At 58.1% G+C, this 100,068-nt stretch carries 67 protein-coding genes, 1 tRNA gene and 1 pseudogene; 22 read left to right on the forward strand and 47 right to left on the reverse strand.

Annotated features, from left to right (window positions below; translation table 11 throughout):
- Nucleotides 1-515: 515 nt before the first annotated feature.
- The 8 genes from BCS36_RS00435 to BCS36_RS00470 form a co-directional block, all read right to left on the reverse strand.
- Complete coding sequence (locus tag BCS36_RS00435; protein WP_291300968.1) at nt 516-782, reverse strand: RNA-binding protein; 267 nt, start codon at nt 780-782, stop codon at nt 516-518.
- Nucleotides 783-1,002: 220 nt separating this feature from the next.
- The gene (gene arsM, locus BCS36_RS00440) at nt 1,003-1,848 is read right to left on the reverse strand and encodes an arsenite methyltransferase (protein WP_291300969.1); all 846 of its coding nucleotides are present in this window, start codon (nt 1,846-1,848) and stop codon (nt 1,003-1,005) included.
- A 56-nt stretch (nt 1,849-1,904) separates the two neighbouring features.
- Nucleotides 1,905-2,264, reverse strand: a complete 360-nt coding sequence (locus BCS36_RS00445) for a helix-turn-helix transcriptional regulator (protein ID WP_291300970.1) — start codon at nt 2,262-2,264, stop codon at nt 1,905-1,907.
- A gap of 135 nt (nt 2,265-2,399) precedes the next feature.
- Nucleotides 2,400-2,924 carry a phosphatase PAP2 family protein gene (locus BCS36_RS00450; protein WP_291300971.1) on the reverse strand — a complete coding sequence of 175 codons (525 nt, stop codon included), beginning with the start codon at nt 2,922-2,924 and terminating at the stop codon, nt 2,400-2,402.
- Between the two features lie 340 nt (nt 2,925-3,264).
- A tRNA-Ile gene (locus tag BCS36_RS00455) sits at nt 3,265-3,340 on the reverse strand.
- Nucleotides 3,341-3,659: 319 nt separating this feature from the next.
- Complete coding sequence (locus BCS36_RS00460; protein WP_291300972.1) at nt 3,660-4,823, reverse strand: SufD family Fe-S cluster assembly protein; 1,164 nt, start codon at nt 4,821-4,823, stop codon at nt 3,660-3,662.
- Nucleotides 4,820-5,614: an ABC transporter ATP-binding protein gene (locus BCS36_RS00465; protein ID WP_291300973.1), complete on the reverse strand. Its 795-nt coding sequence runs from the start codon at nt 5,612-5,614 to the stop codon at nt 4,820-4,822. The genes BCS36_RS00460 and BCS36_RS00465 overlap by 4 nt, the downstream gene beginning before the upstream one ends.
- Nucleotides 5,607-5,933: a hypothetical protein gene (locus BCS36_RS00470; RefSeq protein WP_291300974.1), complete on the reverse strand. Its 327-nt coding sequence runs from the start codon at nt 5,931-5,933 to the stop codon at nt 5,607-5,609. The genes BCS36_RS00465 and BCS36_RS00470 overlap by 8 nt, the downstream gene beginning before the upstream one ends.
- A gap of 154 nt (nt 5,934-6,087) precedes the next feature.
- Here BCS36_RS00470 and rfaD point away from each other — a divergent pair, with 154 nt between their 5' ends.
- Nucleotides 6,088-7,059 carry an ADP-glyceromanno-heptose 6-epimerase gene (rfaD, locus tag BCS36_RS00475; protein WP_291300975.1) on the forward strand — a complete coding sequence of 324 codons (972 nt, stop codon included), beginning with the start codon at nt 6,088-6,090 and terminating at the stop codon, nt 7,057-7,059.
- A gap of 602 nt (nt 7,060-7,661) precedes the next feature.
- Here the strand turns inward: rfaD and BCS36_RS00480 are convergent.
- From BCS36_RS00480 to BCS36_RS00495, 4 genes are all read right to left on the reverse strand, one after another.
- Nucleotides 7,662-8,555: a tRNA (adenine-N1)-methyltransferase gene (locus BCS36_RS00480; protein ID WP_291300976.1), complete on the reverse strand. Its 894-nt coding sequence runs from the start codon at nt 8,553-8,555 to the stop codon at nt 7,662-7,664.
- 244 nt (nt 8,556-8,799) lie between these two features.
- Nucleotides 8,800-11,238, reverse strand: a complete 2,439-nt coding sequence (locus BCS36_RS00485; RefSeq protein WP_291300977.1) for a penicillin-binding protein 1A — start codon at nt 11,236-11,238, stop codon at nt 8,800-8,802.
- Between the two features lie 402 nt (nt 11,239-11,640).
- On the reverse strand, nt 11,641-11,958 hold the full coding sequence (locus BCS36_RS00490; RefSeq protein ID WP_012625537.1) for a TusE/DsrC/DsvC family sulfur relay protein: 318 nt from the start codon (nt 11,956-11,958) through the stop codon (nt 11,641-11,643).
- A 252-nt stretch (nt 11,959-12,210) separates the two neighbouring features.
- The gene (locus BCS36_RS00495) at nt 12,211-12,870 is read right to left on the reverse strand and encodes a CBS and ACT domain-containing protein (RefSeq protein ID WP_291300978.1); all 660 of its coding nucleotides are present in this window, start codon (nt 12,868-12,870) and stop codon (nt 12,211-12,213) included.
- An 86-nt stretch (nt 12,871-12,956) separates the two neighbouring features.
- Here BCS36_RS00495 and BCS36_RS00500 point away from each other — a divergent pair, with 86 nt between their 5' ends.
- Entirely contained in the window at nt 12,957-14,198 is a 1,242-nt protein-coding gene (locus BCS36_RS00500) for a LarC family nickel insertion protein (RefSeq protein ID WP_291300979.1), read from the forward strand.
- Nucleotides 14,199-14,795: 597 nt separating this feature from the next.
- Nucleotides 14,796-15,299, forward strand: coding sequence for a hypothetical protein (locus tag BCS36_RS00505; protein WP_291300980.1), 504 nt, complete (start codon nt 14,796-14,798; stop codon nt 15,297-15,299).
- 521 nt (nt 15,300-15,820) lie between these two features.
- Here BCS36_RS00505 and BCS36_RS00510 read toward each other — a convergent pair.
- The 6 genes from BCS36_RS00510 to BCS36_RS00535 form a co-directional block, all read right to left on the reverse strand.
- Complete coding sequence (locus BCS36_RS00510) at nt 15,821-17,086, reverse strand: MFS transporter (RefSeq protein WP_291300981.1); 1,266 nt, start codon at nt 17,084-17,086, stop codon at nt 15,821-15,823.
- 68 nt (nt 17,087-17,154) lie between these two features.
- Entirely contained in the window at nt 17,155-18,342 is a 1,188-nt protein-coding gene (locus BCS36_RS00515; protein WP_291300982.1) for a M20 family metallopeptidase, read from the reverse strand.
- A 424-nt stretch (nt 18,343-18,766) separates the two neighbouring features.
- Nucleotides 18,767-21,766 (reverse strand): AIR synthase-related protein, encoded by a 3,000-nt coding sequence (locus tag BCS36_RS00520; protein WP_291300983.1) that lies wholly within the window; start codon nt 21,764-21,766, stop codon nt 18,767-18,769.
- Between the two features lie 25 nt (nt 21,767-21,791).
- Nucleotides 21,792-22,757, reverse strand: a complete 966-nt coding sequence (locus tag BCS36_RS00525) for a polyprenyl synthetase family protein (RefSeq protein ID WP_291300984.1) — start codon at nt 22,755-22,757, stop codon at nt 21,792-21,794.
- Nucleotides 22,758-22,765: 8 nt separating this feature from the next.
- A complete protein-coding gene (gene mqnB / locus BCS36_RS00530) occupies nt 22,766-23,563 on the reverse strand; it encodes a futalosine hydrolase (RefSeq protein ID WP_291300985.1) in 798 nt (265 codons plus the stop codon).
- A gap of 5 nt (nt 23,564-23,568) precedes the next feature.
- The gene (locus tag BCS36_RS00535; RefSeq protein WP_291300986.1) at nt 23,569-24,882 is read right to left on the reverse strand and encodes a nucleotide sugar dehydrogenase; all 1,314 of its coding nucleotides are present in this window, start codon (nt 24,880-24,882) and stop codon (nt 23,569-23,571) included.
- A 47-nt stretch (nt 24,883-24,929) separates the two neighbouring features.
- Here BCS36_RS00535 and BCS36_RS00540 point away from each other — a divergent pair, with 47 nt between their 5' ends.
- Entirely contained in the window at nt 24,930-25,127 is a 198-nt protein-coding gene (locus tag BCS36_RS00540) for a DUF2065 domain-containing protein (RefSeq protein WP_291300987.1), read from the forward strand.
- A 268-nt stretch (nt 25,128-25,395) separates the two neighbouring features.
- On the opposite strand, the gene BCS36_RS00545 is transcribed toward BCS36_RS00540, so the two are convergent.
- The 10 genes from BCS36_RS00545 to BCS36_RS00590 all read right to left on the reverse strand — a co-directional run bounded on the left by BCS36_RS00545 (nt 25,396) and on the right by BCS36_RS00590 (nt 35,882).
- Nucleotides 25,396-26,082, reverse strand: coding sequence for a ubiquinone/menaquinone biosynthesis methyltransferase (locus BCS36_RS00545; protein WP_291301027.1), 687 nt, complete (start codon nt 26,080-26,082; stop codon nt 25,396-25,398).
- An 84-nt stretch (nt 26,083-26,166) separates the two neighbouring features.
- Nucleotides 26,167-26,337 carry a hypothetical protein gene (locus tag BCS36_RS00550; RefSeq protein ID WP_291300988.1) on the reverse strand — a complete coding sequence of 57 codons (171 nt, stop codon included), beginning with the start codon at nt 26,335-26,337 and terminating at the stop codon, nt 26,167-26,169.
- 1,015 nt (nt 26,338-27,352) lie between these two features.
- Nucleotides 27,353-29,581 (reverse strand): hypothetical protein, encoded by a 2,229-nt coding sequence (locus tag BCS36_RS00555; RefSeq protein WP_291300989.1) that lies wholly within the window; start codon nt 29,579-29,581, stop codon nt 27,353-27,355.
- 556 nt (nt 29,582-30,137) lie between these two features.
- A complete protein-coding gene (ilvC, locus tag BCS36_RS00560) occupies nt 30,138-31,139 on the reverse strand; it encodes a ketol-acid reductoisomerase (RefSeq protein ID WP_291300990.1) in 1,002 nt (333 codons plus the stop codon).
- Nucleotides 31,140-31,405: 266 nt separating this feature from the next.
- Nucleotides 31,406-31,897, reverse strand: a complete 492-nt coding sequence (gene ilvN, locus BCS36_RS00565) for an acetolactate synthase small subunit (protein WP_291300991.1) — start codon at nt 31,895-31,897, stop codon at nt 31,406-31,408.
- Nucleotides 31,898-31,907: 10 nt separating this feature from the next.
- Nucleotides 31,908-33,599 (reverse strand): biosynthetic-type acetolactate synthase large subunit, encoded by a 1,692-nt coding sequence (ilvB, locus tag BCS36_RS00570; protein WP_291300992.1) that lies wholly within the window; start codon nt 33,597-33,599, stop codon nt 31,908-31,910.
- Between the two features lie 22 nt (nt 33,600-33,621).
- Nucleotides 33,622-33,849, reverse strand: coding sequence for a DUF465 domain-containing protein (locus tag BCS36_RS00575; RefSeq protein WP_179979898.1), 228 nt, complete (start codon nt 33,847-33,849; stop codon nt 33,622-33,624).
- Between the two features lie 55 nt (nt 33,850-33,904).
- Entirely contained in the window at nt 33,905-34,207 is a 303-nt protein-coding gene (locus tag BCS36_RS00580) for a YggT family protein (protein WP_179979897.1), read from the reverse strand.
- Nucleotides 34,208-34,278: 71 nt separating this feature from the next.
- The gene (locus BCS36_RS00585; RefSeq protein ID WP_291300993.1) at nt 34,279-34,944 is read right to left on the reverse strand and encodes an HAD family hydrolase; all 666 of its coding nucleotides are present in this window, start codon (nt 34,942-34,944) and stop codon (nt 34,279-34,281) included.
- The gene (locus tag BCS36_RS00590) at nt 34,941-35,882 is read right to left on the reverse strand and encodes a hypothetical protein (protein ID WP_291300994.1); all 942 of its coding nucleotides are present in this window, start codon (nt 35,880-35,882) and stop codon (nt 34,941-34,943) included. The genes BCS36_RS00585 and BCS36_RS00590 overlap by 4 nt, the downstream gene beginning before the upstream one ends.
- A gap of 119 nt (nt 35,883-36,001) precedes the next feature.
- On the opposite strand from BCS36_RS00590, the gene pdxS reads away from it, so the two are divergent.
- From pdxS to BCS36_RS00610, 4 genes are all read left to right on the forward strand, one after another.
- Nucleotides 36,002-36,883, forward strand: a complete 882-nt coding sequence (gene pdxS / locus BCS36_RS00595; protein WP_291300995.1) for a pyridoxal 5'-phosphate synthase lyase subunit PdxS — start codon at nt 36,002-36,004, stop codon at nt 36,881-36,883.
- A gap of 1 nt (nt 36,884) precedes the next feature.
- Nucleotides 36,885-37,463 carry a pyridoxal 5'-phosphate synthase glutaminase subunit PdxT gene (gene pdxT, locus BCS36_RS00600; protein WP_291300996.1) on the forward strand — a complete coding sequence of 193 codons (579 nt, stop codon included), beginning with the start codon at nt 36,885-36,887 and terminating at the stop codon, nt 37,461-37,463.
- Nucleotides 37,464-37,672: 209 nt separating this feature from the next.
- A complete protein-coding gene (locus BCS36_RS00605; RefSeq protein ID WP_291300997.1) occupies nt 37,673-38,131 on the forward strand; it encodes a TraR/DksA C4-type zinc finger protein in 459 nt (152 codons plus the stop codon).
- A gap of 26 nt (nt 38,132-38,157) precedes the next feature.
- Nucleotides 38,158-39,990 carry a GNAT family N-acyltransferase gene (locus BCS36_RS00610; protein WP_291300998.1) on the forward strand — a complete coding sequence of 611 codons (1,833 nt, stop codon included), beginning with the start codon at nt 38,158-38,160 and terminating at the stop codon, nt 39,988-39,990.
- A gap of 526 nt (nt 39,991-40,516) precedes the next feature.
- Here BCS36_RS00610 and BCS36_RS00615 read toward each other — a convergent pair.
- Nucleotides 40,517-42,196 (reverse strand): bacteriohemerythrin, encoded by a 1,680-nt coding sequence (locus tag BCS36_RS00615; RefSeq protein ID WP_291300999.1) that lies wholly within the window; start codon nt 42,194-42,196, stop codon nt 40,517-40,519.
- A gap of 100 nt (nt 42,197-42,296) precedes the next feature.
- Between BCS36_RS00615 and yedF the strand changes: the two genes are divergently transcribed.
- On the forward strand, nt 42,297-42,905 hold the full coding sequence (gene yedF, locus BCS36_RS00620) for a sulfurtransferase-like selenium metabolism protein YedF (RefSeq protein WP_291301000.1): 609 nt from the start codon (nt 42,297-42,299) through the stop codon (nt 42,903-42,905).
- A 93-nt stretch (nt 42,906-42,998) separates the two neighbouring features.
- Here the strand turns inward: yedF and BCS36_RS00625 are convergent, their stop codons facing one another.
- Complete coding sequence (locus tag BCS36_RS00625) at nt 42,999-44,753, reverse strand: methyl-accepting chemotaxis protein (RefSeq protein WP_291301001.1); 1,755 nt, start codon at nt 44,751-44,753, stop codon at nt 42,999-43,001.
- A 556-nt stretch (nt 44,754-45,309) separates the two neighbouring features.
- Between BCS36_RS00625 and BCS36_RS00630 the strand changes: the two genes are divergently transcribed.
- Nucleotides 45,310-46,365, forward strand: a complete 1,056-nt coding sequence (locus BCS36_RS00630) for an NAD(P)-dependent alcohol dehydrogenase (protein ID WP_291301002.1) — start codon at nt 45,310-45,312, stop codon at nt 46,363-46,365.
- Between the two features lie 389 nt (nt 46,366-46,754).
- Nucleotides 46,755-47,210 (forward strand): annotated as a pseudogene (gene tnpA, locus BCS36_RS00635) (IS200/IS605 family transposase).
- 141 nt (nt 47,211-47,351) lie between these two features.
- Here tnpA and BCS36_RS00640 read toward each other — a convergent pair.
- The 3 genes from BCS36_RS00640 to BCS36_RS00650 all read right to left on the reverse strand — a co-directional run bounded on the left by BCS36_RS00640 (nt 47,352) and on the right by BCS36_RS00650 (nt 50,646).
- Nucleotides 47,352-48,491 carry a double-cubane-cluster-containing anaerobic reductase gene (locus BCS36_RS00640; RefSeq protein WP_291301003.1) on the reverse strand — a complete coding sequence of 380 codons (1,140 nt, stop codon included), beginning with the start codon at nt 48,489-48,491 and terminating at the stop codon, nt 47,352-47,354.
- 194 nt (nt 48,492-48,685) lie between these two features.
- A complete protein-coding gene (locus BCS36_RS00645; RefSeq protein WP_291301004.1) occupies nt 48,686-49,471 on the reverse strand; it encodes an acyl-CoA dehydratase activase in 786 nt (261 codons plus the stop codon).
- Between the two features lie 572 nt (nt 49,472-50,043).
- Nucleotides 50,044-50,646 (reverse strand): PadR family transcriptional regulator, encoded by a 603-nt coding sequence (locus tag BCS36_RS00650; RefSeq protein ID WP_291301005.1) that lies wholly within the window; start codon nt 50,644-50,646, stop codon nt 50,044-50,046.
- Nucleotides 50,647-51,052: 406 nt separating this feature from the next.
- Between BCS36_RS00650 and BCS36_RS00655 the strand changes: the two genes are divergently transcribed.
- Nucleotides 51,053-52,021 carry a hypothetical protein gene (locus tag BCS36_RS00655; protein WP_291301006.1) on the forward strand — a complete coding sequence of 323 codons (969 nt, stop codon included), beginning with the start codon at nt 51,053-51,055 and terminating at the stop codon, nt 52,019-52,021.
- 275 nt (nt 52,022-52,296) lie between these two features.
- On the opposite strand, the gene BCS36_RS00660 is transcribed toward BCS36_RS00655, so the two are convergent.
- The 4 genes from BCS36_RS00660 to BCS36_RS00675 all read right to left on the reverse strand — a co-directional run bounded on the left by BCS36_RS00660 (nt 52,297) and on the right by BCS36_RS00675 (nt 58,213).
- Complete coding sequence (locus BCS36_RS00660; RefSeq protein ID WP_291301007.1) at nt 52,297-54,663, reverse strand: hypothetical protein; 2,367 nt, start codon at nt 54,661-54,663, stop codon at nt 52,297-52,299.
- Nucleotides 54,660-56,792 carry a hypothetical protein gene (locus BCS36_RS00665; protein ID WP_291301008.1) on the reverse strand — a complete coding sequence of 711 codons (2,133 nt, stop codon included), beginning with the start codon at nt 56,790-56,792 and terminating at the stop codon, nt 54,660-54,662. Before BCS36_RS00665 ends, BCS36_RS00660 begins: the two co-directional genes overlap by 4 nt.
- Nucleotides 56,793-56,890: 98 nt before the next feature.
- Entirely contained in the window at nt 56,891-57,688 is a 798-nt protein-coding gene (gene mazG, locus BCS36_RS00670) for a nucleoside triphosphate pyrophosphohydrolase (RefSeq protein ID WP_291301009.1), read from the reverse strand.
- 36 nt (nt 57,689-57,724) lie between these two features.
- Complete coding sequence (locus tag BCS36_RS00675) at nt 57,725-58,213, reverse strand: CvpA family protein (protein WP_291301010.1); 489 nt, start codon at nt 58,211-58,213, stop codon at nt 57,725-57,727.
- A gap of 607 nt (nt 58,214-58,820) precedes the next feature.
- Here BCS36_RS00675 and BCS36_RS00680 point away from each other — a divergent pair.
- The 3 genes from BCS36_RS00680 (at nt 58,821) to BCS36_RS00690 (ending at nt 63,869) form a co-directional block, all read left to right on the forward strand.
- Nucleotides 58,821-59,474 (forward strand): molybdenum cofactor guanylyltransferase, encoded by a 654-nt coding sequence (locus tag BCS36_RS00680; protein WP_291301011.1) that lies wholly within the window; start codon nt 58,821-58,823, stop codon nt 59,472-59,474.
- Nucleotides 59,475-59,714: 240 nt separating this feature from the next.
- Nucleotides 59,715-61,397, forward strand: a complete 1,683-nt coding sequence (locus BCS36_RS00685; protein WP_291301012.1) for an FmdE family protein — start codon at nt 59,715-59,717, stop codon at nt 61,395-61,397.
- Nucleotides 61,398-62,249: 852 nt separating this feature from the next.
- Nucleotides 62,250-63,869: a DUF6056 family protein gene (locus BCS36_RS00690; RefSeq protein ID WP_291301013.1), complete on the forward strand. Its 1,620-nt coding sequence runs from the start codon at nt 62,250-62,252 to the stop codon at nt 63,867-63,869.
- Nucleotides 63,870-64,361: 492 nt separating this feature from the next.
- Here the strand turns inward: BCS36_RS00690 and BCS36_RS00695 are convergent, their stop codons facing one another.
- Complete coding sequence (locus tag BCS36_RS00695) at nt 64,362-64,622, reverse strand: hypothetical protein (protein WP_291301014.1); 261 nt, start codon at nt 64,620-64,622, stop codon at nt 64,362-64,364.
- Nucleotides 64,623-64,847: 225 nt separating this feature from the next.
- On the opposite strand from BCS36_RS00695, the gene fdnG reads away from it, so the two are divergent.
- The 4 genes from fdnG to BCS36_RS00715 all read left to right on the forward strand — a co-directional run bounded on the left by fdnG (nt 64,848) and on the right by BCS36_RS00715 (nt 70,866).
- Nucleotides 64,848-67,889 (forward strand): formate dehydrogenase-N subunit alpha, encoded by a 3,042-nt coding sequence (gene fdnG, locus BCS36_RS00700; protein ID WP_291301015.1) that lies wholly within the window; start codon nt 64,848-64,850, stop codon nt 67,887-67,889.
- A 49-nt stretch (nt 67,890-67,938) separates the two neighbouring features.
- Nucleotides 67,939-68,598 (forward strand): 4Fe-4S dicluster domain-containing protein, encoded by a 660-nt coding sequence (locus BCS36_RS00705; protein WP_291301016.1) that lies wholly within the window; start codon nt 67,939-67,941, stop codon nt 68,596-68,598.
- A gap of 326 nt (nt 68,599-68,924) precedes the next feature.
- The gene (locus BCS36_RS00710) at nt 68,925-69,884 is read left to right on the forward strand and encodes a formate dehydrogenase accessory protein FdhE (protein ID WP_367209034.1); all 960 of its coding nucleotides are present in this window, start codon (nt 68,925-68,927) and stop codon (nt 69,882-69,884) included.
- A 538-nt stretch (nt 69,885-70,422) separates the two neighbouring features.
- Nucleotides 70,423-70,866 carry a cytochrome c3 family protein gene (locus BCS36_RS00715; RefSeq protein WP_291301018.1) on the forward strand — a complete coding sequence of 148 codons (444 nt, stop codon included), beginning with the start codon at nt 70,423-70,425 and terminating at the stop codon, nt 70,864-70,866.
- A 423-nt stretch (nt 70,867-71,289) separates the two neighbouring features.
- Here BCS36_RS00715 and BCS36_RS00720 read toward each other — a convergent pair whose 3' ends face one another.
- The 3 genes from BCS36_RS00720 to BCS36_RS00730 all read right to left on the reverse strand — a co-directional run bounded on the left by BCS36_RS00720 (nt 71,290) and on the right by BCS36_RS00730 (nt 77,314).
- A complete protein-coding gene (locus BCS36_RS00720; RefSeq protein ID WP_291301019.1) occupies nt 71,290-73,107 on the reverse strand; it encodes a methyl-accepting chemotaxis protein in 1,818 nt (605 codons plus the stop codon).
- 82 nt (nt 73,108-73,189) lie between these two features.
- Complete coding sequence (locus BCS36_RS00725; RefSeq protein ID WP_291301020.1) at nt 73,190-75,100, reverse strand: GGDEF domain-containing protein; 1,911 nt, start codon at nt 75,098-75,100, stop codon at nt 73,190-73,192.
- 1,443 nt (nt 75,101-76,543) lie between these two features.
- The gene (locus BCS36_RS00730) at nt 76,544-77,314 is read right to left on the reverse strand and encodes a hypothetical protein (RefSeq protein ID WP_291301021.1); all 771 of its coding nucleotides are present in this window, start codon (nt 77,312-77,314) and stop codon (nt 76,544-76,546) included.
- A gap of 533 nt (nt 77,315-77,847) precedes the next feature.
- Between BCS36_RS00730 and BCS36_RS14115 the strand changes: the two genes are divergently transcribed.
- A complete protein-coding gene (locus BCS36_RS14115; protein WP_367209036.1) occupies nt 77,848-78,054 on the forward strand; it encodes an integrase core domain-containing protein in 207 nt (68 codons plus the stop codon).
- A 422-nt stretch (nt 78,055-78,476) separates the two neighbouring features.
- A complete protein-coding gene (locus BCS36_RS00735) occupies nt 78,477-85,661 on the forward strand; it encodes a hypothetical protein (protein ID WP_291301022.1) in 7,185 nt (2,394 codons plus the stop codon).
- Nucleotides 85,662-86,260: 599 nt separating this feature from the next.
- Here the strand turns inward: BCS36_RS00735 and BCS36_RS00740 are convergent.
- The 6 genes from BCS36_RS00740 to BCS36_RS14125 all read right to left on the reverse strand — a co-directional run bounded on the left by BCS36_RS00740 (nt 86,261) and on the right by BCS36_RS14125 (nt 99,724).
- Nucleotides 86,261-87,664, reverse strand: a complete 1,404-nt coding sequence (locus tag BCS36_RS00740) for a hypothetical protein (RefSeq protein ID WP_291301023.1) — start codon at nt 87,662-87,664, stop codon at nt 86,261-86,263.
- Nucleotides 87,665-87,723: 59 nt separating this feature from the next.
- Entirely contained in the window at nt 87,724-88,860 is a 1,137-nt protein-coding gene (locus BCS36_RS14120) for a DUF563 domain-containing protein (RefSeq protein WP_367209038.1), read from the reverse strand.
- Between the two features lie 49 nt (nt 88,861-88,909).
- Entirely contained in the window at nt 88,910-91,306 is a 2,397-nt protein-coding gene (locus tag BCS36_RS00750; RefSeq protein WP_291301024.1) for a calcium-binding protein, read from the reverse strand.
- A 528-nt stretch (nt 91,307-91,834) separates the two neighbouring features.
- Nucleotides 91,835-94,246, reverse strand: coding sequence for a methyl-accepting chemotaxis protein (locus tag BCS36_RS00755; protein WP_291301025.1), 2,412 nt, complete (start codon nt 94,244-94,246; stop codon nt 91,835-91,837).
- A 608-nt stretch (nt 94,247-94,854) separates the two neighbouring features.
- A complete protein-coding gene (locus BCS36_RS00760) occupies nt 94,855-97,152 on the reverse strand; it encodes an EAL domain-containing protein (protein WP_291301026.1) in 2,298 nt (765 codons plus the stop codon).
- A gap of 1,183 nt (nt 97,153-98,335) precedes the next feature.
- A complete protein-coding gene (locus tag BCS36_RS14125; protein ID WP_367209040.1) occupies nt 98,336-99,724 on the reverse strand; it encodes a response regulator transcription factor in 1,389 nt (462 codons plus the stop codon).
- Between the two features lie 213 nt (nt 99,725-99,937).
- Between BCS36_RS14125 and BCS36_RS00770 the strand changes: the two genes are divergently transcribed.
- On the forward strand, nt 99,938-100,068 hold a 131-nt coding region (locus BCS36_RS00770; protein ID WP_291301030.1), incomplete at its 3' end, for a helix-turn-helix domain-containing protein.

A 100,068-nucleotide genomic window follows, 5' to 3' on the forward strand; every position in this document is an offset into this window, starting at 1 on the left:
CGACTCCAAGTCATGTTTAAATTGCTTTGTGGGGGAGGCTCCTTTTTAAAAAAGGGTCCCTCCCCCACGCCCCCACCCCCTAAAATTTTTATTGTAGTTGATTGCGTGAGCCAGAGACGGCGTCTTCCTGCATCACACGGGCTCAAGGATTGTCTGTTTGGGGGGGCAAGCGAAGAGGCGAGTTGGCACGCTGGCGCATCGGCAGATCAGTACCTGGCCAGGGCAGGCTATAGAATAAAGCGGCATATCCTGCAGAGAGTGGCGAGGATTAAGCAATACACCCGGAGAACGGCATAAGGGCAGAGCCGTGCGCATAGATTAAGCCGCGCACCCGGCAAGCGGCGTATTCAGTCCGCGGCATCCGGCCATGGTGCACAGGATGGAGTGAGGCGCATAGTGCACAAGATGGAGTGGAGCGCATGGCGCACAAGGTGGAGTGGCACGTGAGGATGCGCCAGGACGCAAAAAAAGGCCGCAATTGCTTGCGGCCTTGAATCGTCAGCTAGCGGCTGGAACTACCAGCGGCGGGGAGCGGGACGCTTTTCTTCAGCCTGATTGACGCGCAGGGCGCGACCTTCAAATTCCACACCGTTAAGGGCGGAAATGGCGTTACGGGCGTCGTCTTCATTCATTTCCACAAAGCCAAAGCCACGGGCGCGGCCGGTTTCGCGGTCAGAAATGAGCTTAACAGACAGGGGTTCGCCATGAGCAGAAAAGAGATCACGAACACCGTCTTCAGTAGCGGACCAGGGCAGGTTGCCCACGTAGATGGAAATAGCCATTTGAGACTCCATTTTTGTTGTTCTGGGTGCAGACTTTCCGCTGGAAGCCTTACCCACGTAAGTCTCTGGCAAAAAAAAATACTGGACCCAATCAGTGGAAGCACTCTACGAGGGTCGGAAAAGACTGTCAAGAGAAATGCGCGGCATGTAACTCTGCAAAAGTGGACAAAATCCCTGCCTGCCATGGCACGAGGCTGTAAAACCCGCACGTTTGTAGGGTTTACTCTTTATATGCCTCAATAGTCAGGCTCACTACAAACTCTGCAAGTTTTTCGCCATGGGGCAGATTTTTTGCAATTTCTGCGTACAGCGGGTCATTCCAATCCTGCATGCTTTGCACATACCCGGGGTTGGTGCGCAGCGCGCAACGGGAAAAACCGGTTTTTTCCACAATGGCTCTGGTTTCCTCAACCAGAATGGCTCCTCCAACGCAACCCACCAGAGCCGCGGCCATTGCACGGATGTTATCCGGCAGCGGCTTGAGGAGGGCAAGGTCTGACACTGCCGCCTTGCCGCCGGGTTTCAGAACTCGAAAAATCTCCCGCCACACCTGTTCCTTATCGGGCGAAAGGTTGATGACGCAGTTGGACAGAACCACGTCAACGCTGTTGTCGGCAACAGGCAGGTGTTCAATTTCTCCCAGTCGGAACTCCACGTTATCAAGGCCGGTGAGCTGACTGTAGGACGCAATGTTTTTTCGCGCCCGATTGAGCATTTCAGGCGTCATGTCCACGCCGATGACGTGTCCGCTTGCGGTCACTTTTTCGCCAGCCTGAAAAGCGTCAAATCCGCCGCCGCTGCCAAGCTCAAGAACGGTCTGGCCAGGCGTGAGCGCGGCCATGGCAACAGGATTGCCGCACGAAAGGCCCATATTTGCGCCTTCGGGCAAGCGGGCAAGGGTCGCGGCATCATAGCCCAGAGTTTGCGCCAGCCTGGCGGGATCGGCAGCATTGCTGCGCGGGGCGCCGCAACACGAGCGCTGCTGTCCCAAGGCTATGGCCGCGTAGCCGGAACGGACGGTTTCCTTGACATGCTGGCCGTTTGCGAGAGTGCTGGAGGGTTTCATTCTTTTTCTCTTTATTTTAACATTTCAAATGTAATTGAAGTGTTGTGGCAAAAAAATTACTTGCAGCAGCGCACAGGCAGCATTTCTGCCGACACAGCGCTTTGAGCGCGGAATTTCTCGCACTGCTCCGGGTGGCCTGCGCAGCATTCTTCCGTAAGATAGGCGATGGTTTCCAGCATCAGGGGGATGTTGGCCCGGTAGCGCAGAAAGCGTCCTTCTTTTTCCACCGTGATCAGGCCGGTGTGCAAAAGCCCTTTGAGGTGGAATGAAAGGTTGGTGCCGGGGATCTGCAGGTGTTTGGCAATTTCGCCAGCCACAAGCCCGTCGGGAGCAAAGCGCACAAGCAGCCGGAAGAGCTGCAGGCGTATGGGCGAAGACAGGGCCTCAAAGAGAGTGCTGGCGTGGGTGACTTCCATAGATCAATATTTCAACTTCTTTTGAAATATGTCAAGAGTCTTGGTGCAGGGCCAGATTGCCCGCGCTGTTACGCATTAAGCCGGGTGTTTTCAATCGTTGCGACAGTTGTTCGCAACGGTGCGGCGCTTGTGGCGCTATATCCTTTGCCTGCGCAAAAGAAAGCAGCAATGAACGGCGGTTGCGGCGGCAAAGGCGGTGATCAACGCTCCCAGCATGTCCAGGGGGTAATGCACGCCAAGATATATTCTTGCCCAGGCCGTCGCCAGGCCCAGCAGCAGCATCACTGCGCCCGAAGTGCGTTCCTTGGGGCAAAAGAGAAAGGCAGCGGCCATTGAAAACAAAAAGGTGCCGTGAAAGCTGGGGAAGGATGCTGTAGGGGCGTGGTCGATCAAGGTGCGCCCGAGGTCAATAACAAAGGGCCGGGGATTATAATGGATTTTCCTGATGGCGTAAGCTGCGGCCATGGCCAGGGACACCGTCAGCAAGAGACGCATGGCGACAATTTTTTCAGATTTTCGCCGCACCAGTATGTAGAGCGCCATAAGCACCGCAAGAACTATAGGCAATTCAGCCAGAAGGCGGGCAATGGCAATGAGTGCAACAGGTGAAGATTCATCGGCGTTCAGCGCCAGAAAAAGTTCGTGATTCAGGGACTGCATGGCTGTTTTTTCGTGGTGGTGTTTTTATATGTGGCAGGCCGCCTGGTGGCGGTTTTCTGGTGTCGCGGGGACATGCCGTGCCTGTTCGGCAGACGGTGCGCAGGCGTTGGACCCGATCTGCCGTGGCGCAGACTGACATGCTTTATCCTAGAGCATTTTGCTTTTGAAACACTCTTTGTTTCAACGCATCATTCTGGCGAAAAACGTGGTTTTCGCCAGAATCCACGCCACTTCGTGGCGGCTGTCGCCTTCGCGGCAGCAGAGCAATTTCAAAGTGAGATTGCTCTAATGCAAAGTCCGCCAAGGCGTGTTGCGCCTCAGCGGACTCTACTGATTGTCTTGGTGGGCCCACCAGGATTCGAACCTGGGACAGGCCGGTTATGAGCCGGAGGCTCTACCAACTGAGCTATAGGCCCCAAGGAGTGGAACTATAGACGCAAGTTGTGTGGCGGTCAAGTCGACAGAGCGATACCGCCGGTTTTTCTCGGCATTTCGCCAGACTACGCCCCGGAGCCCTTAGGCAGGGCCACAACGCGCCGCCCATTGCCGCGTTGCCGCATGTTGCCGCGCGGCTGGCCCCGGCTGACGTTGTGTCCGGCACGGCTGCGCGGGCATGCCTTGCGTGTTGCGCGTGCGCAGTCGTAAGTCCTGTCAGCCAGGCTCTCGGTCCAGTCAACAACGTCGGGGTTTTGTAGAGCCAGCGGCAATGCGCTCGTTCTTGGCCCCCGTGCCGTCTTACATGGCGTTGCCGGTTTCAAGCAGGGCGATCTGTTCGTCCATGGCCTTTTTCAGCGGCAGGGGCAGGCCCATGATGTCCACATTGAGGAAGCCCCGCACGATGGTGGATGCAGCTTCATCTTCATCCAGGCCGCGCGCCATGAGGTATTCAATTTCTTCCTGGGCGATCTTGCCGACGGCTGCTTCGTGCGACAGTTCCACGCCGTCCTGGTTGCTGTCGAGTTCGGGTATGGCGTGGATGCGCCCCCCGCCCAGTATGAGGCCCTTGCACTCAAGGTGCCCTCTGGCGGGCGCGGCGGAAGCGCCGATGAATCCCCGGTTGATGATGGTGCCGCCCGTGGTGAGAGTGCGCGAGATGACCTCGCCGCGCGTGTCGGGAGCGTTGAGTTCAATGCGGTTGCCGCAGTCCACATAGGAGCCTGTGGGAGCGACGATGACGGAGTTGAAGCGGGCCACCGCACCCTGACCTTGCAGCTTCATTGTGGGGTACATCTGCAAATCGGCCACAGGCTTGAGCAGGATGTAATTGTTCTGAAACTCGCCCCCGGCTTCCACAATGCCCGCCGAACGGGGGCGCACAGTAGTGCTTGTGCCCCAGTTGTGAATCATCGTGAAGGTGAGCTTGCCGCCTTTTTCCACAAAGTATTCGGTAATGCCGAGGTGTGCGGTATCATTGGCGTCGTGGGCCGTGGCGCAGCCGCCAAGGATGTGCAGCTCCGCGCCTTCTTCAACAATCACGATGTTGTGGATGCTCTGCCCAGCGCCGTGCCCCTTGATGAACATGCAGGACTGCACCGGCTGCCTGATTTTGGCCCCTTTGCGGGCGCGGACAAAATAGCCGCCATTGCAGTGTTCGCGTGTGAGCCGGGTGAACTCGTCCTTGTCAGGATCAAGCAGCTTCCAGAAATACTGGGGCAGTCCGTCGAATTTTTTAAGCGCGGTACGGATGTCCATAAGGTCAAGACCTTCATGGCTGGTCTGGCAGTGCACACCCGCATGGTTGAGTTGCATGAACGCGCCGCTGACGGAGCGGTCGTTGACGTCAATGCCTGCCAGAACAAGGCGTTCCTTGTCCTCGGCGGACAGGCTGGCGAGGTCTTCAATGGGGGCGGCGCTTTCGTTGCCGCTGAAGCTGTACCGGGAAAGGTTTACATTGCTCATTTGAGGGGAGCCTCCGCAATTTGACCAGACATGTCGCCAGCGAGGCAGCGCAGGCATTCCTGGTAGCCGTGCCTGGCAATGTGCTCCAGAATTTCACGGGGCCCGGCTTCACAGCACAGTTTGCCGTTGTACATGACCTGGCCCCTGTGGGCGTTGACGTACTCCAGGATGTGCCCTGTGTGGGTAATGATGAGGCCGCTGGTGCAGCGCGTCTTTTCACGCTGCCGCAGCGTGGCGCAACATCGCTCCGGCATGCCGTCAAGCAGGTTGCGCACGGTCTGGCCCACGAGGGTCATGTTTTCAAGGTCCACGCCTGATTCCGGCTCGTCGAAAAGCAGCAGGTCGGGCTGCTGGGCCATGAGTTGCAGGAGTTCAGACCGCTTGATTTCGCCGCCTGAAAATCCCGCGTTGACGTCACGGTCCAGAAATTTGTCAAAATGCACTTTGCGGGCCATGCTCAAAATATCCATATCTCGTCCGCGCCCGCACAGTTCCACCAGTTTGCCCGTGGGCAGCCCGTGGATGGTGGGCGGCCTCTGAAAGGACATGCCAAGGCCAAGGCGCGCCCGCTCGTACATGGGGGCATGGGTTATGTCCGTACCCTTGAAAATAATCTGCCCCCGGGTGACCTCATAGCCAGAAACGCCCATAAGCGTCATAAGCAGGGTCGTTTTGCCGGAACCATTGGGGCCAAAGAGGATGAATGTTTCACCAGGTTTTATGTGAAGGTCTATGCCTTTGAGCACGGGCGTGCCCTTGACCTCCACATGCAGGTCATTAAGTTCAAGCATCGCTGTCTCCGGTTTCACCAAGATATTCCATCACATCGTAATGCACATGATCCAGAATGTGGGTCAGCCTGGAGACGCATTCGTCTCCCACGGCCTTGGCCAGCAGATCCACGATAAAGGCAGCTCTTTTGGCATTGACCAGGGCGTCGTAGCCCGGGTCAGCGCTGTAGGGTATGGCGCTGACGGCGTCACTGAAGTTTTGAAGCATTTCCCGGCTGAGGTTTTTGATGGGCTCGGGTTCATCGTTAATATAGGCAATATCGTCCCGCAGCTCCAGCATGACCGGCTTGCCGTGCATGTACGCAATGCACACTTTCATGGTATTCCCCTTGGTTTTGCAGATGCCGCATAGTGGCAAACTTGTAGACCTGTGTCCAGTGGGGGCGGCGGTGGAACAGGGTCAGGCCCCGTGGCCGCGCTTGCGGTACTGTACGCTACTGGGTATCATAAAAAAAGATCGTATGGAGGTATCCATGTATGTGATTACCGGTGGCGCGGGTTTTTTGGGCAGCGCTCTTTTGTGGCAACTCAACTGCATGAATATTGAAGATATCGTGGTTGTAGACAACCTGGCCAAGAGCGACAAGTGGCGCAATCTGGTCAAGCGCCGCTATGTGGACTATCTGCACAGGGATCAGTTTTACGATCTCATGAAGCGCGACGCCCTGCCTTGGGAAGTCAGCGCTGTGGTGCATCTTGGCGCGTGTTCGGCCACCACCGAAAAGGACGCGGATTTTCTGATGGAAAACAACTTCCATTACAGCCGCGACCTCTGCCGCTATGCCCTTGATAAGGGGGCCCGCTTCATCAACGCCAGCTCCGCGGCCACTTACGGCGACGGATCGCTGGGGTTCAGCGACGATGAAGCTCTTGTGCCGCGTTTGCGGCCTTTGAATATGTATGGCTACTCCAAGCAGCTTTTTGACCTCTGGCTTTTGCGCGAAGCTTTGCAAAACGAAGTGGTCAGCCTGAAGTTTTTTAATGTTTACGGCCCCAACGAGTACCACAAGGGCGATATGCAGAGCGTGGCCGTCAAGGCCCACAGGCAGATCAGAAAAGAGGGCAGCCTGGACCTGTTCAAATCTGACAGGCCGGATATGGCTGACGGTGAGCAGAGCCGCGACTTTGTCTATGTCAAAGACTGCACGGCCCTCATGGCCTGGCTGCTGGAGCGCAACGACGTTTGCGGCATCCACAACGTGGGCACCGGCACGGCCCGCAGCTTCAATGAACTGGCCCGGGCCGTGTTTGCCGCCCTTGATCTGCCATGCCGCATCAACTATGTGGACATGCCCGATACGCTCAAGGGGCGGTACCAGCACTATACCGAAGCCGCTATGGGCTGGCTTGACAGCGTGGACTGCCCGCTCGCCTTTACGCCCCTTGAAGAGGGTATTGCCGACTACGTTTGCGGGTATCTGGAGAATGAAGACCCCTATCTGTAGTGGGGTCGACAGGTTTTTCGCATCGGACTTCACGCTGTTTTTGGGGCGGATGTAGCGCTGAATTTTGTTTGAGGTTTCGCGTCGGATTTGGCTAGAAATTTCGCGGGGGAGCGGGCTTTTTATGGCCGCTCCCCCGCACTGCGTACTGCTCTCGTCAACCATTGGCTCCAAGGCCGATGCGGTATGCCCGGCGCACCAAGTGATCGGCCCTGTGATCTCAGTAAGTCCAGTGCGCCCAGTGAATTTTCATTGCGTAAAAAAGCCCGGCACGCGTAGAACGTACCGGGCTTTTAAGCGTTATTGGGCAGCGGCTTGAGCGCGTCTGGAGCAGGTACCCTTTGAGATGGCGCGCTGCACTCTCGTGCCGCGTTAGCGCAGTTGACCTTTTTCAAGGTTAATATGCTCTATCCCCCGCGTGGATCAGAAAACTCATTGTGCCACACTAAAACATAACAAGAGTTTCAGGGGGTGGGGGCGTGGGGGAGGGACCCTTTTTGCAAAAGGGTCCCTCCCCCACAAAGCTCTGTAACGTTTAATGCAGCGCCTTTAGCGGCAGAACAAGCCGCCCCTCCACCACAAAAGCATTTCAAAGTAAAACTGCTTTACTCCGCCGCATCATCCTCTGATATGGAGTCCTGTGGGGCTTCCCCGTCCAGTCCCAGGCGGGCCAGCCGTGCGGCCTCCTGCTTGCGCTCGCGCGTGCCCAGGGGCTTGCGTGACTCAAAGTCCTGACTGCGTTGCTGCTGGCGGGCAAAAACCAGAAATCCCGTATGCGCGGTCATGCGGTCTTCGGGCCGCAGGCGGTCGGCCACGGGCTTCCAGCGACGGATGAGAATTTCGCAGACTTCCACATCCGCAAAGGGGCCGCGTTCAAGCCCGAGCAGGAGCTTGCTGACCTGATCCACCGTGGGCAGCAGAAAGCCGAAGCTTGCGCCGGGGCGCACGGCCGCCACCGCGTGGTCGAGGTATTCCCAGGGGGTGCGCACGTCCAGAAAGAGCGCGTCCGCGCCTGTGACGGCGAAGCCTTGGGCCACGTCGCGGTTGTGGAGCTCAACATTGTCGCCCACGCCGGCCCATTCAAGGTTCTTGCGGGCCAGAGCCATGAATTCCTCGCGCGCCTCATGGCTGACAACGCGCCCGGTGGGGCCGCAAAACCATGAAAGGCCCGTGGTCAGGCCGCCGGAACCACACCCGGCCTCAATGATGGTGCGGCCGGGGCCAGCGCCAAGGCGCAGGCAGATATAGGCTATATCCTTGGGATATATAATCTGCGTCTGACGTTTAAGGGTCTTGAGGCGGTCGTAAAGGGTGGCTTCCATTACCTGTATGGGCACCTGCTGATTGGTGTAAACCACGCTGCCGAAATCGCAGGTGGTCACATCAGAGGCCAACAGGGTGCCGTCGTTGCTGTGCCAGTTCTGGTCTTCGACCAGGCGTTTGGTGTAACGGCGGCCCTTGGGCGTCACGTAAACAACAAGAGAGCCATAGGGAATCATGCATTTCCTTTGTGTTGCGGCGTTGGGCGCGTAAAGTCGCGGAAGGGGCCGGTTGTTCGGCCCCTGGAAGTTGAGAACTTAGGGAAACGCTGATTTATTCCGTTTGGCGGCGCTGCGTCACTTTTTTTTGAAAAAGTCGAGGACGGAAGAGTCCAGTCCTGCTTCAAAAAAAGATTGCGCCTTGCCAAACGAAACAACTGCGCGTTTCCAAGAGGCTCTTTAATCAGTGTTTTCATAGAAAAAATCAGAACATCTGGCGCATAAGGTCTTCGCCGCCCTGTGAGGTGTCCACCACGCTGTCGTCCTCGGTTGAGGGGGCTGTGGCCGAAGCGCCTTCTATGGGCATGTCGGAGCGGAAGGCGAGGCCGTCCTTCATGACAATGCCCTCCGGCATGACGAAGTCGTCGGCAGGATAGCGGTCTTCCACTTCCACGCGGTAGGCGCGGAAGATGGGGGCGGCGGTGCGCCCGCCCTGTTCAAGGCGGCCCAGGCTCTGCAGTTGGTCATACCCAACATAGATGCCTGTGACCAGGTGGGGTGAAAAGCCCACAAACCAGGCATCGTGCTCTTCGTTGGTGGTGCCGGTTTTGCCCGCAATATTGTGCCCCGGAATCTTGGCGCGGCTTCCTGTGCCCGCATTGACCACCTGCTTGAGCAGGGTCGCCATCATAAAGGCGTTTTGCGGGCTGAGGGCCTGCCATTGTTCCACATCCTGCCGGTAGAGCACGCGGCCCTTGGGATCGGTAATGGAAGTGATGATGCGTGGCCGCACGCCCAGGCCCTTGTTGGCAAAGGCCGCGTATGCCTGGGTGAGGTTGAGGGGCGAAACCGCCACAGCGCCCAGGCTGACAGAAAGTTCCTGCGGGAAGTGGGGTTCAAGGCCCAGAGCCTTGGCCCGCTGGATGACATTGGCAATGCCTACCTGCTGGGCTATGCGCACCGTGCACGTATTGCGCGACAGCGCAAGCGCGGTGTGCAGGGGCAGTTCGCCCTTGTAGTTCTTTTCGTAGTTGGAGGGCCGCCATACCTCGTTGGTATAGGGGTTCACATACACAAAGGGCGCGTCCAGCACTGTCGAGAGCGCGGTGAAGCCCATGTCCAGCGCCGTGGAATAGACCACCGGCTTGAAGCTGGAGCCGGGCTGACGGCGGGCCTGGGTTGCGCGGTTGAAATGGCTGTCGCCGAACTGGTAGCCGCCGATGAGGGCCACCACGTCGCCGTTTTCAGCTTCCACCGAGGCAACGGCGCCCTGCACCGCCGGTTCCTGCTGCAAGAGCAGGGGAATGAGCGTGCCTTTTTTGGCAGAGCCTGGGTCAAAGGGCAGGGTTTTCTTTTCTTTGCGGCCCTTGGCTCCTGTTTCCACCACTGTGGTTTCAGCGGCGGACACCCAGATGAGGTCGCCAGGGCTGAGCACCAGTTTGGCGTCCTTGATGGCAGGGGCATAAATGCCCGCCACCTTGGCATTGGGTTTACGCGCCCAGGACATGTCGGCCACGGGGATGACGCCCGTATACCCCTGCCCCAGGCTCACGCGCGCTTCCTTGGCTTCCACCTGGGTCACGATGGCCTTGACCCAGCTGTCGCCAGCGAGATCCAGCGGACTGAAGCTCTTTTGGGCAAGAAAACTCTTCTGCTTTTCAGCATCCAGCTTTTCCAGGGGGCCACGCCAGCCCTGGCGCTTGTCCAGTTCTTCAAGGCCCTGGCGCAGGGCGGCTCCTGCCGCGTACTGATGGGCAGGCTCCATAGAGGTATGCACGGTAAGACCGGCTTCGTACACGTAGTCCGCGCCAGCTTTGTCGGTTTCTATGCCCAGAGCCTTGAGGTTCTGTTCCGTAAAGAACTCTATGAGCAGGCGGCGGGCTTCTTCAAGGTACCACAAGGCCGCGCCGCCCATGCCCTCGGGCATGCTCCAGTAAACCAGAGGTTCGGCAATGGCTTTTTCGTATTCTTCAGCGGTGATCCATTTGAGGTCGCGCAAGCGTCCAAGAACATACATTTGCCGGTTCTTGGCCTCTTCAGGCCGGCGGAAGGGGTTATACGTGCTGGGAGCCTTGGGCAACCCGGCGATAACGGCGCTTTCAGCCAGCGTGATGTCCGAGGCGTGCTTGCCAAAGTAGGTGCGCGCGGCGGCCTCCACGCCATAGGCGTGTTCGCCGAGGTATATCTGGTTGAGATAGATGGTAAGGATCTGGTCCTTGGTATAGGTCTTTTCCAGATCATAGGCCAGAATGGCCTCTTTCATCTTGCGGGTATAGCTGCGCTCGGAGGTCAGCAGAAGCTGCTTGATAAGCTGCTGGGTGATGGTGCTGCCGCCTTCGCCCTGGCGTCCCTTGCGAAAATTGTTGATGGCCGCGCGCAGGATGGCCGTGGGATCCACGCCCATGTGGCGGTAGAACGCGTCGTCTTCAGCGGCCAGAAAGGCCATGGGCAGATAGCGCGACATCTCTTTGAGGCCGATGACGTAGCGCTTTTCATGAAAAAGCGTGCCCAGGGTCGAGCCGTCGCGGGCCAGAATGACCGTGGCCTGAGGCTGCTTGTATTCTGCGATGCGGTTAATGTCCGGAAGGTCGCGCGAGGCCCAGTAAAAGAGCATGACCACGCCGCTTCCGCCAAGAAGCCCGCAAATCAGTATAATGCCAATCAGCCAGAGCGTGAATTTTTTCCATGACAGACGAATTTTCATGGCAGGGCGATACCGTTTTTTTGCTTCGGCGTAAAGTGCGCGTCCAAAGCGCCGGGTGCGGCGGGCTGTGAAATGTGCGGACGGAGGCTGTACGCCTGAAATGGTGGATGGGGACGCATTTTACAAACAAACAATTGTAAATTGCAAATATACTGGTTTGTCGGGCAAGACCCTTTTGAAGCTGCCCCTGCGGCTGCGCCAGCGGTTCACGCCGCGAGGGCAGGCGCATTTGTCCGTGTGGTTGCGCACGGCATACCCGCGCGGTTGCGGGCATCTGTAAAGAGCGTGGGGTAATGCGCGGGCCGTGTTCTTTGGGGATGTATTTTTTACGACAGGCAGCGCTGGAAAATAAAAAGCGGAAGGTTTCCCTTCCGCTTTTTTTCCGAAATGTAACGGCTCGGACTACACGCAGCCGGTGGGCTTGGGCAGACCGGCCATTTTGCATGCGCCTTTGCCGGGGCCGGAGGGGAACAGTTCGTAAACTTCCTTCAGCTTGTACCCGGTGTTCTTGGACAGAATGCGGACCATGGGGGCGATGCCGTTCTTCTTGTAGTAATCCTGCAGGAAGTCAAGAATCTTCTGATGGTCGGCGGTGATTTCAGAGATGCCTTCGGATTCTTTCACATAATCCATCCATTCGGGGCACCAGTCGTCAAAACGCAGAAGGAAGCCGTCTTCGTCAACTTCAAAGCTTTTACCTTTATAGGTGATCTCAGCCATGCGTGTGTCCTCCTTGGACAGATAGTACTCAACCTCGCCGGAGCAAGATGCTCCTGGCGCAGCCAACCGGGGTATCCCGGCCGAATTCCTCCGATGGGGCGCGAAAGCGTAATGCAATCACAACGAATGCCTTTATGCCATAAAAAAAATTTGATGGCAAGCCCTGGCACGTTTTTTTGGTCTGCCCCACCGATCTAGTCAAATTTTTTTCTCAGTTATTTCACCGTGATAATTGAATCCCGATCGCTCGGCTCAACCATCTTGACGGATGCAATACAGCACTCGGCCAAGCTTTGCAACTTCTTCCATAAGCTTGTCTTCAGCCGCTTTATCGTTAAGTGCACGCACTCGTATAAAAAGGTGACGATTGCCATCTTCGTTGCTTACGGTAAGCACCGACAGCAGGCGCGCGTTGTGGGCGCGCAGCAGGTCAAAGACGGGGCGCGCCGTGCCCGGCTGGTCGGGCAGTTCGATGGCGAACTGGAGGCCGCCAAGGCGTGCGCCGGTGATGTCCACCAGAGCCTTGAAAACGTCGTGGTCAGAAATGATGCCTACCAGCTTTCCGTTTTCTTCCACCACCGGCAGGCCGCCGATCTTGTGGTCAAGCATGAGCAGGGCGGCGTGCTCCACGGAGTCGGAAGGTTTGACGGTTAAGGGGTTAGGGGTCATAATGTTTTTGACTTTCAGCTCGGCCAGCAGGTAGTGCATTTCATACATGTCGAGCGTGGTGGCCTTGGAGGGGGAGGCGTCACGCACGTCACGGTCGGAGATAATGCCAACGACACGTCCCGCATCATCAAGAACGGGCAAACGGCGGACATGATGATCCTTCATGAGTTTGCCGACTTTGAGCAGGGACGTCTCCAGGGTGACGCTGACAACATCGGTGGTCATCCAGTTTTGAACAGGCATGCTACCCTCCGGCTTTTCAATGCGGTTTGATGGTTCTGCGGTCGCCGTATACAGCGGCCTTTTTCTGTTTATACAACAACAAACGGATGCTGCACAAGTGCGCGCCAGGGTATTTCCGGCGCGTCTGCGGCGAATATCGGGTACGTATGGAAGTATATCTGGACTGCGGCGGCGGCATCAGCGGCGACATGACCCTGGCGGCCCTGGCTCATCTTGGCGTGGATTTTGCCCCCCTCACGGCGGCTCTGGAAAAAGCGGGCGTGCCCTGCGAGCTTGAGGTTCGCGAAGAAGTCAGGGCAGCCGGACCTGGCCGTTGTGCTGATGTCCGCTGGCGGCATGAAGGGCAGCCCCTGCGCCACCCGGCGGACATTGCCGCCATCTTCAATGCGGTGGATCTGCCCGCAGCGGTGCGCCAGCGCGCCCTGGCCGTGCTGGACGCCCTGACCCAGGCCGAGGCTCACGCCCATCAGATAGCGCCTGAAAAGGTGCATTTTCATGAAGTGGGCGCTGTGGATACCCTGGTGGACATCCTTGGCGTGTGCTATGGCCTGGAACAGCTAGGGGCGCGCCGGATCACGGCTTCGTCCCTGCCCTGGTTTTCGGGCAGCATAGACTGCGCGCACGGGCGTATTCCCTTGCCCGCGCCCGCCACTGCCTGGCTCTTGCGCGACAAGCCCGTATACGCCACCGATGCGCGCGAGGAACTGATCACCCCCACCGGCGCTGCTTTGCTGCATGCCCTGACGGACGAATTTACCGGCGTCCCCAGCGGCATCCTCAGGGCCATGGGCACTGGCTATGGCTCACGTCCTGCCGCGTCCGGGCTGCGGGTCTGGCTGCTGGAGGCGGCCCCCCAGGCCGACCACGCCCGCGGCGGGCGCGAACTGGTCAGCCAGCTTGAGACCCATATTGATCACCTTACCGGCGAAGAACTTGGTCAGGCCCTCACGGCTCTGGCCGACATGCCTGAAGTGCTGGATGTTCTGTGGCTGCCGGGAACGGGCAAAAAAAACCGTCCTTCAGGCCTGCTGCGCGTGTTGTGCCTTGTGGGTGACGAAGACGCGGCGAGCCGGGCCGTGGTGCGGCACACCCATACTCTGGGGCTGCGCTGTCAGCGCATGGAGCGTCTGGTGCTGCCGCGCAGGGCCGTGACGGCCAGGGTAGCGGGGCGGGATATGCCAGCCAAGCTGTATATGGTCGAGGGGAGCGGGTATGTGCGCCCCGAAGCCGAAGCCCTGGGGCGGGCCGCGCATGAGGATGGCCTTGGGACTCCCGCATTGCGTCTGGCTGCCGACCCCGAAAACTGCTCGGAAATTAAAAGAAACTAGACCAGATTACCTTTGAAATGCTTCACATTGCAAAGTTGTCATTCTGCCGGAAAATGCGATTTGCGGCAGCCGTTAGCGGGTCTTTGCCGCTTACGGACAGCGGACAGCCATCAGTAGGCTGTCCGTTCAAGTAACCAATGCTGTCTTTATCCGTAGCTTCCTTTGTCGCAACGGCTAAAGCAGCGACAGCCATCAGCAGGCTGTCCGTCCAAGCAACCGATTGCTGTCTTTGCGGCAGCCGTTGCCCGCAGGGCTTGCCTGAACCGTTGACGGAACCGTCTTGCGGGGCAGAACAGCATCGCTACGAATGGCGACAGCGATTGCAACGAATAAACACAGCCGTTACGCACGCTGTCTTCAAGCGAAGCTTTCTTCGTCGTAACGGCTGAAGCTCTGCAGAATCCACGCCACCTTGTGGCGCGCTGCACGCATGTGCAGCGTTAGAGCATGTTACCTTATTTCAAAGATAAAAAACTCTAGAAAAAAAGAGTAATAGTTTCAGCCTGAAGGCGGGTAATTTGTAAAGACCTCTTGCGTCCGGGAACGCATAGGCATATGGAAGCTCAGGGCTGTGCGCCCTTTAAGGAGGATACCATTATGACCATGCAAAATCTCTGGCGGCCTTTGGGGTTGTGCGCCCTTGCCGCGACTCTGTGGATCGGGGCTCCGGTTCAGGCAAACGCGGACGTTTCCGGCAATGCGCCGGGCGTCATGCTTGTGGCTCGCAATGACCAGCAGTACAACGACGGCCAGGGCATGAACGCCCCCGCCCCGCACAAGAAGAACCCCAAGGGGCTCAAGGCTGCCAAGGCGCCCAAGGCTCCCAAGGCCGGGCACAACGTCAAGCCCGCGCCCCAAAAGGCTGCCAAGGGCAGCGCCTATGGCCAGCATGCCGGTGCAAAGAACGGCAAGGCTCCTCAGGTTGGGCACCCCGGCAACAAGGGGCCGCGCAACGACCAGATGGCTGGCCCCAATGGCAAGCAGCCCAAGGGCCCCAAGGTGGCCCGTCCCAATGACAAGCGCCCCGGCTCGCGGCCTGATGCGCAGCACCGTGCCCCGCAGCGTGCCCCGCAACGCGGCGATGGCGAGGTTACCAACTAGAGCCTTTCAAGTGAGATTGTTCAAGGCGGCTGCGTAAGCAGACGCCCACAGCCGTGGCGCGGGCGCGATTTTTTCGCTCTTGAGCGTCCGATGTGGGCGTGCCGTAAACTTTGAGAATGTATTTTCGCAAAGGTACAGGGCCCTACGACTGACGCTCTTTCCGCCAGCCGCATGCGGCACAGGCAATCTCTTCGCAGCTGCATTCCCTGAATACGCCTCGTAAACGCATGGTTTGGCAGCAATAATCAAGCCCCGCAAGCTACAATGGCTGCGGGGCTTTTTGCGTGTCGCGGATACGGTTGTCCGCCAGAGCGCTGTATTCTGAAACTGTTTTAAAGCAGATCAGCTTTGAAATACCGTGCTGTCGGAAGAAACTGTCTCTGGAACCCCGCCCTGGAGCATTTACACTTTTTCAAAGTTAAAATGCTCTGAACAACGATGACGGTTTTAGGGAGGGTGTGGGGGAGGGACCCTTTTGCAAAAGGGCCCTCCCCCACAAATCGCTTCAACGTGATAGTACTTTAAGCGGCGGCGGCAGCGGCTCTGACGTTGCCTCGGTGGAAGAAGAAGGCGATTATGGCTGCCATGATGTTGGAGCAGCACAAAAAGCCAAAGGCCACATGATAGTTCTGCACGCCGTCAGCGGCTGTGGTAATGAGCAGGCCCACGATAATGGGGGCCAGAAAGCCCGCGAGCTGCCCGGCGGTGTTCACGATGCCCATGGCGCGTCCCGCGATTTCCTTGGGCACTTCCATCATGGGCAGGCTGAAGACAGATGCCACGCAGCAGAAGCAGAAGTACCCGGCGATGACGTTGAAGATCATCAGATTGGTCACGCTTTCAGCCGTGAACATAAGATAGAGGAAAAGCGCCATGCACAGCTGGGTGACGATGACATAGTGGAACCTGTGCTTTTTCAGCACGCCGTCCATAAGATAGCCGGAAACAATGGCCCCGATGAAGCCCGCAAAAAAGGGCAGCGACGCGGCAATGCCCATCTGCCCCATGGCCAGGCCACGGCTTTTGACAAGATAGGTCGGCAGCCAGGACATATAGCCCCAGGCCACTGTATTACTGAAGAAAAGCAGAAGAAACGACTTCCAGACCACGGGCGTGGTCAACACCTGCATAAAGGTCAAGCGTTTCTGCTCCACGCCCTGAGTGGCGGAGTCTTCTTCCAGTTCGCGGAGTTCCTCTTCGCTGACGCCCTTTTTTTCTTTGGGATTGTCATAGAGGGTGAACCAGACCCAGATGCAGAGCAGAAAGCCCGGAATGCTCAGATAGTGGAACACGGCCCGCCAGCCCCAGTAGGACATGATGGCCACCACAAAAAGAGGGGCCAGGGCGGGTCCGAGCGAGTTGGTGCTCATCATGATGGAGTTGGCGCGTCCGCGTTCAGCGGCGGGCGTCCAGACGGCCAGGGATTTCCACGTGGCGGCGGGGCCGATGCCTTCACCGATGCCGAAACAGATGCGGATGATCACAAGGCCAATCAGGCTGCTGGCGTAGCCAGTGAGCAGGGTAAAGACGGACCACCATGCAATGGCGAAAACCAGAACCTTGCGCGCCCCGAAGCGGTCGCTCAGGATGCCGCCGGGAATCTGAAAAAGGGCGTAGCCGGCAAAAAAAGCGCTCATGACCACGCCCATTTCTCCGGCGGAGAGGTTAAAGTCGTCCGCCATATACGGTATGGCCGTAGACATAACCATGCGGTCAAGGTAGGAAACCAGCCAGACCACAAAAACCACGGCCAGAGATGTGTGCCTGTGCTTCCATGTGAATCCCATAAGGCATCTCCTTCAGCTTGTTATGCATCAGCCGGACCGCGCACGTGCACGTCCCGGCTGTATGTTTGTTATCCAGCTTCCTTGGCCAGCCAGTCCAGGGCGACCTGCGCGTAGAGCGCCGCGCCGTATACCAGGCTTTCGTTATCCACGTTGAACGCGGGGTTGTGCCAGGAGAATTTGATGCCTTTGTCAGGATTGCCGCTGCCGAACCAGGCGAAAATGCCCGGCGTTTCGGCCATGTAGCAGGCAAAGTCCTCACCGCCCATGCTGGGCGTGCAGGGCAGGATGTTCTCTTCGCCGTACACTTCCTTCATGGGGCCCTGACGCATCCATTCCGTAAGTTCCGGCGGGTTGTTCACGTTGGGAACGAGCTTGTTGTATTCAAAGTCGGCCTTAACCCGGTATGCGGCGGCCGTATTGTCGATGACGCGCCGCAGGCGGTCTTCAATCTCATTGAAAAGCTCAAGGTCAAAGCAGCGCACGGTGCCCTGCATGGTGACGGTATCGGGAATGACATTGGCCACCGTGCCGCCGTGTATGCTGCCGATGGTGACGACCACAGCGTCGGTGGGGCGCATCTCACGGCTGACGATGCTTTGCAGCGATGAAACGATGGCCGCTGCGGCTACAACGGGGTCGTGGGCCAGATGCGGCACAGCCCCGTGGCCGCCCTTGCCGTGCACCGTGATGGAAATGAAGGCCGAACAGGCCATGATGGAACCGGAGGAGATGAGGCCCTTGCCCGCCGGATATTCGCAGATATTGTGCTGGCCGAAGATGAAATCCACATGGGGGTTTTCAAGCACGCCTTTTTTGACCATGAGGGGGGCGCCAGAGAAGATTTCTTCCGCAGGCTGAAAGATGAATTTCACCGTGCCCTTGAGGTCGTTTTTATGCTCGGCCAGAAGGCGGGCCGCGCCCAGCAGGGCGGCCATATGGCTGTCGTGCCCGCAGGCATGCATGACGCCCTGATTTTCCGAGGTAAAGGGAACGCCGCTTTTTTCTTCAATGGGCAGGGCGTCTATGTCGGCCCGCAGGGCCACGCACTTGCCGGGGCGGGAGCCGTGCAGCAGGCCCACAACGCCTGTCTCGCCGCCCCAGTCCACAATTTCGATGCCCATGGCGGCAAGTTCTTTTTTCAGATACTCGGTCGTCCAGAATTCCTTGAAGCTCAATTCGGGGTGCCGGTGCAAAGTTTCACGCCACGTCGCCAGTTGGGATCTGATGTCTTCCGCTTCTTTGCGCATATGGTACATGATTTTCTCCTTTGCTGGGGGACAGCCCCGCCCACGGGCAGGGAGGGACTGCCGGCAGCTTGATCACGTAGTGGAATAAGATGACATGCTCGGACCATATACCCAGCCCATAGAGATGGCAATTGATACTACAGTGATTTTGTTAGATTAAAAGTCAGGAAGTTTGTTGGGGGTAAAAGAGTTCGTGAAGTGGACCGCCTGCTTTCAACGGCTGCCGGTTCCAGGGCAATTTCACAGTGAAGCTGCGCTGGCGACCGGCAGCGGGCGCTCGCCCTGAAGGGGAGGCGCAGTGTACCTGCGCAGGTACCTGCCGAAGCGATGTTGCGTAACCATTGAGAATGCACATTCCCAATGGTGAACCGGGTAAAAAAATGCCGCTGGCTGTGACCAGCGGCATTTCCACAATAACGCAGTTGAAACTGTATTACCAGTCCAGCGTGACCTTGAAGGCACGCGCAAGGTCTTCTACGTCTTCGTTGGCAATGACGCTGTCGCCGGACTTTATGGTCAGGCGGCTGTCGGCGGTGACCACGCCCACCCGCGAGCAGAGCTGCCACTGGCCAAGAGCGTCAAAGATCATGGCCAGTTCTGGCTTGACGCTGACAAGCAGGCGGCTGGCGCTTTCGCTGTACAGCAGTTCCGTCTTGTTCATGCACTGCATGGCGTGCACGGCGTCCAGGTTCAGTTCCGCGCCCAGACGGCCGCCAATGCACATTTCAGCCAGGGCCACGGCCAGGCCGCCGTCAGAGCAGTCATGGCAGGCCGAGATGGCCCGCTGGCCCATAAGGGCGGAAACCGCACGGTAGCGCGCCATGGCGGAGGCGGCGTCCACATGGGGCACATGGCCGCCCTTGAGGCCCAGTTCGTCAGCGGCCTCGCTGCCAGCCATTTCGTTCCATGTGCCGCCGAGCAGATAGATGTGGTGGCCGGCTTTCTTGAAGTCCGACGTCTGGGTGGCGGTGACGTTGCGAATGACGCCAAGAACGGAGAACAATACCGTGGGCGGGATGGAAATACGCTCGCCGCCGCCGGTGTAGTCGTTCTTCATTGAGTCCTTGCCGGAAATGCAGGGCACGCCGAAGGCAAGGCTGAACTGGCGCAGGGCGCGGCAGGCGCGCACAAGCTGTGCCAGCTTGTAGCGGCCGTCAGGGTTGGAGGGGCTGACCACAGGGTCGCACCAGCAGAAGTTGTCCACCCCGGCCAGGGCGTCGGGGTCCGCGCCCACGGCCACGGCATTGCGTATGGCCTCGTCCATTGCGTTGGCCATCATCCAGTAGGTGTCGTAATCGCTGAACTTGGGGCAGATGCCGTGGGAGATCACAAGCCCGGCGTCGGATTCCAGCAGGGGGCGCAGCACGCCCGCGTCAGCCGGGCCGTCGCGCTTGACGCCCACCAGAGGCTTGATGACGCTGCCGCCGCGCACTTCATGGTCGTACTGGCGGATGATGTATTCCTTGGAGCAGATGTTGAGGCGGCTCAGCATGCGCTTGAGAAAAGCGCCCTGGTCCGCATCGGCCACATCTACACAGATTTCTTTGAGTTCCGGGGTCTTCCACTCGGCTTCCAGCTCAAGTTGGGGCACGCCCTCGTGCATGAACTGCATGGGCATGGAGGCCACAATGCGGTCATTGTAGCGCACCTCGAAGTAGCCGGATTCGGTGAACGTGCCGAGGGCCGTGGCTTCCACGTCCATACGGGCGGCCAGTTCCATAAACTCGTCCAGCTTTTCGGGCGGCACGGCCAGGGTCATGCGCTCCTGCGCTTCGGAGAGCAGGATTTCCCAGGGGCGCAGGCCGTCGTACTTGAGGGGAGCCTTGGCTATATCCAGCACGCAGCCGCCCGTGTCTTCGGCCATTTCGCCCACGGAAGAGGACAGGCCGCCCGCGCCGTTGTCGGTAATGGCGTGGTAGAGGCCGAGGTCGCGGGCGCGCATGATGAAGTCGTACATCTTGCGCTGGGTGATGGGGTCGCCGATCTGCACGGCTGTGGCCGGGGAGCCTTCGTGCAGCTCTTCGGAAGAGAAGGTGGCCCCGTGGATGCCGTCCTTGCCGATGCGCCCGCCGGTCATGACGATGAAGTCGCCAGTTTCGGCCTTTTTAAACCAGCCGGGGCGGCCGTGTATTTCGGCAGGAATCACGCCGACAGTGCCGCAGTAGACCAGCGGTTTGCCAAGGTAGCGCTCGTCAAAGACCAGGGAGCCGTTGACCGTGGGAATGCCGGACTTGTTGCCGCCGTGCTCCACGCCTTCGCGCACGCCTTCAAGCACGCGGCGGGGGTGCAACAGGCGCGGGGGCAGGGCCTTGTCGTGGAAGGGCGAGGCAAAGCAGAACACGTCCGTATTGCAGACAAGCTCCGCGCCCATGCCTGTGCCCATAGGGTCGCGGTTGACGCCCACGATGCCCGTAAGCGCGCCGCCGTAGGGGTCAAGGGCCGAAGGGCTGTTGTGCGTCTCCACCTTGATGCAGGCGTCGTAGCCGTTGATGAAGGCGATGACGCCCGCATTGTCCTTGAACACGGACTTGCAGTAGTCATTTTCGCCCATGCGCTCGCGCAGGATGGCCGTGGCGTCGCGGATGCAGGTTTTGTACAGGTTGTCCACCACTTCGCGGCGGCCCGTATCCGCATCGACATAGTCAATGCGCGAGGCGAAAATCTTGTGTTTGCAGTGCTCGGACCAGGTCTGGGCCAGCACTTCCATTTCCACGTCAGTGGGATCGCCGGGCAGGCCCAGGGCCTTGCGGCGCGCCACTTCGTCGGGGGCGGTGAACTGCTCGCGGATGCAGTGCATTTCCTTGAGGTTCAGCGCCCAGGTATTGGCGCGGCTGGCCTGGGCGAGGTCGTCGTCGCTCATGCCGGACAGGGTGATGGTGTCCACCGTGTCATTGGCTTCGCCGGTGACCTGCGCGGCTTGCGCTTCAAAGCCGGGGCTGGCCTGCCACTCTTCACGGCTCTTGATGCGGTAGCGCTGGATGAGCGTGTTGCAGAGCAGGTCACGGGCCAGCATGTCCACCTGCTCGCGGGTCAGGGGCGCGGCGGGATCATTGACGATGCGGTGCTGCACGGCAGTGTAGACGCGCAGGCTGTCACGCGGGATGTCCAGCACCATGGCGGCGGTGTCGCGCGCGGTGTGGGCCTCGTTGTCCGTCACGCCGGGGCGAAAGCCCACTTCCACATACCAGTCCGGTTCGGGCTGGCCTGCGGGCAGGGGCTCGAGAGAGGCGGCCTGCAGGATGGGGTCATGCCAGATGCCTTCATCCAGCAGCCGTCTGACCTGGGCCTCGCTGAGGCCCTCGGCCGTAAAGACCTTGATCTGACGCACGGAATCCGTGGAAAGGTTAAGGGCTTTGAGCAGGTGCTGGGCCGTCTTGCGACCCTGTGTATCGTCCAGTCCGGCGTGCAGGCCGGTTTCCACCCGGTAGAGCATTGGTGCTTCCTCGTGAGGTTACAGCTTATTTCTTTCTGTCGCGCACATAGTCGGCCATGTAGTACATGACCTTGCGCTCCGGCTTGTCGGGCAGGCTGTCAAGGGCACGCCTTGCCGCGTCAAGAAAAGTGTCGGCCTGTTTGCGCACGGCGGCGTCAAAGCCCGCTTCGCGTATGCGCAGGGCAATGGCCTCGGCGTCGGCCTCGGTCATGCTCAGGCTGGTAAAGGCCGCGTCAAAGCTCTTGCGGTCGGCCTGGTTCAGGCTTTCGCGGTACAGGCGCAGGGGCGGGGTCAGCTTGCCCTCGCGCACGTCGCCGCCCGTGGGCTTGCCGGTGGCGCTCTCAGGGGCGAAGTCCAGCGCGTCGTCCACCATCTGAAAGGCCATGCCCAGATTTTCGCCATAGGCGGCGGCAGCGGCCACGGCGGCAGCGTCGGCCCCGGCAGCCAATGCGCCCATCTCACAGGCGGCGCGTATAAGCCATGCGGTTTTGCCGCGTACCATTTCTTCGTATTGATCGGCGCTGGTGTCCACCTTGCCCTGGGACGCGATTTCAAGAATCTCGCCCGCAGCCGTGCGGCTTGTGGCCTCGGAAAAACAGAGCGAAAGGCGCGGGTCGCCCCTTTGGGCCACCAGACCGTTGGCCCCGGCCAGCAGCGCGTCGCCCGCCAGAATGACGCTGGAAACATTGTAGAGCGTATGGGCCGCAGGTTTGCCCCGGCGGCTCACGGCATTGTCCAGCACATCGTCATGCAGCAGGGTGGCGGCATGCAGCATTTCAAGGGTGACGGCCAGGTCCACGATATCTTCATTGCTGTTGCCGAGCAATCGCGCTGTGAGCACGGTGAGCAGGGGCCGCAAACGCTTGCCGCCAGCCTGGAAAATATGCCGGGTTACCGGGCGGACGGGTTCGGGCAATGTGTCCACGGCCTTGTCCAGAGCGCGGTTGATGGCTGGCAGTTCCAGAGCGAGGCGTGCTTTGAGTTGAATCATGTCGCTACTCAGATGAGGTTAAGGGCGGGCAGCACCTGTGCCAGTGCGCGCAGGGCGCCGGGAAAGTCTTTTTCTTCCCTGGCGCGCGGCCCCACCTTGTTGGACACGCTGCGTACTTCCACACAGGGAATACCCTGGCGTGCGCAGGCATATGCCACGGCAAAGCCTTCCATATTTTCAAGATCGGCCTGATACCTGCTCCGCAGGTCCGCCGCTCTGGCAAAGCTGGCGCTGACGCCCGCCACGGTGAGTGAACGGCAGTCAGCCAGAGCGTCCTTGGCGCATTTGCCGCCAAAGGGGGCCAGAGCCTCCACGCCGGACAGCGTCAGGCGGTCGCGCACGGCTTCGCCCTGCGGGGGCTGCCACTGCGGAAAGCCAAAGGCCCCGGCTGTGACGCTTTGGCCGTCGTGCAGGCCGTATTCGGGCCATATTTCTTCCCGAACAAGGCAGTGCGAAAGCAGGGGCCTCACTTCAAGGTCAAATGCGCCTGCCAGGCCCGCGTTGAGCACTGCGCTTACGGGTGTGCCTTCTGCCGTTGCCCGGCTCAGGGCATGACCCATGGCCAGGGCCGCGTTGATGGGGCCAATGCCCGTGATGCAGCACAGGGCGTTCACTGCTTTGAGCCTTACCGGCCACAGTTGCATTTCGGGCCAGTCTGTGGGGGCGGCAGCTGCGCTGTCCCCGTCGGATTGGGCGGCAGCTGCGCTGCCCTTGCCGGATTGGGCGGCAGCCGTCAGAGGCGGCGCAAAATCCGGCAAAAGGCCCGCCAGTTCCGGGCCGGTGGCGGCGCAAACAAGCAGGCTCACGCGGCTCACAGCCTCCAGTAGTCTATGCCCGCGCCGTTCATGGCTGCGGGGTCGAAGAAGCTTTTTACGTCCAGCACCACGGCCTTGTCCGGCTGGGCAAAGAGACTTTTGAGTTTTTCGGGGGTCAGGGCCTTGTAGGCGCTGTGTCCCACGGCGAGGATAATGGCGTCCAGGTTGTGCAGGTCTTCCTGCGGCAGCAGAATCTGGCCGTATTCGTGCAGGGCTTCGGCGGGATCGGCTTCGGCGTCGCTGACCAGCACCTGCACCCCGTAGTCTTCAAGCTCGCGGATGACGTCCACCACGCGGGTGTTGCGCAGGTCGGGCACGTTTTCTTTGAAGGTGAAGCCAAAGATGCCCACGCGGGCGCCGCTGATGACGCGGCCGCTCTTGATAAGGCGCTTGACCGTGCATTCGGCCACGTATTTGCCCATGTTGTCGTTGATGCGGCGGCCAGCCAGGATGACTTCGGGGTGATAGCCCAGTTCCTCGGCCTTGTAGGTGAGGTAGTAGGGGTCCACGCCTATGCAGTGCCCGCCCACGAGGCCGGGACGGAACGGCAAAAAGTTCCATTTGCTGCCAGCGGCTTCCAGCACTTCAAGGGTGTCGATGCCCAGGCGGCCGAAGATGATGGCAAGCTCGTTCATGAGGGCGATATTGAGGTCGCGCTGGGTGTTCTCGATGACCTTGGCGGCCTCGGCCACCTTGATGCTGGAGGCGCGGTGTATGCCAGCCGTGACGACGGAGCCGTACACCTTGACCAGCAGGTCGGCGGTGGGGCCGTCCGAACCGGAAACGACCTTGGTGATGGTTTCGAGGGTATGCACCTTGTCGCCGGGATTGATGCGTTCCGGCGAATAGCCGATGGTGAAGTCCTGGCCGAATGTAAGCCCGGATTCGCGCTCAAGGATGGGCACGCAGATTTCTTCGGTGAGGCCGGGATAGACGGTGGATTCGTACACCACGACGCACCCTCTGCTCATGTTCTGGCCAACGGTTTTGCTGGCGCCCACCACGGGGGTGAGGTCAGGGGAGCGGTGGCCGTCAATGGGCGTAGGTACGGCCACGATGATGACGGCGGCCTGCTTGAGTTCGGCGGGGTCGCAGGTATAGCGCACGTCGGCGGCCTGCAGCTTGACGTCGTCCACTTCGCGGGTGCGGTCATGGCCGTTTTGCAGTTCCTTGACGCGCTGGGCGCTGATGTCAAATCCCAGCACCTTCATGTGGCGTGAAAGGGCAACGGCCAGGGGCAGCCCCACGTAGCCAAGGCCAACCACGGCCAGCGTTTCCTTGCCTTGTTGCAGAGCCTCGAATGTCACCATAATTTCATTCCTTTACAAAACAAGCTTTTTTCGTCACCAAGAAAAGCATGGAATTTAATATTGAACTCTTTTTACGCGCCCTGGGTCTTGCCATTGTGCTTGAAGGGCTGTGCTGGACGTTGTTTCCCGGCGGCATGCGCCGCGCGCTGCTGCAATTGTTGCCTTTGCCCGAAAGCCGCCTGCGCGTGGTAGGGCTGGCGGCTCTGGCGTTGGGGCTGCTGCTTGTGCGGCTTGCCTCGCACTAGGGCAGCTTTGCCGGTAACCGCTCTGGCGGTGGCGCGGGCGAGGCGTTTGCCATGAAATTTCTGAACAGGGCATCCGTGTGCTGGCAAGCCTTTGCCCTACGCGTACCCCCGTATGTTCCCGGCTCAGCGGCGTCCGCCAGCTGAACCCGGGCAGCTTGCCCGAAACCGTGAAAAACCCGCGACAGTTCCCATTACGGCGCGACACTTCGCGCAAGGATTTTCAGGAAATCCTTGCCGAGCAGCTAACTCATTTCATTCGTAAACGGCTCTAGCGCGCCTTTTCTCCCACATGCAGGCATACGATGCCCGACGTGAGCTTCTGGTACCATGCTTTGGAAAACCCGGCCTTGCGCAGTTCTTTCTCCAGCTCAACAGCTGAAGGAAAGGCGCGGATGGTGTCGGCCAGGTAGCCATAGGCCGCAGGGTCCTTGGAAAACAGGCGGCCAACGCGGGGCAGCAGAAAATTCAAATAAAGGTTGTAAAGCCCGCCCCAGATGCGCTCCCGCCCGGAGCCGAATTCAAGAATGCAGGCCCGTCCGCCGGGGCGCAGCACGCGCAGCATTTCGGCAAAGGCTGCTTCGCGCGGAATAATGTTGCGGATGCCAAAGGCTATGGTCAGGCAATCCACCGAAGCGTCGGGCAAAGGCAGGCGCTTGGCGTCAGCCGCCACAGGCAGGATGCGCCGGGCGTTCTCGCCCTTGAGCTTGCGGCTGCCCTGCACCAGCATGGGCGGGCAAAAATCCAGCGCGGGCACAAGGGCCGTGGGGTGCTGGCGGCGTATGGCCAGGGAAACATCCAGCGTGCCAGCGGCCAGATCCAGCACGACGCCCGTATCGCCAAGGCGAACGTTGCGGGCCAGCACCTTGCGCCAGTACTGGTCAAGGCCCAGGCTGAGAACGCGGTTCAGCAGGTCGTAAAAGCGTACAATACGGCCAAACATGCCAGCCACGGCCACGTCGTGGGCAGGCCGGGGGGCCGGTTGCGGCGCGGCGGCCGGGGCGTGCCCGTCTTCCTGCCGGAAATGCCGAGAAGAATCCACTTATTTTCCCTTGTTGTCCTGATCCGTATCAACGCCGATGGCGGCGCAAACCACCCGGTAGACCGAAGGAAAAACCTCGGCAAAGTTACCGGGGGAAACCGTGCGCGTCTCAATGAATTTGGCGGTCAGTTCCTTGGCCACCTGCAGGGCTTCCTTGCGATCCTTGTCCATACGGTCCTCGTGCCTTGTTACTGCAGCTTCTGCCGCCAGCAGTCAGGGTTTACGGCTGCAGCCAGCAGAAAAATAAAACCCGCCCTTTGGGGAATGGCCTTGACCCACAGCGGGTATTGCCTGGACGGGAAACGAACGGAAACTCAAGCCCCCGCCCATTTTTATATATGTGTCAGAGCCTTTTCACTTTGAAATCGCTCTGGCGCTGCGCGCGCTATGCTCGTCGCCAAGGCATGCGCGCAGTTTGTCCGTGCTGCCATGCGCTGTAGCGGGCGTCCTTAGCCTTTGAGAAATGCGTGCTCAAAGCTCATGCGCTCCAGAACCAATCCACGCGTGATGCCGCGATGCCTGCTATCTGCAAGGTTTCAGCGTTCCTGCCCGCCGCCGTTTGCATGCTCCCGGCGCTGCGTGAGCAGCCCCGTTGTGACGGCGTGCCTGCAATGATCCGCGTGGGCAGACTGAGCAACAGCCGCGCCCCCAACCTTTGGGAATGCCATTTTCAACATTGGTCTGTTCCGGGGATATCCCCCGGTTCCGCAGGTTCGGGCATGTTGCCATGGCGCTGCGTTCTTTTTGCTGAAACACGGTCAGCGGCAACAGAAAAACGCCATGACGCCGTAGTTTGGTTTCAAAGGGAAAACGCGCGGCATGGATCAGCGGGCTGATGGTCCCATACTTCTGAAATCGCGCAACAGCATATGCGTTCCGCTGCCGCTTGGCAAGCGCATCCGCCCTGACTGCACGGCTTTGGGGGCCATAAAGGGCTGGTGGGCGTGCCTGCGGCCTGGCAGAAAGGCAAAAGCAAAGGCCAGAAGCGAAGCTTAGCCGTCCGGCGCGCGTGTTTTCGTGCTGCGCGCCGTGCAGCCGCTGGGCAGCGCCGGGCGGCTGCAATGGCAGAGCCCTTGCGGGAAGCGCATTGTCGTATGCAGCTGCCGTGCTCTTGCCCGGCGGTCATAATGGACAGAATCCTTGCGCTTGCGCCTTGCCGCCACAGATAACGTCTGCTTGTCTGTCCTTATTCGTTTTCCAGCAGGCGGCCAATTTCTTCACGCAGAATGCGGGCCGCCGCAGAAGCAGCGGCTTTTTCCACCCGCTCATTGAAGCGTGGTTCCAGTTCATCCAGCCTGCTTTCAACCGCGTCCAGCCGTACGGAAGCGCCGTGCATGGTCAGGTTGACCGCATGCATGCGGTCATCCAGCAGATTTTCCAGCAGGGCGGGATCTTCATGCCCGGCGGGCGCGTCATGGGCCTGCCCCTTGGCGCTTTGAGCAGCCGCAACCGCTTCTTCAGCGGCCTGCCGGGCTGCCGTGGCAGCAGCTTCTGCCGCTGCCGCGTTGATGCTGTCCATAAGCCGCTGGTGCAGGGGATGGCCCGGATCAAAAAGATCTTCAAGGGCAGGCGCGTTGTCGGGCTGCTCCTGTTGCTGCGCAGTGGCGCTGGCCGCTGCCTGCGCCGCATGGAGGGCTTCGGCGGCGGTTTGCGCCAGATTTTCGTGAGTGGCCTGCGTGGCTGCAAGTTGTTCATCCAGAGCAGACTGCATCTGTTGCGCCGCAGTCTTAACTTCATCGGCCTCGGCGCGGGCCTGGTCGGCTTCTGCCCTGGCCTCGGCCACCGCTGCTTCCAGAGCCTGCACGCGCTCGTCGGCCTGTTGCAGCTTTTCCGCGTACTGGTCAAGGCGTGCCATAATCTCCGTCAGGTCCGGGGTTGGGGCCTGTCCGGCGGCGCTAGGGGCGCTGGCGGGAGGCGTGGCGATCTGCGCAGGCGGCGTGGCGGCCTGGCCTGCCGTGGCAGCCTGGGCAGGCGGCGCGGTGACCACGTTGCCTGCCAGGATGTCATCCAGATCCACATCGGGCAGCAGGCTGCTGGATTGCTGCTGCGGTTTTGCGGCCTGATCAGGCTGCTCGGGTTTGGACTGGGCTGCGCTCTGAGCGGGGGCAGGCTGCTGCTCTGCGGCAGGGGCCGCAGGCGTTGCCTCGGGCTTGGCGAGGCCGCGCTCTTCGGCATCGGCTGCCGCCAGAAGGGCATCCAGATCAAATTCAAGCTTGTCGTTGGCCTTTGCCTGGTCAGATGCCGCCGGGGAGGCGTCCTTGGGCTGGCTTGCGGCACTGTCAGCCGTTGGGGCTGAAGCTTCCGGTTTGATGGACGGCAGCAACTGGTCAAGCTCTGCAGAAAGATCATCGGCGCTGGCGTCGGGCGCACTGGCCGGAGTCGCTTGCTGGCTTGCCCCCTGGCCCGCACCTTGAGCCGCATCCTGAGTTTGGGCCACGGCCTGCGGCGCGTCGGGCCCGGCGTCATGACCCGCGTCATGGGCCGCCGCAGGCGTCTGTGCTGTGTCGGAAGGCGTCTGGTGAGGCTGCTGCGCATCATGCCCGGGTTTGTCGGTCATTATGGATTGCAGCAGGGCGTCCAGATCGTCATTGAGGTCATGCGAGGGGGCGTTCTGCGCAGGGCTTGCAGCGGCCGGGGCCGCAGGCTGCGCCGGGGGTTGCGCTTGGCCTGCTGCAGATTCGGTCGCCTGACTTTTGTCTTTTGCCTGCGGCTGTTTGGGCGCGGACTGGTTCGCGGACGGAGCCGATTCGCGCAACAGGGCCTCAAGCTCATCGGAAATCACAGGCTCCGGCATGGTTCCGGCGGCCAACAGTTCGTCCAGGTCAGACATATCCTCATGGGGGGCCTTGCCCGCGTCCTTGGGGGAATTTTCAGCCGCAGGGCGCGATGCGCCGTTCAGGCTGCTGAGCATCTGATCCACGGCATTGTCGGTGTCTTCGGGCGAGGGCGCAGCTTTTTCATGCGGGCGGGGTTGCGGTGGAATGTCCAGTGAATTCAAAAGACTATCCACATCACCTATGCCAGGCATGTGCAATTCTTCGTGGGGGTCCACAATATGGCCGTCAGGCATGCGCACGGGCGAGAAATCAGACGGAATCGTGGTGTCCGAATCCGCCTGCGCCATGCCGCTTTCGGCGCTGCCGTCCCCGGCGTCAGCCTGGGGGGCATGGGCCGCCGCGTCCGCGCCGTCTTCGTCCTTGTATTCCATCTGCGCCAGCAGGTCGTCGATTTCCGCTTCAGCAGCGACATTCTGACCGCTGTCATTCAGGCTGCGCATGTGGGTGTGCAGGTCTTCCTCTTCAGAAGCGGCCGGGCTTGAGGCGACGGCATCGGCCTCCGGAATGGCGCCTTTTTCGATAAGCTCGGTCAGGTCGATGATTTCTTCAGTGTTTTCATGGGTGTCTTGGGCAGCCATGCGCGACCTCATGTGTTTAGGAACATTGGCTTCAGGGCCGGAAGGGGCAGGATTTTCGCCTGTATGCGGTATGACGGTTGCTGGCCGTGCCGCAGAAGCAAAATACGTGCAAAGCCACGGTTTTTCGTATCAGGTTATGAAGAAAGACGCAAACCTCTCTGTCGCGCGACTTCCGGGCGCGTGCATTTCGGGTTTGCCCTGGCGCCTGCCTTGATATCTGGCCTGACGCCTGCCCTTGACATCTGGCCTGACATCTGCCCTGACGGCTGAGCGGGCATCTGCGCGGACAGGCGCGCGTCATAACGGCGTATACGTGCTTTACGGCGCGGTTCTCTGCGCAGGCACGCGCCCAGGCTGGCGGCATCAGACTTTGCAGAGGCGACCGCACAGGCAGTTTGCCCAGGCGTCCCTGCCGCTGGTCTGCGGCCCGAAAAAAAGGCCGACCATCCACAGGGACGGTCGGCCCAAAGGCCGGAGGCAAAACGCAGCGCTTTGCAGCGTCGTCCTACCCGGGCGGGTCAGCTTTGAGAATGTGCATTCTCAAAGGCAATCCGCCTTAGTCTTTTTTGTCCTTCTTGAGCCAGGACATCATGCTGCGCAGTTCCTTGCCCACGGTTTCGATCTGGTGTTCAGATTCGTTACGGCGGGTAGTCAGGAACATGGGATACTTGGCGCGGGCCTCAAGGATGAAGTTGCGGGCGAATACGCCGCTCTGAATATCCTTGAGCACGCCCTTCATTTCTTTTTTCACCTCGTCGGTGATCAGGCGGGGGCCGGTGACGTAGTCGCCGTACTCGGCGGTATTGCTGATGGAGTAGCGCATGCGCGAAAGGCCGCCCTCGTACATGAGGTCAACGATGAGCTTCATTTCGTGCAGGCATTCGAAGTACGCCATTTCAGGCTGGTACCCGGCTTCCACCAGAGTCTCGAAGCCAGCCTTGATCAGGGCGGAAACGCCGCCGCAGAGCACGGCCTGTTCGCCGAAGAGGTCGGTTTCGGTTTCTTCACGGAAGGAGGTTTCGATCACGCCGGAGCGTGCGCCGCCGATGCCCTTGGCATAGGCCAGGCCCATCTTGAGGGCGTTGCCGGTGGCGTCCTGGTGAATGGCCACAAGGCAGGGCACGCCGCCGCCTTCAGTGTAGGTGCGGCGCACCAGATGGCCGGGGCCCTTGGGAGCGATGAGGAACACGTCCACATCCTTGGAGGGCTGGATCTGGCAGAAGTGGATGTTGAAGCCATGAGCGAAGAGCAGGGCCTTGCCCTTGGTGAGGTGGGGCTTGATGTCGTTTTCGTAGACAGAGGCCTGCACTTCGTCGGGCAAAAGGATCATAATCAGGTCAGCCTGGGCAGCGGCTTCAGCTGCGGAAACAGGGGTGAAGCCATGTTCCTTGGCCAGTTCGTAGTTGGCGCTGCCGGGGCGCTGTCCCACCACAACCTTGACGCCGGAATCGCGCAGGTTCTGGGCGTGGGCGTGTCCCTGACTGCCGTAGCCGATGATGGCAACGGTCTTATCTTTCAGGAGATTAAGGTCGGCATCCTGATCGTAATAGACTTTCATCTGAAATTCCTTTGAGATCACTCATGGTTAACTAAAATTGCATTTCTCTTCACCTGAAGAGAACATAGGGGGCCTTGACGTATGCCCCCGGCGGCATTGCTGCCTTGCGGCAGTTGTGCGGCCTGGAGGCGCGACGGACGGAACCGGTCATGCCTGCGCGCAGGGGACCCTTGGGGATAAAGGGCGTACCGCCTGCGTCGCTCGCGCGCCGGAGAGGGCCTTGTGGGCCGTCGGGCGCGAAAGCGGGCAGAGTCCGGGGCTTTGGCCTAATCCGTCTTTTTGGAACGGCGTATGGCCACAGAGCCTGTGCGCGCCAGTTCCTTGATGCCAAACCGCTGTAGCAGGTTGATGATGGCGTCCAGCTTGTCCTGGTTGCCGGTGGCTTCAATGGTCATTTCATTGGAGCTCACATCCACCACCTTGCAGCGGAATATCTCGACGGTGCGCAGAATTTCACCCCGCATGGGGCCTTCCGCCTGCACCTTGACGAACATCATTTCGCGTTCCACGGCGGGTATATCCGCGAAGTCCACCACCTTGATGACAGAAACGATTTTGTGCAGCTGTTTCATTATCTGCTCCAAAATCAGGCTGTCGCCCTCAGTGGTGATGGTCATGTGTGAAACGCCTTCTTCCAGGGCCGGGGCCACATTGAGCGAGTGGATGTTAAAGCCGCGCCCACTGAACAGCCCCGCTACGCGGGAAAGGACGCCGGGTTCGTTTTCCACCAGCACGGAAAGCACATGTCTTTTGCTCATAGCCCCTCCCTTACACCAGCAACATTTCATCGAGCGCCGCACCAGCGGGCACGATGGGGTACACATTTTCCTCACGCTCCACCACAACGTCAATAAAGGCTGGATTGGGCGAGGCCAGGGCCTTTTCAAGCGTGGCGCGCAGGTCTTCGCCCTTTTCGATGCGATAGCCCTCGGCGCCATAGGCTTCGGCCAGCTTCACAAAGTCCGGCTGCGCTTCCATATTGGTGGAGCTGTAGTTCTGGTTGTAAAAGAGTTCCTGCCACTGGCGAACCATGCCGAGGTGACGGTTGTTCAGGATGACCACCTTGATGGGCAGCTTGTTGGCCACCACAGTGCCCAGTTCCTGAATGTTCATCTGCAGCGAGCCGTCGCCAGCCACGGTGATGACCTTTTTGTCGGGAAAGGCGAACTGCGCGCCGATGGACGCGGGAAAGCCATAGCCCATGGTGCCGAGCCCGCCGCTGGTCAGCAGGGTGCGGGGCTTGGTAAAGGTGTAGAACTGGGCAACCCACATCTGGTGCTGGCCCACTTCGGTGGCGATGATGGCGTCGCCGTTGGCAAGTTCGTACAGGGTTTCAATAACTTCCTGCGGCTTGATATTGTGGTTTTTCTGGTAGCAGAGCGGCTTGCTCTTCTTCCATTCACCCACGGCCTCAAGCCACGCGGCATGTTCGCTCGCCCAGTCCTTGCCTTCAAGCTTGGCGTCGCATATCTCGGACATGCCCTCAAGAGCCAGACGGCAGTCGCCCACCACAGGAACCTGCACCTCCACATTTTTGCGGATGGAGGTGGGGTCTATGTCGATATGCACTATGCGCGCCTTGGGCGCGAAGCCCGCCAGCTTGCCCGTCACGCGGTCGTCAAAGCGCGCGCCCACGCAGACCAGCACGTCGGCATTGTTGATGGCCAGGTTGGCGGCATAGGTGCCGTGCATGCCCACCATGCCGAGCCACAGCGGGTCTGTGGCCGGAAAGGCCCCAAGGCCCATGAGCGAACACGTCACCGGAATCTGCAGCTTGCGCGCAAGGTTTGTGAGCGCTTCAGCCGCGTTGGACATGATAACGCCGCCGCCAGCCAGGATGACAGGGCGTTCGGCTTTGGCAAGTTCTTCCACCGAGCGCCGCAACTGGTTGAGGTTGGGCTTGTAGGTGGGGTTATAGCTGCGCATGTAGACGTCTTCAGGCCAGATGAACTCGGCTCTGGCCTGCATGATGTCCTTGGGCAGGTCGACGAGCACGGGCCCGGGGCGGCCCGTGCGCGCCAGATAAAAGGCCTGCCGGATGGTAAGGGCCAGCTTGTTGATGTCCTTTACCAGGAAGTTGTGTTTGGTGCAGGGGCGGGTGATGCCCACAATGTCCACTTCCTGAAAGGCGTCATTGCCGATCAGTTGCGTGGGCACCTGCCCCGTAATGACCACTAGAGGAATGGAGTCGGAATAGGCTGTGGCGATGCCCGTCACCGTATTGGTGGCGCCGGGGCCTGAAGTTACCAGGCACGCGCCCACCTTGCCGGAGGCGCGGGCATAGCCGTCAGCCGCGTGCACAGCCCCTTGCTCGTGCCGTACCAGTACGTGACGGATTTCCTGATGTCGCGGCAACTCGTCGTAAATGTCAATCACAGCGCCGCCGGGATATCCGAACAGCACGTCAACGCCTTCTCTCTTCAGGGACTCAAGGAGAATCTGCGCACCTGTACATTCCATGACCGGCTCCTTCGCAGTCATGCTAATCCTGTTTTTTCAGACGATCCAGGATTGCCATGAGCTGGGTTTTTCCTTCAAGCTTTTGCTTTTTCAGCTGCTTCAAGGTCTGTTCTTCAGTAGGGGTGCGGAAGGCCTTGCCTTCAAGCTTTTCTACCTGCTTTTCATAGAGCACGTGATCTTCCCAAAGGGATTTCAGCTCCGGATCAGTAGCCGCATACTTGGTTAGGATTTCTAGTTCATGCTGATCCATAAGAAATCTCCATTGTTAGATGTTCGGAGGCGGAATCCCGCGAGTGAAACCGGTGTTATTGCATGGTGAGGGCGTACTGCGCCAATGAGGCAACCACAATGCGGTTGAAAAGCTCAATGCACAGCAGCACCACCACAGGTGAAAAATCCATGCCGCTGGTGTAGGTAAAGGGCAGCCATTTGCGGACGCGATAGAACACTGGCTCCGTGAGGGCGCGCAGGGTGCGCACTATGGGATTATACGGATCCGGCCGCACCCAGGTAAGTACGGCGGCAATAATGACTATCCAGAAATACAGGCTCAGCAGTGAACCCAGTATCATGGCAACGGCGCTCATGGTATTGGCCAGAATGATCATGCGCCCTCCAGCGTGGCGGTCTTTGTGTCAACTTTCGTAAAGTTTCGTACAGGCCCCGGCGGGGCCGGGCCTCATATCCTGGCGCTGCTTCTTGGCAGTGCGTCATCCAGGGCCACGCGCAGGTCTGCGTAATCAGATGCTGTGATCTGTCCCCGCAAAGCGCCGCCGTTAAATGCGGCAAATACCACGCCCGCCCCCTGGGCCGTTTCCTTGTCATGCTCGCTGTCGCCCACAAAAAGCACGGTTTCCGGCGGGGTCTGCCATGTGGAGCATATCCGCAATGTGCCTTCGGGCGAAGGTTTGGGCGCTGCCGTATCAGCTGCGACCACAGGATCAAAATAGGAGGGCAGGCCAAAAATGTCCAGAACCGTTTGTATTCCCTCGAGCCTGCGGTTGGTATGCACAGCCATGCGTACCTGTTTGTCACGCAGATAGTCAATGAAATCAACAAACCCTGGTTGCAGGCGCAGCATGGGCATTATATCGCGCTGATAGTTGACCACTTCACTGGTGACATAGCTTATCTGGTTATGCAAATGCGGCGGCACAATGTGCAGCAGGGCCTGCATGGCTGTGGCCATAAAGCAGAATTTTTCCTGCTCTGGCGTCATGGGCGGCAGATTGAAGTGCTCAAGCACGCGGTTGTAGAAAACGTTGTTGGATTCACGCGAATCCACAATGACGCCGTCGCAGTCAAATATGACCCCCGCAAGGCCATTGGTGAAAAGACGGCTCATGACGCGGCCCTCACAAGCCACTGGCGTTCCACATCCAGCGGCTGCGCACCCGTGGGACGGCTTCGGCCCATGGCGCGCCATGCCGGGGCGCGGGCGCAGAGCAGAGCGGCGTGTGCCGGGGCAGCGGCGGGGGCCTGTGCCGAAGCCGCGTGGGCGAAATCCAGCGCTTCCTGCAGGTCTTCCGCCATGGGGCCTTCGGCCAGAATGGGCATGTCCGGCGGCAGAAAATACATGGCATTGGCCACAACCAGCCGCCAGGGCGGCATGAGGCCGAGATCCAGCGAAACGGGCGCGCCCAGAATGCCTGCGCCCGCATAACCGCCGGAAGCGGCCAGTTCGTCGGCGTCTTCATCCTCTACGCCGAGAGACCGTGTGAACGAGCCGGATTTTTGCGCAAGGACGCGGGCCATGTCGGCCAGCTCGCCCATGCGCTCTTCCTGCAGCCATGCCCAGAGAAGCGCCTTTTGGGCCTGCTCGAGCTCGATGCGTTGCTTGCGGGCGGCTTCAGCCTTGAGGGCGGCCTCGGTGTCCGCGCCGTCAAGGCCGCGCAAAAGCGCCATTTCGGAGGCGCGGCGGGCAGCGCGGGGATTGGCCGTCGCTGTGGCGCCCACGGGAAGGCCCGAAAGCGCGGCGTCGCCCATCTGCCGCAGGTCTTCAAGACAGACGGCGGCTTCTCGCTGGCCGAACGGGTAGTTTGTCGGGCAGTATACGCCCTCCAGCGGAGCTTGCGGGAGGCCCGGCCACAGCAGCAGAGCCGCCCCAGCGCCGGGATGCGCGGCAGACACGGCTGCGGCGTCGGCATCCTCCGGGCCGGAGACAGACAGAGGGCCGCGCAAAAAAGGCAGCCGTACACAGGGGGTAGGTGTGGTCATTATATTTCCTTTGGACGACCCCAGCATATCCAGAGCCGGGCCGGAGCGCAAGCCGGGCAGCGTCACGGTTGTGATGTATTGTCAGATGAGCGCTTATGACATATATAGCACCCCAGCAACGCCGCAGCGTGAGCGGTAGACTGCCAATACCTCGCCGGCGGACCCGGCTCAGAAGGAGTAGAAACATGGAACAGGGGACCATCCGCCTGAAGACAGGCCTTGCGGAAATGCTGAAAGGCGGCGTGATTATGGACGTCACCACTCCAGAACAGGCCAAGATTGCTGAAGAGGCCGGGGCTTGTGCTGTTATGGCGCTGGAACGCGTGCCTGCGGACATTCGCGCCGCTGGCGGCGTGGCCCGCATGGCCGATCCCACCATTGTCAAAAAAATCATGGAAGTGGCCACCATACCGGTCATGGCCAAAGCCCGCATCGGCCATTTTGTGGAAGCCCGCATCCTTGAAGCCATGGGCGTGGATTACATTGACGAAAGCGAAGTTCTTACTCCCGCTGACGACAAATATCATATCGACAAGCGCGACTTCACCGTGCCCTTCGTTTGCGGCTGCCGCAACCTGGGCGAAGCCCTGCGCCGCATCGCCGAAGGCGCGGCCATGATCCGCACCAAGGGCGAACCCGGCACCGGCAACGTGGTCGAGGCCGTGCGTCATTGCCGCCAGGTCATGAACGAAGTGCGTGTGCTTTGCGGCCTGCCCGAAGCCGAAGTCGCCAACTTTGCCAAGGAAATCGGCGCGCCCCTTGAAGTGTGCCTGCTTGTGCGCAAAGAAGGCCGCCTGCCTGTGGTCAACTTTGCCGCTGGCGGCATCGCCACCCCGGCTGACGCGGCCCTGATGATGCACCTTGGCTGCGACGGCGTCTTTGTGGGTTCCGGCATCTTCAAGTCCGGCGACCCGGCCAGGCGCGCCAAAGCCATTGTGCAGGCCGTGACCAACTACAAGGACTTCGCCATGCTGGCCGAAATATCCCGCGATCTGGGCGAACCTATGGTGGGCATTGAAATTTCCACCATTCCTTCCGGTGAGCGCATGCAGGAGCGGGGCTGGTAAGATGGCCGCACGCTGCGTGGGTGTTCTGGCTCTTCAGGGGGCCTTTCGTGAACATGTGTCCGCTGTGTCCAGGCTGGGCGTGGCGGCTCGCGAAGTGCGCCAGCTCAAGGATATGGACGGCATCGACGCCATGATCATTCCCGGCGGCGAAAGCACCACCATGGGCAAGCTGCTCAACGAGTGGCATATGCTGGAGCCTTTGCGCGAACGCATCATGCAGGGCATGCCCGTCTACGGCAGTTGCGCCGGGCTTATCCTGCTGTGCCGCACCATTGAAAACTCGGACCAGCCGCGCCTCGGCGTGCTGGACGCCACCGTACGGCGCAATGCCTTTGGCCGTCAGGTGGACAGCTTTGAGACCGAACTCAGCATGCCTGAGGTCGGCCCCGACCCTGTTCCGGCGGTATTCATCCGCGCTCCCGTGCTCATCAGCGTGGGGCCGGAGGTCAGAGTGCTGGCCGAAGTCAAAGGGCAGGCCGTGGCCGTGCGCCAGAACAATATTCTGGGCACGTCCTTTCATCCGGAATTGACGCCGGATACGCGCCTGCACAGCTACTTTCTGAACATGCTCGGCCAGTAGCCGTCTGAAATAACAGCCTTCCTGTTTTGAAAGGGAGGAACGTCGTCTGGCGTTCCTCCCTTTTTATTTTTCTGCCCTGGATTTTTTTCCTCAATTTGCCGTCAACGTGCCGCACGATTTAACATGGGCGACACCTTGCTGCCAAAATGGGCATGCATACTGCCTCAAGAACAACAGTTCAACCACCGGGAAAACCCGGGGAGGCAGTTATGGAAACCACACTCATGCTCAGGCGTCTTCAGGAAGAACTTGCCGACGAATTGCAGCGTATGGGCCAGCTGCGCACCGTATTTCAGGCCCAGCATTTCGCCGACGAGATCGACGCGGCCAGCCATCTGGAGGCTGCCCACCTGGCGCAGTGCAGCGCTCGCCGCAGCGCCCAGCGCATCCGCGACCTTCAGAGCCTATTGCATCTTTTGCAGCATAATGGCCCCCGCCAGTGCGCCGACTGCGGCGACGACATCCCGCTTGAGCGCCTGCTGGCGGCTCCGGGCACCACGCGTTGCCTCTACTGCCAGCAGCAGATGGAAAGTATTGCCTGCCCCCTGGCGGGGCAGAGTGAAAGCGCGTCAGCGGCCTGGCCCGCGCCGTGGTCGGCGTCGGGGCCAGCTTCAGGGCCGTTGTCAGGATTTGACGCATGCGCCGCACCCGAGGCCCGTTTCTGCTGAACACGGCTAACAATCAGGAGATCCCCATGCAAGGAACCACAGACCTGCTACCCCTGGCGCCGGGGCGGGAACCTTCAGGCAGAGGCGGCCCCGGCCGTTCGCCCCTGCGACGACTGGCCGACGACCTGAACCGTCAGATGCGGGCCTTTGGCCGCAGCCTGGCTGGTCTGGCTTCACTGGAGCGGGCCGCGCTGCGCCTGCCTGTCTGCGACGCCCCGCACAGCTGGGCCGCAGCCAGCCTGACGCAGCTGGACGTTGACGTGTGCTGCTCCGGGGAGGATCTGGCCCGCATCCCTGCCGAAGGGCCGGTGATTTTTTATTCCAACCATCCCACAGGCGCTCTGGACGGCCTGATAATGGCCGCGCTGTGCGGCAGGGCGCGCCCTGATCTGAAAATACTCGCCAGTTCCAAATTGCTGCAACTGCCCCAGCTGACTCCTCTGGCTCCCATGCTGCTGCCTCTTGACCTTTCGGGCGAAGACAGGACGGCCAACGGCGCGTCCTTGCGCATTGCCATCAGGCATTTGCGCCGGGGCGGAGCCTTGGGGATTTTTCCCGCTGGCAGGGTGGCCCGCTGGCGCGCCGGAGCGGGGCTTGAAGAGCAGCCCTGGACGGAGCTTTTGAGCCGCCTTGGCGAATGGCGGCAAAAAGAGGGCAGCGGGGAGGAGGCGTCCCGCGTCCATTACGTTCCCCTGCACGTGCAGGCCAGCGCCGATCCCTTCTTTCTTTCCGCCGCCTTCCTGCACGAAGGCCTTGCCACGGCCCTGCTGCCGCGCGTTCTCTGGCGGCAACGCGGGAGCCGCGCGATGCTGCGGGTGGGGGAGGCCTTGAAAGAACAGAGCCTTGCCGGCCTTGACCACGAGCAGCGCACCCATTGTTTGCGCATGTATCGTGAAGCTCTGGCTCCCCGCAAAGGCTCCGTCATCTCACAAAAAACCCCAGGCGACCGGTGGCAGGCTCCGCTGGCCGAAGGCGCGGACCAGCAGGACTTCATGGCGGCTCTGGCGGCTTTGCCCGAAAGCAGCGTTCTGGCCAGGGAAGGCAAGTACAGTGTGTACGCGCTGCGCGGCAGCGAATGCCCACTCCTGCTGGACGAAGTGACGCGCCGCCGCGAGGAAAGCTTTCGCGCTCTGGGCGAGGGCACGGGCAAGGCCAGGGACACTGACCGCTATGATCCCCAGTACGAACACCTGCTGCTCGTGGATGAGGAGGCCCAGTGCCTGGCCGGTTCCTACCGGGCGCGTCTGGTGCGGCCCGAAGATGCCGCCAGCTGCGGACGCAGCAGTCTCTATACGGCCTCGCTCTTTCGCTATGATCGGGATTTTTTCCGCCAGTGCGGCAACGCGCTTGAACTTGGCAGGGCTTTTGTCTGCCTTGAATATCAACGGGAATACGCGCCGCTGATGCTGCTCTGGAAGGGCATTGCCCAATTGGCCTTGCAGCGGGGCGCGCGCACGCTTTTTGGCCCGGCCAGCATAGGGCTGAACTACAGGCCCCAGTCAGTGGATCTTTTGTGGCGGCATCTGCGGCTGCGCCACTGGCATGCTCCCCTGGCGGCCCTGGTGCAAGGGCGTAAACCCCGTCATCTGCGCAGTGAGCTGCCCTTTGCCCGGCAGATGGAGTATAACGGCGTCAACACCGTGGTGCGCCAAATGGAAGGCGGACGCAGCCTGCCCATTCTCTTTAAGCACTATCTGCAGCTGGGAGGGCGCATAGCGGCCTTTCACGAAGACAGGGCCTTCGGCACCCTGGACGCGCTTCTGGTTGTGGACCTGCTTAACGCGCCGGAAAAGCAGTTGCGTCGCTTTCTTGGCGAAGAAGGAATGGCCGCCCTGCGTGGCGGCGCGTGCGGCATATAGGCGGCCGGAGAAGAGGCGTTGACCCAAGAAGAGGCGTTGACCCACGCGCCTTCGCCGTCGGGCGAGGTTTGCTGCGGCGCTCCAGGGCGCAGACCGCCTTTGTGAAAATGTTTTTGCAAGGAATACGGCGCGCCCGATATGGCGCGCGCCAGTGCGGGCACAAGGCGCATGCGCCGTATACTGGAGCAAATGAACTTTTTCAAAGTGAACTTGCTCTAAGGAAGCACTGATTAAAGAGCCTCCTGGAAACGCGCAGTTATTTCGTTTGGCAAGGCGCGATCTTTTTTTGAAGCAGCAGTGGACTCTTCCGTTCCCGACTGTTTCAAAAAAAGTGAAGCAATGCCGCCAAACGGAATAAGTCAGCGTTTTCCTAAAAATTTCAGATCTCCAGACCCTCCTCTCATCCCCCAGGTAAAGCCGCAGGCCGCCCCGACATTGTGTCAGGACGGCCTGCGGTGATTTGAATTTCTGCGCGTCGGTGGGCGCATGCTCACGCAACGCCAGAGTTTTTCAGGGTGAAAGCGCCCTAGTGGATCTGCTCTGGTTCCATATCTTCTTTTTTGAGGTAGGGAAGATAGGTGGGGTCAGTGCCCATGATATGCTGTACAAGCCAGTCCTTGAGGAAGGTCAGTAGGTCCATGCTCACAGTGGCTGTGCCGGATTTGAGCTGTTCCTCAACCTCGTCCAGCTTGGCCACGAACTTTCTGTGGATTTTCATATGTTCGGCAGCGCCCAGATAGGCTGTGGCGGTGAACATTTTTTCCTCGTCCGCAAAGTGCGTGGCCGTATAGTCGCGAAGCTTGCGCAGGATTTTCTGCACCTCGCCTGCCGTACGGTTATTGGCCATGGCCGTGTACAGTTCGTTGATATAGTCCACCAGCAGCCTGTGCTGCTTGTCCACCATGGGCACATGCAGGTCAAGTTTGGGAGTCCACTGCACGAATTTGTCGGAGGTCGCCTGCTCGTAATCGCCGGAAACCAGGGCATTGACAATCATGTCAAGCTCTTCCATGCCGCTCTGAACGCCGAGCAGGGCGGCTGTGAAGGTTTCCATACTTTGGGCGTTCTGCTCGGCCACGTGGCGGATTTCACCAAGCGCGCTTGTGGTGTCGGTGCTGTGCTGCGACTGCTCTTGCGCGCTCCTGGCCACGATCAGAAGATGTTCGGCGGTGTCGTTGATGGACTGGAGGATGTCGCGCATGACGCTGCCCGCGCGTGAAGCCTGCTCGGCTCCGTCCACGCTGAGCTGGGCGGCCTTGTCCACGGTAAGCACGTTGCGCCGTGTCTCTTCCTGGATGGCGTGCACGGCATCTTCCACTTCCTTGGTGGCGCCCATGGTTTTTTCAGCCAGTTTGCGCACCTCGTCGGCCACCACGGCAAAACCGCGCCCGGCGTCGCCCGCGCGGGCGGCCTCAATGGCGGCGTTGAGCGCCAGCAGGTTGGTCTGGTCGGCAACCTCGTTGATGACCGACATGACCTGACCGATGTTGCTGGCCTTTGTGCCAAGGTCGGCCATGGCCTGCTTGAGATGAACGATGGTGTCCTTGAGCTTTTCGATGGAGGTCAGCGCGCCTTCCACTTCACGTTCGCCTGTGGCGGCGCTGGCGCTGGAGCTTTGCGCGTTTTCTGAAAGCTCGCGCACTCTGTGTGAAGATTCCTGGGCGGTTTGCGCAACCTTTTCCATTGAGCCGCTGGTCTCGGTGAGGTGATCGCGCTGCACCTGAACGCCCGTGCTGACCTTGCTCACGAGGCTTGCCAGCTCACGCACTTCCGAAGACAGGTTTCTGCACACGGTGTGCGCCTTGTGCAGCACCATGGCTCCACGGTCAGACTTGTTGCGTATGGCCGCTTTTTCTTCTTCAATGTCATTGATCTTTGCTTGCAGCCTTGCCACCTCGGCCCGCAGTTCTTCAATGACAGAGGCGTCTTCAGCCAGGCTGCTTTCAGCAGCGCGCAAATGGGTCAGGCAGTATTCAGCTCGCTGTACTTCATCACCCTGACGTGCGGGATTGTCTTCAGCAAAAAGAGCATCAGTGCGTTCGCGCAGTTTTTGAGCTCTGTTTCTTTGGGCAAGCCAAAGGGCCGCATCAGCCAGCGCGCACAGGGCCGCCAGGGCCAGAAGACCCCATTGCGCGGCTCTACTGTCGCTTACAACGGCCAGGCCGATGAGGGAGCACAGGATGATGATTTGCAGCAAGATTCCCATAGTTACCTGCCTTGGTTTACTTGCCTATCGGTAGTTTTATAATTACGCTTAACAGCAGAAAAAGTAAATAAAACCAATTGTCACCAAAGGGGCTGATATTATGCAATTTCTTGATTGTCTGGGGCTTGCCTGTCCGCAACCTGTCATCCTTTGCCGTTCGGCTGTGGATAACGGAGTGGAATGCCTGGAAGTGCTGGTTGATAACGAGCCAGCCCTGGAAAACGTGCAGCGCTTTCTGCAGGGCAGAGGGTACACGCTGAGCGCCACCCAGGAAGGGCCGCAGCAGTGGCGCATCCGTGCTGCCGTGGATGCAGCGGCTGCCGGGGCCAGCGTGCTGGCCGCGCCCGAGGCGCGGGATGGGCAGGAGCAGGATTTGCGCACTCTTGTACTCATAACCACTGAAACCCTGGGCCGTGGCGACGACACGCTGGGCACAAAACTTATGGAGAACTTTCTGGCCACGTTGCCGGAACTGGGCTCGCGGCTGTGGCGGCTGGTGCTTGTCAATGGCGGCGTCAAGCTGACGGCCCGTCCTGGCCCGGCGCTGGATTCGTTGCAAAAGCTCGCGCAGCAGGGCGTATCCATTCTTGTGTGCGGCGCCTGCCTTGGGCACTACGGCCTTTTGGAGGCCAAGGCCGTGGGCGAGACGTCCAACATGCTGGATATCGTGACCAGCATGGATATGGCGGACAAGATCATCCGTCCCTGAGGCTCGCGCGACACGGGCGGGAACCGTGCTGACAAAGAAAAACGGCATGAAGAACTTCATGCCGTTTTTCTTTGGGCAACAGTGCGCCTGGAGTTATGCTTTCATGTCGCTGATAAGGCTGGTCAGGCCATGGGCCTGCGCGGCCAGGTCAGACACGGCTTTGGCGGCTTCTTCCATTGCCTGCGCCGTCTGGAGCGACATGGTGTTGATCTGGATAATGGTATGGTTGATTTCTTCGCTGGCTGCGGACTGCTCTTCGCTGGCCGCAGCGATGGCGTTGACCTGGTCGGCGGTGGCGTCCACCGTGGATACGATGAGCTCAAGCGCCGAACCTGACTGGTTGGCGAACTCGGCAGCGCGGTCAACCTCCTGCACGGCCTTGTCGACAGACTCCATACTGGCGGCGGTGCTATGCTGAATGGCATTTATGACCGCCCCCACGTCCTGCGTCGAGGCCATGGTTTTTTCGGCCAGTTTGCGCACCTCGTCGGCCACCACAGCAAATCCGCGTCCGGCGTCGCCCGCCCTGGCGGCCTCAATGGCGGCATTGAGGGCCAGCAGGTTTGTCTGGTCGGCAATGTCTGAAATGACGCCCATGATGCGGCTTATGTCCTGCGCATGCGAGCCGAGAAGGGCCATGTCTTCCTTGAGACGCAGGGAGGACTGGTGCACATGGTTGATGCTGTCCAGCGAACGGCTCACTATGTCCGCGCCATCCTGGGCTTTTTGCCGTGTTTCGGCCGAGGCCGTGGATGCCTGCGCGGCATTGCGGGCCACTTCCTGCACGGTGGCGTTCATTTCGTTCATGGCAGTGGCGGCTTCCGTCAACCGTTGCGAGGTTTCGGCGGTGCCGCGGTCAGACTGCTCGATTTGCGCTGAAAGCTGGGTAGATGCCGTGCTCACTATCTGGGCGACCTCTTCAAGTCTTTCGGCTGCCTGAAGCATGGCCTGGGTTTTCTGCCTGGCCTCCATGCTGGCGGCTTCGGCCTTCTCCATAGCCTCCATGGCTTTTTTCGACTGTTCCTGAGCATTGGCCGATTCACGCCTGGCGTTTTCAATATGCTGCTTCAGGGCGTCGACCATGGCCACGAGCGAAGCGAATACGCCCGTCTTGGGCTTGCCGTCGTCCACATTGTAGTCGCCGTCCACAACACGCCGGGCGAGGATGTTCAGTTCGCCGGGGTCCTTGCCCAACTGCCTGTTGACCGAGCGCGTAAGGAAAAAGACCAGAAAAACGCTGATGACAATGGTGGCCAGGGTCAGAACAATGGCCGTAGTCCGCGAGGTTTCGACAATGTTGAAGGCGTTGTGGCTGGCATCGCTGCTGCCCCTGACGTTCAGGACCACGATTTCATCAAACAGGGCCATGAGCTTTCTGAAAAGGACCCGGTACTCATTGTCGTAAATGGCTAAGGCCTGTCCGTGATCACGCTTGTCCACCATGGCGACGATTCTGCCGCGAATGCCGGATATTGTGTTCAGGGAAGAAATGATTTCTTCAAAAAGTTGTCTGCCCTTGCTGTCGGCAGAGCTGTCGTGCACGGCGAGCAGGGCTTTGTACTTGTCGCCGTTCTCTTTCAGACCCTTCAGGGTCTCGTTAATGCGATCCTTGTAATACGTTATTTCGTCGGGCTGATCGTGCAGCATCATGGTCAAAAGATCGGCGCGCACGGCGTAGAGTTGCTGGTTCATGCCCTGAATGGCGATGACAGCGGGCAGCCATGATTTATCCACGTCTTCAATATTATTATTGATGTCAGTCAGGTTTTTCATGGAAACCCCGGAAAGGGCGAGCATGACGAGAATGACCCCACAAAAGGACAGGATCATTTTACTGCTGAGTTTCATTGATGTGTCCACCTTTAAGTATTTTCATATATGTCTGTGATAACCTGGCGTTGAGGCAAAAGTCGGTAGCTGTAGACAGCAATAAAACAGATTACCCGAATACTGTTACATAAAATTAGCTTTGTGCAAAACAACATTTACATAGCACTAGTCTATAAATTATAGAAAAATGATGTGAGTGCTATGCATTTGCTGCATTGATTCGGATAAAAGCTACAATAACTCCATGCTGTTAGTTATCAATACCAACTATGGCCAAAAAAAGGCCAAGCTATATACCGCTCCGCCGATATTCCGAACGCGCCCAGCCGTAGGGATGGCCCGCGTTCGGGAGGCGTAAACCTGTGACGCGCCATGGGGCGCGTATAACCTGTGCGGCTACTTGTTTAACCAAATAATCATATTTTGCATAGTGTAAAGGTATGTTTATATATCATTCTGAAATTATTAATATAAAAATAAATGTGAAAAAAATAACTTGGAATTGCCAGCCTAGACGTATAGATTGAATACGCAATCAATTGAAACCCCGTGGCCAATGCCAAAGGAGACTATCATGAAAGGGTTAGCGATGCTTCAGTTGAACGCCGTTGGCTGGATTGAGAAAGATGCTCCCAAGTGCGGCCCTCTGGACGCGCTGGTTCAGCCCCTGGCGGTCGCCCCCTGCACGTCTGACGTACACACGGTATGGGAAGGGGCGCTGGGCGACAGGCATAACCTCATACTCGGCCATGAAGCCGTGGGCGAGGTCGTGGAAGTGGGTTCGCTGGTGCGCGACTTCAAGCCTGGCGACAGGGTCATTGTGCCTGCCATCACGCCTGACTGGAATTCGCTGGAAGCTCAGGGAGGTTACTCTATGCATTCTGGCGGCATGCTGGCAGGATGGAAGTTTTCCAACTTCAAGGACGGCGTTTTTGCCGAGCTTTTTCATGTAAACGATGCGGATGGCAATCTTGCCCTTCTGCCCTCAGACATGGACCCCGCCGAAGCGGTCATGTTGAGCGACATGGTGCCCACAGGACTGCACGGCGCTGAATTGGCGGATGTGCAGTACGGGGATTCCGTGCTGGTTGTGGGCGTTGGCCCAGTGGGGCTTATGGCGGTGGCGGGGGCAGCTCTGCGCGGTGCGGGCAGAATATATGCTGTGGGTTCGCGGGCCTTATGTGTTGCGGCCGCCAGAAAATACGGCGCAACAGAGATCATCGATTACCGGCAGGGGGATTTGGCTTCGCAGGTGGCAAGCCTCACGCGCGGTCAGGGCGTGGACAAGGCCATTATCGCAGGCGGCGATGTGGATACCTTTGCCGAGGTGGTCAAGGTGCTCAAGCCGGGCGGCCGCATCGGCAACGTCAATTATCTGGGTTCGGGGGAGTATGTGAGGATTCCACGCGCGGCATGGGGCTGCGGCATGGGGCACAAGACCATAGCCGGAGGCCTGATGCCGGGCGGGCGTTTGCGCATGCAAAAACTGGCCAGCATGCTCGCGGTGGGGCGTCTTGACGTCGCGCCGCTGATCACGCACCGCTTCCACGGTTTTGACAGGATGGAAGAGGCTCTGATGCTCATGAAGGACAAGCCGCGCGATCTTATCAAGCCTGTGGTCACTCTGTAGGCAGTTTCATGTTGAGGCTGCCCTGACGGCTGTGTGACGGGCGGACTGCACTCCCGTGCAGCATTGGAGCATTTAACCTTTCCCAAAGATGCAATGCTCCAGGCGGGCTCTGATCTTCGAGAAGTCATATCCTCAAAGGCAGGTTGCGCCGAGCCTGTCAGCAGTCAGTGCTAGATATTATAGAAAGGGAGCGCCATCCCGACTTCTGCCTGTCAGGCAGGGCGGGCGCTCTTCTTTTATGGCTTTAGCCAGTTGAGCGCGCCAGCGCGCGAAACAGAGAACCACCCGCTATGCGGGTGGGGACAAAGTGTTATACACACAAAAACACCCTTCCTGTACGATGAAGTTGTTCAAGCTCATCGTAATTTTTAAAGAAGGGTGTTTTTGTTATGGGAACCAAGGCCCAAAGCTTAGCTCACACAAAATGGCTGAGCAAGTATCATATCGTGTTTACCCCTAAGTATCGAAGAAAAATAATATTCGCACAACTGCGCGATAGTATAAAATAAATCATGCAGAGTCTTTGTAAGTACAAAGGGGTAGAGATTTTAAAAGGGCACTTGATGCCAGACCATATACACATGCTGGTGAGTATCCCGCCAAAGATCAGCGTATCGAGTTTTATGGGGTATTTGAAAGGCAAAAGCTCACTGATGATCTTTGATAACCACGCAAACCTTAAGTACAAGTTCGGCAACAGAAAGTTTTGAGCCGAAGGATACTATGTCAGCACAGTCGGACTCAACGAGGCAACGATCAGAAAATATATCCAGCAGCAGGAGAAGCATGACATTTTGCAAGATAAGTTGAGTACGCGCGAGTATCAAGACCCCTTCAAGGGGTAGCCAAAGCGACAATGGCACTGGGATTGAACGCAGTGAAAGCCAGCGTCTTTAGGCGCAGCCGGCAACAGGCCCTTACAGGGCCAGAGCAAACCACCCGCTATGCGGGTGGTGCTGATTTCAAACTGAAAATATTCTGGAGGCTTACAGCATTTCCAAAAAGGCTTCGACGCGCACCTTGAGCTGTTCGGTATCGGTTTCGGAGTAGTCGGTCTCTACCTGAAGGTAGGGCAGGCCCAGGTCATTCTGCACAAATTTTTTCAGGGTCCAGGCTTCCACGGCATAGGTCTGGCAGCCCTGCCAGGTCAGGTCCACCACGGCATCCACAGAAAAGTCGGACGTCATCTGCCGCAGGGCGACGTAACGGTTGGGATTGGGCGACATGACGGCGCAGGGCACGTCAAGGTAGCGGCGGGCCATGACGGTCAGCGGGTCGCCGTCTTCTTCCATCATGACGCGGGTTTTTTTGTAGGCAGAGCAGTTGTCCAGGCATACGACGCTGCCGCCGCATTCTTCAATGAGGCGCACAACCTTGTGCGAACCGAGGCCCACGGGAACTCCGGTCAGCAGAATGCGCGGGGCTTCGGGGCTGGTTGCGCCCTGGCCCGCGTCGGCCAGGCGGCCCATTTCTTCCGCCAGCTCTTCCAGCATGGCGATGCCCACTTCCTTGTCGGGAAAGAAGGAGGTTTTGAAGGCGATCTCCACCAGTTCCACGCCGGTGACAGGCGAGGGTTTGCGCTGGGCCAGATCCATGACGGCCTTGAGCGCCAGGCGTTCGCGATTCATGAGCCTGATGGCGTCACGCAGCTTTGCATCACTGATCTTTACGTCGAATTCCTGCTCAAGGCGGCGCACCAGACCCTCAAACTGGTTGCGCCAGTAGTTCAGCGCGTCATTGTCCTGAATCTGCGGCAATTGCAGCAATGCTATGGGCTTGTAGGGCGCCAGCAGCTCATACATTTTTTTCTTGCCGTCACAGGTGGTGTCGGCCACCACGATGTCGGCGGCGGCAAGATAGGGGCAGCTGTCCTTGAGGGCAAAGCCGAAGCTGCTCTTGATGAGGGGGCAGAGAGAGCGGGGCAGGATTTCTTCCGCCGCCGGGATGGAGTCGTTCTTGGTGCCGCAGAGAGAAACCGGAATGGCCCCGGCGGCCAGCGCGATTTCTGACGGCGAGTACAGACAGAACTGCCCAACGACCTTTTTGCCGTTCTGCTTGGCCTCCGTAAGGTTGAGCACATTTTTTTCAAAAGCGGTGGTGATTTTGTCAAAACTGGCGCACTTCATGACTGCTCCTTTGTTTTGGCCTTGAGTGGCCGGACTTTTCTTTGGGAAACGCTGATTTATTCCGTTTGGCGGCGTTGCTTCACTTTTTTTGAAACAGTCGAGGACGGAAGAGTCCACTCCTGCTTCAAAAAAAGATCGCGCCTTGCCAAACGAAACAACTGCGCGTTTCCAAGAGGCTATTTAATCAGTATTTTTTATTTTTTTCGTTCAAGCCTTTGGGCTGCCAGCAGGGCCGCGCCCAGCGCTCCTACCAGTTGCGGCTGTTCCGGCACCTGCACGGGCATGTCGAGCTCCTGGGCAAGAAAACCGCAAAAGGCGGGGCTGGTGGCCAGGCCTCCTGTAAACACGCACTGGCCGGTAAAGGCGATGCGGCGGGCAAGGCCTCGCATGCGTCTGGCTATGGACACGAAAACCCCGGCCGCCAGATCGGCGGGCGGGGTTCCCTGTGCCAGAAGACCTACAATCTCCGTTTCAGCAAAGACGGCGCACATGCTTGATATGGGCACAGGCACGCCATTGGCGGCGGTTTGGCCCAGTTCATCCAGGGGCATGCCCAGGATGCCTGCCAGCACCTGCAAAAAACGCCCTGTGCCTGCGGCGCATTTGTCGTTCATGACAAAGTCGCGCACGCCGCCGTTTTCATCCAGGCTGATGGCCTTGCTGTCCTGCCCGCCGATGTCGAGCACAACGCCGGAACCGGGAAAAAGCCACGAGGCCCCTTTGGCGTGACAGGTGATTTCAGTAACGGTTTTTTGCGCAAAGGGCAGGGCGATGCGCCCGTAGCCAGTGGCCACGACCTGCCCGAGATCCTGGCGGCTTGCGCCAGCCTCGCGACAGGCGGCGTCCAGAACCGCCTCGCCAGCCTCGCGCGTGTTCCACCCCGTAGGCAGCAGGGCGCTGCCAGCCACGGATCGGGCGGCAGAATCAAAGATCACGGCCTTGGCGGCCACAGAGCCTACGTCTATTCCGGCTGAAAGCATTGTTTTTCTCCTGTGCGCAACGAGCGTCCGTCGGGTTGTCCGCACGTGGGCGCATCCGGCGTAAAGGCCAAAAAAAGCCCCGCTGGCGGCGGGGTTGCGCTGTGAAGGAGAAGAACCGGCGGAATCTCTGAACCGCCTTCTGATAAAATACCAGGGCGCTGTTCAGAAATTCAGGCGGGACAACCTGCCCCACAGCGCCAGTATTCAGGTCATGCCGGAGCGCGTCAGGCTCCGGCCGTCACAGGACGCGCACGCAGCGCACAGGCCGCAAAAGGCCGAAGGCGTATATTCAACCGCCTCCCGTGCGCGCGTCAGCACCTGTGTTTGCATATATTCTCCAGAGGCATCAGAGCCGTTTTTTACATGTATTGCCGACAGCGTCAGCCTGCGCCCGTGAAAGCGGCGTGCCGCAATGGGGCTGCCACAATTGGTTTGGCGCAATCGTTTTGGCTTGTCCCTTCGGGCAAGGCCGGATGGACCGGGCAAGGCCGGGTGGACAGGGCAGGCCGGGCAGCCTGCGTCAGACCCGACAGGCAGCACGCAGGGCATATCCGCAAAAGCACTCTTGATGGTCAACTATCCTCAAAAGAACCAGAACTGTCAATTGGCGCGCTTTGCAGAGCGGATGCGCAGCGGCATTGCCTGCCCGCTCCCGCGCGGGGCTGGCCCGCAGGCGGAACTGCAGGGTCGGAGTTGCCCCGCGCCGTCCCCGGTGCGGCATCCAGCACACGCCGTATGTTATCCACAAGCCCGCCAACGGAAGCGAGATAGTCTTCAAGAGTGCCCAGCCACTGTTCAAGGCAGGAGCGCCCCTTGGCCGCAAGGGCATACTGCCTGCGGGCCGGGCCGCTGCCTTGCAGGTCCCAGGCGCAGTGCACGAGCCCTTCCTGCTCCATGCTCTTGAGCACGCGATAGAGACCCGCCGGGTCCGGCGGCTGCCCGTGAAATATGGCCATGCCGGCCAGGCGCTCAAGAATACGATAACCGTGCAGATTTTCGCCCGCCAGCACCGTCAGGATGGCGGGGCGCACCAGCTTAACGAGGTTTTTGCCCGTGCAGGCGCAACCCTCGAAGGGCTTTTCGTCCTGAACCGAAAAATCCTGTGGATCTGTCATGTCTGCGTCATCTCCCGTGCCGGGATGGGGTGGTGGCTTGAGTTTGTTCATTGGATTCATGCGCATTCCGTGACCTTGCGCTTCGTGCGAGGGCACGTGGCTCGCAGCGGCAATCTGCCGCCGCACGGCTCAGGGAAAGCGCCGCTCCTGTGTGTACCCTAGCCAGAGGCGCGGGCCTTGTCGAGTCTGCCCGGCAGGGGGTTGTCCCGATTCTGCACGGGCATAATCAAAGTGTGTTGCTCTGTTATTTGACTTGGTCTAGTAGTGGGGATACTCGGATAACATCGGTTTCAATAAAAGCGTGCGCCATACGCAGGTAGAGCGCGGGCAGAGCGCGACCCGACGCGAACAGGGCACGGCCCTATGCGAACAGGGCGCGGCCCGACTCGGCCATGCGGGGCCATGCGGGGCTTTGTGGGGCGCGGATAAGCGCGGAAAAGGCGGCACAGCCGCCGGGAGGCATATCATGCCAGAGGACGCGGCAAAGGCATTTTCCGTCAGTGAAGAAGCACGTCTGCTGCTGGATACCGCTGTCAGCGACAGGCGCATCGCCCATCTGCTTGAAAAGGCGGACGGCATGAGCCGCAGTCTGGCAGAGAGCCGGGGCTTTGTATGGGCGGCCATTGGCATTGACAGCACACCCTGCGATATGGGCTGTACGTTTTGCAGTCAGGCCGCGTGTTGGGACGTTTATAAGACTGCCCCGCCCCTGACGGCAGAGACGATTGTGGAAAAAGCCGGGCAATTGGCCGACGGCGGGGCGGATTTTGTGGTTTTGCGCACGACGCAGCACTACCCCCTGGAGGTTTTGCAGCGCCTGGGCCGCCTGACGCGGGACCGCATCGGCAGCGATATCCACCTTGTCATCAATACGGGCGAAATGAGTGCTGACGATGTCAGGGCGCTCAAGGATTCGGGCTTTACCATGTCCTACCATGTGGTCAGGCTGCGCGAGGGCGTGGACACGGGGCACAGCGTGGACATGCGCATGCGCACCATCGAGAATGTGCTCAAGGGCGGCCTTGAATTGCAATATCTCATTGAGCCTCTCGGGCCGGAACACAGCGCTGACGAGATACTGGTCGAAGCCCGCCGCGCGCGCGAAGTGGGCGCATCGGGCACGGGCGTGATGGCGCGGGTGCCCATTATGGGCACGCCTCTGGCTCGTTATGGGCAGGTATCCGACGCCTATCTCAAACGGGTGGCCGCCCTTGCCCGGCTGGAGTATCCCGACGGCGGGCGGCATCTCTGCGTACACCCGCCCACGCCCCAGACCCTTCGCTGCGGCGCCAACACCATTATTGTGGAACAGGCCGCCAACCCCCGTGATACGTCCTCAAGCATCAGCCCCTGGCGTGGGTTTGACCTGCCCGGCGCACGCGCGGTGCTGCGCGAGGCAGGACTTGAGGTGCGCCAGGCCAGGGCCGAAGCGTGAAGATTGCAAGGGCTTGGGCTGCCTGGATGTGGCGCGTGGCCGCACCCAGGCTGTTCGGGTCTGGTCTGTGGCAGGCTACAGCACTGATCGTTTCGGCGGGTGTTATGGACATGCACAGCGTGAGGCAACGCCACCTGCGGGCGTTCGCATGTGGGACGCCGGGCCTTTAACCCCGTGCGCCATGTGTCCCTTCCCTATGCGCTTTCGCATATGACAAGCGCCCTCTGCGTGCGGCAGAGGGCGCTTATTTTTCAGTGGGTCAGAGGCTCGCGGGCTTACTTGGCCTGCTGGTCCCCTGAGGTTGACTGGGCAGGTGCGGAAGCCTCTGCCGGGGCAGCCGTCGGGGCCGCAGCGGGAGCGGGAACCTGCGGCGCGGCGCTGACGCTGTCGTCAGCCTTAGCCGCATCAGGCTGCGCGGCCGGCGCTGCCTCCACCGTCGGAGCAGCGGGCTCAGCTTTGGCGGCATCAGCAGGCCCGGAGGCTCCGGGGGCCGCACCCTCACCCGCAGTTCCGGGCGCTTGCGTTGGCGTGCCAGCGGCATTGCCGTTTTTGCCAAATTTGCCGTCCGTTTCTTCCATCACCTTGGCATCGTAGTCCGCGGCTTCCGACGCGGCCTTTTCGAGCGCCTTTTCAATGGGAGACGTCTGCTTGTCCGAATCCGGCTTGGCGCTTTCCGGAGCTGGTGTCTGGGGCGCGGCGGCGTCAGGCGAGGCCGCTTCGGGAGTAGCGGATTCGCCAGCTGGCGCGGTAGGGGCAGCGCTTTCCGGGGCCGGGGTTTCACTGGCGGGAGCTTCAGGCGCGGTCGCGGGCGCGGGGTTCAATATTTCTTCAAGATGGCTCAGTTTGGCCTGGGGAACGGCCTTGAGCTGCGGGCCAAGCAGCAGGGAGCCGGGCTGGGCCAGCAGGATGACGATGACTGTGCAGATGAGCAGCGCGCCGCCCATGCCGCCATGAGCGCCCTTGCGCACCATGCGGGCCAGCAGGATGGCGGCAGCAATGCATATGACGCCGATAATGGGCAGGGCCTTGAGGCCAAGAACCATTTCACGCTGATCAAGGGTGAGGGTGAACTTGAAGAAGCCGCCCATCCAGTCAAGCGTGGGGCCGAAGCCCGCCGCCGTCAGGGCCATGCCCGCGTGCAGCAGGCAGAGCGCGGCGAAGATGAAGAACAGGCGACCGCCCAGGCCCGTGAGGCGCAGCAGCGCCTTGCCCAGCAAGGGTGCAGCGAGGCATATGACGGTGAGAGCGGCGCTGACAGGATCATAGGCAGTGAGGCTCAGCACGGCGGCCACGGCGACGCCTATCCACATAAAGGCGATTCCGGCCCTGTCCTTGCGCGAGGACGCAAGGTCGCCGGGGGCCGTGCGCAGCACGCGAACCCAGGAAACGCAGGCAACAATGGCCAGCCAGGGCAGCAGGCCCGCAGCGGCTATAAGCAGGGGCAGCCACCACTTGGCGCTGGGCCAGGGCCAGAGCATGAGGCGTTCGCCCAAGAATTTCAGATATCCGTCAGGCTGCTGCCACAGCATGACGCCGCCGAGCCAGCAGGCCACCATAAGAAGCAGGAGCACAAAACCCGTCACGCCGTCCAGTCCCTGCGCCCGGCGGAAAGTGCCCCGCCAGCCCAGGAAGAAGATACTGACGACCAGGGGCAGCATGATGTGGAACAGGCCCCCCGTGAGCCCGGCCAGCGCCGCCAGCACAAAGCCCGCAGGCAGGCTTATCCAGGCCTGGGGTTTTTGCCAGCCGTGGCAGAGCAGGGCCAGGGCAAAGAGGGTAAGGGCGGCGGCAAGACTTTCTGGCCCGGTAAAATGGGCCAGGGGCACAAAGAGCGGGGCGGCCAGAAGAATCATGCCTCCTGCCAGCGCCTCCTGCGAGTTCAGGCCTGCCACGCGGGACAGCGTCCACGCGCCCAAAAGGCAAAGCAGCGCGCCCGCAAGCCCCGCAAGGGGGAAGAGCAGGGGGCCAAAGCCCGGGCCAGCCATGGCCATGAGGCTCTGCATGCCCGCAAGATACCAGTGGTACACCGGCCAGTGGGCAAGGCCAGGAGCGGCCGGGGCGAGCCACAGTCCGGTCTGGCTGGTCTGGTTGAACACAAGGATGCTTTCAGCCTCGCGCGGGCAGTACAGGGCATTGCCCATAAAGGCGGGCCATGCCTGCGCCAGCAAGATCAGAAGCAGAAAAAACGGCCCGACGCGGCTGGCGGCTTCAAAAATCTTTTGTGCGGCATTGGGCTTAACCGGAGCATCGGGGGCCGTGCTGGCAGCTGCCGTGGCGGCGCTTTGCCCGTCGGCGGGTTTGCCCAGCTTGGCCCGCCATGAGGAAAGCATACCCCGGCCCTTGGGCTTGCCGTCATTCTGGCTGGCCGCGTTCTGGCCGTAGCCCTGCTGTACGGAGCCGGACGAAGAGCTGAAGCCGTGATCGTGCGCAGAGCCAGCGTTGTAGGAGTGCTGTGGAGCTTCCGGCGGGGAGGAGGCGTCCCGGTTCGCGGCTGTCTGGTCGCAAGACAGGGGGCCTGCCCCCTGCGCGTTGCCAGCCGCGTTGGCCTGAGCGTCCTTGCCGGGCCCGCTGGAAGGGGCATGGTCCGCATTATCCACGCGGCTGTGCTGGTCGTCTTCAGGCTTGGTGGGGTTCTGGGTCATTGATTCGCTCCTTCAGAGGTTACCGCCTGTCCCACGAGCAGCACATGCCGGGACTGGCGGGCGTCAAGGTCAAGTTCCACAGTATGCCCCTGCACGGGCAGGTTCTGGCCGTTCAGGATATTTCGGGCGCCGCGTGCCGGGGTTGGCAGGGTGCAGGCAAGGCGCTGGCTTTTGTCGGAAAAATTGGCGGCCAGCAGCCAGTAGCCGCCGCCGGGCAAGGCGCTCAGCACGCCCACGCAGCCTGCGGGGCCGGAAAAAATGGAAATCACGCGCCCCGCAGCCAGACCGGCCTCGCGGCGGGCGCGCAAAAGCGCGGCCAGTTCGTGAACAAAGCTCTGTTTGTCGGCCCACTGTCTGTCCAGAGCGCCGAAAGCCAGGGGCGCTGGCGGCACTGACCCCACAAGGCCCAGGCGCTCATCCCACAGGGGCACGTTGCCCATGCTGCGCGGCATGCCCGCCGGGGGCTGCGGCAGATTGAGCGCGCCTGTCATGTCCTGCGGGCTGATAAAGGCCAGACCCGGAAGCCCTATGCGAAAAGAAAGCAGCAGCAATACCGTTTGCCGCATGGCCGCAGCCTGCGCGGGGCGGGCGGCGGATGTGGCGTCCAGCCCAAGGGCCAGGGCCGCAAGGCCAGCCTGCGTAGTCCACAGCGTGGTATCTTCGGGCGAGGCTTTTGCCAGTTGCTGCGCCCGGCGCACCATATCTCTTCCCTGGGGCAGGTCCAGCAGGGGCCGCCAGTCTATGCTCTGCAAGTCCTTTTGCCCACGCGCCAGACGGCTGTGATCCACGCCCTGCTCCAGCGAGGCGCGCAAAAGCCGGACCAGGGGGGCGGCGTCGCCACTCAGCAGGGCGTATGCCGCAGCGGGTTCGGTAATGACGTCGCGCGTAAAATCCACTGCCGTGTCCAGCACCGCCCTGGTCAGGGAGGGCGGCAGAACGTCATCCTGCATGGCCCAGCCGCCATAGCGGTGTATCTCGCGCGAAAGGGCGTCCAGCGCTTCCAGCCCTGGCGTCAGTTCCGCCAGACTGGACGTATCGGCCTGGCGGCTGGCAGATTGGCCTTTTGTTTTGCTCACTGACGGCATCATGCCCTGGCCTGCTCCCTGTCCAGACGTCGCATTTGCCTGTGCGGCGGGCACATCCAGCCCCATGAGCGCTTCCAGGCGCAGACCTGCAAGGGTATGTTGCTGCAAGCCGGTATGGCGGATGACCGCTGCCGAAAATATGCGCCTGGCCTGACCCGAGGGGTCCTGCCAGAGTAGTACGGGGCGCAGTGCGTCCCCGCTGTAGCGGTAAACCCAGCGCCGGGTCTGTCCGTCCGCCCCGCGCACCTCGCCCGTGACGGCCCAGCCGCCGGGGGTTGCCCAGGGCAGGGTGTCGCGGCTGAGGCCTGGGGGCAGAAGTCCCCGCTGCACAAGGGTCTGCACGGCCTGCGGGCGCAGGGGCAGGCAGTCCCATTCATCACCGGTGACAGGCAGGGCGTCCCAGTCTTTTTGCGGCACGGCCATCATGGCATAGAGACCGTCAAAACGCGAGGCGCGACGGGCCTGTAGGATAAAGTCCGGCCCAAATCCCGTGGCGGCTGGCGGCAGTTCGCCGCCCATCTGGATGTCCTGTTTTTCCAGACGGGACGCGGTGCTCTCAAAATCTTCCTCAGTCCCCATGGCCGGATCCAGGCGCAGGGCCGTCACGTTGACGCCGCCGGGCGTGGACATTTTCTGGCTGCCCCAGATATCGCCCTTTTCGCCAGTGGGCGCGGCAAACAGTCCGTTCAGGCCTGCCTGACCCAGAAATTCCGGCAGCCCGGACAGGCCGAGCGCCCTCCAGAAGGGATGACCCGCCGTGACCGTATGCGGATTCACGTCCAGCCATGAAGGCGCTGCGGAGAGCAGCAGGGGAACCCGGCGGGCAGCGGCGCTGTTGCGCCAGATGCGTTCCGTACCGGAAACCTGAGCGGTCAGCTCCTGGGTGGAGCCGAGCATGGATTGGCGCTCAAGCCACTGCAGATAGCCCGGATCAGCGCGCGGCAGGACGCCGTTTGAGGCGGACGCAGCTTGAGATGCGCCGGATGCGCGCCGCGCCGCGCCCTCCTGCCGTGGCGTGCAGGCGCAAAGCAGCAGAGCCAGCACGCAGAAAAAGAGCGGCAAAAAGCGCAACGGCAACAATGAAGCCGCAGGAAAAGGGCGGCATTGCGCCGCGCACGTCGTGGGCCGCGTCAGCCCCGTGATCAGGACTGGGCCTCTTCCTCTGCCTTGGCCGTATTCCACAGTTCGTCCTTCTCGTCGAGACTCAGGGCCGTAAAGTCCTGCCCCTGCTGGCGGGCCAGTTCTTCCATACGGGCAAAGCGCTTCAGGAAGCGGCGCGTGGCGAGGTCAAGGGCCTCGCTGGCCTTGATGCCCTTGCGGCGTCCCAGTTCGGCAATGCTGAAAAGCAGGTCGCCCAGTTCGTGTTTTTGCGCCTCGGCATCGTTGCTGGCTGAGGCGTCCAGCCACTCCAGCCATTCGGCTTCAACCTGCTGCTCCACCTCTTCGTCCTCGGGCCAGGTGAACCCGATGCGGGCAGCCTTGGAGTGGATGCGATAGGCCTTCAGCAGGGGGGGCAGGCTTTCCGGCAGGCTGTCGTAGAGCCCCTTGGGCTTGCCTTCTTCGTCGGCATGCTCGGCCCTTTTAATCTTTTCCCAGGCTTTGAGCTGCTCGTCCAGGCTGTCAAAAACCGTGTCGCCAAAAACGTGAGGGTGGCGGCGGATCATCTTGGCCTTGTTGTTGTTGAGGGCGTCGGCAAAGGTGAACTGCCCTTCCTTTTCATACAGTCGGGCCACAAAAAGCAGCAGAAAGGCCACATCGCCAAGCTCTTCGCGGATGTCGACCACATTGCCGGAGCGTATGGCGCTGACCAGCTCATGACTTTCTTCAATGATATAGTCGGCCAGGGACTGGGCGGTCTGCTCCTTGTCCCAGGGACAGCCCTCGGGGCTGGTGAGTTTGTCAATGACTCCCTGCAATTCTTCAACGGCGCTCTTTTCCATAGAGTCTACGCTTCCTTGCCTGTTACGGATGCAGTGTTAAAGCCCAAGACGCGATACGAGGTCGGGCGGCAGCCAGCCCCGGACCTGCGCCGTGAGGGCGGTGAAATAGGGCGGCACGCGGCTGTGCTGCATAAAGGCCGCCTGTGAGAAATATTTTTGCAGCACAAGCATGCACAAAGACCACAAAAGCGCGCCCTTGGCAAAACCCAACGCGGCCCCGGCCAGCCTGTCGGCCCAGCTGACAAAAGAAAGCGAAAGAATTTTTTGCAGCAGGCGGGCCAGCAGGGCCACTGATATGAGCACCCCCAGAAATACCAGCACATAGGCCGCAATGGTGCGCCACCCCGGATCAGAAATGAGGGTCAGGTGGGGCGAAAGCAGGTAGTGATAGGTGTGGGCAGCCCAAAAACCGCCCAACAGCGACACAATGCCCGCCACTTCGCCAACAAAGCCGTTAAGATAGCCGCGTCCGGCAAAGAACGCCAGCGTCAGAACAACAATGAGGTCAAAAATATCCTGGCCCATGGTTTCTCCCTGAACGTGCCCCTTGCGTGTGCCTTTCGCGCCGCGCTCTCACGCTTGCGCCAGCGGGCAGCGCCAGACACCATAGCAAAAGCGTGGGCGCGGCACAATGCGTCAGTCAAGGGCAGCGCCCCCCAGGCGGTCGGTAATGCCCTTTTGCAAAAAACCTGTTGTAGATCTGGCGGGAAAACCGTTTTTCACGCCGGAGCGTCTGCAGGGTGAAGACGCTGGCGGCTGCAGGCGTCTGCCCACCGTGTACGCCCCCCGTGCATGACCAGTATCGAGCATGGCCGTCGAATGGCCAAGGGTGCTGGAGCAGATCTGCCGGGCCGGCGCGGCGCAGATGCGCTGCGATACGCCGCGACCTCATGTCGGAATTACGTAATGAGGTGAAGGCGCACGCAAAAATCATCGACGCCATGGCGGTTTTGACATGATCCGTACAGCGGTTACAGTGGGCGGGCATGGGTGCGGAAACGCACACGCGCAGGCCCCTGCTCAGGGTCCTGCTCTAAATTAGTTCAAGGCCAGTTCTGGGCCAGGTCAAGGCCCATGTAAGGGCCACGCAGGGAACGACCCGTTCGCATTTCACTATATATGGAGATGAGCCATGGTGGTACTGCAGGAAAGGGGCCCCGTCGCCGGGGTCGTGCTCGCGGGGGGGCTCTCCCGCCGGATGGGAAAGGACAAGGCTCTGGAGCGTCTGGCTGGGCCGACGGGATCGACCTCAGAGGATATGGCGGGCGGCAATGACGGCAGCATGCTGGCCCGTGTTCATTGTCTGGTGCGTTCCCTTGTGCCTGTGTGTTTTGTTTCCTGTCGCGCGGACACTCCCCGGCAGGGGTATGACTGCGTTTTTGACGCCGTACGGGGGGTCGGGCCCACGGCAGGCTTGCAGGCGGCTTTGCGACAGGCCGAAGATATGGGCTTTGCAGCCGTGCTGGCGCTTTCCTGCGATCTGCCCTTTATGGATGCCTCCACCTTGCGCAAACTGCTCGCAGCCAGAAATGAAGCTCCGGCCACCAGCCTTGTCACCGCATACCGCGAGCGGCACACAGGACGCATTGAATCCCTCGTGGCTGTGTACGAGGTAGGGGCACTGCCGTATTTTGATCGTGCTCTCGTCCAGGGCCAGCGCAGGATTGCCAGTGTTATCCCACAGGAATTCCAGTGCCTTTTGGATTATGGCCCCGAAGAGGCCGCGCCTTTTTTCAACTGCAACAGCCCAGAAGACCTGGCTCTGGCTCAGGCCCGACTGTCATAGAAAATCACGATTTTTTAAAAAACGTGATTTATCAATAATATCTTTTTGTTATAACCATATGCCATTCTGTGTCGGCCACAAGCTTTTGGCGGAAGCCCCCGTCATCCGTTCATAAAGGGCTGTTCGGCCATGTCGGAACAATGCGGTGAACAGGTAGCAATAAAGAGCAACTTGGCTTACACAAATCCTGAACATAGTCCCCCATCTGTCTGCATCCGGCAGCATTTTTTGGAGAAGCTCATGAATATCGGCTCCTATACTTTTGACGAATTTCGCCGTCTGGCGGAGAATTTTCACGGTTATGCCGCTCCCGGCCTGCTTGTGGGCGGGTATATGGTTGAGCTGGCCAAGAGGCATGTGCCAGAAGGCACGCTTTTCGAAGCAGTGGTAGAATCCGGCAAATGCCTGCCCGACGCGGTGCAGTTGCTGACCCTGTGCAGCATCGGCAACGGCTGGATGAAGATACACAACCTGGGCCGCTATGCCGTGTCGCTTTTTGACAAGCATACGGGCGAAGGCGTGCGCGTGAGCGTTGATCCGGTAAAAATGGCCGCGTACCCCGAAATCGAAGCATGGTTTTTAAAGAAAAAAGCCAAAAAAGATCAGGATGTTCCCCGCCTTGAAGCCGAAATCGAACAGGCTGGCGACACCATTTGCAAGGTTGAGCCCATCAAGGTGAAGCGCCGCTTCATCGGGCACAAGCATATGTCGCGCATTGTCTGCTGTCCGGTGTGCGGGGAGGCCTATCCCGCTGAAGACGGCCCCGTGTGTCGGGGCTGTCAGGGCGAAGCCCCATATGTGGTTGCCCGGCGCGAAATAAAGGCCGCCGAGATCCACGAGGCCGCCACAGGCGTGCGCGTGGTGCCCGTGCAGGAAGCCGTGGGTCAGACCTTGGTTCACGATATGACCCGCATAGATCCTGGCCAGTTCAAGGGACCTGAATTCAAGGCGGGACAGCGCATCAGCGTGGGCGATATCTGCCGTCTGCAACAGATGGGGCGTTTTCATGTGGCGGTGACGGATGCCCCCGCCGGGGAAGGGGAGGTTCCTTCCTTTGCCTCTGGCGAGGACAGCCTTGTTCATGAGAATGAGGCGGCTGAGATTTTTGCCCGCCGCATGGCGGGTGAGGGCGTGAGTTATTCCCTGCCGCCCCGCGAGGGCAAGGTGGAATTTGTCGCGGCCAGGGACGGCCTTTTCAGCGTGGATGTGGAACGCATGCGCCGGTTTAACCTTGTGCCCGAAATAATGGTGGCTTCGCGGCAGGACGCCACCCTGGTCAAGCAGGACGGCCCCCTGGCAGGCACGCGGGCCATTCCGCTTTTCATTTCCCGTGAGCGGCTTTCACAGGCGCTTGAGGTTCTGGAAGGCGGGCCGCTCTTCAGCGTGCTGCCCCTGCGCAAGGCGCGCGTGGGCATTCTGGTGACAGGCACGGAAGTTTTTCAGGGCATAATCGAGGACAAGTTTATTCCCGTCATTACGGCCAAGGTTACCATGCTGGGGTGCAACGTGGTGAAGACGGACATTGTTCCCGACGACAGAAGCCTGATGGCCAAGGCCGTAGCCGGAATGCGCGAGGCCGGGGTTGACCTGCTGGTCACGACGGGCGGCCTTTCCGTTGATCCTGACGATGTGACCCGGCATGCCATGATGGATGCCGGTTTGACCGACGTGCTGCACGGCGTGCCCGTGCTGCCGGGCACCATGAGCCTTATGGGGCGCATCCCCGGTCCCGATGGCGACATGCAGGTGCTCGGCGTGCCCGCCTGTGCGCTTTACTACAAGACAACCTTTCTGGACCTGGTGTTGCCGCGTCTGCTGGCCAACCGTGGGATCACCCGCGCCGAACTTGCGCGCATGGGCGACGGGGGCTACTGCCTTTCCTGCCATACCTGTACCTGGCCAAAGTGCTGGTTTGGCAAGTAGGCGGGGACGCGGGCAGGGTTGATGCCTGATAGCATGTTTTTTCTTCTGCCCTGATGAAGGAAGAGCGCGGAAAGCAATCACATAACAAAGTGCAAAATAAAGGCGGCTGGCAGAACTGTGCTGGCTGCCTTTATTTTTTGTCAGGGCAACAGCGCTTCAGCCTGGGTTCGCACTCAAACCGCGTTGACGCCTGCATGCAGCCGACCAGGGCATTGCAATATGGAAATGCTCTGGTACCATACTAAAATACAATGAGAATTTTAATGGGTGGGGGTGTGGTGGAGGCCCATTTTGTAAAAGTGGGCCTCCACCACAAAGCTGTCCACGGTGACATTGCTCTAACAAGCAGATTTTAAGGATAAACCGCACAGTAAGGCAGTAGTTGCTGTCCTGATATCTTCAGGGGCGCGTTTTGTAAGAGCCCTGTTTTCAGTTTGGTATGCCTCACCGATTGTCTTACGCGGACTCTTGGGGTATTTAGCTAGCATAAAATATCGGTGCGATTTTTGAGAAATCTATTGTCGCGTGCTTCAGGCCATTTGGGAGCGTCCGTATTGGGGGCTTCGGTTTTGTGGCGTTTGGCGAAGTGTTACGGATAGTGCTAGCACAAGCGGCTTTGTGCCGAGCTTGAAAGCAGTTCTGCCATGCGCATGAAGAATGAAGCCGGGTACATAGATTGTTGTGCAGGAGCGCATGGTTTCTGTTTTTATGCATAAAATGGAATTTAATTTCTATTTATACTAATAAAAATCCGTTTTCTTTTTTGTGGAAAAGACATTTGAGACATTCACGCAAGCCACGTAAAGGCGTTCTTCCGGCAGATTCAGTACCCTTTAGCCGTCTGGTGCTAAAATGAACAAGAAAAGCACAATACTTGTATCGTTGCTCATAATGGCTGTAATGGCTTTTTTTTGTGTAATGACTCCCTGGGTTTTTGATGATTTTGGGTATGGGGCTGGCGGCTCGAGTCTTTCAGCCATGTTTGCTGCACAGGTTGATGAACACCTGCATTGGAGCGGCAAATTTGTCGGGCATTTTATGGCGCGGGTTCTGCTGCATGGCCCAGTCTGGCTGCATCCGGTGCTGACCCCGCTCATCTTTATGGGGCTTGTCTTCTCTGGAGTTTTGCTGGTTCTGGGCGCGCAGTGGCGTGAAAAGCTCCGGGCGTGGCATGTGGTGACGCTGGCAGGCCTTGTGTGGTTTGCGTTGCCGGCATTCGGCACAGTGTACTTCTGGCGCACGGGCACGCCGGACTATGGCTACAGCCTGGCCTTTGCCACAGCCTTTCTTGTGCCCTACCGGTTCTGGATAGATAAAAAGGACTACAGGCTTCCCGGAGGCCCCGTCTTTGCGCTTGCCGGTATTTTGGCCGGTTGCAGCAATGAAAACGTGGGCATGCTCGCAATTCTTGCGGCCTCTTGTGTCGCGATCTATCGCTTTCGCGGCGTCAAAAGGGTGCCGCTCTGGGCGGCTGCCGGCATTATGGGGGCCATTGGCGGCTGGCTTTTGATGATGACGGCTCCTGGCAATGTTGTGAGGCTGACAAGTCTGGGAGGGGCTGAAAAAATACCGGTATTGTCGCTGGATTCATTCCACAGATTTTTGACATTCTGGAGTTCGCAAGAACTTGAAATGCTGCCCTATGCCCTGATAGCCGTCGTTGCCGTATGGCTGCTGCGGCGTCAGGGCCGATTGAGACTTGCAACGGTTTTGCCGGGGCTGGTATTTTTTATCATGGCCCAGGCCAGTCTCGCCGCATTTCTGTTCAGTCCGTCCACGCCGTACCGTGCCATGTCCGCTACGTTTTTTTACATCGCGCTGTGCTGCTTTGCCTTTATTGTGGCCTGGGCGTCACAGAGCGGCGGCGCAAAGTTGCTCTATGCCGCTTTTTGCGCAGTGCTGCTGGCCAGCGTAGTTGTGGAGGCTGGGGTGTTTGTTGCGGCGCAACCCGCCATTGAAGCCAGAAACAAGGCAATGGCAGACGGAACCCTCACTGCGAGCTCATTGGGGTACCCGCAGACAGACAAGTATTTTTTCCCAGGCTATGATATTATTGAAGTTGATTCTTACGGACCCAAAAAACTTCAAATGGTTCCCTGGGACAGGGCCGTGAGCCTTGATATGCCCGGAACGGGCACAATACGCGCACTTGTCATTTGCAATGTTGTTTATCTGGACAATCTTCCGGCGGGCGAGGTGTCTGTTGCCGCTGTAGTCCACAGGCCGACGGTCGCCAGTAAGGTACAGGCCATTTTGCGCGGGCTTTCTCCCCTGACTGACAGCGAAACAACCTCTACTCCCGCCGTAACTTCGCGCTACGCTCCAGCCTCCGCAACGGTCGCTGCCGACGGCAAGGCTGCCCTGCACATTGAAGGAATTACGGATTTGAGCAGCCTTGCCTACGTGGCTGTCAGTGAGGCTGGCAAGCCCACGGTTTGGAAGCGGGTTGTGGTGGAAGCCTCTGGCATGTAGCCGCCTGTAGCCCCGTTGACGGACATTGCTTCCCGACAGGACCGTGCGAAGCCCGGGGCCGTGCTGCCCGACAGGAGGGTGAAACGCTCCGCAGCGCGCTGCCCAAAACTTTGCGGCAATGCCGACATCAAACTGCTGTCTGGGCGCATGCGAGCGCTATGGGAGGCGCGTCGCCATGTGGGCAGCCAGCGTCTGTGTCAGGCATGCGTTTGCGCGCGGTGGAAGAGCATAGGGCGGCATGGACCTGGACGGTTTTTATGGCCGCTTGTCCTTTCTGTCACACAGGGGCGCACGGCAGGCTGGGTTTCTCGCCTCGTACAAGGCGTCTTTGCGAGCGCATATTCACCCCGCCAAAAAAATCAGTTGTGGTTCTTTTTTTGAACAGGTCGCCTTTGCAGGTGCATTCGCGCCTCGCTGAAAAACCAGTTCAGCACATAACAACGCAGATAAACTCTAGTTACGCCTTTTCTGGATGACCAGATCACGCAGCAGTCAGCGCGCCTTCACACTGAATCTGCGCTGGCGTTCATGTCTTGCCTGCGCGCAGATTTTCTCAGGCCGTCCGGTATCCGGGCGGCCTGACGGTTTGAATGCCACTGTTGTTCTGGCAGCGTGGTGAATTTTTTTCACACAAAAATGAATAATAAAATTGTTGTATAAAACAGTATTAATTTCAGCGTGATATTGCGCAAAGCATGAAGGGGCTTTTAGCCCGGCAGGCGTGGCTCCGATACGTGTCGCGTTGTTATACATTTGTAATGGTATGACATTTTACCATGTGGAGAAAAATATCACAAAGTACTGAGAATCCAATATAAATAATCGTCCAACCTTGCGACATCACGATTTTTATAATATGGTGACTACGATTCTTTATGTCGTAAGATGGCGTCCGCATAGTGGTCGCCGATGCGATTTTCTGCGCGCCAGCCTGCCTCGGCCACGCGCATGTGATAGGCTCAAACAAGGAGAGGTCTTATGAAAAGCACCCGACGGAGTTTTCTCAAAGGGGTCGGTGCAGGGGTGTTATGCCTGACACTGGGGAACCTGGGCTTCGATCTGGGCGAAGCGCAGGCTTACGCCGTTAAACTCAAAATTGAAGGGGCTCGCGAAGTATCGAGCATCTGCCCCTTTTGTTCCGTTCAGTGTCAGATCATCGCCTATGTGAAAGACGGCAAGCTCGTCTCCACCGAGGGCGATCCGGACTTTCCCATTACCGAAGGCGCGCTCTGCGCCAAGGGTGCGGCCCTCTATTCGATGTATACAAGTGATCATCGTCTGAAAAAGCCCCTGTACCGCGCTCCTCACAGCGACAAGTGGGAAGAGAAGGACTGGGACTGGACCCTTGAGCAGATCGCGCGCCGCGTAAAAGACGCCCGCGACAAGGACATGATCCTCAAAAACGAAAAAGGCCAGACGGTCAACCGCCTGGAATCCATATTCTGGATGGGAACCTCGCACGCCTCCAACGAGGAATGCGCGGTTATCCATCAAGCCTTGCGCGGCCTGGGTGTTGTCCATATGGACCACCAGGCGCGGGTCTGACACAGCCCCACTGTTGCGGCTCTGGCAGAGTCGTTCGGACGCGGTGCAATGACCAACCACTGGATCGACATCAAGAATGCCGATGCGGTGCTTATTATCGGCAGTAATGCCGCTGAACATCATCCCGTGGCTTTCAAGTGGATCATGAAAGCCAAGGACAACGGGGCCGTGCTCATGCACGTCGACCCCAAATTCTCGCGCACATCCGCCAGGTGCGATTTCCACGTGCCCCTTCGTTCCGGCACGGACATCCCCTTCCTTGGCGGCATGGTCAACTATATCCTTGAAAACGGCTGTTATCACAAGGATTACGTCAACAACTACACCGACGCGGCCTTTGTGGTGGGCGACGGCTACGCCTTTAAAGACGGGCTCTTCAGCGGCTTCAACGCCGAGGCTCGCAAGTACGACAAAAAACTGTGGGCCAAGGCCGCAGGGCCTGACGGCGCGCCGGTCATCGACCCCACGCACAAGAACCCGCGTTGCGTCATCAACCTGATGAAAGACCATTATTCCCGCTACACACTCAAGAACGTCTCCGACGTTACGGGCGTGTCGCAGGAAAATCTGCTCAAGGTCTACAAGAACTTCTGCGCCACCGGCAGCCCTGACAAGGCAGGCACCATTCTTTACGCCCTGGGCTGGACACAGCATACCGTGGGCGTGCAGAACATCCGCCTTTCCACCCTTGTGCAGCTTCTGCTGGGCAACATCGGCGTCGCTGGCGGCGGCATCAACGCCCTGCGCGGCGAACCCAATGTGCAGGGCTCCACGGACCATGCCCTGTTGTACAACAACATCCCCGGCTATCACGGCACCCCGCAGGCTCCGTGGCAGACCCTGGCCGAATACAACAAGGCCAATACGCCGGTCACCACCCTGCCCAACAGCGCCAACTGGTGGGGCAACAGGCCAAAGTACGTAGCAAGTCTGCTCAAGGGCTGGTTCGGCGATGCCGCCACGCCCGAGAACGACTTCTGCTACAGCCTGCTGCCCAAGCTGGAGCCGGGCGAAGACTATTCGTACATGTATGTCATGGACAGGATATACAATAACAAGATCAAGGGCGGCTTCATCATGGGCGTGAACCCCATGAACAGCTTCCCCAACACCAACAAGATGCGGACAGCCCTGGACAATCTGGACTGGCTCGTCTGCTCTGAAATCCACAACTCCGAAACAACGGACAACTGGAAGCGCCCCGGGGTTGACCCCAAAACAAAGAAGACGGAAGTCTTCCTGCTGCCGTCGGCCCACCGCATTGAAAAGGCGGGCACCATCAGCAACAGCGGACGCTGGCTCCAGTGGTTTGATCAGGCTGTGCAGCCCGGCGGCGAAGCGCGTAACTTCGCTGACGTCGTCGTGCCCCTCTTCAACACCATCCGCAAGATGTACGCGCAAGAGGGCGGCGTGCTGCCCGATCCCATCCTGAAGATGCACTGGACCGACAAGTACGATCCCGAAGACTGGGCCAGACGCATCAACGGCTTCTTCTGGGCCGACTCCAAGGTGGGCGACAAGACCTACAAGCGCGGCCAGCTTGTGCCCGCGTTTGCCGCCCTCAAGGACGACGGCTCAACCTCTTCCCTCAACTGGATATACACGGGAAGCTGGACTGAAGAAGACGGCAACAAGTCACGCAGGCGCGACCCCAGCCAGACGCCCATGCAGGCCAACATCGGCCTCTTCCCCAACTGGTCGTGGTGCTGGCCCGTCAACCGCCGCATTCTGTACAACCGCGCTTCGGTGGACGTGAACGGCAAGCCCTTCAATCCCAAGAAAGCCGTTATTGAATGGGACGGCAGCAAGTGGGTGGGCGACGTGCCCGACGGCCCCTGGCCGCCCATGTCCGACCCCAAGGGCGGCAAGCTGCCCTTCATCATGGTCAAGGACGGGCATGCCCAGTTCTACGGCCCCGGCCCTGCCGACGGGCCTTTCCCCGAGCACTACGAACCTGCTGAAACGCCCCTGGCGAGCCATCCGTTCTCCAAGCAGATCAGCAGCCCTGTGTACAAGTACCACAAGTCGCCTCTGGACCAGATCGCGCCCCCGGCCGATCCGCGCTTCCCCATTGTGCTGACTACCTATAGCCTCACCGAGCACTGGTGCGGCGGCGGCGAAACACGCAACGTGCCCAACCTGCTTGAAGCCGAACCCCAGCTGTATGTGGAAATGAGCCACGAGCTGGCCAAGGAAAAGGGCATCAAGAACGGCGACGGCGTGTTGCTGGAAAGCGCACGCGGCAAGTGCGAAGCCATCGCCATGGTGACCGTGCGCATACGGCCCTTCACGGTTATGGGCAAGACTGTCCACCTTGTGGGCATGCCCTTCGCCTTCGGCTGGACAACGCCAAAATGCGGCGACTCCACCAACAGGCTTACTGTGGGCGCGTATGACCCCAATACCACCATTCCTGAGTCCAAGGCCTGCTGCGTGAACCTGCGCAAGGCCGACAAGCTGACCGAAATAGGCTAACGAGCAAGGCGCGTCCCCGTGAGGGGGCGCGCCCCACAAGGAGCATACTATGCCGAAAACATTCTTAGTTGACACCACGCGGTGCACGGCATGTCGTGGCTGCCAGTTGGCCTGTAAGGAATGGCACGATCTGCCCGCCAATCACACCAAGCAGCTCGGCACGCACCAGAACCCGCCGGACCTGAATCCGAACAACCTTAAAATTGTCCGGTTTCACGAATATGTGAACGATGAAGGCAACGTGGTATGGAACTTTTTTCCCGACCAGTGCCGCCATTGCCAGACCCCGCCCTGCATGGACGTGGCCGATATGAGCGTGCCCGGAGCCATTATTCAGGACAAGAAAACCGGCGCCGTGCTGGCTACGGACAAATCCGCGAAGCTCAGCGAAGAAGACGCCCAGGCCGTGCAGGAAGCCTGCCCCTACAACATCCCGAGGCGCGACCCCAAAAGCGGCCGCCTGACCAAGTGCGATATGTGCATTGACCGCGTTTCTGCGGGCATGCAGCCTATCTGCGTCAAAACCTGCCCCACCGGGGCCATGGTTTTCGGTGAGCGTGAAGAGATACTGCCTGTGGCCAAAAAGCGTCTTGAAACCGCCAAAAAGCGTTGGCCCAAGGCGTTTCTTGCCGATATGGAAGACGTCAGCGTCATCTATCTTCTGGCTGACACCAAGGACAAGTATTACGAGTTCGCATCCTTTATGTAGAGTGCCTCAGTCAGGTTTCAGTTTGGCATTGCCATAATTGTAAACTGAAATTATGCTGACTTACAGCAATGTAGCTATGGCCGTATTGGCGTTCGGGACGTCCCGCTCAAGGGTGGACAGCCGCGAATGCCAATACGGCCAGGCGAGGCGCTTGAATACGCCCGGTGAAATCCCTTTTTGCCGGAAGCTGGCCTGCCGCCCCTGCGGTCGGGCACGGCTTTGTATCAAGTGTGGCGCGTGGGGCTTCCTGCGCGCCTCTGTCACCTTTCGATCGGAGGTCGCGGCCTCCGGGTTTTGGAGCATCAATGGCCTTATCCCGCCAAAGCGTGGCAAAAACCCTGGAGGACGTGGCGGCGCGCCGTCCCGTACTGGAACCCGTACTGCGGGCTTTTGAACCTTTGCTGACGGCCCAGGCCCAACTGGCCGAAGACCTGGCCGACAGCGTACGCGCCACAGGGCTGCGCCTGCCGGAGCTTCAGACCGAAGCCATGACGCAGGGGCTTTCGCTGCTGGCTGGCATGCCTTTGAACGGCCTTGCCGCGCCCTTGCGCCGCAGTGCCGAAAAGCTGTTGCCCCTGCTGGCCGGGCTTGAGGCCATGGCCCCGCATATTGCCGCGCTGGAAGCTCTGCTGCTTGCGCCGGTGAAAAAGGTCTCCAAGAAAAAAACGACGGCCCAGGCAAAGCCCGACCCGCGTGAATCGCTGGCCGAAGCCATGCTTTCGGGCAACAGTGAGGAAGAGACGCGCCTTGCGGAGCAGTATGGCCTTGATCCCTCGGTACTGCTGTTCGCCTTTGGTTTTGTGCTTGCCCCTGTTCTGCGTGTCCTTGTGGCGCAGAGCCTGCCTGAAGAAGGGGATGCTCCCTGGGACGTGGGCAGCCAGTGGAAGCAGGGCTATTGCCCCGTGTGCGGCAGCTTTGCCAGTATAGGCTGGCTGGACAAGCCGATGCTGGATGAAAAAAATGCGTATCTTGCGGGCGGCGGCGGCAAAAAACATCTGCATTGCAGCCTGTGCGGCGCTGACTGGAAGTTTATGCGCCGCGTCTGTCCCTCATGCGGCGAAGATGGCTCGGGCGTGATGGAGATGATGCGCGAAAGCGAGGCGGCCCAGGGCGAGCGGTTGGACTGGTGCACCAAGTGCAAGAGCTATTGCCCCACCGTGGATTTGCGTGAACGGGAAGGAACCCCTGACCTTGACGCGCTGGCCCTTGGCATGATGCACTTGGATATGGTGGCGGCCCGCAAAAAACTGCGCCCGCTCAAACCTTCATTCTGGAATACGTTTTAGAGCATTTTACCTTTGAAAAAGCGTAAATGCCCTAACGCTGCACAAGAGTGCAGCGCGCCACAACGTGGCGTGGATTCAGCCGCAAATCGCATTTTTCGGCTGAATGAACACTTTGAAATGTGAGACAGTTCAAAGTGCATCTGCTCTAAGCAGGACTGGCGCTTTTGGCCGTCGCGTGGCGGCGGCAGCAGGCTGCGAGGCGTGGCGTAACCACTTCGCGCCGCCTGATGGAAGGCAAAAACGTCAGAATTTGTGTCAGACACGCTGCAACAAGAAGTTTTTGTTTTGCGGCTGAGCCGGGCTTTTTACCGCACTGCGGGCGTAGACACGCCCTTGCGCTGAAAATTCCTTCCTGGCCGGAGAATGAAATTTTCTTTTGCCATATGTTCTGAAAAGGCCGAAAGCATGCCGAACCGGGTAACCGGGAGGGAGCGCGTCCACCGCCATGGGGCTGTGGGCGAGACCCGGCGGCCGCCCGGTAAGGGCGCTCCGCATGCGCCAAGACATGAAGGTCTACTACCTCAGGAGGAGCTTGTTCATGAAAACCTTGGTCATCACTTTTTTTGCCCTGACTCTTTTGTGTGCCGGCGGAGCGCAGGCCCGCAGCGTCAAGGAGATGGCGGACGTCATCAAAAAACCCATTGAGATTGAAGCTTCCGGCTCCAAGCGCATGAACGTCATGTTCCCGCACACGGCGCACAAGGGCATCTCCTGTTTTCACTGTCACCACGAAGACGGCAGCGATGGGCGCTATGTTGCCTGCACAGAATGCCATGCCACGCCCGGCGCGCGCGAGCGTGACCCCATGAGCATGTTCATGGCCTTCCACTCCAATAACGGCGACCGTTCCTGCCTTGGCTGCCACAAGAAGCTCGCGGCTGAAAATCCCGGCAAGTTCCCGCAGTTCAAGGGCTGCCGTCCCTGCCACATGAGCCCCGCCGCGCGTGAAGCCGCCGCGGCCGAAAAAACCGCCAAACCGTAGTTTTCAACGCCGCTTTGCGGCAGTTGCGCCAATGTTCGGATGCCGGGCAGCGAAAGCTGTCCGGCATCTGTACGTTGGTGGCAGAACACTGGGTCTGCACGTAGTGAAAACACCAGTGCGGCCTGCCATAATGGAACGTCTGAGGGGCCTGTTAGTGGCAGTGCCTGCCTGTGGGGACTGTATGTAGTAAAAATTCTGTATGCCGAAAAACGGACGGACATTACTCATGCCCATGCCCAAGATATCAGAGAGCAGACACGCCAGCAGCAACGCCCGCCAGCGCCTATGCACCGTAGTAAAATGCAATAAAGGTTTTTGGGGGGGCGTGGGGGAGAAGACCCTTTTGCAAAAGGTCTTCTCCCCCACAAAGCATTTCAACGCGCCGTTCTCGAAAGGGCAGTTTTGCTATTGCCCAAAGGGCGTTCATCCATTGTCGCGCAGTTTTTCCACAAGACTTTCCACTGTCTTGGCCTGCTGCGACAGGTGGATCACGGCCTGGGCAGCCTCGGTCATGGTCTGGGCGCTATCTCGGGCCGCCTGACTGACGCTGCTGATGGTGCGGTTTACCTCTTCGCTGGCGGCGGACTGCTCTTCACTGGCGGCGGCAATGGCGCGCACCTGCCCCGCTGTGGTGTCGGCCATGCTGACAATAGCTTCAAGGGCAGAGCCGGATTTGCCGGCGCTGGCTGTAGCCAGTTTGACCTGAGCCACGGCTTCGTCCAGCGAGGCCATGCTGTGGGCCGTGCTTTTTTGCATGGCGGTGATGGCGGCTCCCACATCGTGGGTAGACGCCATCGTCTTTTCCGCCAGCTTGCGCACTTCGTCGGCCACTACGGCAAAGCCGCGCCCGGCTTCACCCGCGCGGGCCGCTTCTATGGCTGCGTTAAGTGCCAGCAGGTTTGTCTGATCCGCAATGTCGGAAATGAAGCCCATGATGCGGCTGATGTCGCGGGCGCGGGCATTAAGATCATCCATGTCGGTCTTGAGCCGCTCCGAAACCTCGTTGACGCTGTTGATGCTGTCCAGAGCCTGCCGCACGACCAGTGCCCCTTCTTCGGCGCTGGCCCGCGTTCCGGCTGAGGCCTGCGCGGCCTGCCCGGCATTGTCGGCCACCTGCCGAACCGTGACGTTCATCTGTTCCATAGCGGTGGCGGCGCCGTCCAGGTTTTCCGCCGTGGTCGTGGCCCCCTGGCTTGACTGCTCGATCTGCCGCGTCAACTGGCCTGATGCTGCCGTCAGGTTATGGGCAACGCCCTCAAGCTGGGCGGCCGCGTGCAGGAGGGTTTCTGTCCTGCCCTGCGCCTGCGTCCGCGCGTCCTCGGCTTCACGCAGGGCCGCTTCGGCCCTTTGCGACTGACTCAGGGCCATCTGCGACTGCGCGTCGGCATTGCTGATGTGTGCCTGCAACGAAGCCACCATAGACATGATGGAGGCATACACCCCGCGGCGGTTTTTGGGGCCGCCGTCGGCGTCCGTCTGGTAATCCCCTTTGGCCACACGCTGTGCAAGGATGTTGAGCTGGCCGGGGTCTATGCCCAACTGGCGTTTGACGGAAAGGATCAGCAGGCAGGTCACGCAAACGCTGAACAGCAGCGCCGCACCGGTAAGGCCCACAGCCATGTTTTGCGACTGCGCGGCAATATGGCGCGCGGCTTCGGCGGCCTGGCGGCTGCGGGCCGTATCCCGGTCAAGCACCTGTTCGTAAAATCGCGCCAACCGCAGAAAATTGGCCCTGCTGCGGTCAAAAAGGGCCACGGCCGCTTCGCTTTCACCCTCTTTGGCAAGTTCGATAATCTGCTGGCGATTCCGGGCGTCTTCCTGCGTGGCGGCGGCGATGTGTTCCAGCAGTTCCGGCAGGCTCGCGGCCTGATTTTCTCCGTCCTGGCCGGGAGCGCTGGCGGCGTCTGGCGGGGTGCATTCTTCGGGCACGGGGCGGGACGCCAGTTCCGCGTAGTTTTTTTCGTGCTCGGCCAGGGCGCGCAGGGCGCGATTAATGCGCGAGGTATATTCGGTTATGGTCACCCTGTCTGTACGGGTGCTTACGGCAGCCAGATCTGACCTCATGGAATAGAGCAGGCTATTCATGGATTGAACAGCCACCACCGAAGGAATGACGGTCTCCGTGATGTGGTCGACAGTGGCGGTGATTTTTTGGCAGTTGCGCATATAGACCGCAAAAAGAAGCACCATAAAAAAAATGATGCTGCAAAACGAAAGAACCAGTTTTGCGCTCAGCTTCATTGGCATCCTCAGTCCTTATTGTGGTTAACGCCCGAATCCGTCCATCGGCCCGCCAGTGGCGGCCAATATCCGCAGGCGGTTGTTATTCCGCGCTGGTTTCGGTTGCGGGGGCATCCTGGCAGTCGTCAAACATATAATTGTTGCCCGCCAGCTGCTTGCAGCGCTTTTTCAGGCTGGCGGCGGCCCGCGCCAGATCAAAGCTGCTCTGAAAGCAGGTGGCGCAGACGCCCACAATGGTCAGGGACATGAGAGGAAAGCGCTCTTCCTGCTGGTTGCGGTTTTTGCCTTCAATGTAGCCGTTCTGGAAATCTTCGGCGTTATAGTAGGCGGACACGCCCTGGGCAAAGGCGCTGATGATGTCCTGGCAGACCTTTTCAGCTTTGGAGCGGTCGGTGACGGCTATGAAATCGTCGCCGCCGATATGCCCCACAAAATCGCCCTGAGGCGTGTTTTCGCTAATAATGGACGCCAGACGCTTGAGCACGCGGTCGCCGTTTTTGAAGCCGTATTTGTCGTTGTAAGCCTTGAAGTTGTCGATATCGAAGTAGAGGACGCTCTTGTCCAGATTGAGCCGTACAAGGCGTTCCAGCTCAATGTCTATAAGGGCGTTGCCCGGCAGTTCGGAGAGGGGATTGAGCTGGCGCGCGTTGGCCACCTCAAGCTCGATGCTTTTTTCAAGCAGCTCGCGCACCGTGACGATGCCCGCGTATTTGCCGTCGCGGGTGACGGTGACAAAGTCGTATATCTGGTTGTTCTCGCGGCGCATGGCATGGCGGGAAACAACGTCAATGGTGGTCTGGTGGTCAACGCTTAAAAAGCTCCTGTCCATAACCGAGGCGACGGTTTTTCCGGCAAACAGCGAAAAGCCGAAACGCCCGCTCAACTGACGGTGCAGGCGGTGGCGCATGACGGTGCCCACAGGCTTGCCCTCGTCCACCACGCAGAGGCCCTGCAGGCTTTCATCATGTTCGAAGCGCTCGACAGCCTCCAGCACCGGCAGGGATGGGGGAACGGTGAAGCCGGGGCGGATGATGTGCCGCACGTGGAACTTGTGCACGCGCGCGCCGAAAAAGCGGTTCTTTATCTTGTTTTCGCGGTGGATGAAACGCACCACATGTTCCATGATGGGCTGCGGATGCAGGGCGGGACGCTGGATGAAGTAGCCCTGACCGTAGGGCACGTCAAAGCTGATCAGGGTCGCCATCTCTTCTTCCGTTTCAATGCCCTCGGCAATGATGCGGGTATTGGTCAGGGAGGCGAATTCCTGCATGCTCTTGATAAGCGCCTGACGGGTGAGGTCTTTGTCCACACCGCGAATGAGGCGCATATCCAGCTTGATGAAGTGCGGCTGCACATCTGAAATGAGATTGAGGCCGGAATATCCGGCCCCTGCGTCGTCAATGCTTATCTGGTAGTTTTGGGCCTTGTAGTGCTCGATGATTTTTTTGAAGCCGCGCAGGTTGTCCACGGATTCGCGTTCCGTGATTTCAAACACCATATCTTCGGCGCTGAGGGCAAACCGGGTGAGGTACTCCTTGGTGAAGCCCACGCCGAAATGCGGGTCCTGTATAATGTTGGGATTGACGTTAAGGAACAGGCGTATGCCCGTGGCTATCTGGCGCGCCGCCCGAAGGGCGCTGTAGCGGAACAGGTGTTCCAGCTCAAGCATGCGCCCGTGGCGCAGGGCCGCGTTGATGAGGGCTTCGGGACCTTCAAGGGGGCTGCCCGCAGGGCCGCGCCCCAGCGCTTCGTAACCAAAAATGGAGCCGTCCCGCAGGGATATTATGGGCTGCAGCACACTGTGGATGCTTTTGTTATGCAAAATGTCCCACAGGGTCTGTCGTTCCTCCGCTGCCAGCGCGGTTGCCCGTGCGGCGGCGCGTGCGGCGGCCCGCATGGCGGCCAGAGGTTTTTCCAGAGGACGCGGGCCTGGGCACAGGATCAGCGGTTCATTGCCGGAAGTAGGTGGGTTTGGCACTAACGGCGTGGGCATATGCAGTCTCCGGTAGGATGATGAATTGCCCAAAGAAGTAGCGCTCAAATATGACAATACAGTGACGGTATGACAGGTTTTTGCGTAAGGTGGCGGTTAGCGCGTGTTGTGGGATGCTATTGGTAATAGTATGTGATACAAGTGGTTTATGTTTTGGCCGCCGCGTGCCGTGCGGGAGAATGTTACGGGCAGGCGCTACAGCCGAGAGGCGAGCGCAATAATGACACAAAGCGCAGACTGTCTCTGCGACATAAATTTGCGCGCTTCCAGAAGATTTTTACCCACAAAACCGCGCAGAGGCGTTTCTGGGGCAACGCAGCCTTACGGCGCACGCAGGGTCGTGTCGCCCTGAGCGTTGACGGCCTCTCGCACGGGCAGGGTGTGTGAGGGCAGGGCATATGATGGGGCAGGGCAGTGTACAAGTCAGGGCATGTGCGCAGGAAAGGGTATGCGTACAAGGCAGATACACAGTACTGCGGACAGACATCGCGCTTTTGGAGGATTGACCTTCCCCCCTAAAAGTATGCCATCCGGTTTGGGGTGGTTGGACGTTGCAAAAAAAAGTGCGCCCCTGAAAAGTCTCGGGGGCGCACATGGTGTCGCGGATGGAAAGGTATGTTGCCGCAGCCCCATGCAGTCAGGGCCGGGCCGTTTTCGGGGAAGAGTGTTGCTAAAAGGCTGCGCTGTTGTGGGCACAAACCTTATTTGTATCGGTGCTTGGTTATATGTTTTTTCTTTGTTTCGCTCTTGCCTTTCTGCGTTCATCTTCTTCAAGCTGGGCACGCCGCTTGTCGAAGGGCACTCAGCCGCAAGTCATGCTGTCTATGGGCAGCCAGCCTTTTTTGATGGCAAGCAGATAGAAAACTGCAATGCCGCCAAAGACCAGCAATAAAATCAAGACGTCTGCCATAGTGTCTCCTGCTAACGGGGGGGCACGCAACGCGATCATACGCAGTTGCGGCGGTTGTCAGTCGCAAACCTCGGCGCAGAGCCGGTTTCACGCCTGATCAGCGTTTGGCATGGCAAAGGCCAAGACCATTTTTTTGTAAAATTGTTCGGGCGGTTGCGTGAACCAGCACAAGCCGGAAGACGCAGGCCGGTGTTCCTGCACATTTACGCACCGATGCGGCGTCTTCAAACATTGAGAAAACCTATTCTCAAAGGTGGGGTGTTCCGCGAGGGGCAGCGCCATACTCTCAACATAGTGCTGGACAGGGTAAAGTCCAGCCTCGGAGTCCTGCGCGCGCAAGGGTGTTATACATAGCCCAGAACTATGGATGTGGCAATGCAGAGGCGAGGAGCCTCGCGCGGACAAAAACCTTGAAAATTCCGCCTGTCAGCGGCTTGCAGCAGCGGGGGCACGGGCGCAGGACGGCGGTAGAATGCCCATAAACAGCGCTGTCAGTTCAGGATACGCAGGGCAGAGGTCAAGCCAGAAAGGCATCAACCCAGGGATGAGAGTATCCCGCCCCGGCTGCGCAATAAAGGATCCGTTTCATCGGGCAGTGCGTTTTTTGCCGCGCGGGTAAGTATTTCGGCCTGTTCATTCATAAAATTTTGTTCGCTTGTATACGACGTTGCCAACGCTGTGTAATTGGCGTCGAGCGCAGCAACAATGCTGCCGTAGTCTGCAAGGGAATTCACAAGCGCTGTCAGATCAGCAGGTTGGATGGCGTTCAAATCTACCGACGTCAAGTCTTTCAGCCCTGACAGAGAATAGAGGGAAAATTTTGAGGTTCCATAGCCCAGCTGGATTGGCACTGTGGCCGTCGCGCCATCACCGCTGACCGTCAAACGTTTGTCCGTGCTCCAGCCATTGCTGTCCAAAAGGGATATGCCGTTGTACTGCGTGCCGGATACCGTAGCGGCAAGTGTTGTCGCCAGGCTTTTAAACGTGGGGCTTGCCGTGGCGCTCTGGCTGGGGTCTGCCTGAACTTTTTGAGCAAGGGCAAGCATTTGACTCAGTGTGGCGCTCAGGGAAGAGGCGGCATTCGCAATGCTGTCTGCCATGGCCGCAGCCTCGGAGGCATTTTTTGCGCCCTGCCGGAGCATGGCGGAATTGCTCCTGATTTTTCCTGTCAGAGCCTCGGCCATGATCTGCCTGCCGGACTTGCCGCGCGACGTGGCTGTACGCTGGGGCATATTATCGAGCAAAAGCTCCAGGCTACCGCTTTTCAGGAACGAATACGCCATGATCTGATCGAAAAAATCCATGCTATGCCTCGGCTGCTTTTAGACGTCAAAAGTCAGACGCTTCAAACTGATTATCGGCAATTCCCCATAAAGTGTTAGTCGTGCAAGGCGAAGGCGAAGCTGGCGCGGGTATGAGCATCTGCCTTACAGAAGGGATATGTCCTGTCCCGACAGTGGGTTGGGAGGGGTAGGTCCGTTGGGCCATGAGTAAAATTTTACACGGAAGCCGACCCCACATGAGCAAAATAAGAAAATTGGGTTTCCTTAATAGAACGGGAAAGTTTTTTAGATATCTGAAACGGTTGCCATGGCTCTTTTTATGGGAAAAAAGTATTTATAGCCGTTTCACTCCACTTAAGCTGAAAGCAGTATCTGTTTTTCGGCATAATGTTTGCTAAGGAGGTCCCTACACAAAATGTCAGAATAAACTGCCCCCCAGCAAAGTGTTTCATTGAAAAGCGAGTGTCTCTGACATGGAAGCGCAGAAATGAAACGAAGCAGATGCACCGGGGAGCAACTCATTGGATAGCGGCTAGAAATTCAGCGGCAATGCAATGGATGCATGGGCATTTGAGCACTGTGCGCAGATTGAGTTTATTTGTGCGGGAACGCCAACGGGTAATGGACATATTGAAAGCGTTAACGGGACATTCATGGATAAGTGCTTAAACCAGAATGTGTTTCTATCGCGCACGAAGCCTGAAGAACTGTTGAAGCCTAGCAGCAGGATTATAGCCAACGGCATCCGCACAGCTTATTAGGCTGGTTAACACTGGAAGAATTTTGCGAGAAGAATATTACCTGTAATCCAATGGTAACTACCAGCTTAAAAGTGGTATACACAGTTGTGTTAGATCAATGGTTACACAATGTTGAATACCTAAAAAAAGTTAGTAAATGGTATAACGGAGCTGCTGTATTGACAGTTCGTTCCTGATCGCGTATCTACCTGGAAAATATTTTAGTGATAGCTTTCGAGCGTCACGGGGGAGGCGCCTGCTCCCCCCCTTTCTACCATGAGAGCCTTTCCCATTTATTCAGGAAAACGGCTCTGGCCAGTCTTACTGGTCTGCAAGAACTTCTTGCAATCCCCAATCCCCCGATCTGGACCAACTTGGTCATATTGTTACGTTAGCCCGTGCGTGCATGATGTTGTGTGTGCTAACTCAAGTTAGGAATAATTATGAATATTATTAGCGTTAATCGACCCCAAAGTGGACAGCATATCGCGGTGAATACTGCTGCTGATGCCAAATACACTCTTGATTTTCCCTATGACCATGCGACCCTTTCGCGGGTAGGCAATGATTTGGTCTTCACCTTTGACGATGCTGCCAGCATACATTTGACGGATTTTTATACCAACTACAACAGCGACACCGTGCCTGGATTCGAGGTTGGCGGTGAACTGATTTCCGGCACGGAATTTTTCGCCGCCCTTGCCCCTGATCTGGCTCCTGCTGCCGGCCCGTCCGCCGTGGAGCGATCTTCACGGTATACCGAACACGGCAATGCTGAACTTGCTGCCGGGGTCAGTCATCTGGATGGGCTTGACTACAACAGCGAAGGCTCGAGCTTTCAAAGCGTTCCTCTGCTTATGAGTGGAGTGGGCGCTTCTGAAGGCGATTCTTCCGCCACTGGCGGCAATGGCGAAGCAGCCTTAACCACCTACCACACCCGGCTTATTGTTACTGCAACCAGCCAGAATACTTTTAGCTTTTTTGCCGTGAACCAGAGCGGCGACCTCGTGGATGACCCGAGTCAAATCAGTTGGGCCTTTGAAGGACCGAACGCGTATTTCACTGTGACGGGCATTGGAGCTGACGGTAAGATCACTGTTGAACTTACTGCGGCAGGGCTTGCTGCTCTGAACAACGGCACCTTTGCCTCCGACATGCTGCTGATAACCATTGACGGTGTGGAATACAAAATGCCGTTGGTGATCAGCGGCGGCACTGCGGGCCAAAGCTACGATGCCGCCACGGAAGAAAGCCGCGCTCAACTCGGTGAGGACCTGAAAGCTGAATGGTATGCCTCTGACGCCAGAACTGTGAGCGGCGAGAGCGTCACCCTTGGCGGCACGAGCTACAATAGGGTGGATATTGATCGGTCCGACGCGGGCGGCGCGGGTAATATAGGCGTGTGGAATTCAGATATTGATATCACGGCTTCCGCAAAAGGAGCGGTCAATATCACTGCCCAGCACAATACCGGAAGCGCCTACGGGCTTGCCACATACGAAAATAGCGGACAGGCGTCCTCTTCCGTTCGAGGCGGAGAAGAAAGCTCCATACACATCAGTGCTCAGACTACCGGTACTGCGGGTACGGCCTGGGGCGTGTATACCAACTCCAACCAGGGAGCTGCCGTCGCAACGACTGTTGAAGGCGGGGACATCACCATTGAAGCGCACGGCAATATGGCCGGTTCCGGCGGCGTATACACATGGGCGGGTGGCGGACGCCAGGCGCAGACGACCATCCAGGCGGACCGCGACCTGACCATTATAGCCGACAGCCAGCAGGACAGCTCCGTCAGAAGCGTATATGCTACCGGCAGTGGCGCTGCCATCATTCTTTCCGCTGGGCCTGACGGCCGTCTGCAGGTCTCTGCGAATCTGGAGTCTTCCAGCCAGGAGTATTTCAACACGGAAAATGGCGGCAGCTTTGCTGCTTTGGGCCTGAGCAGCCATAATGGCGGCACGATTTCGGCCACCGGAAGCGACATAACTGTTGAGGCCAGCGTGAGCGACGCTTCTGTGCACGGCACTGCCGCCAGTGTTTATTCCGGGTACAACGGCGCTAAAACCACCATTAACGGCTATAACGGCCAGGACAACACCATAAGCATTCATGCCGCTGCCCCTGACCATGCCATGGGGGTTATCGGGACCAACTCCGGCACGGTGGCTATCAACGGCGGCGACGGCAACGACACCGTCAGCATTTCCTCCGAAGCCGCTCACGGTTCGTCCATGGGCGTTGCGGCTCAAGCCGGTGGGCAGGTGACGATCACAGGCAACGGCGGCCACGATGAACTGCACATTGACGCCACGTTTAACGGTCCTGCCAAGTCCGGCACGACCGAGCTTTTCGGCAGCGCCCGTGGCGCTTACGGCATGGCCTCCGCCTGGGGCGGTTCGTGGGTCAAGGTTGACGGTTTTGAAAAAATCAACGTTACCGCAGACGCCCGTGGCAGCGGCGGCGCGGCTTACGGCATGTACACCCACGACGGATGGGGCGAATCCGTAGGGAACAGCATCAAATATACGGAAGGTTCCCTGCACGCCACCATCAGCGGGCTGGCCGACAACCCGAGCAAGGGCCACTCCATGTACAGCTACACAGGCGTGAACAGTATCCAGGGGGGCAGTAAGCTCGGCGACGCCGATGGCGACAAAATCACGCTCAATGGGCACATGACCATCACTGGCAACAGCGGAAAGAACCTGGTGACCACCGGTGATGGTGATGACACTGTGGCGCTTAACGGCGACATGCATGCGGCCAGCAACGGCACGCTGAACAAGATTGAAACCGGCCTGGGCGATGACGTCATCCGCGTGAGCGGAGAAATGTACGCCTCCGATACCGCCGGGGCCAACGCAATCCTCGCTGGCGAGGGCGACAATCAGATCGAACTCGGCGGCGGGATGCGCGGTGTGGGCAGCAACACCATCACCGTGGGCAGCGGCAGCAGCACAATCACGCTGGGCGGCTCCATGTCCGCTTCCGGCACAAGCGGCGTCAACACCATACAGGGCGACGCTTCGGGCGGAACGGTCGTCAACGTCAACGGCCTGGGCGCCGCGCTCTATGCCACAGCCGGGGGCAAGAACATTATCAGTGACGTGCACGACGTGCATGTGGACTCCGGCTACATCCATGCGACCGGAAGCGGCTCATCCAACAAAATTGCCAACATTGCCGGAGCGGTGACGACCACCATGCTTGCGGCTAGCGACGGCGGCAGAAACGACGTCACCAATGTGGGCAGTCTGGATATCCAGGCCACCGGCAGCGGCTCAATGGGCGTCTACGCGGGCAAGAACGCCACCAATAACGTCGAAGCCAACGGCGGCATTGACATCAGCGCCCAGTCCACCTCCGGCGGAACCTGGGGGCTCATGGCCGGGTCGCTGGGCGGCAACGCCACCAACAGCCTGAAAGCCGGAGCCGACATCAACATCACGGCTGCGGGCAACGGCACCAGCGCCAGCGCCATTGACAACAACAGCGGCAATACCACCCATGTGGAAAGCACCGGCGGCGACGTCAACCTCAAGGCTACCTCCACCTCCAGCGGGGTTGGGGGCATCTGGGGCATCGGCTCCACCACCGTCACCGCGGGCAAAAATCTGACCATCGAGACGTCAACGCAGGGAGCCGCAGAAGCCGGAGGCGTGCACACCGGCGGCACCACGACGCTGACCGCCCTGGATGGCGACGTGACTGTACGGGCCGAGGGCAACATTGCTTCCGGTCTTTACACCATAAGCACGGGCACGACCACGGTCAGCGCTTCCGGGCTTGTGGACATTCAGGCCCACGGCAAGTCGGGCGGCTATTATATCCACGGAGGCAATGCCACAGCCCTGTACGCGGAAAGCCAGAATCCCGGACAACTGGCCCAAAACATCATTAAAGGCCGCGAAGTCTCCATTACGGCAGATACGCTGCAAAGCGGCGACACCTACGCGCTATATAGCAATACGGCTCTCAACACGATCACCAGCGACACACAGGCAACGGTGACCGCTGAAAACCACGGCTCCGGCAATACCTGGGGCATGTACGCCACCTCCACCAACAACAAGCTGGGGGCCAATGAAATTACCGGGCATGACGTCACGGTGAGCAGCACTGCCGCCAATGGCAACGCCTACGCCATGCAGGCATCTTCCACCACTGGCGACAGTTCCAACACGGTCACCCTGACCGGCGGAAACGCCGACATCAGCGCTGCCAGCGCTCATGGCAACGCCTATGCCATGCGTGCTGACGGGCGCGCAACCAACACCATTACCGGCAGCGGTGATGTAACGCTTACCGGCACTGCCGCTGAAGGCTCGGGCTGCGGCATATACGCCTCCGCCTCGGGCAGCAACATCATCGCCACCAGCGGAGATGTGAGCGTTACCGGCAGCGGCTACAGGGCGGCCGGCCTCAACGCGGATCAGAATGCCACCAATGCCATCAATGCCGGCGGCGGCATCGACATCAACGCCCAGGCCACCTCCGGCGGAACCTGGGGACTCATGGCCGGGGTACTGAACGGCAATGCGAACAACAGCCTGAAAGCCGGAGCCGACATAAACATCACGGCTGCGGGCAACGGCACCAGCGCCAGCGCCATTGACAACAACAGCGGCAATACCACCCATGTGGAAAGCACCGGCGGCGACGTCAACCTCAAGGCTACCTCCACCTCCAGCCGGGTTGGGGGCATCTGGGGCATCGGCTCCACCACCGTCACTGCGGGCAAAAATCTGACCATCGAGACGTCAACGCAGGGAGCCGCAGAAGCCGGAGGCGTGCACACCGGCGGCACCACGACGCTGACCGCCCTGGATGGCGACGTGACTGTACGGGCCGAGGGCAACATTGCTTCCGGTCTTTACACCATAAGCACGGGCACGACCACGGTCAGCGCTTCCGGGCTTGTGGACATTCAGGCCCACGGCAAGTCGGGCGGCTATTATATCCACGGCGGCAATGCCACAGCCCTGTACGCGGAAAGCCAGAACCCCGGGCAACTGGCCCAAAACATCATTGAAGGCCGCGAGGTCTCCATTACGGCAGATACACTGCAAAGCGGCGACACCTACGCGCTGTATAGCAATACGGCTCTCAACACGATCACCAGCGACACACAGGCAACGGTGACCGCTGAAAACCACGGCTCCGGCAATACCTGGGGCATGTACGCCACCTCCACCAACAACAAGCTGGGGGCCAATGAAATTACCGGGCATGACGTCACGGTGAGCAGCACTGCCGCCAATGGCAACGCCTACGCCATGCAGGCATCTTCCACCACTGGCGACAGTTCCAACACGGTCACCCTGACCGGCGGAACCGCCGACATCAGCGCTGCCAGCACTCAGAAAAACGCCTACGCCATGCATGCTGAAGGTCGCGGAACCAATACCATTACCGGCAACGGCGATGTGAACGTTACTGGTGAAAGCGCGGCAGGCTCCGGCTATGGCATGTTTGCCGCTTCTTCCGGCAGCAGCAATAAAATAAACACCGGTAGCGGCCATGTGACTGTTTCCGGCAATGGCGCCGTTACCGGCTCCGGCATGCATGCCGTTGCAGGCAGCAACAGCATCAACACCGGCAGCGGCGACGTGACTGTTTCCGGCAATAGCAGCAGCACTGGCTCCGGCTACGGCTACGGCATGTTTGCCGAAAGTCGCGGCAGCAACAGCATCGCCACAGAAGGCGGATCTGTGAATGTTTCTGGAAGCAACAGCAACAACGACAGGTCCGAATACGTCTATGGCATGTATGCCGTTTCTTCCAACAGCAAAAACAGCATCACCACCGAAAGTGGTGACGTAACTGTTTCCGGCAACGTCGCGGGCATCAAGGCCGCTATTTCCGGCAGCAACAGCATCGTCACCGAAAGCGGCAACGTGACTATTACCGGCAGCAGTTCTGGCTCCGGCTACAGCTTGTCCGCCACCGATTCCGGCAGCAACAGCATCATCACCGGCAGCGGCAACGTGACGGTTTCGGGCAACAGCACCAGCTCCCTGTACAGTCTGTACGCCACCAATTTCGGTAGTAACAGCATCAGCACAGAAAGCGGCGCTGTGAGCGTTACCGGAAGCGGCAGTGGCTCTGGCGGCGGCTCCGGCATGTATGCCGCTTCTTCCGGCAGCAACAACATCACCACAGAAAACGGCGCGGTGACAGTTGCCGGCAGCACCGGCACCGGCTCGGCCTTCGGCATGTTTGCCAGTTCTTCCGGCCACAACAGCATCACCACCGAGGGTGGCGTCGTGACTGTTTCCGGCACTGCTGCAGGAGGCTTCGGCTACGGCATGAAAGCCGTTGACTTCGGCAGCAATACCATACAGTCCAGCAGCGGCGCACTGACAGTCACCATTACCGCCACCGCGGATACAGCCAATAAAGCCATTGCCATGTGGGCCGAAGGCGGCGGCGCCGTAAACTACATCACAGGGCATTCGCAGGCCGGGGGCGCTGGCGACAACATCATCCTGACCGCCAATAACGGACAGGGCGTAGCCATGCAGGCCCTCAATGGCGGCAAAAACATCATTGCCACTGGCGCCGGCAACGACAGCGTGACGGTCAATGGCGCTGTCAATGGCAGCGGTAATGAAATCAATCTGGGCGGCGGCGACAACACCCTCATCATCAACGGCGCGGTGCAGGCCGGCAGCCTGAACGTGATCGCCGACGGTGGAACCTATACCCTGATACTTCAGGCATCCGACACTGAAAGCTTCGCCGTTCGCTACGGCGCATGGCTCAACGGCATACATTCCGATGCGCTCATCGCTGGCGGCATAACGGGCATCGGCTTTCACGGCCTGGACGTCCTGGCTCTGCCTTCGGATTTTCTGTCAACCTTTAACGACCTCCTGTGGGCTTTGCGCGATGACGTCCCCATCTCCCCTCCAGAGCTTGTCGACCATCTGCACGCCCCCGTCGCGCACTCTGCCGAGCCCGCCGCAATGTTCGCGGAGACCGACGCCGAACACCATATGCAGGAGGCACAGCATGCCGCCGGGCATGACGATATGCAGGACTCCCATGCATCCGCTCACGATGGTCTGGCGCATATGACGAACGACAGCCCGGAGAGCGCGTTTGACATGCATGCTGGCGCTACTGCAGCAACTGCGGATGGTCTGGATCTTGACGCCACAGTACAGGTGAGCCTTGCCGAGGATGAAGGGGTAGCGAGTCCGGTCACGCCGCTTTTCTCCTTCCTGGGCGATCATGGCGGCAGCACGATATTTGAGAAGGGAGCCGCCACGTTGGGCAATTCCACTGAAATGGACGAAGGCGACACCCTCCATGCCGACATCACGCTGACCCACGGCGATGACAGCCTTGATAACCTGTTCTGGGGCGCTGGCCAGCAGGCTGCCGGAGACGGGGCCGATACCCTGTACGGAAGCCCCACCGTGGATGTGTATGAGATGGACCTGACCGGTTTTGAAGGGATTCTTGACCAGGGACGACTCGCCGAGTCCGCCTCTCCCAATGCTCCTGTTTTTTCTGAAAACATTGTCGCCTCGGCGAGCGGAGCCAGCAGCGTTCCCGGCATAATGGATTCCTGCCAGGAAACCACGGACAATGCCGCACGGCAAATGGCAAACGGCTAGATAAGCAGTTTCACAGGCTGTTCACTCTTTTTCTTGAGAGTGAGCAGCCATGACCATACCATACAGTCATTGGATGAAGAGCCTGAGGGTAAAACCCGCAGGCTCTTCATTTTTATTTGATAACATGCTGCACCCTGTACGCCGCCCGCTACGCGCCCGCTGCGCCGCTCGAAGTATCCTGCCGCAGTGCCCCTGGCTGCGTGGCCGTGCCCCACCAGAGCATGTTTCGCTTGTGCGCCATGCTTGCCTGCGATGCGTTCCAACAGCCACGGCTTCCAGGGCACGGCTTCCAGGGCACGGCTTCCAGGGCTCGGCCTCCAGGGCACAGCTTCCAGGGCACGCCCTTCAGGGTCACGCCCTCACGGCATGGCCGCAGCCGCGCTGACCCGCCCGACCTGGTATTGGCTTTTATGTCTGATCAGTTCTGTGCGGGCCGCTGTTGCCTGCCACTTGGAATTGAGGATGGAAGAGTCTGGGGCTGGTCATTCCGGGATGAAAACTTCACCGCACAGGCAGGCCCGGCGCGCGCTTGTGCGGCAAAAAGAAAGTAAAATAAAGAAACCGTCAAAGGGGCGGAGGCGGAGGGTTGTAACCGCGCTTTATCTGCCCGTTGCGGCGAGTGGAATCAAAACTTTTTTCCAATCGGAGGCATTGGCATATTGAGCGGGGCAAAGGTGTTTTCCAATGAGACGAGGCAGCATTTCAGGCTCCACAGGCATGAGCAATGAAGCATTTTCAAGCATCTCCCAATAATCCAACCGGTCAATCGCAGTACATGAAGGGAAAAAAGATTCCCGTTTTCCGCTGGAGCGCCAGATGACGGTTTGATTGTTCGCGCCCGGCAGTGTGCAAAAAGAGAACTGCGGGAAAAAATCGTGGATGTAAAAAACGGCCTTGTAGGCATCTCCATAATGGTAGCGATTTTTTAATCCGGCGGCCCCGGCATATGCGGCGGCCAGCGCGCGGTCTGGAAGCGCGCCGTACGGGTGTGCCGGAACGACGTCATTCAGTATGACAATGCTTTTGGAGTGGGTAAGGGGAAGGCACTTACTGAAAACATCCAGCACCGTTTTCCATTGCTGCCCGACGTTGATATGCAGGATGTCAAACTGGAGCGACGGCGCAAGAGCAAGCAGGCGGCGGCATATCGCGTTATTGGGGTCGCCGTGTATGGTTTGAAAGAACTGGTCGGCGTCCATGCCTATTTCCAGTGCGCCATCCTTGCCGGAAGCCAGAGCGGGCGCGGAGCCAAAGGAGCTGACCCGGACGCGGACGGGCAGTTCAAGCTGTGAAAATATTTTGGGCGAATGAATACTGATTTCCAGAATGCTTTTTGACTGATTACAGGCCGCAAGATAATGGAGGCGTCCCACGACTTCAGGGGGAACGGCCTTTGGTTTCTTTTTGAAAGGGACGGCCCAGGGCTGTTGTTCTTGCGGTATAAAGTCATCCTCATGCGTAGGGAGCATGTCCGCATCAGGCGCGACGGATTTTTTCAGAACCAGAAATATTTCTTTGCGGCCGCGGTCATACCAGGCCGGGTCCGCGCCCAGTGGGGCTTGTTCCCAAGAAAGGGGGCTGGCGTTCAGGTTATGTCTGGATACTGACCGCTGCACGGTCTCCAGAGCCTGGGCACGATCACCCCCATCAGGGATGATCAGACATCCGGCCATTCCTTCAGGACATAACACCCGGCTGATGTGGCGTAAAAAGTTGTTCAGCAGTCGTAGTGGAACAGAGGCGATAAGGACATGAAAAAAATCGGAAGGGATCAGGTTCCAGAAATTTTGTTCGCCCTGGTTTGCTGCTTGCCGCACATAGGAGCCAATGGGCATGCGGATGCAGCGGCCTTGCAAACGCTGCGCTACAGAACCGGGAATACGAACAGGGCTTGTTAACGCATCCAGCATGCGCCATTCTTCCCCGGCGCGGGCATGACCGGCAAGTACGGCGACTTGCTCCAGAAACCAAGCATACCGTAGTTCCACGCTTTTTGTCGCCACTTTTCATGCTCCTCAAATGTCGTTTATGCCCGTGGCAAGGGCGGCCTCGGACCGCCGGGCTATTCAGCCGTCCACTGCTCATAGGCCATCTGGACTTCATGTAACGGGACGTGCCAACTGCGGCGTTCTCTGGTTCTTTCGCTTCCTTGAACAAAATAGGCTTTTCGCCCGTATGCCTGTTCAATTACAGCTATGGCACTGAATGACGTATAATCTTCCGGCCCGAGAAAGAGCGTTTTAAGCTGTTGCGGGTTCTGTGAAAAAACCACGTTATGCACGGCGCTTCCCACGGGGCCAGCGATGCGGGCGGCATGAGCGAAAAGGCATATCTGGTTGGCAAGGGATAGGTTCTGGCTTTCAATAACGGTAAATCCTTGCTGCTCAAAAAAGCGTTCGATCTCTTGCTCGTTTTCAAGACGCCTTGCCTTGATATGCCTGCGGGAGAGATAGATTTTTTCAATGGGGTCCATAGTGGCGTCTGGAAGATAGTAATTGACGACATGCTGCCACATTTTTTTTGCGACTTCTGAAACATAAGCCATATGCATGTAAGACTTGGTTGGTATGAATATTCGATCCAGCCGCATACGGCGGGACGGATAATAAAAATCGTAGTCCGTAATGCCGAATGGTTCTGCAAAAAGCTTCATGTAGTCGGGAATGTTCGCCATGGGAGACAAGAGAAGCCTGACGGGAGCGTTTCCGGCCAGGCGTTGTACATGAGCATGCGCCCACAGGCTTGTCAGTGCCTCAAGGAGCCAGTGCCCGTATACCGGGTAGCTTGTAAAGCACGGCATGAAAGCCAGATTTTTTCCAGCCGTGACCTCGGTTGCCGGGGGGGCTTTTTCCGGAACGTAAAACCCCCTGCCAAGGCTTCTCAGCCGCGTGTGCGGGCCGTAATACAGGCGGGGGGTAAGGGCTTCTCCGAAAGAGCGAACCGAATCAATGAGCGCGCATTTGGAGCGGGGGGAATAGAGTATGCCGTCAGCGTATATGATGTCGGCAAGCTCATGAATATACAGGTGAGGGACGGTGTTTCTTACTTTTTTTGGCGAACGTGTTTTTGGTTGCGAGCCCAGTATGTGCATCTCCACATCCGCTACGGGGTATCCTTGCGCCGCGATGAAGTACGAAGCCTGCAGCTCAGGAAGTTCGGCATACTCCGCGATCCGCACCGGTTGAGCGAAGAGACTCATACGCGCACCTGTTGAAAGGCAAACGGCTCCGTGGTGGGGGCGTTTTTCTTTATTCTGTTGTCAGAAGTTGCAGCAACAGTGTGTTCATCATTTCATTTTGACTGTCGTGCGAGGCGCTTCCATAGTCTTGTGAAAATTGCGAAAAGGACGCATACGTGGAATTTCCGACCGTAAGGCCGCCTTCGATAACCACCTGTATAGTTTGTACCCCTTCGGCATTCGGTATGTTCAAGACCAATTGCCCGTTTTCAATCGTTGAATTCAGGCGCGACAGATCAAGGCTTCCGTTGGCGTCGAGAAGATCCGCGATGTATATCTTGTCGTCCGCGCTCAGGTTGAAGTCAGTAATAATGTCCGTACCGCCATCAAGGTCGCCGTCTCTCCAGACAAAAGCGTCCGCTCCGCCGCCGCCAGTCAGGATGTCATTTCCCGTACCTCCCATAAGAATATTATCCAGATTGTTGCCGATGATGATGTCATCGCCTGAACCTCCGCCAACTCCTTCATAGTTGGTAATCGTCGTGTTCATGTAGGTGTTGCTGCCATCAATGCTCACGCTGCCGTCATTACCCAACTGAATGGTATGACCCTGGTCATTGTCATAAATGAAGAGGTCGTTGCCAGCTCGCCCGCCATCAATAAGCTTGGCTTCGTTTCCGATGAGATCATGAACAATGATGGTGTCATTGCCGCCGGTTGCATTGGGGTTATAGTTTCCCGTGGCGCAGTCGCCGTAAACATTGCCCGATGCGAGAGAACCTATCTCGATGAGATCGTCGCCGTAGTGCGTTACGAATTCGTTGGTATATTCGCCATCGCCCGCGACCCTGATGTTGGTGACGACACCGTCAATGACAATGTTGTCGTTGCCGAAGTCCATTCCGAGAACGTTGGAGTAAAAGTCACCGTAGAGAGTGTCGTTTGTGGAATCTCCGCTGATGTGGAGCTCATCATCTCCACCTTTGCCGCCGATGCTGGGCGTATAGGCATCAAGGTAGATGGAGTTGCCTTGGGAGTTGCCGCCTATGGTGACGATATCATTGCCGTATTTCGAGTCTGTTCCGTCATTTACGTATACATCTCCCAAGATGGTATTTCCTGTGGCATTGCCGCCGATTTCAACACGATCATTACCGGTGATGTTGTTGCCGTAGGCATGAAAGGCATCGCCATAAATGCTTTCACCCGTGGAAGATCCGTCAATGCGTATTGTGTCGTCGCCGCCGGTGACGCCCTGGTACATATAGTAGCCGTCACCGTAAAGAGAACTGCCCACAGAACCATCCGCATTGCCTTTTACGTGGAAAAGGTCATTGCCGCCCTTGGCTCCGTTGCGCATTTCATAGGCGTCGCCATAGAAACTTTCGCCTGTGGAATCACCGCCAATAATCACGGTATCATTTCCAAGCTGAATGGTTTTGCCATTGTCAGCTCCGACAAGGGCCAGTGTTTCGCGCCCATCGCCGTAAATGGTGTTTCCTTGCGAGTTGCCGTCAATAATGAAGCTGTCATTGCCAACGGCCATGCCATACATGGGGGTGTGCTGGTCCCCGTGAATGGTATTGGCATAAGCGAATGTTTTGCCGCCTTCTCCCAAACCTGTGAGGTGGATGACGTCATTGCCCTGGCCTGCCTGAATGGTGTTCCCGTCCACCCGTGAGGCTTCAAGAGTGATTGTGTCCTTGCCCCAGTAGGAGTCATCCGGGTGGTTTTTGCCGCCAATGTAAATTAATCCATTCGTTTCGTTGGTGAAGGTTACGCTTTGATTCCCTTCGCCACCGATCCATCTGACGAGCCCCCCTTCAATGGCCCAAATCTGACTGTCGCCATATATGGTGTTGGCATATATCATGGTGTTTTCATTGATTAAATGAATGGAATCATTGTCAACGCCATCTGTGTCCGTGTCAGTATCAGTATCGGTATCTGTGTCAGTATCAGTATCTGTGTCGGTATCAGTGTCAGTATCGGTATCAGTATCCGTATCGGTGTCGGTATCCGTGTCAGTATCTGTGTCCGTGTCTGTATCCGTATCGGTATCGGTGTCGGTATCAGTGTCTGTATCCGTATCCGTGTCAGTGTCAGTATCTGTATCGGTATCAGTGTCGGTATCAGTGTCAGTATCAGTGTCGGTATCGGTATCTGTGTCGGTATCCGTGTCAGTATCTGTATCGGTATCGGTATCTGTGTCGGTATCTGTGTCGGTATCCGTGTCAGTATCTGTGTCCGTGTCTGTATCCGTATCGGTATCTGTGTCGGTATCTGTGTCGGTATCCGTGTCAGTATCTGTGTCCGTGTCTGTATCCGTATCGGTATCGGTGTCGGTATCAGTGTCGGTATCCGTATCCGTGTCAGTGTCGGTGTCAGTATCTGTATCTGTATCGGTATCAGTGTCTGTATCTGTGTCTGTATCCGTGTTAGTGCCGGTATCCGCCTCGGCGTCCATGTCTGTTTCTGCAGTTATTTCTGATATGAAGCTTGTATTGCCTAAGCTGTCCCACCATGTCTTATCGAGCTCTCCGAGGTGGTCAATCCCATCCATCAACTCGCCGGTTGAATCAAGATACCCGCCAAGTCTGCCGTTAAAGCTCAAGTCCGGCTCTTTTGGCTTTGCGATATTAACCAATTCTTCGGCGTCTATTCGGATTCCGTTGAGCAACTCAAATTTGGGCAATTGGCTGCTGTCCAGAACAACGAAATTCTGTAGTACAAGATTTCCGTTATTGGGAAAGCACAGCATAATGTCATTTTCTGTGCGTAATATTTCAACATCGTCAAGATCAAATTTGAAATTTGCAGATTCCAGAGCCGTGGAGGCGATGAATATGGTCTGCCCGGAGGCGGGCGCATGGATGGACGCTGATGGCCGATCAGTACTTGAACAAGTAGTTGCAGTAGCCATAAAGTTGCCCCCCACCACCATAAACCATTCTCATTGGTCGCGTCGGCAAATTCTTTTTTGCCTATGGGACTGCTACCGCAGACGCGCCATGACCTGCTTAAGTTGTTGCGCGGTCAGCGCAAGGTCCTGCACTGCCGATGATGCCTGAACCATGCCTTCAGCCGTTTCAGACACGATACGGCTCACTTCTTCCACTGCGTGATTGATTTCTTCCGAAGTAGCGCTTTGCTCTTCCGCTGCGGTGGCGATGTTGGTAACGACGGCTGAGTTGGACGCAGCCAGGGTTACAATTTCCTGCAGAGCTTGCCCTGAGGCATTGGAAAGCCCCGTGGCCTCACCAATGCTGTTCACAGCGTTGTTGACTTCCTCAATATTCGTGCGCGCTGCATGCTGGATCGCCTGGATGTTTTCGCCAACTTTTCTTGTGGCTTCCATCGTGCTTTCCGCAAGTTTGCGTACTTCATCCGCCACCACGGCAAACCCGCGTCCGGCCTCCCCGGCGCGTGCCGCTTCAATGGCAGCATTGAGCGCGAGCAGGTTGGTCTGGTCTGCAATGTCGGAAATGACATTCATCACCCCGCCGATATTTTCTGCCTGACGCCCCAATTCCATCATGTTTTCATGCAGGCTGAGAGCCACTGTGTTCACGCCATTGATGGATGTGACTACGCTGTTCACCAGTTCAGCGCCGCTTTCAGCTTTGCTGCGGGTCGCTTCACCTTGTTCTGCGGCGTATCCGGCGTTACGCGCCACTTCCATTACTGTGGAGTTCATTTCCGCCATGGCGGTTGCTGTGGATTCCACGCGTGAACGCTGCATGTCCGCACCACGACTTACCTGTTCAACTTGGGCGGAAAGTTCCTCAGAGGCTGATGCCACACGTTCGGCTATCTCCGTGGACTCCTGCGCGACTTGTAAAAGCATGGTTTGCGAATCTTTAGTCTCGGTAATATCATTTATCATTTCCATATAGCCCATGGGTGTGCCGTCAAGAGAGCACAAAGGCAGTGCGGTCATGGATATTTCCATTCTTTTCCCGCCGGGATATGCGGTTGTTTCACCTGTATTGGGCCGGTTTTCCATCATGGCCTTCTTGCCAAAGCAGTCGCCTGTGCTGCATTCTTTGGTCTTGAACAGGTTGCCGCAGCCTTGGTTCAAGAAATCCCCGCCAAGAACCGTTTTTCCGGCCTTGTTCAGGAACCGGATGGAACATTCCGTGTCGCCAGTCATGAGGACAGAAGGCACTGCATCCAGCACGGAGGTATAGGCATCGGCCACATTGTTGATGCAGCCCGTAAGCTCGGCAAAACCGCCCTGAAATTTTTTCTGGTCAATGCGCTCGCGAAAGTTGCCAATGGCAATGCGGTGCGCCGTGTTTTTGCTTTGTTCCATCAGGTTGTTCAGCATGGTCGGGATGCTCAGCATGGCTTGCACTAACGAGCCGATTTCTCCACCTTCTTTCACCTTAAGGTCGGTGCTGAAATCACCTTGAGCTATCTTCACGGCAAAGTTGGAGACCTGATGCAAAATGCGCACAATGCTGATGACAATCCAAAGGGCAAACACAATGCCAAGAACAATGCCGCCCACACTGGCGTACAGCGTGGCGCGCTGGGCCTGCGCATTGCTTTCGAGCATGGCTCGCCCGACCTTCAGCATATTTTCTTCTGTTGATGTCGTGTACGTATCAAATGTTTTGGCCAGTTCAGTACCGACAGACTCTATGGCCTCAATGTTATTTGAAGCCTCACTGCATAGAGAAATAACGCGCGATGCACCGTCTTTGTAAGATTTGAAAGCCTGTTCCAGTGAGACAAAAGCCTTGCGACTTGCAGTATCTTGCAAGGCTTCTTCCAGTTTTATCAGGAGGCCATCAAGGGTCTGCATGCATTTTAACGCAGTTTCAGCTCTTATTTCTTCATAATTACTCACGTATCCCATTATTTGAACACGAAGCGTTACGTAGTCGCTGTAAAAATCATCAATCAGAGCAGCCAGATGCATGTTGTTCGCGTTGCGAGCGGCTAGAGAAAGCGCGCTGAGGCGCTCATTTATGGCATTCCCATCCGGAGTGACACGCTCACGCAGTATTTTATTTGATTCAAGAAGCGTTTTTTCAATATGATCAATCAAACCCAAAGATTTCTTTAAACGCTCAGCTTGAGCGTCAAGGTTTTTCTGCTCGACAGGGTTGTTTTCTTCATCATGCGCCATTGCTATGTATTTAAGCGCCGAGGCAACACTGACACGCGCTTCATCCATGTGGAACGCGTCCAGATCTTGTGTGAATCGTGAAACCCTGTCGCGCATATTTCTTGCTTGAGCATCCGCGCCATTAGAAAACACCGCAGTGCGCGCTTCTGATCTGTATAAATTGAATTCAGTAGATGCTGCATGGAGCTTTACATATCCCAGGTATGAAACGGCAGCCAACAAAAGCATGATAAAAACAAACCCGCTGATAATTTTGTATTTTGTTGTCATGGCCCATCCCTCTTTGCGGATAGAAACGCGGTTATTAAAAGCGCATTCGTGATGAAAAAATGCTCACGGCTACGGCCGGTTTTCTCTAATTACCTGTTTCATAAGTATAGAATGAACGTTCATCAATACTCACAGATTGAGGAAAAAGAAAAAAAAGACTACTCAATTTGAAGGATAATAGATTTTTATTTTATAATGCACTGTAGTGCGTGCCAGGGCACAGAGAAAAATGATTTGCTGTCGTATCGGCAAATGCCGTATGTTTGGTGTCGAAAGGTGATAAAAAGAAAAACTGAAGATTTTATTCCGGCTCGGCTTCCACATTCCTGCATATATGCGCAGGTGTGCGCACCCATAGCCCCGGTGTTTCGTCACGACGCCAAGTTGAATTTCGCCAAAGGGCAGCCGGGATACTTCATCACAATTGATGTGCTGTGGTCCCGCTCTCGGTGATAAACGCATGGGAATAAAAACCTCCACCAAGGCTGCCTCTAATGTCGCATCTAGATGCAATGAGTTATTTGGAAGCAGCCTTGGCGGAGATATTCAGATTTTGTACTTAGTTGAATTGTTGTTGTCGATAACAATCAGCGCATTTTCAAGTTTATTCACCATTCGTGTCGTTGCAATATTGGGGTTATGACTTCCGCCGGTTGCGGAATTGCAGTCAGAAATCCCTGTACCGCATCACATTTTTTCAATGTAAGGTGCAGTATTTGGCTTTCATGCTCAACCCCTTCCGCAAGGCAGGTCATTCCAAGCTTGTGTCCAACGGAAATGATGCATTCTACCACGGTTCTGCTGGTGGCATTGTTTGTAATATCCTGTATAAAACTTCGGTCTATCTTGAGTTTGCTTACAGGCAGGTTGGCCAGGTGCGAAAAATTAGAATAGCCTGTCCCAAAATCATCCAGGGATATCTGCACGCCTCGTGCGCGAAGAGAATCCAGCTGAGCCAGGACATTTTCAGCATCTGTCATGATCGCGGATTCTGTTATCTCCAGTTCCAAGTGATGGGGGGGCAGACCTGTATCCTGCAAGGTGCTGGTTACCAGGTCGAGCAGATCGGCGTTCTGTAGCTGTACGGCTGAAAGGTTCACAGCCATTTTTCCCGAAAAAAGCCCCATTTCAAGCCATTTTTGGCACTGGGCGCAAGCTTCCTGCAGAACCCAGGCGCCTATGGGCACAATCATGCGGGTGCGTTCCGCAATGGGGATAAATTGAGCAGGAGAAATGAAGCCCTTTTCCGGGTGGTTCCATCGCAGGAGCGCCTCAAAACCAACTAGCTGCCGCGGGCTTAAAGAAAACTGGGCCTGGTAGTACACAGTCAGTTCGTTATTGCGCAATGCCTTGGGCAGGGCGGATTCCATCCACCACCGATGGGCAATAAGCGCGTTCAACTCGCTTGAAAAAAAATGGTACCTGTCGTTTCGGCTTCTGCCTTCCACAAGGGCCACTCGGGCATTGTGAAGCAGCGTCGGCAGATCTTTGCCGTCATTGGGGTAGAGGCTGATGCCTATGGTGCATGAGGGGATAAATTCCTCTCGCCCTACGGAAAGAGGCATGGAGAAAGTCTCGAGGAGATTTTCGGTATATTTTGAAATGTCTTCGAGCCGTTGCGGCTCAGTAAGCAGCAAAATAAATTTGTCCTCCTCGATGCGTCCAATCAACTTTGGATGGCCTGTGCCGTAGTCCAGGCGCGATGCAAGTATGCATATAACATCGTTGATATTTTTTTCTCCCAATGTGATAGTCATTTTATTGTAGCCATCTATGCCTACAAGCATCAGCGGGTAATACATGCCGCTTTTTGTGGCTGCAAATGTATTGCTTTCAAAGATCGACTCGAAGTGCTTGAGCTTGGGCAGCCCTGTTACTTCATCATACAATTCATTATATTTTGATTGGTAACGTAATTTTGTGTAATTGCGCACCAGCATGGCAAGAAAATAGAACAGCAAAACCCCCGAGCTCACAGTAACTGCAGAAAAAATAATAATCTTACGCTTCCATTCGCCAAGCACAGTGCTGGTTGCAAGTCCGGCAATGATCGCGATGTTGAATGTGCCTACGCGGCTGAAAGCAAAAACTCTCTCTACGTGGTCGTCATGCGATGGCGCGATGTATACGCCCTCATCCATGCCCTCCTGCAGCAGGCGCTCGAATGTGGACCCGGTCAGTATCTGCCCCCGTTTGGCGGGGTCTTCGGGGTAGCGGGCCAGAAGACGGGTGTTAAGATCTGTTATGGCAATAAATTCTTCGGATCCTGATACTATTTGACTGTAGAACCTCAGAAAAAAAGTATGGGGCAAGACTGCGACTATGGCTCCTGCAAGGGCGCCATTGCTCGCCGTCCAGCGGCGAGACAGCGTGATGATCCATCCTTGCTCATATTCTGAAAAAAACGGTTCAGAGATGACGAGCGCCTCTGAAGGTTTTTTCATCAGCTCTTTAAAATAGGGACGATGACTTATGTTTACCAGGCAGGTGTGGGTTTTCGCGGCGCGGGCAATGATATTGCCTTCGGCGTCAGTCATGAGTAGCGACGTTGCGGAGGGTATGGCCGCCAGGTGTTTTTGGAGAAAAATACTCAGCTCTTCATCCGGCAGGGGGATGTTTTTGACTCTGCCCTGAACCAGCCGCAAAATGGCATCTACCTTATCCACGGACATCGTTGCATGGCCCTTGGCCTGATCCACGTAGGAGTGAAGATACCGTTTTGCAGAGGCCAGTTCCCGTTCGCGGGACTGCCATGCCTCCACCGCCAGCATCAGTACAAAGGCTATGAAAAGAAGGATCAGTGTTATGATAAGTATTCTTTCTTTGGCGCTTAACGGGGCGTCGACGGATGTATTTAGCGTGCGCGAGCGAGAGGGAATGGGCAGTGACGGGTTTGCGGTCTTCATGCCTCTACTCCTATATAATTGCCCTGAGCTTATTGATGATTGTTCGCCGGGATGTTGTTTTAACAAACACTTGTTCAGCATCTAAGAGCAATAAAGTCACAGAGCAATACGACAAAATTGAGGAGCCGTATAAAAAGACTCCTCAAATTTGAGGAGTACATGAATTGCGTATAAGAGAAGGCTATTGAAAATAGATTGTTATAATCATGCTTCCTCGCATGGCGGATGGTTTGCCCTGCCCCTGTAGGGGGCTGCTGCCGCCCGCGTTCAAAAACGCTGGTTTTCACAGTGTTCAGCCCCGTGCCATTATCGGCTTGCCTTGCTCCTTAAAGGGGGCCTGATATTCGCGCGACATCAGTTTGTCTTGCACATGCCGTGTTTCTCGCAATAGTGGATATGCTTCCTCATCTTCGCTCGTTGATCCCACGGTGCTGACAGAATACCCTTGGGGATAAAACTCTGAGTCGTATAATTTATAGTTAAGGTTTGTCTGTTTATTAAAAATCATCAGTGAATATTATTTTTTAAATGCTCCATAAAGATCGACACGCTGATTTTTATCTGCATGTTCGCGTATGTAAATATGGCATAGAATTGTGTTAAATTTGACATTTCTATAAATTCATCTGTGCAAAAGTGCTGTAGAATCCTTTATACTGTTGTGAAATGATGAAAATATTGTTTTCTGATGCGTATGGGCAATCATGATATGAGGCTTGCAGAGTCATTTTGTGTGAGCCAAACTTTGGGCATTGGCCCGCACAACCCCACAAGTTTTTAAAAAGTACGATGGGCTTGAACCACGTCGTCGCGAAGTAAGGGTTTTGTGTGGATAGCGCTTAATTTCCACGCGCATTGCGCGTGGCTTCTTATTTCGCTCGCTGGTGCGCTCACCCGGCTAAAGCCAGAAATAAAAAAACAGCAGCCCTCAAAGCCGCTGTTTTTTATTTCCAGAATCAGAACCTTCACTATACAGGAGTTCCCGAAAGTCAAAACTCACTCTGTCAATTTGCAGTGTTCCTTTATAGTTGCGTTCAAGGGGGCGGTAAGCGCCTGGGAACTACGGCGACAGAAGGCTCCTCACAGGAGCTTCACGGGCGATCTCTCGGTTTTTAACAGCCAGAATACGCGAGAGTTACTGAAGACAGATCTGATGCTACTTTGTTGTAAAGCGCATTTTCGATTATTGGTCGCTGTTGATAAGGGTGCTGACAAGCTCCATTCGGCTGTTGACCCTGGTTTTTTTCAGAAGGGTGCGAATGTAAAAGCGTACGGAGTTTTCTTTAAGATGCAGTGTCTCCGCCATGGCTCCTGTAGAGAGTCCGCGCATCAGTAATTCAAGAACTTCTTTTTCGCGGGGGGAGAGTTTATACTTTACAGAAAAAATATTAATAGTCTGGGCAATGTCACGAATAATGGGCAACGCTGGCGCAACAGATGGCTTGTCATTCTTGTTGATTTCATGAAGCGCCCGGTAAGCTGCTGGCAGGGAGGCAATGCACAAAAAAGTGCAGACCATAAGCGTGACAATGGGGGAACTGGGCAGCAAAGGCTGCACATAGCTTTGGAATAAGGCGCCCGCCAGCATTGCGCTCGTTGCGCACATAAGCAGTGCGGTAGTGTACAGGGCTGGGAAGGCGCAGCGGAAAGCGATGTTGCCGGTAAGCAGCATGCCGGAAAAAAGTTGCATCTGGTAGCCGATGATGCTGGCTACGAGTATGGTTTGGTACAACCAGCTTGTAGGGGGAAGCGTGAGTAGCCATGTCAGGGGCAGGCAAAGAAGGATGCCCCCGATGAATAGAAAACTTAGAATTTTATTGCCATAGCTATATAAAAAGAAAGACGTAAAAGAAAACAGCAGCAGAAAGGCAAGCTGGGTATACTCTGGGTATGCTTCCTTTATGTTGAAGTACGGTAGAATGGCTAACGAGCTGAAACCGCTGATAAAACAGGTTATAGTGAGGGGCGGCAGCAGCCTCAGTAATAGTTTCGAGGCGGAGAAATCCGTTGTATTTACAGATTGTTGTTCTCGGTCCTCCAGACGGATTTTCTCCTTGCCTAGCAACTCCGGAAGGATTCTGAAAAGTCGCCATACAATGTAAGCAAAGGCAAGAGACAACAACGAACGCGTACAATGCAGCAGCATGCCATAGCGATTGGCTGACCCTGAGGGCGCTTGGAAATGGGTTTCCACCAGGATCAGTATGATCATGGCCCAAAAAGCGTGGCCTACGGCCAAGGCGCCAGCTAAAGAGAAGCCTTGGCTATGGGGGGGGACAGAGAGGAAAAAGAGTCTGTACATGATGGGCCAGAGTATTGCCCATATGACAAGCTGGACAAAAGTAAGCCAGAATCCTTCGTAGAACCAGGGACACCATAAAAGCGTCGGAGGAGCGGTTATAGCGATGACGACAATGTACGCGGCAATGATGCCGCCCCAAAAGGAAGCTGTATGCGGGGCAGATGCAATGCGGCGCTCAATGCAGGCGAGAACTGCCGCACTCATGATCACCCCAAGCAAATACCCTGAAAGGGCAATAGACTGTTCATCCGGCGTCAGCCGATGAAGCATGAGCAGAGTGGAACCGGTGTTGAGAATAGGAAAAAAAAAGAAGGCGAGAGCTTGTCCCCATACTTTTGGCTCACCAGGCAATTTCGTCTGAGGCGTTAGATGAAGTAGTCGCGATTTGATCTGACAGTTGTCCCTTGAAAAGCGAGGGGAACTCCGTTTTGATGGAAGTGTAAACGTACCATCAACCGGGCACAGCGCCCACGGAGTTTCCCCATGGAAAGTTTCAATCAAAACGTCATCAAACACAAGACCGGACTTCTCAACCTTGCCGCCGAACTCGGCAATGTCTCCAGAGCCTGCCGCATCATGGGCTTTTCCAGAGATACCTTCTACCGGTATCAAGG

The organism is Desulfovibrio sp. MES5 (assembly GCF_002237645.1).
In the GTDB taxonomy this organism is placed as follows: Bacteria; Desulfobacterota; Desulfovibrionia; order Desulfovibrionales; family Desulfovibrionaceae; genus Desulfovibrio.

What these genes read in the sequence shown, in the direction of transcription:
- BCS36_RS00755 (WP_291301025.1), bottom strand. Translation starts at nt 94,246, where the DNA reads ATGACAACAAAATACAAAATTATCAGCGGGTTTGTTTTTATCATGCTT.
- BCS36_RS00465 (WP_291300973.1), bottom strand. Translation starts at nt 5,614, where the DNA reads ATGCTTGAACTTAATGACCTGCATGTGGAGGTCAAGGGCACGCCCGTG.
- BCS36_RS00730 (WP_291301021.1), bottom strand. Translation starts at nt 77,314, where the DNA reads ATGGATTTTTTCGATCAGATCATGGCGTATTCGTTCCTGAAAAGCGGT.
- BCS36_RS00450 (WP_291300971.1), bottom strand. Translation starts at nt 2,924, where the DNA reads ATGCAGTCCCTGAATCACGAACTTTTTCTGGCGCTGAACGCCGATGAA.
- BCS36_RS00750 (WP_291301024.1), bottom strand. Translation starts at nt 91,306, where the DNA reads ATGGACGCCGAGGCGGATACCGGCACTAACACGGATACAGACACAGAT.
- BCS36_RS00525 (WP_291300984.1), bottom strand. Translation starts at nt 22,757, where the DNA reads ATGATTCAACTCAAAGCACGCCTCGCTCTGGAACTGCCAGCCATCAAC.
- BCS36_RS00515 (WP_291300982.1), bottom strand. Translation starts at nt 18,342, where the DNA reads ATGTACCATATGCGCAAAGAAGCGGAAGACATCAGATCCCAACTGGCG.
- BCS36_RS00695 (WP_291301014.1), bottom strand. Translation starts at nt 64,622, where the DNA reads ATGTATAACAACGCGACACGTATCGGAGCCACGCCTGCCGGGCTAAAA.
- BCS36_RS00480 (WP_291300976.1), bottom strand. Translation starts at nt 8,555, where the DNA reads ATGATTCCCTATGGCTCTCTTGTTGTTTACGTGACGCCCAAGGGCCGC.
- pdxS (WP_291300995.1), top strand. Translation starts at nt 36,002, where the DNA reads ATGGAACAGGGGACCATCCGCCTGAAGACAGGCCTTGCGGAAATGCTG.
- BCS36_RS00675 (WP_291301010.1), bottom strand. Translation starts at nt 58,213, where the DNA reads ATGGGCCAGGATATTTTTGACCTCATTGTTGTTCTGACGCTGGCGTTC.
- BCS36_RS00645 (WP_291301004.1), bottom strand. Translation starts at nt 49,471, where the DNA reads ATGCTTTCAGCCGGAATAGACGTAGGCTCTGTGGCCGCCAAGGCCGTG.
- BCS36_RS00535 (WP_291300986.1), bottom strand. Translation starts at nt 24,882, where the DNA reads ATGGTGACATTCGAGGCTCTGCAACAAGGCAAGGAAACGCTGGCCGTG.
- BCS36_RS00575 (WP_179979898.1), bottom strand. Translation starts at nt 33,849, where the DNA reads ATGGATCAGCATGAACTAGAAATCCTAACCAAGTATGCGGCTACTGAT.
- yedF (WP_291301000.1), top strand. Translation starts at nt 42,297, where the DNA reads ATGCAATTTCTTGATTGTCTGGGGCTTGCCTGTCCGCAACCTGTCATC.
- BCS36_RS00460 (WP_291300972.1), bottom strand. Translation starts at nt 4,823, where the DNA reads ATGAGCAATGTAAACCTTTCCCGGTACAGCTTCAGCGGCAACGAAAGC.
- pdxT (WP_291300996.1), top strand. Translation starts at nt 36,885, where the DNA reads ATGGCCGCACGCTGCGTGGGTGTTCTGGCTCTTCAGGGGGCCTTTCGT.
- ilvN (WP_291300991.1), bottom strand. Translation starts at nt 31,897, where the DNA reads ATGAGCAAAAGACATGTGCTTTCCGTGCTGGTGGAAAACGAACCCGGC.
- BCS36_RS00650 (WP_291301005.1), bottom strand. Translation starts at nt 50,646, where the DNA reads ATGAATCCAATGAACAAACTCAAGCCACCACCCCATCCCGGCACGGGA.
- rfaD (WP_291300975.1), top strand. Translation starts at nt 6,088, where the DNA reads ATGTATGTGATTACCGGTGGCGCGGGTTTTTTGGGCAGCGCTCTTTTG.
- BCS36_RS00470 (WP_291300974.1), bottom strand. Translation starts at nt 5,933, where the DNA reads ATGAAAGTGTGCATTGCGTACATGCACGGCAAGCCGGTCATGCTGGAG.
- BCS36_RS00655 (WP_291301006.1), top strand. Translation starts at nt 51,053, where the DNA reads ATGCCAGAGGACGCGGCAAAGGCATTTTCCGTCAGTGAAGAAGCACGT.
- BCS36_RS00445 (WP_291300970.1), bottom strand. Translation starts at nt 2,264, where the DNA reads ATGGAAGTCACCCACGCCAGCACTCTCTTTGAGGCCCTGTCTTCGCCC.
- arsM (WP_291300969.1), bottom strand. Translation starts at nt 1,848, where the DNA reads ATGAAACCCTCCAGCACTCTCGCAAACGGCCAGCATGTCAAGGAAACC.
- BCS36_RS00690 (WP_291301013.1), top strand. Translation starts at nt 62,250, where the DNA reads ATGAACAAGAAAAGCACAATACTTGTATCGTTGCTCATAATGGCTGTA.
- BCS36_RS00615 (WP_291300999.1), bottom strand. Translation starts at nt 42,196, where the DNA reads ATGGGAATCTTGCTGCAAATCATCATCCTGTGCTCCCTCATCGGCCTG.
- BCS36_RS00510 (WP_291300981.1), bottom strand. Translation starts at nt 17,086, where the DNA reads ATGGGATTCACATGGAAGCACAGGCACACATCTCTGGCCGTGGTTTTT.
- ilvC (WP_291300990.1), bottom strand. Translation starts at nt 31,139, where the DNA reads ATGAAAGTCTATTACGATCAGGATGCCGACCTTAATCTCCTGAAAGAT.
- BCS36_RS00735 (WP_291301022.1), top strand. Translation starts at nt 78,477, where the DNA reads ATGAATATTATTAGCGTTAATCGACCCCAAAGTGGACAGCATATCGCG.
- BCS36_RS00505 (WP_291300980.1), top strand. Translation starts at nt 14,796, where the DNA reads ATGACCATGCAAAATCTCTGGCGGCCTTTGGGGTTGTGCGCCCTTGCC.
- BCS36_RS00500 (WP_291300979.1), top strand. Translation starts at nt 12,957, where the DNA reads ATGCTGCACAAGTGCGCGCCAGGGTATTTCCGGCGCGTCTGCGGCGAA.
- BCS36_RS00555 (WP_291300989.1), bottom strand. Translation starts at nt 29,581, where the DNA reads ATGGCTGCCCAAGACACCCATGAAAACACTGAAGAAATCATCGACCTG.
- BCS36_RS00550 (WP_291300988.1), bottom strand. Translation starts at nt 26,337, where the DNA reads ATGGACAAGGATCGCAAGGAAGCCCTGCAGGTGGCCAAGGAACTGACC.
- BCS36_RS00495 (WP_291300978.1), bottom strand. Translation starts at nt 12,870, where the DNA reads ATGCCTGTTCAAAACTGGATGACCACCGATGTTGTCAGCGTCACCCTG.
- BCS36_RS00490 (WP_012625537.1), bottom strand. Translation starts at nt 11,958, where the DNA reads ATGGCTGAGATCACCTATAAAGGTAAAAGCTTTGAAGTTGACGAAGAC.
- BCS36_RS00725 (WP_291301020.1), bottom strand. Translation starts at nt 75,100, where the DNA reads ATGCCCACGCCGTTAGTGCCAAACCCACCTACTTCCGGCAATGAACCG.
- BCS36_RS00435 (WP_291300968.1), bottom strand. Translation starts at nt 782, where the DNA reads ATGGCTATTTCCATCTACGTGGGCAACCTGCCCTGGTCCGCTACTGAA.
- BCS36_RS00720 (WP_291301019.1), bottom strand. Translation starts at nt 73,107, where the DNA reads ATGAAGCTGAGCGCAAAACTGGTTCTTTCGTTTTGCAGCATCATTTTT.
- BCS36_RS00705 (WP_291301016.1), top strand. Translation starts at nt 67,939, where the DNA reads ATGCCGAAAACATTCTTAGTTGACACCACGCGGTGCACGGCATGTCGT.
- BCS36_RS00605 (WP_291300997.1), top strand. Translation starts at nt 37,673, where the DNA reads ATGGAAACCACACTCATGCTCAGGCGTCTTCAGGAAGAACTTGCCGAC.
- BCS36_RS00660 (WP_291301007.1), bottom strand. Translation starts at nt 54,663, where the DNA reads ATGACCCAGAACCCCACCAAGCCTGAAGACGACCAGCACAGCCGCGTG.
- BCS36_RS00760 (WP_291301026.1), bottom strand. Translation starts at nt 97,152, where the DNA reads ATGAAGACCGCAAACCCGTCACTGCCCATTCCCTCTCGCTCGCGCACG.
- BCS36_RS00585 (WP_291300993.1), bottom strand. Translation starts at nt 34,944, where the DNA reads ATGAGCCGTCTTTTCACCAATGGCCTTGCGGGGGTCATATTTGACTGC.
- BCS36_RS00715 (WP_291301018.1), top strand. Translation starts at nt 70,423, where the DNA reads ATGAAAACCTTGGTCATCACTTTTTTTGCCCTGACTCTTTTGTGTGCC.
- BCS36_RS00630 (WP_291301002.1), top strand. Translation starts at nt 45,310, where the DNA reads ATGAAAGGGTTAGCGATGCTTCAGTTGAACGCCGTTGGCTGGATTGAG.
- BCS36_RS00625 (WP_291301001.1), bottom strand. Translation starts at nt 44,753, where the DNA reads ATGAAACTCAGCAGTAAAATGATCCTGTCCTTTTGTGGGGTCATTCTC.
- ilvB (WP_291300992.1), bottom strand. Translation starts at nt 33,599, where the DNA reads ATGGAATGTACAGGTGCGCAGATTCTCCTTGAGTCCCTGAAGAGAGAA.
- BCS36_RS00685 (WP_291301012.1), top strand. Translation starts at nt 59,715, where the DNA reads ATGAATATCGGCTCCTATACTTTTGACGAATTTCGCCGTCTGGCGGAG.
- BCS36_RS00680 (WP_291301011.1), top strand. Translation starts at nt 58,821, where the DNA reads ATGGTGGTACTGCAGGAAAGGGGCCCCGTCGCCGGGGTCGTGCTCGCG.
- BCS36_RS00610 (WP_291300998.1), top strand. Translation starts at nt 38,158, where the DNA reads ATGCAAGGAACCACAGACCTGCTACCCCTGGCGCCGGGGCGGGAACCT.
- BCS36_RS00540 (WP_291300987.1), top strand. Translation starts at nt 24,930, where the DNA reads ATGGAATTTAATATTGAACTCTTTTTACGCGCCCTGGGTCTTGCCATT.
- BCS36_RS00485 (WP_291300977.1), bottom strand. Translation starts at nt 11,238, where the DNA reads ATGAAAATTCGTCTGTCATGGAAAAAATTCACGCTCTGGCTGATTGGC.
- BCS36_RS14125 (WP_367209040.1), bottom strand. Translation starts at nt 99,724, where the DNA reads ATGCTTCATCGGCTGACGCCGGATGAACAGTCTATTGCCCTTTCAGGG.
- BCS36_RS14120 (WP_367209038.1), bottom strand. Translation starts at nt 88,860, where the DNA reads ATGAGTCTCTTCGCTCAACCGGTGCGGATCGCGGAGTATGCCGAACTT.
- BCS36_RS00640 (WP_291301003.1), bottom strand. Translation starts at nt 48,491, where the DNA reads ATGAAGTGCGCCAGTTTTGACAAAATCACCACCGCTTTTGAAAAAAAT.
- mazG (WP_291301009.1), bottom strand. Translation starts at nt 57,688, where the DNA reads ATGGAAAAGAGCGCCGTTGAAGAATTGCAGGGAGTCATTGACAAACTC.
- BCS36_RS00520 (WP_291300983.1), bottom strand. Translation starts at nt 21,766, where the DNA reads ATGCTCTACCGGGTGGAAACCGGCCTGCACGCCGGACTGGACGATACA.
- BCS36_RS14115 (WP_367209036.1), top strand. Translation starts at nt 77,848, where the DNA reads ATGGATGCATGGGCATTTGAGCACTGTGCGCAGATTGAGTTTATTTGT.
- BCS36_RS00580 (WP_179979897.1), bottom strand. Translation starts at nt 34,207, where the DNA reads ATGATCATTCTGGCCAATACCATGAGCGCCGTTGCCATGATACTGGGT.